The 109,945-nt window shown below is 58.2% G+C and carries 100 protein-coding genes, 1 tRNA gene and 1 pseudogene (1 of these 102 only partly in view); 68 read left to right on the top strand and 34 right to left on the bottom strand.

Annotated features, from left to right (window positions below):
* Positions 1 to 201 precede the first annotated feature (201 nt).
* Positions 202 to 278 (top strand) — tRNA-Met (locus ACQZ63_RS14365).
* 203 nt (positions 279 to 481) lie between these two features.
* On the opposite strand, the gene ACQZ63_RS14360 is transcribed toward ACQZ63_RS14365, so the two are convergent.
* The 4 genes from ACQZ63_RS14360 to ACQZ63_RS14345 form a co-directional block, all read right to left on the bottom strand.
* Complete coding sequence (locus tag ACQZ63_RS14360; RefSeq protein ID WP_236735685.1) at positions 482 to 700, bottom strand: hypothetical protein; 219 nt, start codon at positions 698 to 700, stop codon at positions 482 to 484.
* Between the two features lie 103 nt (positions 701 to 803).
* Complete coding sequence (gene ftsZ, locus ACQZ63_RS14355) at positions 804 to 1,808, bottom strand: cell division protein FtsZ (RefSeq protein WP_448799295.1); 1,005 nt, start codon at positions 1,806 to 1,808, stop codon at positions 804 to 806.
* 56 nt (positions 1,809 to 1,864) lie between these two features.
* Positions 1,865 to 3,148, bottom strand: a complete 1,284-nt coding sequence (gene fabF / locus ACQZ63_RS14350; protein ID WP_025595181.1) for a beta-ketoacyl-ACP synthase II — start codon at positions 3,146 to 3,148, stop codon at positions 1,865 to 1,867.
* Between the two features lie 164 nt (positions 3,149 to 3,312).
* Positions 3,313 to 3,900 (bottom strand): TetR/AcrR family transcriptional regulator, encoded by a 588-nt coding sequence (locus ACQZ63_RS14345; protein WP_003519277.1) that lies wholly within the window; start codon positions 3,898 to 3,900, stop codon positions 3,313 to 3,315.
* Between the two features lie 98 nt (positions 3,901 to 3,998).
* Here ACQZ63_RS14345 and ACQZ63_RS14340 point away from each other — a divergent pair, with 98 nt between their 5' ends.
* From ACQZ63_RS14340 to ACQZ63_RS14330, 3 genes and pseudogenes are all read left to right on the top strand, one after another.
* Positions 3,999 to 5,111 carry an efflux RND transporter periplasmic adaptor subunit gene (locus ACQZ63_RS14340; protein ID WP_111802152.1) on the top strand — a complete coding sequence of 371 codons (1,113 nt, stop codon included), beginning with the start codon at positions 3,999 to 4,001 and terminating at the stop codon, positions 5,109 to 5,111.
* Positions 5,111 to 8,221, top strand: coding sequence for an efflux RND transporter permease subunit (locus tag ACQZ63_RS14335; RefSeq protein WP_111801726.1), 3,111 nt, complete (start codon positions 5,111 to 5,113; stop codon positions 8,219 to 8,221). Before ACQZ63_RS14340 ends, ACQZ63_RS14335 begins: the two co-directional genes overlap by 1 nt.
* Positions 8,222 to 8,393: 172 nt before the next feature.
* Positions 8,394 to 8,543 (top strand): annotated as a pseudogene (locus ACQZ63_RS14330) (IS3 family transposase); the annotation flags it as partial.
* Between the two features lie 48 nt (positions 8,544 to 8,591).
* Here ACQZ63_RS14330 and ACQZ63_RS14325 read toward each other — a convergent pair.
* Entirely contained in the window at positions 8,592 to 9,140 is a 549-nt protein-coding gene (locus tag ACQZ63_RS14325; RefSeq protein ID WP_003519274.1) for a TetR/AcrR family transcriptional regulator, read from the bottom strand.
* Between the two features lie 112 nt (positions 9,141 to 9,252).
* On the opposite strand from ACQZ63_RS14325, the gene ACQZ63_RS14320 reads away from it, so the two are divergent.
* From ACQZ63_RS14320 to ACQZ63_RS14305, 4 genes are all read left to right on the top strand, one after another.
* Positions 9,253 to 10,041 carry an SDR family NAD(P)-dependent oxidoreductase gene (locus ACQZ63_RS14320; RefSeq protein WP_448799294.1) on the top strand — a complete coding sequence of 263 codons (789 nt, stop codon included), beginning with the start codon at positions 9,253 to 9,255 and terminating at the stop codon, positions 10,039 to 10,041.
* 48 nt (positions 10,042 to 10,089) lie between these two features.
* Positions 10,090 to 11,184: an alkene reductase gene (locus ACQZ63_RS14315; protein WP_003519272.1), complete on the top strand. Its 1,095-nt coding sequence runs from the start codon at positions 10,090 to 10,092 to the stop codon at positions 11,182 to 11,184.
* Positions 11,185 to 11,438: 254 nt separating this feature from the next.
* The gene (locus tag ACQZ63_RS14310; RefSeq protein ID WP_003519271.1) at positions 11,439 to 12,263 is read left to right on the top strand and encodes an oxidoreductase; all 825 of its coding nucleotides are present in this window, start codon (positions 11,439 to 11,441) and stop codon (positions 12,261 to 12,263) included.
* A 111-nt stretch (positions 12,264 to 12,374) separates the two neighbouring features.
* Complete coding sequence (locus tag ACQZ63_RS14305; RefSeq protein WP_112401699.1) at positions 12,375 to 13,379, top strand: NADP-dependent oxidoreductase; 1,005 nt, start codon at positions 12,375 to 12,377, stop codon at positions 13,377 to 13,379.
* Between the two features lie 40 nt (positions 13,380 to 13,419).
* On the opposite strand, the gene ACQZ63_RS14300 is transcribed toward ACQZ63_RS14305, so the two are convergent.
* Both ACQZ63_RS14300 and ACQZ63_RS14295 read right to left on the bottom strand, forming a co-directional pair.
* Positions 13,420 to 14,001: a TetR/AcrR family transcriptional regulator gene (locus ACQZ63_RS14300; RefSeq protein WP_003519268.1), complete on the bottom strand. Its 582-nt coding sequence runs from the start codon at positions 13,999 to 14,001 to the stop codon at positions 13,420 to 13,422.
* 219 nt (positions 14,002 to 14,220) lie between these two features.
* Positions 14,221 to 16,506 (bottom strand): FdhF/YdeP family oxidoreductase, encoded by a 2,286-nt coding sequence (locus tag ACQZ63_RS14295; protein WP_115064512.1) that lies wholly within the window; start codon positions 16,504 to 16,506, stop codon positions 14,221 to 14,223.
* 156 nt (positions 16,507 to 16,662) lie between these two features.
* Between ACQZ63_RS14295 and ACQZ63_RS14290 the strand changes: the two genes are divergently transcribed.
* Positions 16,663 to 17,886 carry an MFS transporter gene (locus ACQZ63_RS14290; protein WP_038494749.1) on the top strand — a complete coding sequence of 408 codons (1,224 nt, stop codon included), beginning with the start codon at positions 16,663 to 16,665 and terminating at the stop codon, positions 17,884 to 17,886.
* 10 nt (positions 17,887 to 17,896) lie between these two features.
* Positions 17,897 to 19,012 carry an FAD binding domain-containing protein gene (locus ACQZ63_RS14285; protein WP_003519263.1) on the top strand — a complete coding sequence of 372 codons (1,116 nt, stop codon included), beginning with the start codon at positions 17,897 to 17,899 and terminating at the stop codon, positions 19,010 to 19,012.
* A gap of 96 nt (positions 19,013 to 19,108) precedes the next feature.
* Here ACQZ63_RS14285 and ACQZ63_RS14280 read toward each other — a convergent pair whose 3' ends face one another.
* The 5 genes from ACQZ63_RS14280 to ACQZ63_RS14260 form a co-directional block, all read right to left on the bottom strand.
* Positions 19,109 to 20,782: an FAD-dependent oxidoreductase gene (locus ACQZ63_RS14280; RefSeq protein WP_003519261.1), complete on the bottom strand. Its 1,674-nt coding sequence runs from the start codon at positions 20,780 to 20,782 to the stop codon at positions 19,109 to 19,111.
* 58 nt (positions 20,783 to 20,840) lie between these two features.
* Positions 20,841 to 21,146 carry a UBP-type zinc finger domain-containing protein gene (locus ACQZ63_RS14275; protein WP_003519260.1) on the bottom strand — a complete coding sequence of 102 codons (306 nt, stop codon included), beginning with the start codon at positions 21,144 to 21,146 and terminating at the stop codon, positions 20,841 to 20,843.
* A gap of 28 nt (positions 21,147 to 21,174) precedes the next feature.
* A complete protein-coding gene (locus tag ACQZ63_RS14270) occupies positions 21,175 to 21,546 on the bottom strand; it encodes a response regulator transcription factor (protein ID WP_003519258.1) in 372 nt (123 codons plus the stop codon).
* Positions 21,547 to 21,637: 91 nt separating this feature from the next.
* Positions 21,638 to 22,279: a response regulator transcription factor gene (locus ACQZ63_RS14265; protein WP_013762159.1), complete on the bottom strand. Its 642-nt coding sequence runs from the start codon at positions 22,277 to 22,279 to the stop codon at positions 21,638 to 21,640.
* Positions 22,272 to 23,849 carry a sensor histidine kinase gene (locus ACQZ63_RS14260; RefSeq protein WP_448799293.1) on the bottom strand — a complete coding sequence of 526 codons (1,578 nt, stop codon included), beginning with the start codon at positions 23,847 to 23,849 and terminating at the stop codon, positions 22,272 to 22,274. Before ACQZ63_RS14260 ends, ACQZ63_RS14265 begins: the two co-directional genes overlap by 8 nt.
* A 362-nt stretch (positions 23,850 to 24,211) precedes the next feature.
* Between ACQZ63_RS14260 and ACQZ63_RS14255 the strand changes: the two genes are divergently transcribed.
* From ACQZ63_RS14255 to ACQZ63_RS14245, 3 genes are read left to right on the top strand one after another with little or no spacing between them, the layout of a single operon-like run.
* Positions 24,212 to 25,231: a cupin domain-containing protein gene (locus tag ACQZ63_RS14255; RefSeq protein ID WP_448799292.1), complete on the top strand. Its 1,020-nt coding sequence runs from the start codon at positions 24,212 to 24,214 to the stop codon at positions 25,229 to 25,231.
* Between the two features lie 44 nt (positions 25,232 to 25,275).
* The gene (locus ACQZ63_RS14250; protein WP_003519251.1) at positions 25,276 to 25,794 is read left to right on the top strand and encodes a Dps family protein; all 519 of its coding nucleotides are present in this window, start codon (positions 25,276 to 25,278) and stop codon (positions 25,792 to 25,794) included.
* Positions 25,795 to 25,818: 24 nt separating this feature from the next.
* Positions 25,819 to 26,790, top strand: coding sequence for an alpha/beta fold hydrolase (locus tag ACQZ63_RS14245; RefSeq protein WP_003519249.1), 972 nt, complete (start codon positions 25,819 to 25,821; stop codon positions 26,788 to 26,790).
* A gap of 71 nt (positions 26,791 to 26,861) precedes the next feature.
* Here the strand turns inward: ACQZ63_RS14245 and ACQZ63_RS14240 are convergent, their stop codons facing one another.
* Complete coding sequence (locus ACQZ63_RS14240; RefSeq protein WP_025595167.1) at positions 26,862 to 27,815, bottom strand: LysR family transcriptional regulator; 954 nt, start codon at positions 27,813 to 27,815, stop codon at positions 26,862 to 26,864.
* A gap of 47 nt (positions 27,816 to 27,862) precedes the next feature.
* On the opposite strand from ACQZ63_RS14240, the gene ACQZ63_RS14235 reads away from it, so the two are divergent.
* Positions 27,863 to 28,186, top strand: coding sequence for a nuclear transport factor 2 family protein (locus ACQZ63_RS14235; protein WP_003519246.1), 324 nt, complete (start codon positions 27,863 to 27,865; stop codon positions 28,184 to 28,186).
* Entirely contained in the window at positions 28,183 to 28,962 is a 780-nt protein-coding gene (locus ACQZ63_RS14230; protein ID WP_013762165.1) for an SDR family oxidoreductase, read from the top strand. Before ACQZ63_RS14235 ends, ACQZ63_RS14230 begins: the two co-directional genes overlap by 4 nt.
* A 21-nt stretch (positions 28,963 to 28,983) precedes the next feature.
* On the opposite strand, the gene ACQZ63_RS14225 is transcribed toward ACQZ63_RS14230, so the two are convergent.
* Complete coding sequence (locus ACQZ63_RS14225; RefSeq protein WP_003519242.1) at positions 28,984 to 29,451, bottom strand: MarR family winged helix-turn-helix transcriptional regulator; 468 nt, start codon at positions 29,449 to 29,451, stop codon at positions 28,984 to 28,986.
* A 143-nt stretch (positions 29,452 to 29,594) separates the two neighbouring features.
* Here ACQZ63_RS14225 and ACQZ63_RS14220 point away from each other — a divergent pair, with 143 nt between their 5' ends.
* From ACQZ63_RS14220 to ACQZ63_RS14210, 3 genes are all read left to right on the top strand, one after another.
* Complete coding sequence (locus tag ACQZ63_RS14220) at positions 29,595 to 30,386, top strand: alpha/beta fold hydrolase (RefSeq protein WP_003519240.1); 792 nt, start codon at positions 29,595 to 29,597, stop codon at positions 30,384 to 30,386.
* A 187-nt stretch (positions 30,387 to 30,573) separates the two neighbouring features.
* The gene (locus ACQZ63_RS14215; RefSeq protein ID WP_019566822.1) at positions 30,574 to 31,554 is read left to right on the top strand and encodes an alpha/beta fold hydrolase; all 981 of its coding nucleotides are present in this window, start codon (positions 30,574 to 30,576) and stop codon (positions 31,552 to 31,554) included.
* Positions 31,555 to 31,629: 75 nt separating this feature from the next.
* Complete coding sequence (locus ACQZ63_RS14210; RefSeq protein WP_186447958.1) at positions 31,630 to 32,340, top strand: gamma-glutamylcyclotransferase; 711 nt, start codon at positions 31,630 to 31,632, stop codon at positions 32,338 to 32,340.
* Here the strand turns inward: ACQZ63_RS14210 and ACQZ63_RS14205 are convergent.
* Complete coding sequence (locus ACQZ63_RS14205; protein ID WP_003519235.1) at positions 32,327 to 33,226, bottom strand: LysR family transcriptional regulator; 900 nt, start codon at positions 33,224 to 33,226, stop codon at positions 32,327 to 32,329. The genes ACQZ63_RS14210 and ACQZ63_RS14205 overlap by 14 nt on opposite strands.
* A gap of 120 nt (positions 33,227 to 33,346) precedes the next feature.
* On the opposite strand from ACQZ63_RS14205, the gene ACQZ63_RS14200 reads away from it, so the two are divergent.
* The 17 genes from ACQZ63_RS14200 to ACQZ63_RS14120 all read left to right on the top strand — a co-directional run bounded on the left by ACQZ63_RS14200 (position 33,347) and on the right by ACQZ63_RS14120 (position 51,151).
* Positions 33,347 to 34,279, top strand: coding sequence for a VOC family protein (locus ACQZ63_RS14200; protein ID WP_003519234.1), 933 nt, complete (start codon positions 33,347 to 33,349; stop codon positions 34,277 to 34,279).
* Between the two features lie 57 nt (positions 34,280 to 34,336).
* Positions 34,337 to 35,254 carry a LysR family transcriptional regulator gene (locus tag ACQZ63_RS14195; protein WP_003519232.1) on the top strand — a complete coding sequence of 306 codons (918 nt, stop codon included), beginning with the start codon at positions 34,337 to 34,339 and terminating at the stop codon, positions 35,252 to 35,254.
* A 723-nt stretch (positions 35,255 to 35,977) separates the two neighbouring features.
* The gene (locus ACQZ63_RS14190) at positions 35,978 to 36,667 is read left to right on the top strand and encodes a hydrolase (RefSeq protein WP_448799291.1); all 690 of its coding nucleotides are present in this window, start codon (positions 35,978 to 35,980) and stop codon (positions 36,665 to 36,667) included.
* Between the two features lie 62 nt (positions 36,668 to 36,729).
* Positions 36,730 to 37,017: a XapX domain-containing protein gene (locus ACQZ63_RS14185; protein ID WP_003519470.1), complete on the top strand. Its 288-nt coding sequence runs from the start codon at positions 36,730 to 36,732 to the stop codon at positions 37,015 to 37,017.
* Positions 37,017 to 38,999: an amidohydrolase gene (locus ACQZ63_RS14180; RefSeq protein WP_013762172.1), complete on the top strand. Its 1,983-nt coding sequence runs from the start codon at positions 37,017 to 37,019 to the stop codon at positions 38,997 to 38,999. The genes ACQZ63_RS14185 and ACQZ63_RS14180 overlap by 1 nt, the downstream gene beginning before the upstream one ends.
* 173 nt (positions 39,000 to 39,172) lie before the next feature.
* Positions 39,173 to 39,616 (top strand): DoxX family protein, encoded by a 444-nt coding sequence (locus ACQZ63_RS14175; RefSeq protein ID WP_003519413.1) that lies wholly within the window; start codon positions 39,173 to 39,175, stop codon positions 39,614 to 39,616.
* Positions 39,613 to 41,211, top strand: a complete 1,599-nt coding sequence (locus ACQZ63_RS14170; RefSeq protein WP_448799289.1) for an MFS transporter — start codon at positions 39,613 to 39,615, stop codon at positions 41,209 to 41,211. The genes ACQZ63_RS14175 and ACQZ63_RS14170 overlap by 4 nt, the downstream gene beginning before the upstream one ends.
* Before the next feature lie 112 nt (positions 41,212 to 41,323).
* Positions 41,324 to 41,632 (top strand): hypothetical protein, encoded by a 309-nt coding sequence (locus ACQZ63_RS14165; protein ID WP_141566664.1) that lies wholly within the window; start codon positions 41,324 to 41,326, stop codon positions 41,630 to 41,632.
* Between the two features lie 193 nt (positions 41,633 to 41,825).
* A complete protein-coding gene (locus tag ACQZ63_RS14160; protein ID WP_003518350.1) occupies positions 41,826 to 42,002 on the top strand; it encodes a hypothetical protein in 177 nt (58 codons plus the stop codon).
* Positions 42,003 to 42,220: 218 nt separating this feature from the next.
* On the top strand, positions 42,221 to 42,859 hold the full coding sequence (paoA, locus tag ACQZ63_RS14155; protein ID WP_080850191.1) for an aldehyde dehydrogenase iron-sulfur subunit PaoA: 639 nt from the start codon (positions 42,221 to 42,223) through the stop codon (positions 42,857 to 42,859).
* Positions 42,856 to 43,806: an FAD binding domain-containing protein gene (locus ACQZ63_RS14150; RefSeq protein ID WP_111802293.1), complete on the top strand. Its 951-nt coding sequence runs from the start codon at positions 42,856 to 42,858 to the stop codon at positions 43,804 to 43,806. The genes paoA and ACQZ63_RS14150 overlap by 4 nt, the downstream gene beginning before the upstream one ends.
* Before the next feature lie 5 nt (positions 43,807 to 43,811).
* A complete protein-coding gene (gene paoC, locus ACQZ63_RS14145) occupies positions 43,812 to 46,010 on the top strand; it encodes an aldehyde oxidoreductase molybdenum-binding subunit PaoC (RefSeq protein ID WP_112198983.1) in 2,199 nt (732 codons plus the stop codon).
* Positions 46,000 to 46,959, top strand: a complete 960-nt coding sequence (locus tag ACQZ63_RS14140; protein ID WP_112198984.1) for an XdhC family protein — start codon at positions 46,000 to 46,002, stop codon at positions 46,957 to 46,959. Before paoC ends, ACQZ63_RS14140 begins: the two co-directional genes overlap by 11 nt.
* Positions 46,960 to 46,991: 32 nt before the next feature.
* Positions 46,992 to 47,597, top strand: coding sequence for a nucleotidyltransferase family protein (locus tag ACQZ63_RS14135; protein WP_233284964.1), 606 nt, complete (start codon positions 46,992 to 46,994; stop codon positions 47,595 to 47,597).
* A gap of 138 nt (positions 47,598 to 47,735) precedes the next feature.
* Positions 47,736 to 48,041 carry a putative quinol monooxygenase gene (locus tag ACQZ63_RS14130; RefSeq protein WP_035252727.1) on the top strand — a complete coding sequence of 102 codons (306 nt, stop codon included), beginning with the start codon at positions 47,736 to 47,738 and terminating at the stop codon, positions 48,039 to 48,041.
* Between the two features lie 299 nt (positions 48,042 to 48,340).
* Complete coding sequence (locus ACQZ63_RS14125; protein WP_003518336.1) at positions 48,341 to 49,327, top strand: GlxA family transcriptional regulator; 987 nt, start codon at positions 48,341 to 48,343, stop codon at positions 49,325 to 49,327.
* Positions 49,328 to 49,393: 66 nt separating this feature from the next.
* Positions 49,394 to 51,151, top strand: coding sequence for a putative bifunctional diguanylate cyclase/phosphodiesterase (locus tag ACQZ63_RS14120; RefSeq protein ID WP_236761583.1), 1,758 nt, complete (start codon positions 49,394 to 49,396; stop codon positions 51,149 to 51,151).
* Between the two features lie 61 nt (positions 51,152 to 51,212).
* On the opposite strand, the gene ACQZ63_RS14115 is transcribed toward ACQZ63_RS14120, so the two are convergent.
* Positions 51,213 to 51,416, bottom strand: coding sequence for a cold-shock protein (locus tag ACQZ63_RS14115; protein ID WP_003518333.1), 204 nt, complete (start codon positions 51,414 to 51,416; stop codon positions 51,213 to 51,215).
* A gap of 503 nt (positions 51,417 to 51,919) precedes the next feature.
* On the opposite strand from ACQZ63_RS14115, the gene ACQZ63_RS14110 reads away from it, so the two are divergent.
* From ACQZ63_RS14110 to ACQZ63_RS14085, 6 genes are all read left to right on the top strand, one after another.
* A complete protein-coding gene (locus ACQZ63_RS14110; protein ID WP_111800920.1) occupies positions 51,920 to 53,032 on the top strand; it encodes an ABC transporter ATP-binding protein in 1,113 nt (370 codons plus the stop codon).
* On the top strand, positions 53,029 to 53,679 hold the full coding sequence (locus ACQZ63_RS14105) for an ABC transporter permease (RefSeq protein WP_448799287.1): 651 nt from the start codon (positions 53,029 to 53,031) through the stop codon (positions 53,677 to 53,679). Before ACQZ63_RS14110 ends, ACQZ63_RS14105 begins: the two co-directional genes overlap by 4 nt.
* On the top strand, positions 53,676 to 54,353 hold the full coding sequence (locus ACQZ63_RS14100) for an ABC transporter permease (protein ID WP_003518330.1): 678 nt from the start codon (positions 53,676 to 53,678) through the stop codon (positions 54,351 to 54,353). Before ACQZ63_RS14105 ends, ACQZ63_RS14100 begins: the two co-directional genes overlap by 4 nt.
* A gap of 61 nt (positions 54,354 to 54,414) precedes the next feature.
* Complete coding sequence (locus ACQZ63_RS14095) at positions 54,415 to 55,329, top strand: ABC transporter substrate-binding protein (protein WP_003518329.1); 915 nt, start codon at positions 54,415 to 54,417, stop codon at positions 55,327 to 55,329.
* 104 nt (positions 55,330 to 55,433) lie between these two features.
* Complete coding sequence (gene hutC, locus ACQZ63_RS14090; protein ID WP_035252724.1) at positions 55,434 to 56,177, top strand: histidine utilization repressor; 744 nt, start codon at positions 55,434 to 55,436, stop codon at positions 56,175 to 56,177.
* A 79-nt stretch (positions 56,178 to 56,256) separates the two neighbouring features.
* Positions 56,257 to 57,747: an HAL/PAL/TAL family ammonia-lyase gene (locus ACQZ63_RS14085; RefSeq protein ID WP_448799286.1), complete on the top strand. Its 1,491-nt coding sequence runs from the start codon at positions 56,257 to 56,259 to the stop codon at positions 57,745 to 57,747.
* A gap of 23 nt (positions 57,748 to 57,770) precedes the next feature.
* On the opposite strand, the gene ACQZ63_RS14080 is transcribed toward ACQZ63_RS14085, so the two are convergent.
* Positions 57,771 to 58,517 (bottom strand): phosphate/phosphite/phosphonate ABC transporter substrate-binding protein, encoded by a 747-nt coding sequence (locus tag ACQZ63_RS14080; protein ID WP_035252707.1) that lies wholly within the window; start codon positions 58,515 to 58,517, stop codon positions 57,771 to 57,773.
* Between the two features lie 20 nt (positions 58,518 to 58,537).
* On the bottom strand, positions 58,538 to 59,581 hold the full coding sequence (locus ACQZ63_RS14075) for a fatty acid desaturase (RefSeq protein WP_448799285.1): 1,044 nt from the start codon (positions 59,579 to 59,581) through the stop codon (positions 58,538 to 58,540).
* Positions 59,582 to 59,716: 135 nt separating this feature from the next.
* On the opposite strand from ACQZ63_RS14075, the gene ACQZ63_RS14070 reads away from it, so the two are divergent.
* The gene (locus ACQZ63_RS14070; RefSeq protein WP_003518324.1) at positions 59,717 to 60,553 is read left to right on the top strand and encodes a helix-turn-helix domain-containing protein; all 837 of its coding nucleotides are present in this window, start codon (positions 59,717 to 59,719) and stop codon (positions 60,551 to 60,553) included.
* Positions 60,554 to 60,725: 172 nt separating this feature from the next.
* Here ACQZ63_RS14070 and ACQZ63_RS14065 read toward each other — a convergent pair whose 3' ends face one another.
* From ACQZ63_RS14065 to ACQZ63_RS14050, 4 genes are read right to left on the bottom strand one after another with little or no spacing between them, the layout of a single operon-like run.
* On the bottom strand, positions 60,726 to 62,336 hold the full coding sequence (locus ACQZ63_RS14065) for an ABC transporter ATP-binding protein (protein ID WP_038494790.1): 1,611 nt from the start codon (positions 62,334 to 62,336) through the stop codon (positions 60,726 to 60,728).
* A 1-nt stretch (position 62,337) separates the two neighbouring features.
* Positions 62,338 to 63,468, bottom strand: coding sequence for an ABC transporter permease (locus ACQZ63_RS14060; protein WP_003518322.1), 1,131 nt, complete (start codon positions 63,466 to 63,468; stop codon positions 62,338 to 62,340).
* Positions 63,461 to 64,384, bottom strand: a complete 924-nt coding sequence (oppB, locus tag ACQZ63_RS14055) for an oligopeptide ABC transporter permease OppB (RefSeq protein WP_003518321.1) — start codon at positions 64,382 to 64,384, stop codon at positions 63,461 to 63,463. Before oppB ends, ACQZ63_RS14060 begins: the two co-directional genes overlap by 8 nt.
* 53 nt (positions 64,385 to 64,437) lie before the next feature.
* Complete coding sequence (locus ACQZ63_RS14050) at positions 64,438 to 66,033, bottom strand: peptide ABC transporter substrate-binding protein (RefSeq protein WP_003518320.1); 1,596 nt, start codon at positions 66,031 to 66,033, stop codon at positions 64,438 to 64,440.
* 597 nt (positions 66,034 to 66,630) lie between these two features.
* Here ACQZ63_RS14050 and ACQZ63_RS14045 point away from each other — a divergent pair.
* The 5 genes from ACQZ63_RS14045 (at position 66,631) to ACQZ63_RS14025 (ending at position 72,843) form a co-directional block, all read left to right on the top strand.
* Positions 66,631 to 68,574 (top strand): methyl-accepting chemotaxis protein, encoded by a 1,944-nt coding sequence (locus tag ACQZ63_RS14045; protein ID WP_038494799.1) that lies wholly within the window; start codon positions 66,631 to 66,633, stop codon positions 68,572 to 68,574.
* Positions 68,575 to 68,883: 309 nt separating this feature from the next.
* Positions 68,884 to 69,564, top strand: coding sequence for a DUF2161 domain-containing phosphodiesterase (locus tag ACQZ63_RS14040; RefSeq protein WP_019566847.1), 681 nt, complete (start codon positions 68,884 to 68,886; stop codon positions 69,562 to 69,564).
* Positions 69,565 to 69,723: 159 nt separating this feature from the next.
* Positions 69,724 to 71,676 carry a putative bifunctional diguanylate cyclase/phosphodiesterase gene (locus ACQZ63_RS14035; protein ID WP_019566848.1) on the top strand — a complete coding sequence of 651 codons (1,953 nt, stop codon included), beginning with the start codon at positions 69,724 to 69,726 and terminating at the stop codon, positions 71,674 to 71,676.
* Positions 71,677 to 72,283: 607 nt separating this feature from the next.
* The gene (locus ACQZ63_RS14030) at positions 72,284 to 72,577 is read left to right on the top strand and encodes a hypothetical protein (protein ID WP_025595135.1); all 294 of its coding nucleotides are present in this window, start codon (positions 72,284 to 72,286) and stop codon (positions 72,575 to 72,577) included.
* Positions 72,574 to 72,843 carry a DUF1488 family protein gene (locus ACQZ63_RS14025; RefSeq protein ID WP_013762208.1) on the top strand — a complete coding sequence of 90 codons (270 nt, stop codon included), beginning with the start codon at positions 72,574 to 72,576 and terminating at the stop codon, positions 72,841 to 72,843. The genes ACQZ63_RS14030 and ACQZ63_RS14025 overlap by 4 nt, the downstream gene beginning before the upstream one ends.
* A 111-nt stretch (positions 72,844 to 72,954) precedes the next feature.
* Here the strand turns inward: ACQZ63_RS14025 and ACQZ63_RS14020 are convergent, their stop codons facing one another.
* Positions 72,955 to 73,242: a hypothetical protein gene (locus tag ACQZ63_RS14020; RefSeq protein WP_019566850.1), complete on the bottom strand. Its 288-nt coding sequence runs from the start codon at positions 73,240 to 73,242 to the stop codon at positions 72,955 to 72,957.
* Between the two features lie 527 nt (positions 73,243 to 73,769).
* Between ACQZ63_RS14020 and ACQZ63_RS14015 the strand changes: the two genes are divergently transcribed.
* From ACQZ63_RS14015 to ACQZ63_RS13990, 6 genes are read left to right on the top strand one after another with little or no spacing between them, the layout of a single operon-like run.
* The gene (locus ACQZ63_RS14015) at positions 73,770 to 74,795 is read left to right on the top strand and encodes a LacI family DNA-binding transcriptional regulator (RefSeq protein WP_013762211.1); all 1,026 of its coding nucleotides are present in this window, start codon (positions 73,770 to 73,772) and stop codon (positions 74,793 to 74,795) included.
* Positions 74,796 to 74,830: 35 nt separating this feature from the next.
* Positions 74,831 to 75,784: an ABC transporter substrate-binding protein gene (locus tag ACQZ63_RS14010; protein WP_019566852.1), complete on the top strand. Its 954-nt coding sequence runs from the start codon at positions 74,831 to 74,833 to the stop codon at positions 75,782 to 75,784.
* Positions 75,781 to 76,590: an ATP-binding cassette domain-containing protein gene (locus tag ACQZ63_RS14005; protein ID WP_013762213.1), complete on the top strand. Its 810-nt coding sequence runs from the start codon at positions 75,781 to 75,783 to the stop codon at positions 76,588 to 76,590. The genes ACQZ63_RS14010 and ACQZ63_RS14005 overlap by 4 nt, the downstream gene beginning before the upstream one ends.
* Complete coding sequence (locus ACQZ63_RS14000) at positions 76,587 to 77,591, top strand: ABC transporter permease (RefSeq protein WP_003518264.1); 1,005 nt, start codon at positions 76,587 to 76,589, stop codon at positions 77,589 to 77,591. Before ACQZ63_RS14005 ends, ACQZ63_RS14000 begins: the two co-directional genes overlap by 4 nt.
* A gap of 4 nt (positions 77,592 to 77,595) precedes the next feature.
* Positions 77,596 to 78,663, top strand: coding sequence for a phosphotriesterase family protein (locus tag ACQZ63_RS13995; RefSeq protein WP_013762214.1), 1,068 nt, complete (start codon positions 77,596 to 77,598; stop codon positions 78,661 to 78,663).
* A 25-nt stretch (positions 78,664 to 78,688) separates the two neighbouring features.
* Positions 78,689 to 79,459 carry a glutamine amidotransferase gene (locus tag ACQZ63_RS13990; protein WP_003518260.1) on the top strand — a complete coding sequence of 257 codons (771 nt, stop codon included), beginning with the start codon at positions 78,689 to 78,691 and terminating at the stop codon, positions 79,457 to 79,459.
* A gap of 31 nt (positions 79,460 to 79,490) precedes the next feature.
* Here the strand turns inward: ACQZ63_RS13990 and ACQZ63_RS13985 are convergent, their stop codons facing one another.
* On the bottom strand, positions 79,491 to 80,387 hold the full coding sequence (locus ACQZ63_RS13985) for a ribokinase (protein ID WP_013762216.1): 897 nt from the start codon (positions 80,385 to 80,387) through the stop codon (positions 79,491 to 79,493).
* A 24-nt stretch (positions 80,388 to 80,411) separates the two neighbouring features.
* Here ACQZ63_RS13985 and ACQZ63_RS13980 point away from each other — a divergent pair, with 24 nt between their 5' ends.
* The 9 genes from ACQZ63_RS13980 (at position 80,412) to nadE (ending at position 92,607) form a co-directional block, all read left to right on the top strand.
* Positions 80,412 to 81,254 carry a BtpA/SgcQ family protein gene (locus ACQZ63_RS13980; protein WP_038494808.1) on the top strand — a complete coding sequence of 281 codons (843 nt, stop codon included), beginning with the start codon at positions 80,412 to 80,414 and terminating at the stop codon, positions 81,252 to 81,254.
* Between the two features lie 20 nt (positions 81,255 to 81,274).
* The gene (locus ACQZ63_RS13975; protein ID WP_111802296.1) at positions 81,275 to 82,531 is read left to right on the top strand and encodes a Zn-dependent hydrolase; all 1,257 of its coding nucleotides are present in this window, start codon (positions 81,275 to 81,277) and stop codon (positions 82,529 to 82,531) included.
* A gap of 262 nt (positions 82,532 to 82,793) precedes the next feature.
* On the top strand, positions 82,794 to 83,351 hold the full coding sequence (locus tag ACQZ63_RS13970) for a fasciclin domain-containing protein (protein ID WP_003518253.1): 558 nt from the start codon (positions 82,794 to 82,796) through the stop codon (positions 83,349 to 83,351).
* Positions 83,352 to 83,689: 338 nt separating this feature from the next.
* Positions 83,690 to 86,479, top strand: a complete 2,790-nt coding sequence (locus ACQZ63_RS13965) for a bifunctional aconitate hydratase 2/2-methylisocitrate dehydratase (protein WP_019566858.1) — start codon at positions 83,690 to 83,692, stop codon at positions 86,477 to 86,479.
* 467 nt (positions 86,480 to 86,946) lie between these two features.
* Positions 86,947 to 87,849 (top strand): hypothetical protein, encoded by a 903-nt coding sequence (locus ACQZ63_RS13960; RefSeq protein WP_233285234.1) that lies wholly within the window; start codon positions 86,947 to 86,949, stop codon positions 87,847 to 87,849.
* A complete protein-coding gene (gene asnB, locus ACQZ63_RS13955; RefSeq protein WP_038494812.1) occupies positions 87,849 to 89,801 on the top strand; it encodes an asparagine synthase (glutamine-hydrolyzing) in 1,953 nt (650 codons plus the stop codon). The genes ACQZ63_RS13960 and asnB overlap by 1 nt, the downstream gene beginning before the upstream one ends.
* Complete coding sequence (locus tag ACQZ63_RS13950) at positions 89,798 to 90,061, top strand: acyl carrier protein (RefSeq protein WP_003518245.1); 264 nt, start codon at positions 89,798 to 89,800, stop codon at positions 90,059 to 90,061. The genes asnB and ACQZ63_RS13950 overlap by 4 nt, the downstream gene beginning before the upstream one ends.
* An 18-nt stretch (positions 90,062 to 90,079) precedes the next feature.
* Positions 90,080 to 91,612 (top strand): class I adenylate-forming enzyme family protein, encoded by a 1,533-nt coding sequence (locus ACQZ63_RS13945; protein WP_038494815.1) that lies wholly within the window; start codon positions 90,080 to 90,082, stop codon positions 91,610 to 91,612.
* A complete protein-coding gene (gene nadE / locus ACQZ63_RS13940) occupies positions 91,609 to 92,607 on the top strand; it encodes an NAD(+) synthase (RefSeq protein WP_038494818.1) in 999 nt (332 codons plus the stop codon). Before ACQZ63_RS13945 ends, nadE begins: the two co-directional genes overlap by 4 nt.
* Before the next feature lie 164 nt (positions 92,608 to 92,771).
* Here the strand turns inward: nadE and ACQZ63_RS13935 are convergent, their stop codons facing one another.
* From ACQZ63_RS13935 to ACQZ63_RS13910, 6 genes are all read right to left on the bottom strand, one after another.
* Positions 92,772 to 93,290 carry a hypothetical protein gene (locus tag ACQZ63_RS13935; protein WP_019566862.1) on the bottom strand — a complete coding sequence of 173 codons (519 nt, stop codon included), beginning with the start codon at positions 93,288 to 93,290 and terminating at the stop codon, positions 92,772 to 92,774.
* A 204-nt stretch (positions 93,291 to 93,494) separates the two neighbouring features.
* Positions 93,495 to 93,815, bottom strand: a complete 321-nt coding sequence (locus tag ACQZ63_RS13930) for a hypothetical protein (protein WP_448799284.1) — start codon at positions 93,813 to 93,815, stop codon at positions 93,495 to 93,497.
* 236 nt (positions 93,816 to 94,051) lie between these two features.
* Positions 94,052 to 94,627, bottom strand: coding sequence for a sarcosine oxidase subunit gamma (locus ACQZ63_RS13925; RefSeq protein ID WP_019566864.1), 576 nt, complete (start codon positions 94,625 to 94,627; stop codon positions 94,052 to 94,054).
* Positions 94,620 to 97,544, bottom strand: a complete 2,925-nt coding sequence (locus ACQZ63_RS13920) for a sarcosine oxidase subunit alpha family protein (protein WP_448799283.1) — start codon at positions 97,542 to 97,544, stop codon at positions 94,620 to 94,622. Before ACQZ63_RS13920 ends, ACQZ63_RS13925 begins: the two co-directional genes overlap by 8 nt.
* Complete coding sequence (locus tag ACQZ63_RS13915) at positions 97,541 to 97,831, bottom strand: sarcosine oxidase subunit delta (protein ID WP_003518230.1); 291 nt, start codon at positions 97,829 to 97,831, stop codon at positions 97,541 to 97,543. The genes ACQZ63_RS13920 and ACQZ63_RS13915 overlap by 4 nt, the downstream gene beginning before the upstream one ends.
* A gap of 10 nt (positions 97,832 to 97,841) precedes the next feature.
* A complete protein-coding gene (locus ACQZ63_RS13910) occupies positions 97,842 to 99,092 on the bottom strand; it encodes a sarcosine oxidase subunit beta family protein (RefSeq protein ID WP_448799282.1) in 1,251 nt (416 codons plus the stop codon).
* A gap of 140 nt (positions 99,093 to 99,232) precedes the next feature.
* Between ACQZ63_RS13910 and ACQZ63_RS13905 the strand changes: the two genes are divergently transcribed.
* Positions 99,233 to 100,219 (top strand): GlxA family transcriptional regulator, encoded by a 987-nt coding sequence (locus tag ACQZ63_RS13905; RefSeq protein ID WP_065705754.1) that lies wholly within the window; start codon positions 99,233 to 99,235, stop codon positions 100,217 to 100,219.
* A gap of 55 nt (positions 100,220 to 100,274) precedes the next feature.
* Here the strand turns inward: ACQZ63_RS13905 and ACQZ63_RS13900 are convergent, their stop codons facing one another.
* The 4 genes from ACQZ63_RS13900 to ACQZ63_RS13885 all read right to left on the bottom strand — a co-directional run bounded on the left by ACQZ63_RS13900 (position 100,275) and on the right by ACQZ63_RS13885 (position 105,029).
* Complete coding sequence (locus ACQZ63_RS13900; protein WP_019566868.1) at positions 100,275 to 101,816, bottom strand: sugar ABC transporter ATP-binding protein; 1,542 nt, start codon at positions 101,814 to 101,816, stop codon at positions 100,275 to 100,277.
* Between the two features lie 4 nt (positions 101,817 to 101,820).
* Positions 101,821 to 102,798, bottom strand: coding sequence for an ABC transporter permease (locus ACQZ63_RS13895; protein ID WP_448799281.1), 978 nt, complete (start codon positions 102,796 to 102,798; stop codon positions 101,821 to 101,823).
* A 10-nt stretch (positions 102,799 to 102,808) separates the two neighbouring features.
* Positions 102,809 to 103,849: an ABC transporter permease gene (locus ACQZ63_RS13890; protein ID WP_112292323.1), complete on the bottom strand. Its 1,041-nt coding sequence runs from the start codon at positions 103,847 to 103,849 to the stop codon at positions 102,809 to 102,811.
* 139 nt (positions 103,850 to 103,988) lie between these two features.
* Positions 103,989 to 105,029: a sugar ABC transporter substrate-binding protein gene (locus ACQZ63_RS13885; RefSeq protein WP_003518216.1), complete on the bottom strand. Its 1,041-nt coding sequence runs from the start codon at positions 105,027 to 105,029 to the stop codon at positions 103,989 to 103,991.
* Between the two features lie 151 nt (positions 105,030 to 105,180).
* Here ACQZ63_RS13885 and ACQZ63_RS13880 point away from each other — a divergent pair, with 151 nt between their 5' ends.
* The 5 genes in view from ACQZ63_RS13880 to ACQZ63_RS13860 are tightly spaced (at most 22 nt apart) and all read left to right on the top strand, a layout consistent with a single transcriptional unit that may run on beyond the window.
* Positions 105,181 to 105,930, top strand: coding sequence for a GntR family transcriptional regulator (locus tag ACQZ63_RS13880; protein WP_003518215.1), 750 nt, complete (start codon positions 105,181 to 105,183; stop codon positions 105,928 to 105,930).
* Positions 105,931 to 105,952: 22 nt separating this feature from the next.
* Positions 105,953 to 106,693 carry an SDR family NAD(P)-dependent oxidoreductase gene (locus ACQZ63_RS13875; protein ID WP_003518213.1) on the top strand — a complete coding sequence of 247 codons (741 nt, stop codon included), beginning with the start codon at positions 105,953 to 105,955 and terminating at the stop codon, positions 106,691 to 106,693.
* A 19-nt stretch (positions 106,694 to 106,712) separates the two neighbouring features.
* Positions 106,713 to 108,185 carry a mannitol dehydrogenase family protein gene (locus tag ACQZ63_RS13870; protein WP_112292341.1) on the top strand — a complete coding sequence of 491 codons (1,473 nt, stop codon included), beginning with the start codon at positions 106,713 to 106,715 and terminating at the stop codon, positions 108,183 to 108,185.
* A 3-nt stretch (positions 108,186 to 108,188) separates the two neighbouring features.
* The gene (uxuA, locus tag ACQZ63_RS13865; protein WP_111802286.1) at positions 108,189 to 109,382 is read left to right on the top strand and encodes a mannonate dehydratase; all 1,194 of its coding nucleotides are present in this window, start codon (positions 108,189 to 108,191) and stop codon (positions 109,380 to 109,382) included.
* A protein-coding gene (locus ACQZ63_RS13860; protein WP_111802285.1) for an aldo/keto reductase crosses the window boundary here: on the top strand, positions 109,379 to 109,945 show its 5' portion. The gene runs 423 nt beyond the window's last position; only the first 567 of its 990 coding nucleotides appear in the window; it begins with the start codon at positions 109,379 to 109,381; its stop codon lies off the right edge, out of view. The genes uxuA and ACQZ63_RS13860 overlap by 4 nt, the downstream gene beginning before the upstream one ends.

The following is a 109,945-nucleotide window of genomic DNA, read 5'->3' as shown; positions in this document are numbered from 1 at the left end:
GGGCCGCTCAAAGCGGCCTTTTTGCATTGCGGAACATGAAAACATAAGGAAAACGCAACGTGCGTCCCTTAAAGGAGACAAATCGCCTTCGGCAATTTGGTCCGGAACTATACATCACAGCGTCCCTGTGATGCAGTCGCGATAAATCCAATACGGATTTACGCTGGTCGCGATAAATCCCATAGGGATTTACGCTGGTAACGCGGGGTGGAGCAGCCCGGTAGCTCGTCAGGCTCATAACCTGAAGGCCGCAGGTTCAAATCCTGCCCCCGCAACCAATATCTTCAAGACTATCAACATCAAAGCCCTCCCATCCCAGAGGGCACTTTGCGTTTAGGGCCTTGGATACCGCAAATGAATTGCTGGCGGTATAGCCACGTGGGGCTCTGATAGCGTGCACCTAGGCCTTTGTAAAACACGAGCCGGAACAAGCACTTCAAGCGCTCAGAGCGGCATTCACTTTGTGATCAGGGTTTCCGCGTCACCGACGTGGCGTTGTTTCGGCAGATTTGGGCAAGGTCGCAGGCAGGCGTTTTCTATCTAGCGCCTCCGTAGCTGCCTCGAGCCGAGCCACGCGCTCTTCCAAGGAGAGGAGATAGTCCCCCTGCAAATCATCGATACCGAGGAATGCTTCTTCCCATAGACGCCATTTTTCTAAGAAGTGCTTCAGCATGTGCTGTTTTCTCTCGATCGATTTCACTGGAATTTTCTATGTCGCCCTATCTTGGGCCGGGCGGTAGCAGACACGCAGGCACTCTCAAGTCTTCAAGGACATGCTCGCTCGAGGGTGCAAAGGAGCAGGCTCACCCCGTGCGCTCCGCAAGAAAGATCACCTCTGCCGGTTGCCGCAATCCGCTCGCGACAACGGACACTTTCAGTCGACCCGCAAGCGCATCGTCGAACGTCGCGCCGATCACGACATAGGCGTTAGCGTCGACCTCTTCGCGCACGCGCGTGGCTGCTTCGTCCACATCGAACAGCGTCATGTCCGGTCCACCGGAAATCGAGACGAGGAGCCCTTTGGCACCTTTGACCGATGTGTCGTCAAAAAGCGGATTAGCAATCGCTGCTTCGGCGGCAGCTCTTGCACGGCCTTCGCCTGCCGCTTCTCCCGTGCCCATCACAGCTCGGCCCATACCGCGCATCACTGACCTTAGGTCGGCGAAATCGAGATTGATAAGCCCTTCCCTGACAATCAGATCGACGACGGAGCTGACGCCTGCATAAAGAACCCGATCCGCCATTTCGAAAGCCTCAGCAAACGTCGTTGTGGCATCTGCCACCCGGAAAAGGTTCTGATTTGGGATCACGATCACGGCATCCGCGCTTTCGGCTAGACACTCTACCCCGTGTTGGGCCATTCGCATTCGATGTATGCCCTCAAATGCGAATGGCATGGTTACCACGCCGACCGTCAGTATTCCGGCCTTCCGCGCAGCTCGAGCTATAACAGGCGCGGCGCCCGTTCCAGTGCCGCCCCCCATGCCCGCGGTCACGAAACACATATGCATCCCGGTCAGATGGTCCATGATTTCGTCGATCGTTTCTTCGGCCGCCGCTTGTCCGATCTCGGCGAGTGATCCGGCCCCAAGCCCGCCAGTCGCGATCAGGCCGAGTTGAACAACTCGTGGGGCTTTAGACATGGAGAGAGCTTGCGCATCGGTGTTTGCTGCAATGAATTCTACCCCTTGCAGCTTCTGCGCCATCATGTTGTTGACCGCATTACCACCACCGCCGCCGACGCCTATAACGGCAATCCTCGGTTTGAGGTGCAGTATGTCCGGTGTCGTGCCCAAGGTCTGGTTCATTGACGTTCAAGTCCCAAGCGAAACAGTTTCAGAGTGTGGTGGCGCGACGGTGATCCTCAGCCAGCGCCGTTTGCCTTCGGCCACCGCCGGAACACTGCGCTCGCATTGACACCGCCAAAACCGAAACCATTGGATATTGCGAATTCAGCGTCTAATTGGCGCGCGTGGTTCGCCACAAAATCGATGCCTTCGGCTTCCGGATCCGGAGCATTCAGGTTGAGAGTTGGCGGCGCAATCTGGTGCTGGAGTGCTAGAATGGTGAAGATTGCTTCCAATCCTCCAGCCGCGCCAAGTAGGTGTCCTGTCGCTGACTTCGTCCCGCTGACAGCGACAGTCTTCTCGGAACCAAAGATACTTTTGATGGCCCTGATTTCGCCGAGGTCTCCGACCGGGGTCGAGGTGGCGTGGGCATTCAGATGACCTATTTCGCGGGGGGAAATGCCTGCCTGCGCAATGGCGATCTCCATGGCTCTTTTGGCACCGTTCCCGTCTTCTGGTCCTGACGTGATGTGATGAGCGTCGGCTGTCGTGCCGTATCCGACGAGTTCGGCAATTGGTGTAGCGCCGCGAGCAAGCGCATGGCTCAGGGATTCAATGACAAGCATGCCCGCTCCTTCGCCCATGACGAAGCCATCGCGTGATGTGTCGAAGGGGCGCGATGCCTTGTCTGGTGTTTCGTTGAAAGCAGTCGACAGAGATCTGGCGGCTGCAAAACCCCCGAGGCTGACGATGTTCATGCAGGCTTCTGTTCCGCCGCATATCGCAATTTCGGCTTCATTTGATCGAATAAGCCTCGCCGCATCGCCAATTGCCTGAACGCCGGCGGCGCACGCGGTTACCGGTGCACCGAGAGGGCCTTTGAAGCCATGACGGATTGAGACATGCCCGGCTGCGAGATTGACCAGGAACGACGGTATGGTGAAGGGCGAAAGGCGACGGACACCGCGTTGATCGACGGTGCGGACCGCTTCGGTTATCGCAGGAAAGCCGCCTATACCGGACGCGATAATCGTCGCGGTCCTCAGCCGTTCCTCATTCGAGGTCGGCTTCCAGTTTGCTTGTGCAAGCGCTTCTTCCGCGGCTGCCAGTGCAAATATGATAAAACGGTCGACCTTGCGTTGGTCCTTCGGAGCCACAATGGTGTCGGGATCGAAGCCGCCCTCGGGATCTTCCATCAATGAGGGGACAATGCCCCCGATTTTCGATGGAAGGTCCGCCACCACGTCGTCACCCAGCCGTCGAATGCCACTTCGACCCGCGAGCAGGCGCGACCAGGAGATACCGACATTCGCTCCAAGGGGACTGACAGCTCCCATTCCTGTGACAACGATACGACGCATGTTTTACACCTGTTCTTCGTTTAAATTGGCATGCCTTCGGCATCCCGACCGACGGTGCGGTCAGGGCCTGTTCTCCGGATATGCAGTGCCTAAATCGCATCCGCCCGAACCCGACGCGGCGACTGCGTTTGGCTTTTGTTTTCCCTAGCTACCGAGCGCGATCCTCAGGCCGCATGATCAGCGCCTGCGATGCGCCTGATTTCCTCCGCCGCTGCGTCGAGGATTCCTTGAGACGTATTCTCGTCTTCCATGATCCGCGACAGGGTAACGGCGCCGACCATGAGAGACAGGATCGCCATCGCTTTGCCGCTGGGATTGGAGCTTCTGGTGTCATCAAGCAGTTCATTGAGCACCTCGAAGTGAGCGCGTATCCCATCCTCGAATGGACGCCTGACTTCTTCACTCTGCCGAGTAGCGTCCGACCCCAGTGCCACCAGGGGGCAGCCTTCTGCCTTTTCTCCACGGTGGTCCTTGGACAGATAGAACGCCATCACTGCTTCGAGAGGATCGGAACTGTCCGCAGCCGCTTCAGACCATCTGCGTGTAGCGCTTTCCATCGCGCGCCTCGAAGCCTGGGCTGCAAGATCGTCCTTCGATGCAAATTGCTTGTAGAACCCGCCTTGGGTGAGTCCTGCACCCTTCATCAAATCTTTCAGGCCAATGCCATCGAATCCGTGCTCGCGAAACAGACGGCTGGCAACGTTGATCACCGTCTCCCGATTTTCCTCGGCTTGTGCCCGGCTCACTCTCATATCGACCTCCGGTTAGATTTCGTTTGACATTTATAGCGCACATAGATTTAGATCGCAATCTAAATCATTTGCACCGCTGGTCAAGAAGAGAACTTACAATGAAACGCAAACATGTCCTGACTGTCGTGGGTCTTGTCGCAGCGGCTGGGGCCGCCGCCTTTTTCCTCGTTTCTGAAACCCCAAAACGGGAAGCCGAGGTCGCAGACCCAAGGACGGCTTCACCACTGGTAAGGATTGCGGAGGCGAAAAGGACCGGCAGGGCCGATCGGTCATTCACCGGGACGGTCGCATCGCGCGTTCAAAGCAATCTCGGATTTCGCGTTCCCGGTAAAATCGTGGAGCGGCTGGTCGATGTCGGTCAGCAGGTCAAACAGGGCCAACCGCTGATGCGCATTGATGAGACCGATCTTCAGCTTGCACTGACAGCAAAGCGGAATTCGGTCATATCAGCGCGTGCTATTCTGCTTCAGGCGGAAGCCGATGAGAAGCGCTATGCGGCACTGGTCAAGAATGGCCTGGCGGCCACGCCCCAGCGTTATGAACAGGCAAAGGCGGCTCTCGATACAGCGACGGCACAGCTTGCGGCGGCCGAGGCCGAAGCGGAGGTTGCCGAGAATGCGGCAACCTACACCACTCTTGTTGCTGACTCGGATGGAACGGTCGTCGAAACTCTCGGTGATCCGGGACAAGTGGTCGCCGCCGGCCAGACGGTTGTTCAACTCGCAAAGGCCGGCCCTCGCGAGGCGGTCGTCTGGCTGCCTGAGACACTGCGACCTAAGGTGGGATCGGAAGCACAGGCCAGTGTTTATGGAAGCGACGGGCTTAGTGGAAACGCCAGACTGCGACAAATCTCCGATTCGGCTGATCCTCAAACGAGAACCTATGAAGCGCGTTACATTCTTGAGGGTGATGCGGCCTCAGCACCGCTTGGCGCCACTGTAACAATCAGAACACCGGATGCCGAACGCCAGTCGGAAGTCACCGTGCCCGTCGGCGCCATTCTGGACGACGGTAATCGCACAGGCGTGTGGGTCGTCGACGGCGCCACGTCAAAGGTGAAGTTCACCCCGATTAAAGTTCAGCAGATTGGCGAGGAGACGGCATTTGTCACGGGGATCGGGACCGGGGAGCAGGTCGTTGCCCTCGGCGCGCATCTTCTCGACGATGGTGCGACCGTCAGGATTGCCTCGAGCCAAGAGGTGAAAAACTAATGCGCTTCAACCTGTCAGCCATCGCGGTTCGCGAACGTGCTATCACCTTGTTCTTTATCGTGCTGCTGGCCGCAGCCGGCGTCTACGCTTTCGTCAAGCTGGGGCGCGCCGAGGATCCGTCCTTCACCATCAAGACATTGACGGTCACGTCAGTCTGGCCGGGTGCAACGGCGCGAGAAATGCAGGACCTCGTCGCCGAGCCGCTTGAGAAACGTATTCAGGAACTGACCTGGTACGACCGCGTCGAGACCACAACGAGGCCAGGTTACGCTTTCCTGACCGTCACCCTCAAGGATAACACGCCGGCAAGTGCGGTTGCAGAAGAGTTCTATCAGGCGCGCAAGAAGCTTGGCGACGAAGCCCGCAATCTCCCGCCGGGCGTCATGGGCCCATTCGTCAACGACGAATATTCTGACGTGAGTTTCGGCCTCTATGCACTGAAGGCAAAGGGAATGCCGATGCGCGATCTCGTTCGGCAAGCGGAAGTCATCCGCCAGGACCTCCTGCACGTGCCTGGCGTCAAGAAAATCAACATCGTCGGTGAGCGCCCCGAGCAGATTTTCGTCGAGTTCTCCTATGCGAAGCTCGCGACACTCGGCATATCCGCGCAGGATATCGCTTCTGCGTTGCAGCGACAGAACACGGTCACGCCTGCGGGTTCAATCGACACACGAGGCCCACAGGTCTTTATCCGCTTCGACGGAGCTTACAACAGTGTGCAGGCGATTGCCGACACGCCGATCGTTGCTGCTGGACGAACCCTGAAGCTCTCCGATCTTGCAGAGGTGCGACGCGGTTATCAGGATCCCGCCACGTATATCATCCGCCACGAAGGTGAACCGACAATCATGCTGGGTGCGGTGATGCAGGCGGGATGGAACGGTCTTGATCTCGGCAAGGCGCTTGAGGCTCGCTCTGCCGCCATTGCGCAAACGTTGCCGCTGGGGATGACGCTTACCAAAGTCAGCGACCAGGCCGTCAACATCGATGAAGCCGTCGGCGAGTTCATGCTCAAGTTCGCGATGGCGCTTGGCGTGGTTCTGTTTGTCAGTCTGGTGGCACTTGGCTGGCGCGTTGGTATTGTTGTCGCTCTTGCTGTGCCACTCACCCTTGCGGTGGTCTTTCTCATCATGCTGGAGACCGGGCGCTTCTTCGACCGCATCACGCTTGGCGCTTTGATCCTCGCGCTTGGCCTTCTAGTTGACGATGCCATCATTGCCATCGAAGTGATGGTGGTGAAGATGGAGGAGGGCATGGACCGCATCAAGGCGGCCGCCTATGCCTGGAGCCATACGGCAGCGCCGATGCTGTCCGGCACGCTGGTCACGATCATCGGGCTGATGCCCGTGGGTTTTGCCAAGTCGACCGCAGGCGAATATGCCGGTAACATCTTCTGGGTCGTGGGCTTTGCGCTCATCGTATCCTGGATCGTCGCCGTCACCTTCACGCCCTATCTCGGTGTGAAGATGTTGCCCAACATCAAGCCGGTCGAGGGCGGTCATCACGCCATCTATGACACGCCGAATTATCGCCGTCTGCGCTCCGTCATCGAGTTCGCTGTCCGCCATAAGTTCATGGTCTGCGCCGTGGTCGGCATTTCCATGGCCGTTTCGGTCGTTGGAATGGGCGGCGTGAAACAACAGTTTTTCCCGACATCGGATCGGCCTGAGGTGCTGGTTGAGGTGCGCATGCCCGAGGGCACAAGCATCGAGGCGACGGCATCTGCGGTGAAGAAAGTCGAGGACTGGCTGCAAACTCAGCCTGAGACCAATATCGTCACGTCGTACGTAGGGCAGGGCGCACCCCGGTTCTTCTTTGCCATGGCACCGGAACTACCTGACCCTGCCTTCGCCAAGGTCGTCGTGCTCACACCCGATGCCCACGCACGTGAAGAACTGAAGCATCGCCTTCGTGCAGCTATTTCGGAGGGTCTTGTTCCTGAAGCGTCCGTCCGCGTCACCCAGCTTGTGTTTGGTCCTTACACGCCGTTCCCGGTCGAGTTCCGGATCATGGGTCCCGATCAGGATGAACTCTACAGGATTTCTGAGCAGGCTCTGGCGATCATGAAGACTATCCCCGATGTTCGCCAAGCCAACCGTGACTGGGGCAACCGAACACCCGTTCTGCGATTTGTGCCCGACCAGGAGCGGCTCAATCTGATTGGTCTTTCTCCATCGGAGGCAGCCCAGCAATTGCAGATGCTGCTCTCCGGCATCCCCGTTACGCAGGTGCGCGACAATATCCGCAACGTGCCCGTCGTCGCTCGCAGTGCTGGCGAAAACCGCCTCGATCCGTCACGTCTTGCCGATTTCTCTCTGATGAGCAGGGATGGCCGTCAGGTTCCGCTGGATCAACTCGGGCACTCCGAAATCCGGTTTGAAGAACCTATCCTGAAGCGTCGTGACCGCACGCCTGTCATCACGATCAGGTCTGATATCAACGAGGCGACGCAGCCTCCGGAGGTTTCCCAACAGGTTATGAAAGCTCTGCAGCCACTCATCGCGTCGCTTCCCGTTGGATATCGTATCGAGATGGGCGGCAACATCGAGGAGTCTCTCAAGGCGAATACGGCACTCGCTCAGGTTTTCCCGGTGATGATTGCTGCCATGCTGATCGTCATCATTCTGCAGGTTCGCAGTCTCTCGACAATGACAATGGTGATGCTGACAGCGCCGCTTGGTCTTGCCGGGGTGGTTCCGACCCTGCTCCTGTTCAATCAGCCTTTCGGCTTCAACGCCATTCTCGGCTTGATCGGACTGGCGGGTATCCTGATGCGCAACACGCTTATCCTGACAGAGCAAATCAAGGAGAACCAGGCGGCGGGGCTTGATGACTATCATGCCGTTATCGAAGCGACAGTGCAGCGGACACGACCCGTGATCCTGACGGCTCTCGCGGCGATCCTGGCGTTCATACCTCTGACCCACTCAGTATTTTGGGGGTCGATGGCCTATACCCTGATCGGTGGAACGGCAGCAGGCACGGTGATGATCCTGCTCTTCCTTCCGGCTCTCTATGCTGTCTGGTTCCGGATCAAGCCACCCAAGGCGGGTGCCGAAAAAGAGACGGTCGAGCACGTAGGGCAGCCACTGGCGCTCGCGGCAGAGTAGGGGCGTCCATGCGTGCCGGCTCAAACCTGAAGCGTGATGTGACGGCGGCATTTAAGGGCAGCAGGAGCCGAACAATGCGTGGCCTCACACCATCTGGCCGAGCACCGTTGAAAGGCTGGGATTTTCCATCTTATCCACATCCGGACCGATCTTCCGCCCGGACTAGTAGCACGGATACCAGACCCCGGCAGCCTATGCCGGGATCATCACTGCGCCCGGCTCCAATGCTGCGGGAGATCAAAGCTTCGCTTTCCCACCGATTTGCCACACCGCGCCAAATGGAATGTTGAAAAACGCAGAACCTCCAATCGCATTTGGATGAAGGTTCCGTGGGAGGGTCATGCCGGTACGCTTCGTCGTTTTTTGCGGACTAACTGATGCTGTTATCGATCCATGCGTGCGTCTGTTCCAGAATCTCGTCCGATAGTTCCGGATCGTCGATTGCCCGGGCGAGTATGACCGCCCCAACCATGGCCGCCCAGCTTCCTATCGCTGTGCGCCGGCGATCTGCCGGGTCCAGTTGCGGGAGTGCCCTTTCGATCCGGCTGATCTGCGCACGAAGGCCTTCTGTCATGGCGGAGCGCGCCGGCGGCGTCTGGTGGCGAATTGCTGCAGCGAGACCGGCGGTTGGGCAGCCACCGGCAGCGTTGTCGCGATGGCGAGGCGCAAGATAGGATTTGACGAAATCGCTGAAATTGCCTCCTCCGACGCTATCTGAAGCAAGGGCGTGGGCAAGGGTCTCCGCGACCAGATCGTCTTTTGAACTGAAATGTCCATAAAAGCCGCCGTGAGTAAGACCGGCTGCCTTCATCACCTCCGCAACGCTGACGGCATCGAACCCCTTGTCGCGAAACAGCCGGCTGGCGACATCCAGAATCCGGCGACGGTTTTCCGCCATCTGTTCTCGGCTGACCTTCATTTTCACAATTCTCCCAACATGGTCGTTGACATTTACATGATGGCTATCATATTTAAATCCAATCATGACGATTGTCATGAATATAGGTTCCATCACAGAAAAGAGCAATCCTATGAGCACAAATCCTGCAGTCCTCATCACCGGCGCCTCCACCGGTATTGGTGCAACCTATGCCGATCGGTTTGCGCGGCGCGGCCACGATCTCGTGCTGGTCGCCCGTGACGTGGCGCGAATGGAGGCCGTTGCAAGCCGTCTGCGACAGGAAACCGGCGTGGCCATAGACATCGTCCAGGCGGATCTCACGCAACTCGCCGATGTTGGGAAAGTAGAGACGAGACTGCGCGACGATGACAGCATCGGCATCCTCGTCAATAATGCCGGAACGGCCATCGGTGGAACGTTCATCGATCAGAGCACCGACGACATGGCCCGGCTTGTTGCACTCAACTCGACTGCACTCGTTCGCCTTGCCAGCGCAATTGCCCCTCGACTCGTCAAGAAAGGTGAGGGTGCAATCGTCAACATCGGCTCCGTGGTTGGTCTGGCGCCGGAGTTCGGCATGACGGTCTACGGCGCAACCAAGGCCTTTGTCCTCTTCCTGTCTCAGGGGCTTAGCCTCGAGCTTGGACCGAAGGGCGTCTACGTTCAGGCTGTTCTTCCCGCCACGACACGAACCGAAATCTGGGACCATGTCGGCGCCGACGTCAACGCACTGAACAACGTCATGGAAGTGGGCGACCTTGTGGATGCGGCGCTGGTCGGCTTCGACCGTCGCGAGCCGGTGACCATCCCGCCGCTTCCCGATGCCGGTCAGTGGGAAGCCTTTGAAGCTGCGCGCAAGACCATGCTGGCCAACTTCGGCAATGCGCTGCCAGCCGAACGGTACCGCACCGTCGCTTGAGCAGACCGCGCAACCCATACCGCTGCGGCGGCAACACATAGGTAAATCATGACTAAAAAGACGCTTTTCGAACCCTATACGCTCGGCTCCTTGACGCTTTCCAACCGGATCGTCATGGCGCCCCTGACGCGCAATCGCGCCGGTTCGGGCTTTGTCGCAGGTGACCTGACGGCTGAATATTACGGCCAGCGTGCTTCTGCCGGGCTCATCATTTCCGAGGCCACGCAAATATCACAGCAGGGGCAGGGATACCAGGACACGCCCGGTATCTATACCCAGGCGCAGATCGAAGGCTGGCGCAAGGTCACCAGTGCGGTGCACGAGAAGGGTGGCCATATATTCCTCCAGCTCTGGCACGTCGGTCGCATCAGCCATGTTGATCTCCAGCCGAACGGCGCAGCGCCAGTTGCCCCTTCAGCCATCCGCGCCGAGACAAAGACGTTCGTCAACAATGCCTTCGTGGACGTTTCGCAACCCCGTGCCCTTGAACTGGAAGAGCTTCCTGGGATCGTCGACGATTTCCGTCAGGCAGCAGCCAACGCCATCGAGGCTGGTTTCGATGGTGTCGAGATCCACGGGGCCAACGGCTATCTGCTTGATCAGTTCGCCAAGGACGGTGCCAATGTTCGCACAGACGCCTATGGCGGCTCTGTCGAAAACCGTGCGCGCCTCATGCTGGAAGTCACGGCCGCGGTTGTCCAGGAAATCGGCGCTGCACGCACCGGCATCCGCATCTCGCCGGTCTCGCCCGCCAATGGCATTTCGAGTACTGATCCGCAGGCGCAGTTCGATTACATCGTCGATCAGCTCGAAGCCCTTGGCATCGTGTACATTCATGTCGTCGAGGGTGCCACAGGTGGGCGGCGCGATGTCGCGCCATTCGACTTCGGATCATTGCGCCGTCGCTTCAGCAAGACCTATATCGCCAACAACGGCTATGACCTCGAACTGGCGACTTCGCATCTTACCGAGGGCCTGGCGGATCTGATCGCCTTCGGCCGGCCGTTCATTGCCAATCCCGATTTGGTTGAACGATTGAAAAGCGATGCGCCGTTGGCAGAGATAAACCCGGCTACGCTCTACGGTGGCGGTGCTGCGGGTTATATCGATTACCCCTCTTTGGCGGCAGCTGCCGGGCGTTGACTACTTTTGGGGTCGCTCGCTGGTGCGGCCCCATCAAATCAGTGTGCTGTGCCTGATCCGTTGCGGATTGGTGCCGGGTCCCGACACTGAAGGGTTACCCTTTCCCTCGCCGTCTGAAAGTCACGCTTGACTTTAATGATGATATATATCATTAAAAATCATCAATGATGACGGAAATCATCATAAAATTAGTGTCGTAAAACCATATGCCTTGGCGGCAATCCATGGTGATACCGAAAAGAGAGAAAGACGCTATGGCGACGTTTGCTACTAAAAGACAGAAGACTGCCTTTGTGACCGGGGCTTCCAGTGGGATTGGCAAGGCGGCCGCCACGGCTCTGGCCCGGGCAGGCTACCGGGTGATTGGCACGAGTCGTAAGGCCGCACCTGGCGAGATACGTGATGGCATTCGGATGATTGCTTGTGACGTGACTTCCGATTTGTCTGTCTCGGATGCCGTGGCGCTGGCACATCAGGAACTTGGCCGTATCGACCTTCTGGTCAACAATGCCGGTTACGCCCTGTCCGGGGCGGCCGAAGAAAGCTCGGTGGATCAGGTTCGTTCGCTGTTTGAAACCAATTTTCTGGGTGTCGTTCGGGTGACCAATGCCGTGTTGCCGATGATGCGCCAACAGGGCTATGGCAGGATATTGAACATCGGCTCTGTCCTGGGCTTAATACCCGGTCCTTTTGGAGCCTATTACTCGGCCAGCAAGCACGCCATTGAGGGCTATTCGGAATCGCTGGACCATGAGGTTCGCCAGTTCGGCATCCGTGTCGCCGTGATCGAGCCTTGGGCAACGAAAACCTCGATCGAGGCCAATTCTCCGCAAGGCGACCGTCCGGTTGCAGCCTATGGCCAGACATTGGCCAGATACCGCACGGCGTTTGACTTGGCCATGGCGACCGGCGACACGGCGGATGATGTTGCGGCCACCATCCTGATGGCGGCGCAGGACAAGGCGCCGCGGTTGCGCTACCCCTCCGGCAAGGCGGCCCGGCAGACCTCGTTTGCCCGGCGTTTCCTGCCGCGCGCGCTGTTTGATCGAACCTTGCGCAAGCAATTCAACATCGCGTGAGCGAGAATGACGGCCACGGCAGGGCCTTCCAACAACATGCTCAGTTCGCGCTGAAAGCCTTGGCTTTTTTAGCCATCTGAGCCGATAATATTTTTACACTGGAGAACGTCCGTGAAAGCCTTCGTCGTCGACAAATACAAAAAGAAGGGCGCCTTGCGTCTGGCAGACATGCCCGAGCCCCGGATGGGCGCGAATGATGTTCTGGTTCGCATTCAGGCCACGGCGATCAACCTTCTGGATTCCAAGGTGAGGGACGGCGAGTTCAAGCTGTTCCTGCCCTATCGCCCGCCCTTTATTCTGGGTCACGATCTAGCCGGAACGGTTGTAAGCGTGGGCGCGAATGTGCGGCAATTCAAGGCTGGGGACGAGGTTTACGCCCGTCCGAGGGATCACCGGGCCGGTACCTTTGCAGAGTTCATCGCAATTGACGCCGCCGACGTAGCGCTGAAGCCCGCCAGCCTTTCGATGGAGCAGGCCGCATCGATACCGCTGGTTGGACTGACCGCCTGGCAGGCGCTGGTGGAGGTCGGCAAGGTCAAGCCCGGCCAGAAAGTGTTCATTCAGGCTGGTTCCGGTGGGGTTGGGACCTTTGCCATCCAGCTTGCCAAGCATCTCGGCGCCACGGTGGCCACCACGACTAGTGCCAAGAATATTGACCTGGTCAAAAGCCTCGGCGCCGATGTGGTGATCGACTACAGGACGCAGGATTTCGAACAGGTGCTATCCGGTTATGATCTGGTGCTGAACAGTCAGGATGCCAAGACGCTGGCCAAGTCGCTGAATGTTCTGAAACCGGGTGGTCGGTTGATATCGATCTCGGGGCCGCCGGATGTTCCCTTTGCCAGATCTCTGGGGCTGAACCTGTTCCTGCGCTTGGTGGTACGGATGCTGAGCCGGGGCGTGCTGAAGAAGGCGAAAAGCCGGGGCGTCTTGTATTCCTTCCTGTTTATGCGCGCGGAAGGGCAACAACTTGCCCAGATCGCCAAGCTGATCGACGCCGGCGTGATCCGTCCGGTCGTGGACAAGGTATTTCCCTTTGCTCAGACGGCGGAGGCCTTGGCCCATGTAGAGACCGGGCGCGCCAGGGGCAAGGTCGTTGTGAAGGTCGCAGACTGAGTTCGTATTTTGCAGGAGATGGGGCCGCATGGCTGCGGCCCTATTGCTCCCGCCCGCCATTTTCGACAGAGGCCCGGCAATCGGCGCGGCAAATATCGAGAATTTCATCCGCCAGGGCCGATGCGTCCGGGCAGGCCCGCGATAGCACGATGGCCCCGACAGCTTGCGCCATAATGCTGATGGCTTGCGTGCGGGCATTTGAGCCGGCGGGCTGGTTCGCCGCAAGATTGCTCTCCAGTGCGTCAACAAGGCGCTCGATGCCTTCGCCGAAAACAGCTCTGGTTTCGTTTGGCAGCCGCGCTGCTTCCCCGCTCAGTGCAGCGGCCGTGCAGCCTTGGCCACGCGCATCACGATGCGTGCGCGAGATGTAGGCGTCGATCATCTCGCCCAAATCATACCCGGCATAGCGTGCCAACGTTTCGGAAAACCCTTTGGCGGAGGTTTCTGCTATGAGCGCCTCCTTCGAGACGAAGTGGTTGTAAAATCCACCATGGGTCAGGCCCGCACCCTCCATCAGGTCAGCCACGCCAACGCCATCGAACCCTCGTTCGCGAAACATCCCGGATGCAATCGCAACAATCCGGTCATGATTTTCCTGCTTCTTTTCCTTGGTGATCCGCATGTCAGAACCCTTTCGACGGCGCCGTCTCCATGATGTTGGATATTATCATGGATTGAGAGTATTGCTGACGCTTATCATTAATAATGCGCTCAACACAAGGAACACGTCGTATCGGCTACCTAATTTTCCGTCCTTCGCCGCCGACATCTTGTCGCTGGCTGCAACGAAGCTTCTGTTTCTGGGAAGCTGGCCCGGATTGTTTGGTAAAATAAAGCTCGGTTACGTGGATCGGCGTATCCTCACTGGAACGCCCTTATATGCTGGGGTCCCGGATTTCCTGTCGTAGTCTGCGAGGGCAATGACCTGGTTCATTTCGGGGTAATAACCTGCTACCGAGCCGGGCGGAATATTGTAGGCAACGGCGGTAAATCCGGTAGCGGTTTTGGCGCCACTCCCGCAAATTGCTTCGACATCGATGAGGTCTCCGTCTCTTAGTCCCCGCGTTTCAAGGTCCCGCTGGTTCATGAAGATGACGTCGCGGCGGCCGTAGACACCACGGTAGCGGTCGTCGAGGCTGTATATGGTGGTGTTGTACTGGTCATGACTGCGCAAGGTGGTCAGCAAAAGGGCTTCGGGGTCGTGCAAGCGTGTGTCCTCATCAAGGCCCGGTGCGACGAGAAATTCGGCCTTGCCGGACGGCGTATTCCACACACGATCAGAAGCCGCGACAGTGAGCCGGAAGCCTCCGGGCGTTTTCACGCGCGTATTGAAATCATGAAAATCGGGAAATACGATTTCGATCTTGTCGCGGATCTGCTCATAGTCGCCGGCCATGCCGTCCCAGTCGATGTCGTGCCGGTTACCTAGCGTCGCCTTGGCCATGCCGGCAACGATCCAGGGTTCCGAGCGCAACTCATCGCTTGGCGGTTTGAGGAAACCGCGCGACGCGTGCACCATCGACATGGAATCCTCTACCGTGACGGATTGGCGCCCTGTCGCCTGAATATCCAGATCCGTTCGGCCCAGAACCGGCAGGAGGATCGATGTCTTTGCCAGCAGCAGATGCGAGCGATTGAGCTTTGTCGCAAGATGAACGGCCATATCGAGTTTCCGCATGCCCGCGAACGTCGCTTCAGGATCGGACATGGCGACAGCAAGATTGCCACCAAGACACACCAACGCTTTCGACCTGCCCTCAATGATGGCCTCGATTGCCTCCACGGCATTATGGCCCTTTTCACCAGACGGGCGGAAACCGAAGGCTTTCTCCATGCCAGCAAGAAGAGCCTCATTGGGAATTTCAGTGATGCCGACGGTTCGGTCGCCCTGAACGTTGGAATGGCCGCGCAGGGGACAGATACCGGCGCCTGGCCGGCCTATATTGCCGCGCAGCATCAGGAAATTGGCGAGTTGCTGCACATTGGCCGTGCCATGGGCATGCTGTGTGATGCCCATGCCATAACAGAGAATGACGTTTTTCGCCTTGAGGTAGACATCCACGGCGCTATCGAGTGCTTCCAGTGAGAGGCCGGATTTCTCGATAATCTCCGGCCATTGCGTCTGATCTACATCGGCTTGCAGGGCTTCGAGGCCAATCGTATGCGCCGCGATGAAATCGCGGTCGATGACGCCGGGTCCGCCAGCTTCGATATCGGCCGCGTCGCGCTCGAAGATGCGCTTCATCATGCCCTTGAGTGCGGCAAGATCGCCGCCGGTACGAACCTGATGATAGGCAGATGCGATCGGCGTGGATGACATCGTCGCCATTTCGATCGGATCCTGGGGGGCTGCAAACCGCTCCAGCGCCCGCTCCTTGAGTGGATTAAAGACGACGATCGGCACACCCCTGCGGGAGGCCTCATGTAATGTCGTCATCATGCGCGGATGGTTGGTGCCGGGATTGTGCCCGAACGAAAAGATCGCGTCGGCATGATCGAAATCCTCCAGCGTTACAGTGCCCTTGCCGACACCGATCGACAGGGGCAGACCGACGCTGGTGGCTTCGTGGCACATGTTGGAACAGTCGGGGAAATTGTTGGTGCCATAGGCGCGAACGAAGAGCTGAAAGAGAAACGCCGCTTCGTTGGAGGCACGACCGGACGTGTAGAACTCGGCCATATGAGGGCTGGGAAGGGCGTTCAACTCCGAGGCAATACGCGCGAATGCGGCATCCCATTCGATCGGCACGTAGCGGTCACTGGCATGATCATAGATCAGCGGATGCGTCAGGCGCCCCTGATCTTCAAGCTTGTGGTCGGTCCATTGCCAGAGATCAGTCACCGAATGAGCGGCAAAGAAATCGGGGCCAACCCGCTTGGCCGTCGATTCCCAGGTGATCGCTTTTGCTCCGTTCTCGCAGAACTCAAACGAACTTGTGTGCTTCGGATCGGGCCAGGCGCAGCCGGGACAATCGAAGCCTTCGGGCTGGTTTGCCTTTAACAATGTCGCCGCGCCCTCGGCGATGATCTGCTGGTGAGCAAGGGTTTTGGCAACGGCTTTTAGTGCGCCCCAGCCACCTGCTGGCGCTGTATAATGCTCTATCCCATCCGGCCGCTTCTCGCTCATCACAGTCTCCCTTCAGCGTGTTTCAATAAATCTAGCATCGAACGCATCAGTACGAACCTAGACCGATGTATAGGTCCAGGTAGACGTCTATCGAATGTGCGGCCAACGAGATTGAGCATATTTTGCCCAGATCAAGATTGGCGGTGGAACAGTATCATGGAAAAGACAGGACAGATGCAAGCCGGGGCGGCAAGCGCCACCCACAATGATGCGATCGGACAAGTGGCGCTTCTGGCCATGGCCGTCGCGGGCGGTATTGCCGTCGCAAACATCTACTACAATCAGCCGATGCTCGGGCTCATCGAGGCGGATTTCAGTCGGCAGCCAGTTACCGGCATGGTGCCCACCGCAACGCAACTCGGTTACGCACTGGGGTTGTTCCTTTTACTGCCGCTCGGCGACCTCGTTAATCGCCGCCGGATGATCATTGGGCAATTCGTGGTGCTTGCCGCCGCGCTCGCGCTGGCTGCACTGGCGCCGACGGCCTGGATGCTGGTTGCAGCATCGGTCATGGTTGGAGCATGCTCGACAGTCGCCCAGCAGATCGTGCCCTTTGCGGCATCGCTGGCCGCGCCCGAAAAGCGCGGCGCCACAATCGGCACCGTCATGGCAGGCGTATTGTCGGGCATATTGTTCAGCCGCACCCTCTCGGGCTTTGTGGGCGAACACGCCGGCTGGCGGGAAATGTTCTGGATCGGCGTACCGCTTGCCCTGCTCGCCGCGGGCCTCATGTTTGCGGTCCTGCCGCATCATCGGCCAACCTCGACTTTGCGATATCATCAGGCGCTCCGGTCGCTCGGCCAGCTATGGAAACGCCACCCGGCCTTGAGGGCAGCGACCATCATCCAGGCGTTTCTGTTCGCGTCGTTCACGGCCTTCTGGACCATCCTCGCTCTCTATCTGGCGGGGCCAGAATTTCAGCTCGGTGCGGATGTCGCGGGTCTGTTTGGGATCGTCGGTGCGGTCGGCATATTTGCAGCGCCTCTGGCAGGAGTTGTTGCCGACAGACGGGGACCGCATTTCGTGGTCTGGATGGGCGCCGGATTGACGATCGCCGCCTGGCTTATCTTCGGCCTCTGGGCATCGATCGCTTCCTTGGTTGTGGGCGTCATCGTGCTTGATTTCGGCATACAGAGCGCGCTGATTTCTAACCAGCACATCATTTATGCCCTGGATGCCGATGCGCGTAGCCGTCTCAACACGGTCTTCATGACTGGAATGTTTCTGGGGGGTGCCACAGGTTCGGCGATGGCGACACTGGCCTGGGGGCAGGGCGACTGGCTCGTCGTCAGCCTTCTCGGCGCGGCGTTTGGCCTCGCAGCCTTCGCGGTTAAAATATTTCATCATCGCCGGCATTCGCTGACGGTTGTCGGAAACTGAGGGCGGAACGATGGAAAAACTACGCATAGGAATCGTCGGCGGTTCGCTTGCCGGCCTCTTCGCTGGCATCATGTTACAACAGGCTGGCCACGATGTCCGCATCTACGAGCGATCGAAGAGCGGTCTTGCAGGTCGGGGAGCGGGCCTCGTCGGTCAGAGGGACCTGCTGCACATTCTCCGGCTGATTGGCTGCGAGCATGTCGCCCGTATCGGCGTGGTGGCTAAGGAACGCATCTATCTCGATCAGGATGGCGTTATCGCCCAGACCGTTAAGGCGCCCCAGACCCAGATCTCCTGGGACTACCTGTTCGAAACTGTCGCTTCTCGCATCGCTTCAGGAAGCTATGTGCTGGGTCGGGATGTCGTCAAAGTGCTGGATGGCGAGAGTGGCGCGGAGCTGATTTTTGGTGACGGCACGCGGGTGAATGTCGATCTGGTTATCGGTGCCGATGGCCTTGGTTCGGTGGTGCGCGCAGCGGTCAATCTCGGAGACACGCAAAACCGCTATTCCGGCTATGTCGCATGGCGTGGATTGATCCCGGAAACGAGGCTTCCAACGGCAGCTAATCTGCTTCTCGACCGGTTTGCCTTTCATGTCAGGCCCGGCGTACATGCGCTCGGTTATCTTGTCCCGGGCTCGAAGGGCGAAATGGACATCGGCAATCGCCGATATAACTGGGTCTGGTATCGCAAAGTGCCAGCAAGCGAACTTGCCCACACGTTCACCGATCTAGATGGGCGAACGCATGCATTTTCGCTGCCGCGTGGTGGCTTGTCGAGCGACCATCTGGAGGCGTTGCGCGTCGATGCGCTGCAGATGCTTCCGCCGCAATTCGCCCAGGCGGTCGAGGCGGAGCCAAGCCCCTCTATCCAGGGCATTTTCGACTACGAGTCGCCCCGCATGACGGGCCGTTCGGTCGTCCTCATCGGCGACGCCGCCTTTGTCGCGCGTCCGCACACCGCGATGGGCGTGTCGAAGGCAGCGGGCGATGTCATGGCGTTGAGCGACAGCCTGGAGTCCGAGGTTGACCTTCCCAGTGCCTTGCAGCGGTTCGAGGATGAGCGCATCGCGGTTGGCCGAGAAATCGTTGCTTATGGCCGGCAACTCGGTGCGTCGGCTATCTGAGTATCGACCGGCTGTCTGTCACGGTACTCAAGAACGATATTTTTAACCCGCTGGCTTCTGCCAGCGGGTTTTTGATTTTGAGAAAGGTCGGATGCTTCAGTTTGGGGGCTTTATCAGGCTTAGTGCGGCGTGGATTTGCGAGACGACGGCGGCACCTTCCCCCACTGCTGCCGCGACCCGCTTGGTCGATCCGGCACGGACATCCCCGATGGCAAAGACATTCGGCAGGCTGGTTTCGAGGGGCAATGGCTTGCGGGAAAAACGACAATGCTCATCGAAGGATTGCCCAGTGACGATGAAGCCCTTGTCATCGGTTTGCACCCGGCTGCTGATCCAGCCAGCGTTCGGATCCGCGCCGATAAAAAGGAAGAGATGATGAAGCGGCAAGGTGTTCACGCTTCCATCCAGGCGGTTGCGCAGTCTTGCGGAGGAGATGCCAGTGGCGTTATCGCCATTGATCGCGTCCACTTCGCAATGCATGTGCAGTTGGACGTTCGGCAGGGCCTTGATACGGTCGATCAGATATTGCGACATCGTATCTTCGAGTGCGCGCCGCACGACCAGATGAAGTGTCTTGACCTGAGGCGCCAGAAAAACGATGGCCTGGCCTGCCGAATTGCCGCCGCCAACCAGGACGATCTCTTCGCCGGCGCAAAGTTTTGCCTCGATCGGCGAGGCCCAATAGGAAACGCCGTTGCCCTCGAAACCGTCAATGTTGGTGATGTCCGGTCGCCTGTAGCGAGCGCCGGATGCGATGACGACACTGCGGGCCGTCACCGATTTTCCACCGTCGAGTTCGAGCGCCAGCACACCTGCGTCATCTTTCGGAGGGATCAGATTTTTGACAGCGACGGGAAGAACCATTTCCGCCCCGAACTTGAGAGCCTGATTGTAGGCACGTCCCGCCAACGCCTGTCCGGATATGCCCGTCGGGAAGCCGAGATAGTTTTCGATCCGAGACGAAGCGCCGGCCTGCCCCCCAATCGAGTGTTCATCGATGACAAGGACGTCGAGCCCTTCCGAAGCGGCATAGACGGCGGTGGCAAGGCCCGCCGGTCCAGCGCCGACAACAGCTACGTCATAGAGCTTTCCGGGCTTGAGGTCCGGCGTCATGCCGAGACATGCTGCGGCCTCCGCATCTGTCGGTTTCTTGAGCACGGTGCCGTTGGGGCAGACCATTAGCGGAAGGTCGGAGGCGAGAATACCCAGGCGTTCGATCAGCGCCTTACCTTCACCCTCCATGGCAGCATCAAGTACGATGTGGGGAAAGGCATTGCGGGCTAGAAATCCTTGCAGACGCGAGAGCGCGGCATTGCCAGCGGTTCCAATCAGAACAGAACCTGCGCCTGCATCGATCAGACCGACGCGGCGCAGGATGAAGGCACGCATGATGATTTCGCCGACATCGGCCGATCCGATCACCAAGGCCCGCAAATGGGCGGCATCAAAGGGAATGGCCGTGCAGCCCTCGGACCCGGCGCGGGCCCCGGCAAGTGTCGGTCGACCCGACAGCTGGTTGACTTCGCCAGACAACTGGCCTGCTCCATGCGTCGTGATCGGCGCCTCGCCGGAAAGACCTTCGTGGCGAAACACGTCCATCGATCCCTTCAGCACCAGCCAGGCGGGCGCTGCGTGGTCTCCTACCTTGTAGACGAAGTCACCACGAGCGAAATATTTTGGCTCGCCGCTGGCAAAACGCTTGGCCGTCTCGACCTGATGGGGGTTGAGCACCGGAAACATCTGGTCCAGGCGCGCGCTGAGATCTGCCATCTGTTACCTCCAGCTGGAAATGTCGTCCGCAGGTCACCGCCGATTTTTCGGCGAAGTTTCAGTAATATCGCGGTATCGGCCCGCGTTGCGGTGTCTGATCAGGCAGGTCCACCATGGTTTCGTCCACATAACACCAGCCCCAGCCTTCCGGCGGGTCATAGCCCTCGATGATGGGGTGGCGGGTGGTGTGGAAATGCGCGGTCGCGTGGCGGCCGGGGGACTGATCGCAGCAGCCGACATGACCACATTCGCGGCAGAGCCTCAAATGAAGCCATATCTGGCCAGTTTCGAGACATTCCTCGCAGCCAAGCGTCATGGGCTTGACCGATCGGATCGTCGGCAGGTGCGAGCATTGATCAGACATGGTTCCACTCCTGAACGTGTTGGAAATTTCAGTGCTTCAGTGCTTCTTCAAGACACAGTATAAGCTGGTTGAAATCGACTGGCTTCCCAAGGAATGCGAATGCACCGCCATCCATTGCCGCTGCTCTCGTTCGCTCGTCGCAATAGGATGTCATGAAGATCATCGGCGGCTTTTGATCACCACGCGAGTTTAACACGTCCTGCATCTGGATGCCGCTTAAGCCTGGCATTTTAACGTCGACCAGCATGCAGTCGATCGCGACGCGATCACCGCGGGCCAGAAAGTCTTCCGCAGACGAAAACAGCCGGCTCTCGTAACCGCAGGACAAAACGAGATCGTCAAGGGCTTCGCGGATCGACCGATCGTCGTCAACGATGGCTATGACAGGTGTTTTGGACAATTTGATTGGGCCTTGCCTCTTAAAATCAACTGGCTTCTATATGCGCCATCGAGACACAACATTGCACCATACAAGGGTCTAGGTTTTGGCCTCAAAGGCCCAGCAGTTCCGCCTTGCGCACCAGTTCGGCTACGGAGCGCGCCTCCATTTTGCGCATGACATTGCCGCGATGCAGCTTGACCGTGATCTCGCTGATCCCGAGGTTGAACGCAATCTGCTTGTTCATCAGGCCTTGCACGACAGCCGTCATGACCTCATGCTCGCGGCGGGTCAATGTCTTGGCCAGTTCCACGACGGCGCCATTTGCAGCAGATTGCTGGCGCATTTCCCGATCTTTCTGAAAAGCAACCGAGACGGCGTCGAGGATGTCCTGGTCCCGAAAAGGTTTGGTCAGGAAGTCGATGGCGCCTGCTTTCATGGCACGGACTGTCATTGGTATATCACCGTGACCCGTCATGAAGATGATCGGCATTCGGTTGCCGAGTTTTTCCAGGTGGAGCTGAAAATCAAGGCCGTTCGCACCGGGCAGGCGAACGTCGAGAAGAATGCAGCCAGGTCGGTCCAGATCGGCATTTTCGAGCAGGTCCTGGGCGCTTTCAAAGGATTTTGCTTCTGTTCGAATTGACAGGAAGAGATCGACCAAAGCCTCGCGTATCGCAGTATCGTCATCGACGACGTAGACAACCGGCGTATCGCCGTTCGGCGGTTTGGCGGACTTTCTCGCATCATTCATGGGTTGCCTCCATCGGGACGATCATTTCGAACAATGCGCCACCATTGATGTGATTGCCGGCAGACAGCGTGCCGCCGCGGGCTTCGAGCATGCTGCGGCAGATGGCAAGGCCCATGCCAAGCCCGGTTGGTTTGGTCGTGCAGAATGGTTTGAACAGGTTTTTGAGAACGTCCGGACTGAGTCCGGGACCTGTGTCGAGAACCTTGATGACCACGCTTTGACCATCCCCAGGCTCGATCGTTACCGATATCCGCCGCATCGCTTCCGGGGTTTCGGCCATGGCGTGAAGGGAATTGGTGATCAGGTTGATCAAGACTTGCTGCAGCTCTATCCGCACAGCGTTGACGGTGGGCACATCGCTTGCTTCAGCTATTTCAACAATGACCCCATTTCTGACCAGCTCGCTCTCCATCAGCGCGCGTGTCTCCGTGACGAGATCGGCCAGCGAAACCGACTCGATATCGGGCGGGCGGTTACCAAGCATTGATCTTGCGCTCTGAATGATGTCGCTGGCACGCTGGCTGTCACGAGCGATGCGCTCAGCTGAGCGGGAAACGGCTGCCAGATCCGGCGGGTCGCGATCCAGCCAGCGCTGCAGGGTCTGGGCGTTGACCACCAAGGCGCCGAGCGGCTGATTGAGTTCGTGCGCGAGCGAGGCAGATAACGCACCGACGGTTGCCGCGCGCGACGCCAATGCCAATTCCGCCTGGGCCTCGAACAGTGCTTTCTGGGCGAGTTCCCGTTCCGTAATGTCGAACATACCGACAATGACACGGTTGAAATTGGCAGGATCTTCAGGAAAGCCAACGGTCAGCAGCACAAATTTGCTGGTGCCATCGCTGGTGATGATGCTGCCCTTGCCTTCGAAATGCGTCTCGTTGTTGAAAATTGCCGCGATGAGATCGAGAAAGGTGGCGTCGTCCTGGGCAATATAGCGGCGCATGGCGCCGGGATTGTTGTTGCCCACATGACCCAGCAATTCAAGTGCCGCCGCGTTGGCGGCAACGGTAGGGACGCTGACGATGCATTGCTCCAGAAAATCCGGGTTCTCCCGAGCGTGAGCACTAAGGTCTTTGACACCATCTGCTTTCAACGCCATCAGCATGGCGCGGACCTGCGAATAGTCGCGCTCCCAAAGTGCAACGCGGCTTTGCTCGAAAATCGTCCGGTAGCGCTCTTCGCTGCTCTGCAGGGCGGCATTGAATTTCACAAGATTGAGGCGCGCGCGCTGATTGCGGATGATCAAGGCGCAGGTGATCAACATTGCAGCAACCGCGACCGCCAGGCGTAGGGTTGCGGCGAGGTCGGTTTGCAGCCCATGAGCTGCAAGATACGAGACTGCCGCCAGACTGATACAGATACCGGTCACCAGCATCGTTCCTTTTTCTGTCAGGGTTTCTGCCGACAGAAGCAAGGTGATGACATAGAGCGTGGCAAGCGCGCTGTGAATGTCGGTATAGGTATCGAGATAGAAGATCAGCGCTGCGAGCAAAAATGCGCAGACGAGCACGCAAAGTTCAAAGCGCGCCGGCAGCCGTCTTTCCGGGTTTACCAGGACCAGCGAATGCAAGGAGATTTCCCACGTTGAGATCGACCGCATTATCAAGCCATCCCTGCTGCCAAAACGCAAATGGCAATTCCAATATTCCTATGCAAACTCAATCTCATAACCGCGCAAAAAAGAAAGGCCATTCCAGGACTGGGATGGCCTCAGATGGATCGCGACATCCATGTGAAAGGGCGCGCTTGAAAATTCAGGGTGCATTGGCATCCAGCATCTCTTCAGTGGAGGGCCTGAATTTGTAGCCTCGGTTCGGCAGGCGAGCCACTATACTTAGGTGTCAGTCCGACTAACCAAGCATTGGATACCGCGCGACCAGATCCTCGCCTACAACCATCTCGTCAAACAAACGATGTGGGCAGGAGCTGAAGATGCAGATTTCAAAACATGTTCTTTCTCTCAAGGACCGGCCTGCAGCCTTCGAAAGCCCGGCGGGATCGATCATGCGCCTTGGTCGCGATCAACTGCCAATCCTCAAAGGCCTTTCAATACGCAGGCTGGTGCTCACGGCACACACGATCAGGGAGCCTCACTGGCATGCGAATGCCAATGAACTAGGCTACTGTGTCCGCGGCCAGGCACTGGTGACTGTCGTCGGCAATCATGGCAGCCGCGATGTCTTTCTTATCGGCATTGGCGAAATGTTCTTCGTTCCGTCAGGCATGGTTCACGCAATTGAAAATACCGGTGAGACGGAGGCGGAGTTCATCCTTGCCTTTTCGAACGAGGATCCGGAAGATTTCAGCCTGTCTGGCGCCTTCGACGTGATGTCCGACGCCGTGCTGCTGAGCACATTCGAGTGGCAACCGCAAAAGCCGCCGAGTTTTGGCAGGCTGAACGCAAACACAGAGATATTCGACCTGCAGGCCCAGCCAGCCATTGAAAAGCAGGCGCTTCATCCAAACAGGCTCAAATTCCGTGTCGAGGAGTCAGCGCCGCACGTATCGTCGCCGGCGGGCTCTGCAAGGACCGCGCAGGCTCCGGCTTGGTCTGCTCTCGATGGTCTTTCGATGTTTTCTGTCCGCATCAGCGAGATTGGCCTGCGCGAACCGCACTGGCACCCCGAGACCGCCGAAATGGGCTATGTGCTCGAAGGGACCGGTCAGATGACAGTCCTTGATCCCGATGGAAGCGCTGACACTTATTCGATCCATCCGGGTGACGCCTATTTCGTGCCGCCGGCTTACCCGCATCACATCGAAAACGCCGGCAGTGGCACACTGCATATCCTGATTTTCTTCAGTCACAGCGCGCCACAAGATATCGGTTACCGAGCAGCGGCGGCCGGTTATTCACGCAATGTGATCGCTAGCCAGTTGGGCCTTTCCGAGCAAGCCCTCCTGCCTCTTCCTGTCGATATCGACGATCCGCTGATCGTTGCACAGCTCTGAAACCCTGAAATCCAAATCCAAACCCAAACCCAATGGAGATTACCATGAACCGCACCCTCGCTGAAAAACATCGCAAGTCGCCTCTTGCAACACCGACTGCCCTTGGCACGAACGCAACCGCCGATATTTCCGGCGCGTTGACGGCGCTGCTGGCCGATGTCTTCGCGCTTTATCTCAAGACGAAGAATTTTCACTGGCATATGAGCGGTCCGCATTTCCGTGATTACCACCTGATGCTGGACGAGCAGGGCGAGCAGATCTTCGCCATGACGGATGACATTGCCGAGCGAGCCCGCAAGATCGGCGGCACCACACTTCGTTCGATCAGCCATATTTCCAGGTTGCAGCGGCTTCTCGACAACGACGCCGATTTCGTGACCCCGGCGGATATGCTGGCCGAGCTTCGCGACGATAACCTCACACTCGTCTCGCTGATGAAGGCGACACACAATCTTTGTGAAGACCATGGCGACATCGCAACCGCCAGCCTGATCGAAAACTGGGTGGATGAGGCAGAGCGCCGTGCCTGGTTCCTGTTCGAAAGCACCCGCGGCGCCGAATGAGCGCGCGAAATTTCGGAGAGGCCCATGATCAACGAACTTTCACTGTCCCGTCGGCAGGTCCTGTTGGCCGGCACCACGGTTTCTCTGGCCTTGGCCATGCCGGCGATGGCTTCCGAAAAGAAAATTTCCCGTAACCCAGAAGGAATTGCATCGATGACCACGAATTTCGTCACCACCAAAGACGGCGTAGAGATCTTCTTCAAGGACTGGGGTCCGAAGGATGCACAGCCGATCGTCTTCCACCATGGCTGGCCGCTGTCGTCAGACGACTGGGATGCCCAGATGCTGTTCTTCCTCAGCAAGGGATATCGTGTTGTGGCCCATGACCGCCGCGGCCATGGACGCTCCAGCCAGGTGAGCAATGGTCACGACATGGATCATTACGCTGCCGATGCCTCCGCCGTCGCCGAATATCTTGACCTGCGCAATGCCGTTCATATCGGTCACTCCACAGGCGGCGGCGAAGTCGCTCGGTACGTCGCACGGCATGGTCAGCCACAGGGACGCGTGGCAAAGGCAATCCTCGTCAGCGCCGTTCCGCCGCTGATGCTGAAAACCGCAGGCAATCCTGATGGCACGCCGATGGAAGTCTTCGATGGGTTCCGTAGCGCCCTGGCAGCCAATCGCGCGCAGTTCTTCCTCGATGTTGCGTCGGGCCCATTTTATGGTTTCAACCGGCCGGATGCGAAAGTTTCGCAGGGTGTGATCGACAATTGGTGGCGCCAGGGGATGATGGGCAGCGCCGTGGCGCACTATGAAGGTATCAAGGCGTTTTCGGAGACAGATCAGACCGAAGACTTGAAGGCGATTACCGTTCCCACGCTGGTGACCCAGGGTGATGACGACCAGGTCGTTCCCTACAAGGCCGCCGTGGAGCTTCAGGCCAAACTGATCAAGAACAGCACGATGAAGATCTACAAGGGCTTCCCGCACGGGATGCTGACCACGCATGCCGACGTGATCAATCCAGACCTGTTGGCCTTCATCAAGGCTTGATTGTTTCCCCATCCCAAGACGTATGTGGCGGCTCCCCAAAGGGCCGCCACTACAAATGCGGGGTCAGCGGGTTAGTCAGCAGCTCGTCGCGAAAGCTCGCGGGCCAGATCAAGAAACGCTTTCACTCCAGCCGACAGATTGCGGCGCCCGGGATAATACAGGCAGAGCCCCGGATACGGTGGTGTCCAGTCCTCCAGCACCCGGACAAGGCGCCCCGCTTTGATGTCGGGGAGCACTTCCTCTTCCATGGTATAGCCCAGGCCGGTACCTTCCAGCACCGAAGTCCTCACAAGGCCCGCTTCATCAAGTGTGATCGGGCCTCGCACATCGATTTGCACCGGCTCGTCGTCTTTTTCAAACCGCCATCGAAACAGTGAGCCGTCCGGCAAGCGAACGCGAATGCATCTGTGATTGAGAAGATCCGGAGGAACCACGGGTTTAGGATGTTGTGCGAAATAGTCCGGAGAACCAACAACAGCGTGTCGCTGGGGCCGGCCGAGCGAAACGGCAATCATGTCGCTGGGAACGAGACCTGCCACCCTGACGCCCAGATCAAAACCGTCATTGACGATATCAACCATTTTTCCTTCCGTGACCAGATCGACATTCATCTCGGGATAGCGACGCAGGAACTCAAGCACGAGCGGTGAGATGATGGCGCGTGCTGCAAACGGTGCCGCATTGATGCGTATCGTTCCAGACGGTGTCTCGCGTTGTGAGCGAACCGTTTCCAGAGCGGCATGAAGGTCCTGAAGCGAAGGCGCAACCTGCTGTACAAAGAGCCTGCCGGCATCTGTCAGCGAGACGCTGCGCGTGGTGCGATTGAACAATCGTACGCCGAGCCCCGCCTCAAGCCTGCCGATGGTGTGGCTGAGCGCAGTTGTGGACATACCGAGATCGATAGCCGCTGCGCGAAACGTCCCGCGCCTGGCGATCGCGATGACTGCTTCGAGTTCCCTAAGGTTTAACTGTTCCATTATCCCGATCTGTTCAACATCACGTGCATATTTATCCCACTTATCCATGCAATGGTAGAGCACTAACTTAGGGGCACCTCACAAGGAGAAATAAGATGGATATGCCCCAAGTTGTGAATATGTATTTTGACGCCGACACCCGCAACGATGCCGACGGGCTGTTGCAAACGCTTGATGTCGATGCGGTGGTCGAGGACGAGAATGCCCGCTATCAGGGCACTGCCGCCATCCGTCAATGGTGGGTGGCCGCCAAGAGTTCGGCTCAATACGTTGCCGAACCTGTGGAAACCACGGTTGACGGTGACAAGGTACTCGTGCGGGCGAGGGTGAGTGGCAAGTTTCCCGGTAGTCCGGTGATGCTAATCCATGCCTTCACGATCAAGGACGACAGGATCGTCAGGCTGGAGATCCGGTCATGATCGACTTTCTCAATCTGAAAGGCAAACGCGCACTCATTACGGCTGGAACCAAGGGTGCTGGCGCTGCGACCGTCAGCCTGTTTCGCGAACTAGGCGCAAAGGTGCTGACGACAGCGCGTGCCCGTCCGGAAAACATGCCGGAAGAATTGTTCGTCGATGCGGACCTGAGCACCGAAGAGGGATGTGAAATCGTCGCAGAGGCCACGCGGCGGCGCCTTGGCGGCGTCGATGTCATCGTCCATATGCTGGGTGGCTCCTCAGCATCGGGGGGCGGCTTTTCTGCCCTGTCGGAGGATGACTGGCACAAGGAAATGTCGCTTAACCTTTATCCGGCTGTCCGGCTGGATCGGCAACTGGTCCCGGATATGGTCGCCCGGGGAAGCGGCGTCGTCGTGCATGTGACATCCATCCAGAGAGTCCTGCCACTTCCGGAATCGACAACAGCCTATGCCGCAGCAAAAGCGGCACTTTCGACCTATAGCAAGGCGATGTCGAAGGAAGTGTCGCCCAAAGGTGTGCGTGTCGTTCGGGTTTCGCCGGGCTGGATCGAAACGGAAGCCTCCGTCCACCTTGCAGAGCGCCTGGCGAAGCAGGCCGGAACTGACCTTGAGGGTGGCAAGAAGATCATCATGGATGGACTGGGCGGCATTCCGCTCGGCCGCCCGGCAAAACCGGAAGAGGTCGCAAACCTGATCGCCTTCCTCGCTTCCGACCGTGCGGCTTCGATTACTGGTACCGAATACACAATTGATGGGGGGACGGTGCCGACAGCGTAGGTTCCGAGATGCGCCTGCAGATCAGGCGGGCGCGTCCCACCCGCCGATCTGTGAATAGATCGCGTCGCGGAGATGGCGGACGTCGTGGTTCAGATCGGCCAGCTCCTTTGGAGTTTGCATTGAAGCTGCAAGCAAGGTGTCGCTGAGGCAGCCCGCCCTGTGCTGCAATGCGCGGCCTTCCTCGGTCAAAGCGATGACCACCTGCCGCTCATTGCTGAGGTTTCTGGTCCTGCGCAACAAGCCGGCTGTCTCAAGGCGCTTCAAGAGCGGCGTCAGTGTGCTCGATTCCAATGCGAGGGCGTTTGCAATGGCGCCAACGGTTTGCTCATCTCCGCTCCAAAGCACGTTTAGCACGAGATATTGCGGGTACGTCAGCCCCAGCTCATCCAGAAGGGGCTTGTAAGCGCGCTGGATGGCAATGCCGGCAGTATAAATTGCGTAGCACAGCTGGTCGTGCAAAGGCGGTGGATTGTTGTGACGTATGGTCATTCTAGGCTCCTTCACACATACATATAGCCAATCATATGGCAAAAATAAATATCGCGATAAGAATTATCTTGACGGAAGGGTCAGCATCTGTCAGCTTATGTGTATCGCGATAACAGTTATCGCAAAACAAAAAGGAAGAAGCCATGACACGCAAGTCCGCAACCGCCCTTTCTGCAATTGCCACCGCCGCATTGTCTGCCGCACTGCCGGCAAACGCTGCCGACACCATTTCCCAGAACCAGTCCGTAAAAAACGTCGTGCTTGTCCATGGCGCTTTTGCTGACGGCTCTGGCTGGAAGGGTGTCTACGACAATCTCACAAAGCGTGGTTACCGCGTGACCATCGTCCAGAATCCCCTGACCTCTCTGGCGGACGACGTTGCCGCCACAAAGCGTGCTCTCGAGCGGCAGGACGGTCCGGTCATTCTGGTCGGACATTCCTGGGGCGGCACGGTCATTACAGAAGCGGGCGTTGATGAAAAGGTTGCTGGCCTCGTCTATGTCTCTGCGCTCTCACCAGATGCCGGCGAAACGACAGCCCAGCAATATCAGGGGTTTGCTCCCGCATCGGAATTCGTCATCGAAACCACGAAGGATGGTTTTGGATATGTCAGCCCGGCAAAGTTCAAGGCTGGTTTTGCTCATGACGTTAGCGATGCCGATGTTGCGTTCATGAGGGACGCTCAGGTCCCGATCAACATGTCGGCGTTCGGCACGAAGCTCGAACATGCTGCCTGGCGCACCAAGCCCAGCTGGGCTGTGATCGCTACCGAGGACAAGGCATTCGACCAGGCAATGCTGATCCATATGGCCGAACGCATCAAAGCCAAGATCACCAAGGTCTCAGCAAGCCACGCCCTGTTCATGACGCAGCCGACGGTCGTCGCTGATACCATCGATGCTGCCGCCAAGGCCGTCTCGGCAAAGCAGAAATGATAGATTCCGCGTTATCGGGACAATCCGCACTGTCCCGATAACGACCGGAACGTATTATTTCGAATTTCACAACAAACTATGAATTATTAGTTCAATTGTTGTGCCCGCGACTTGGTAGCAATATCCACGCATCAGACGAGCAACGGCGTCGCCTGAAACACGAAACCATACATTTGCAGGACGTGAGATGACCCAGAACGACTTTTCCATAACGCGCCGTGGCGCACTGCTTTCAGTTGGTGCAGCCGCAGCGGCGATGGCCATTTCACCCGTATTCACCTTCGCAGCAAACGCTGCCCCCACCAACACATCAATCGAAGGAAACAAGACCATGGGTACTATCACCACCAAGGACGGCGTCGAAATATTCTACAAGGATTGGGGCTCCAAGGATGCTCAGCCCATCGTATTTCATCACGGCTGGCCGTTATCGTCTGACGACTGGGATGCCCAGATGCTGTTCTTCCTCGCCAACGGTTACCGGGTCGTTGCCCATGATCGCCGTGGCCACGGACGCTCTGCCCAGGTCTCCGAAGGGCATGATATGGACCACTATGCCGCCGACGCTTTCGCTGTCGTCGAAGCGCTGGACCTGAAAAATGCCGTGCATATCGGCCATTCCACCGGCGGTGGCGAAGTGGCGCGCTATGTGGCGAAGTTTGGTCAGCCGGCCGGTCGTGTCGCCAAGGCCGTTCTGGTATCGGCAGTCCCGCCACTGATGCTGAAGACCGCAGCCAATCCAGAAGGCCTGCCGATCGAAGTGTTCGACGGCTTCCGTTCGGCGCTGGCGGCCAATCGGGCGCAATTCTTCCGCGACGTCCCGGCCGGCCCGTTCTACGGTTTTAACCGCGATGGCGCCAAGGTTCAGGAAGGCGTAATCCAGAATTGGTGGCGCCAGGGCATGATGGGCGGTGCAAAGGCGCACTATGATGGCATCAAGGCCTTCTCCGAAACCGACCAGACGGAAGATCTGAAGGCAATCACGGTGCCGACGCTCGTTCTCCACGGCGAAGACGATCAGATCGTTCCAATCGCGGATTCTGCACTGAAGTCCGCCAAGCTGCTGAAGAATGGTTCGCTGAAGACCTATCCCGGCTTCTCGCATGGCATGCTGACCGTGAATGCCGATGTGCTGAACGCCGATCTTCTGGCATTCATTCGATCCTGACGATAAGAGGTGGCCGTGGCGGAACCTGCCACGGCCACTGATGCAATCCTTGCCGTACTACCGATCGAGACGACGATGCAGTTGACGCCCGAGCTTGTAGCCCTGACCATCAGAGACGTCCGTGACGACGGCCCGGAGCCGGGCTGGACGCCGTTATCTGAAGCAGAACTTGACGCTCTGGTTGCCGCTATCGAGCGTGAAGCCGATAGCGATCCGATCTGGGTGTTTGCATACGGTTCCCTCATCTGGAATCCTGAGTTCAAGCCAGCCGGCAGGCGACGTGCCACCGCCCATGGCTGGCATCGTTCGTTTTCCCTGAAAATCGAGCGCTGGCGGGCAACGAGCGCGCAGCCAGGTCTGATGATGGCGCTTGAGCGTGGTGGACAGTGCGACGGCGTCATCCTGCAACTCTCGTCCGAGCGGCGGCGTGACGACCTTCGAGCTCTCGTCGCCCGCGAAATCAGGTATCGGGAAGTCATCGACATGGTGCGCTGGGTAAAGGTCAAAACGCCTGACGGCATCCAGAAGGCTCTGACATTCTGGGCGAGCACAAAGCGCGCGGGTCTGACGGCGCCGCTACCGGTGGAAACGACCGCAAAACTGATCGCCAGCGCCTGCGGAGAGGGCGGTTCCTGCGCCCAGTATCTGCACAACACGATCGTCGATCTTCAGGCAGAGGGCATTCGCGATCGAAACCTCTGGCAGTTACAGGCGCGGGTCGCGGCCGAGATCTCCGCACAGCAAGGACGCTGTGGCGGGACAGTCCGGGATATCAATCAAGCATGACCATCTGCGCCGCAACCTGCTCCTCGAAGAATTTGGAGAAGGATGCAATGCGGGGAGGCAGAGCCTGATAGGGCGGGTAGTAGAGGGTCAACCACAGATCGGGTGGAGCCCAGCCCTTGAAGACGTGCACGAGGCGCCCACTCTTGAGGTGTTCCGAGACATGAAAGTTCGGCAGCATGGCAACGCCTGCTCCATCTGCGGCCATGTCGGCCAGAACCTCACCATTATTGGCGCTGAAGGCGCGCCCTGCCGATATCGTCATGCTCGAGCCGCCGTCCGAGAGCACCCAGTTCTCTCGCCGGCTTTCGCCGCTATAGGCGAGGCAATCGTCTGGCGTCAGCTCGTTCGGATGCTGCATCTCGACAAACCGGCTTCCCGGTGCCGCAACCAGAATGCGCGGCACGACGCGGATTTTCCTCCATATCGTGAACTTGTCCGATGGCTGAGACGAGATGCGGATCGCCAGATCGTAGTCATCATCAACGATATTCACCAGTCCGTCGGACAGTGATATCTCGAAGCCCATCTTCGGGTACCGCTCTTTGAAGCCGGAGAGGATCGGTGGGAGCACCGCCTTGCCAAACCACGTCGGCGCACTGATCCTGAGACGCCCTTCGTCGGCTTTGTGAGCGTTCATCACGTCGCGGCGCGCTTCTTCAAGCGTCTTCACCGCCGGCTGAATCTGGGCGGCGAAGATCGCACCGTCTGTTGTCAGCGACACTTGCCGGGTCGTACGGACAAACAGCTGAACGCCGAGTTCGGCTTCAAGTGCCGCAATAGCCCTTGTGACTGCAGCCGGCGTCATGTCGAGTTCGCGGGCAACCTGGGCGAAATTTCGCTTTTCGGCCGCAAGGAGGAAGGTTCGCAGAGCTTTGTAATCGTTCATTGGGATTGTTTCAAAAAGAGCAACGCAGTCGAAATTAATATTGCAATTCTCTGGTGTGATCAATCGGTCTAGATATTCGTCAACAGCCAAACACTAACGGCGACATTGAAAGGCAAGGACATGATCAAGGATATCAAGGGACTGCATCACGTAACCTCAATGGCTTCGGATGCGCGTCAGAACAATCGCTTCTTCACCGACACACTGGGCCTGCGTCGCGTCAAGCAGACCGTTAACTTCGACGACCCGAACGTCTACCACCTTTATTATGGTGACGAGAACGGCTCTGCCGGCACTGTCATGACCTACTTCCCTTTCCCGAACATGATGCTGGGTCGTCCCGGTGTTGGTGAGGTCGGGGAAACCCAGTTCTCCGTGCCAAAGGGCGCATTGAAATTCTGGCAGGATCGGTTTACCGCACACGGTGTCGATGGCTTGAAAACTGACACCGTCTTTGGCGCCAACAGACTTCAATTCATGGGTCCGGACGGCGACAGTCTGGCGCTGATTGAATCTGCCGATGACAACCGCGCGCCGTGGCTGGCGGACGGCATTCCGGGCGATGCAGCTATCCGCGGTTTTGCCGGCGCCCGGTTCAGCCTGCACGATACTGCCGCGACAGAAGAGCTTCTGGGTTTCATGGGGTATCAACGCGCCGAGAAGGAAGGTGACGTGACCCGCTTTATCATTCCCAATGGAAACGGCGCCGATACGATTGATGTCGCAGCACTGCCGAAAACGTCGTTTGCCCGTCAGGGCGCCGGCTCGGTTCACCATATCGCCTTTGCCGTCGAAAACCGCGAAAAGCAACTCGAAGTTCGCAAGGCACTGATGGACACCGGTTATCAGGTTACGCCCGTCATTGACCGCGATTATTTCTGGGCAATCTACTTCCGCACACCAGGCGGCGTGTTGTTCGAGATTGCCACGAACGAGCCGGGGTTTGACCGGGACGAGGACACGGCACATCTGGGCGAGGCGCTTAAGTTGCCGAGCCGGTATGAAGCGTTCCGTGACCAGATCCAGGCAAATCTCGAGCCGCTGACTGCCTAACAACCCCCGCTCACTGGTGTCTGTGGCAACTGATCGGGCTTCTATGGAGAAATGCCAATGGATCAATTGGGAGCAATCAGAGCCTTTGTTCGCGTCGTCGAGGCCGGATCCTTTGCAAAGGCTGCCAGCACGATGGGTGCGCCACGGTCCACCGTGAGCAAGCTTGTTCAGGATCTTGAGGCCAGCTTGAGCCTCAAATTGTTGGAACGAACGACACGTTCACTCACGGTGACACCCGAGGGCGTTGCTTATTACGAGCGCGCCCTCCGGCTGATCGCCGATTTCGATGAAATGAACAACGAGGCGACCCGCGGGCGCCTTGCCACCAGGGGAAAACTTCGTGTTGACGTAGGAGGGACCTTCGCCAATACGATTCTGATCCCTCGGTTGCCAGAGTTTTACGCGCTCTATCCAGAGATCGAGTTGCACCTTGGTGTGACAGAACGTCAGGCCGACATCGTTGAAGAGGGAATAGATTGCGTCATTCGTGCCGGAGATCTGCCCAGCGCATCTCTTGTTGCGAAGAAACTATGCAGCGTCGAGATAGTAACCTGCGCCACCCCGGCGTACCTCGAAAAATACGGCGTGCCAGCTTCGCCATCGGATCTGCAGCGTGATCATGTTTTCGTTCAGTACTTTTTCGCGCGCAGCCTGAAGGCCGCACCAGTGCGATTGATGAATGGTGACGAGAAAATAGAAATCTACAGCCCGATCAAGCTCTCCACCAGTGATGCGACTGCGCATTTGCATGGAATATTGGCGGGGCTGGGTATTGGACAGACATTTGAATTCTTGGCACGCGCCCATATCGCTCGCGGCGCACTGGTCCCCATCCTGCAAGATTGGGCGCCACCACGTTATCCTGTTCACATAGTTAGGCCAGCGGGCCGGTTTCCGAGCGTGAAGTATCGGGTATTTGCAGACTGGGTTGCGGGCGTGTTTTCTGCCTACGATGAGGGCATCGCCACGTCCTGATAGCTTTATCCATATCCATGGATAGTTACTCCACAACGGCGGGCTTCTCCACGTTCTCCTTTGACGATATCCCACGGCTGATGTGAGCCCGTGGCTCTATCCCGAATGGGAGTATGCTTTGACAGGCTTGGCTCCTTGGTCGCACGAACCCACCTGCAATTTGGAATAACGGTTGTTCAGATCAAGTATAAGGCGACGTGATCGCGATATGGGGCGTCAATGCCAACGGTGACCCGCCATCTTGTCGCGTCAATACTCAACGGCAGACTGCCAAGGATTACGCGGCTCACACACCGCGCAACCGTTGTTCACTGGCAGTGCCGCGCAGAGCAAATTCAGCCAAATCGCTTTCCACCGAGCAGCGAAACCAAGGACGCTGCAGAGGTCTTCAAGGCCGACTCTGCGCATCAAATTTCCTTCAGAAGTTTTCGGAACGCGTGGCCGCGTATCGCTGCCCCGTGCGAAGTCCGCAGCTCAGCCGAATCGAGAGATTATTATTGCGATAAAAGCAATTCATTCCCAATTAATATTGCAATTCTACGGGGTCGCAAGTCGCGCTACCTTTTCTTTCAGCAGCCGAGGCAGCAAGCGAAAGAAAGCATCGGTTTCAACCTCCCGACGGTCTTGGAAGCTGTGTCCCAGGGCACGGCATCCGTCCGAAAGGTCCTGCTCATTTCATCACCGGCCGCATTCGCGGTCCAAAACAACCGAAGAGGAATTGACATGTCCAAGCTTGAAGTTCTTACCCCCGCCAACAGCCAGCTCATTTTCATCGATCAGCAGCCGCAGATGGCATTCGGCGTTCAGTCTATCGACCGCCAGACCCTGAAGAACAACGTCGTTGGCTTGGCCAAGGCTGCTAAGATTTTCAACGTGCCAACCACGATTACCACGGTTGAGACCGAGAGCTTCTCCGGCAACACCTTCCCCGAACTTTTGGCCATCTATCCGCAGAATGACATCCTTGAACGCACCTCGATGAACTCCTGGGATGATCAGAACGTACGCGATGCGCTGGCAAAGAATGCTGCAAACGGCCGCAAGAAGATTGTCGTCTCCGGTCTGTGGACCGAAGTCTGCAACACGACCTTTGCACTCTCTGCTTTGCATGACGTTCCGGAGTACGAAATCTACATGGTCGCCGACGCTTCCGGCGGCACCTCTTCCGATGCGCACAAATATGCAATGGACCGCATGGTGCAGGCTGGCGTCATACCCGTCACCTGGCAGCAGGTCTTGCTCGAATGGCAGCGCGACTGGGCTCGCAAGGAAACCTACGATGCGGTCACCACACTGGTGAAGGAGCATTCCGGCGCTTACGGCATGGGCATCGATTACGCGGTCACTCACGTCCACGGCGGTGCCGAACGCGTCAGCCATGGCAAGCGCATCGGCCCGAACCCCGCGAAGTAAGCCAGATCAACCGCTCCGGTGACGCATCGGAGCGGTTGTCCGTTTTAACGAGGATGACTCTCATGAAAATCTATCTTCTGTCTCTTGGCGCGGGTCTGCTGGTCGGCATCGTCTACAGCCTGCTCAACGTGCGTTCGCCTGCTCCGCCGGTTATCGCGCTTGTCGGCCTGCTCGGCATTCTCGTCGGTGAGCAGATCATCCCGCTCGCCAAATCGCTCTGGAGCAAGGAGCCGGCAGCGGTTTCCTGGCTCCAGCAGGTGAAGCCGCACATGTTCGGTCACATGCCGAAGGGCGGAAATTCTCCGGAGATTGCCCATCGTTCGCAAACCAATTTGGAGGAGCGGAGCTGATGACGACGCGCCGAACCTTCCTTGGAGCGGCCTCGAGCCTGGCGTTTTCGAACCTCTTCTCAAAGGCCAATGCCGCCGATCCCAACCAGACCGGAATAGATACCATGCACCCAGACTTGATCCTCCATAACGGTCGTTTCACGACCCTTGACCGCACCAATCCAAACGCGACCGCGGTCGCCATCAAGGATGGACTGTTTCTTGAAGTCGGTTCAGACAGCGAGGTCATGTCCCTTGCTGGTTCCAACACCAGGATCGTCGATCTCAAGGGCAAGCGCGTTCTGCCCGGCCTCATCGATAACCACACCCACGTTGTGCGTGGCGGGTTAAACTACAATATGGAATTGCGCTGGGACGGCGTGCGCTCGCTGGCAGATGCAATGGACATGCTCAAGCGCCAGGTGGCGATAACGCCAGCCCCGCAATGGGTGCGTGTTGTCGGCGGGTTCACCGAACACCAGTTTGCGGAGAAGCGTCTGCCGACGATCGAGGAGATCAACGCGGTCGCGCCAGATACCCCAGTATTTCTGCTGCACCTCTATGACCGCGCGCTCTTGAACGGTGCTGCACTGCGCGCCGTCGGTTACACCCGCGATACGCCCAATCCACCCGGTGGCGAAATCACCCGTGATGCCAACGGCAATCCGACTGGTCTGTTGCTGGCCAAGCCTAATGCCGGCATTCTCTATTCCACCCTTGCCAAGGGACCCAAACTGCCTCTCGACTATCAGGTCAACTCCACCCGCCATTTCATGCGTGAGCTCAATCGTCTTGGCGTAACGGGTGTGATTGATGCAGGCGGTGGCTTCCAGAACTACCCTGATGACTACGAGGTCATTCAAAAACTCTCTGACGAGAACCAGATGACGGTGCGTCTGGCCTATAATCTCTTTACCCAGAAGCCCAAGGAAGAAAAGCAAGACTTTCTCAACTGGACGTCTTCGGTCAAATACAAGCAGGGCAACGACTATTTCCGTCACAACGGTGCCGGCGAAATGCTGGTCTTCTCCGCGGCGGACTTCGAGGACTTTCGCCAGCCACGTCCGGAAATGGCGCCGGAAATGGAAGGCGAACTCGAAGAAGTGGTGCGCGTTCTGGCCGAGAACCGTTGGCCATGGCGCATGCACGCCACGTATGACGAGACAATCTCCCGTTCGCTTGATGTCTTCGAGAAGGTCAACAAGGACATTCCGCTTGAAGGTTTGAACTGGTTCTTCGACCATGCCGAAACCATCTCGGACCGGTCCATCGACCGCATTGCGGCCCTTGGTGGCGGCATCGCAACCCAGCATCGCATGGCCTATCAGGGCGAATATTTTGTCGAGCGATATGGCCAAGGCGTTGCCGAAGCGACCCCACCGATCCGAAAGATGCTCGACAAGGGCGTCAACGTTTCTGCCGGCACGGATGCGACCCGCGTCGCCTCCTACAATCCCTGGGTCTCGCTGTCCTGGATGGTGACCGGCAAGACGGTTGGTGGCATGCAACTCTATCCGCGCGCCAACTGCCTTGATCGCGAGACGGCTCTGCGGATGTGGACTGAAAAAGTCACATGGTTTTCGAATGAAGAAGGAAAGAAAGGCCGTATCGAGAAAGGCCAGTTCGCCGACCTTGTCGTTCCCGACAAGGACTTCTTCTCCTGCGCCGAAGACGAGATCTCGTTCCTGGTATCGGAGCTGACCATGGTTGGCGGCAAAATCGTCTATGGAGCGGGTGACTTCAAAACGCTCGACGAGAACGACGTGCCGCCTGCAATGCCCGACTGGTCTCCAGTCCGCAAGTTCGGCGGATATGCGGCATGGGGCGAGCCGGAAGGTGCTGGCGCGCGGTCTCTAAGGCGCACGGCTATCTCGACCTGTGGCTGCGCCAGCGATTGCGGCGTGCATGGTCACGACCATGCGGGAGCCTGGACCTCGAAACTTCCGATCGCCGACCTCAAGGGTTTCTTCGGCGCTCTTGGCTGCTCTTGCTGGGCAGTCTGATCGTGCCCTCGCTTGGGCGACTTCTGTTCGCCCAAGCGATCCGACCCTATAATTGCAATATTGGCAATTAAATCGAAACTATTGCTGCAATTGTTGGCAGAGCGATCACCGGCCAATATCGCTCCATCAAACGCGGCCGCTCGATCACGTCAGCGACCAAAAAGGAGCAGGATATGACCTACCAATCCCCTATATCGAATTCGGCCTTGAGCGGACTTGCACGCGTCGTCGGCTCTCCCATTACGAGAACTGTATCGCTGCTTGCTCTCTGCGCTGCCTACATACAGGGTCCACTCACCAAGATTTTCGATTTCAATGGCGCGCTTGCTGAGATGAATCATTTCGGTCTGCGCCCTGCTGCTCTCTTTGCCGTCGTCGTCATCGTGTTCGAGCTTACGGCCTCCGCGATGGTGGTCTCGGGCTTCCTGCGCTGGGCAGGCGCGCTCGCACTTGCAGGCTTTACGCTTCTCGCAACGTTCATTGCTCTTCGCTTCTGGGAAATGGCGCCCGGCATGGACCGCATGATGGCAACGAACGCCTTCTTCGAACACGTCGGTCTGGCCGGTGCATTCATCTTCGTTGCAGCGGCCGACCTTGCAAAGGGAGCGGGTAAATGAGCGCCGCGAAAACATCCGGGGGCACTTTTGCTCCTCTCGCACAGCCCGTCTTCGCGGTCCTGTGGATTGCAACGGTTCTCGGCAATACCGGAAGCTTCATGCGCGATGTCGCAAGCTCATGGCTGATGACGGACCTCTCGGCATCGCCTGCTGCAGTCGCCATGGTTCAGGCGGCCGGAACATTGCCGATCTTCCTGCTTGCCATTCCGGCAGGCGTTCTCACCGACATTCTGGATCGCCGCAAGTTCCTGATTGCGGTCCAGCTCCTGCTGGCCTCCGTAAGTATCTCGCTGATGGTCCTCTCGCAGACAGGCATGCTTTCCGTGAGCGCACTGATCGGCCTGACCTTCCTCGGCGGCGTTGGTGCCGCATTGATGGGCCCGACCTGGCAGGCGATTGTTCCTGAACTGGTGAAACGCGAGGACGTGAAGAGCGCTGTCGCTCTCAACTCCCTCGGCATCAATATCGCTCGTTCCATCGGCCCAGCTGCTGGCGGTTTGCTTCTGGCAGCGTTCGGGGCGGGGATCACCTATGGCGCAGACGTTGCAAGCTACATCTTCGTTATCGCGGCTCTGGTGTGGTGGCCACGTGCCAAAAACGCCAACGACGCTCTACAAGAGAACTTCTTCGGCGCGTTCAGGGCTGGCCTACGTTACACTCGCTCAAGCCGCCCCCTGCATGTCGTCCTTCTTCGTGCCGCCATCTTCTTCGCATTCGCCAGTGCCGTCTGGGCACTTCTTCCGCTGGTTGCCCGTCAACTGCTGGGTGGTGATGCCAGCTTCTACGGTATTCTGCTTGGTGCGGTCGGCGCCGGTGCGATCGGTGGAGCATTGGTCATGCCGAGGCTACGCGAACGCCTGAGCTCGGATGGTCTGCTTCTTGGCGCAGCGGTGATCACCGCAGTTGTCATGGGTGTCCTTTCGCTCGCCCCGCCGAAGATCGTCGCCATTATCGCTCTTCTGTTCCTCGGTGGTGCTTGGATCACCGCCCTTGCGACCCTGAACGGCGCAGCCCAGGCTGTTCTGCCCAATTGGGTGCGTGGGCGTGGCCTCGCTGTCTATCTGACCGTATTCAACGGAGCCATGACGGCGGGCAGCCTCGGCTGGGGTGCTGTGGGCGAAGCCGTTGGAATTCAGACGACATTGCTTATCGGTGCAGCTGGCTTGCTCGTTGCAGGGTTCATCATGCACCGCGTAAAGCTCCCGGCTGGTGACGCCGACATGGTGCCGTCCAACCACTGGCCGGAACCGCTGGTCGCCGAGCCTGTTGCTCATGACCGTGGTCCTGTCCTGATCCTCATCGAGTACAAGGTCGAGAAACAGCATCGTTCAGCCTTCCTGCGTGCTCTCGACCACCTGTCTCAAGAACGCCGCCGCGATGGTGCCTATGGGTGGGGTGTGACGGAAGATTCCGCCGATCCGGAAAAGATCGTCGAGTGGTTCATGGTGGAATCCTGGGCTGAGCACCTCCGCCAGCACAAGCGGGTTTCCAACGCCGATGCAGACGTGCAGGGAAAGGTTCTGACCTACCATGTTGGTCCGGACAAACCCGTCGTTCGTCACTTCCTGACGATCAATCGGCCAGGGGCGGCGTAAATATTCCATAAAAAGGGCGGCTCTGGCCGCCCTTTTTTTATGCCATTTGACGCAGGAAACTTGGAGCCGACTAAACTTTTCTCATTCATCCGTTGTCGTGATAAGGTACCAGATGGATGTCGGCCATCATGCAAGCGGCATCTCAAAACACGAGCGCTATCGCGCCAATCGATTTGGTTTTCTCGCCCATCCTCCCCGCCAGAAAAGCCTGACCAAACGGCGCATATACGGATCGATTAACCGGCTCCTGCTGCATTCGAAGCGAAAAAGCCGCAATCCAGCTTTACAACTGTCTGAAAGACGTGGAGGAGCGTGGCACCGTGAAACATCCTATCCCAGCGCTGTTTGTATGTATGGCGTCGCTCGTCGCCTCAACCGCCCCCGTTTTCGCAAATTGCTTTTCTCTGGTTGGGCGGCCTGAATGGCCGCTCATTGCAGGGGCAGTTTCCTCAGCACAGGTTTGTGAGCAGCTCCCAGCCGGGCCCAACCAAACTCGCAGTTTCCGCGTGCAATCCGCAGAACTTTGCCGTGGCGTGGATAAAAACTCCACTCTCAGAGCTACGGCCATAGTTACTTGCGAAAGCCCTCCCGACGCGCTTTTCGAGATGCCACCGATGCAGTCGGAGATTGCGGTGATCGTTTCAGTCAACGAAAGAGCATGCAAAATCACCGATGCTCAAATTCAGATCGGCGGTGAGCTGGGAAGCCTGCTGCCCGGCACGGTGGATGCCAGCGAACTCGCGAGGCGCTGGACGGGGTCGCAATTGTCGCAACTCTGCCAGATGCGTTAGTTTTATGAGCGCGTGGTCTACTCCATCTCTCGAAAGACGGCCTGGGTGACAGTGGGCGGCTGACGGTGGCTGCCCCATGGATCGCGTATGCCGATTTATGAGCCTCGCTAATAAGTGTTAGCGAAAAGGCGCATCTAATCATCTTCTTTTGCTTCCCTATGTTGAGATATGGCGTTTCTCCGAGTGCGCCAGGCCATCAACAACGAATGGAGCTGGAGATGAGAGATCACTCACATTTGGAACTTTCGCGGCGGGACTTACTTGTTTCCTCGGCGGCGGCAATTGCTGTCACGGGAGTTGCGGCAAAAGGAGCCGCAGCACAGTCCTCGGGGGAAGAAATGAATTTCAAGACAAGTGTTTCCTTCAAAGTGAACGGCGAGATGCATGATCTCGAACTCGACAATCGCACGAGCTTGCTCGACGCCTTGCGCGAGCACCTTCATCTAACCGGCACAAAGAAAGGCTGCGATCACGGACAGTGCGGCGCTTGTACCGTGATGGTGGATGGACGCCGGATCAATTCGTGCCTGACGTTGGCTGTGATGCACGACGGTGACGAGGTCACCACCATCGAGGGCCTCGGACAGCCTGGAAACCTGCATCCCATGCAAGCCGCATTCATCAAACACGACGGTTTTCAGTGTGGTTACTGTACTCCCGGACAAATCTGTTCCTCCGTGGCGGTCTTGGAGGAAATCAAGTCGAACATCCCAAGCCACGCCACTGCAGACATTTCCGCAAAGGTGGAAGTCACCGCGGCAGAAGTTCGGGAACGAATGAGCGGAAACATCTGTCGATGCGGCGCCTACTCGAACATTCTCGATGCAATTACCGAAGTCGGGGGGATCGAAGCATGAGAGCCTTCACATACGAGCGAGCCACAACGGCTCAGGCGGCAGCGAAAGCGGCAGCAGCCAATCCGGAAGCCAAATTCATCGCCGGCGGGACAAATATCCTGGACTTGATGAAGCTGGAGATCGAGCACCCGGCGCATCTCATCGACATCAACGGAGTTGGTCTCGACAAGATCGAAACCACCTCTGATGGCGGTCTGCGCATAGGGGCTCTGGTCCGCAATACCGATCTGGCAAGCGACGAGACTGTCCGTCGCGACTATGGTTTGCTTACCCGCGCCCTGGTCGCCGGGGCGTCTGGTCAACTGCGAAACAAGGCCACCACCGCGGGCAATCTCCTCCAGCGCACGCGCTGTCCGTATTTCTATGACACCAACCAACCGTGCAACAAGCGGCAGCCGGGAAGCGGATGTTCGGCCCTTGGCGGTTTTTCGCGACAGCATGCAGTCGTCGGAAGCAGCGAGTCCTGTATCGCCACCCATCCCAGTGACATGGCTGTTGCGATGAGGGCGCTCGACGCAACCGTCGAAACGGTCAATGGCGACGGCCGTAGCCGCGCAATCCCGATCGCAGACTTTCACAGGCTTCCCGGCGATACCCCACACATCGAGACGGTCCTGGAGCCGGGCGAGTTCATAACTGCGGTCACGCTGCCGAAGCCAATTGGGGGCAAGCATATCTATCGCAAGGTGCGCGATCGGGCCTCCTACGCGTTTGCGCTCGTATCCGTCGCTGCGGTGATCCAGCCGGATGGCACCGGCCGCGTGGCTGTAGGTGGCGTCGCTCACAAGCCCTGGCGAACAGGCTCAGGTGACCAGGAGCTAAAGAGCGGTGCAAAAGCCGCAAGTGCGGCACTTCTCGGCGACGCTCGCCCGACGGAGCAAAATCGCTTCAAGATAACCCTCGTGGAACGAACGATCGGTGCGGTGATCGCAGAGGCAAGGGGATAACGACCATGAAATTCGACACACCTGCAATCAACAATCCCATCGACCAGATGAAAGTCGTCGGTCAGCCTATCCCCCGCATTGACGGCCAAGAGAAAACGACGGGCCGAGCAATGTATGCCTACGAATGGCATGATCCGAATATTCCTTACGCCTACGGGTATCCGGTCGGTGCCGCGATTGCGAAGGGCCGTATCCTGTCGATATCGACCGACGCCGCAAAGCTGTCCCCCGGCGTTTTGACTGTTGTCACCACCTTGGACGTGGGCAATCGCGAGAAGGGTAAATTCAACACAGCCAATCTTTTTGGTGGCGATGAAGTCCAGCACTATCACCAGGCGGTGGCAGTGGTCGTCGCGGAAACCTTCGAGCAGGCGCGCGCCGCAGCTTCGCTTGTGACAGTAGAATATGAAACTGCGCCCGGGAGCTTCGATCTCAAGAAGGCCAAGGACAGTGCGGTCAAGCCCGACGAGAAGCAGCAGCCAGACACGGCAGTCGGTGACTTCGAGGGAGCCTTCAAGAGCGCACCGGTCACTCTCGACGAAAGTTATACCACTCCAGATCAGTCACATTCCATGATGGAGCCCCATGCGTCCATCGCTGCGTGGCATGGCGATAAACTGACCGTTTGGACGTCCAGCCAGATGATTGATTGGTGGCGATCCGATCTGGCGACTACACTTGGTATCGACAAGGACAATATCCATTTGATGTCGCCATTTATAGGCGGGGGGTTCGGGGGGAAGCTTTTCTTGCGAGCCGACGCGGTGCTTGCTGCCTTTGCAGCAAAGGCTACTGGACGTCCGGTCAAGGTCGCGCTTCCCCGTCCGTTCATAGCCAACAACACGACGCATCGGCCGGCGACGATCCAGCGTATTCGCATTGGAGCGACACAGGACGGCAAAATCACCGCGATTGCTCACGAAAGCTGGTCGGGTGACCAGCCTGGAGGCCAGCTGGAAACGGCTGTCAATCAGACACGACTGCTCTACGCGGGTGAGAACCGGATGACTGCCATGAGACTGGCCACGCTTCACTTGCCAGAAGGCAATGCGATGCGGGCGCCCGGCGAAGCGCCGGGGTTGATGGCCCTCGAGATCGCCATAGACGAGATAGCCGAAAAGGTGGGCGTCGATCCGGTCGAGTTTCGGATACTCAACGACACTCAGGTCGACCCTGAGAAGCCCGAGCGCGCTTTTACCCAAAGGAACCTGGTCGGCTGTCTCAAGCTCGGCGCGGAACGGTTTGGCTGGAACCAGCGCGGCAAGCCGGGTTCCCGACGCGAAGGAAACTGGCTTATCGGATCGGGTGTTGCAGCCGCTTTGCGCAACAATCTTCTCCTCCCATCCGCAGCAAGGGTTCGGCTCGGCGCTGACGGCATTGCAACGGTTGAAACCGATATGACCGATATCGGGACCGGCAGCTATACCATCATCGCACAAACAGCAGCTGAGATGCTGGGCCTGCCGGTCGATCGAGTAGCCGTCCAGCTGGGCGATTCCCGCTTTCCGGTTTCGGCGGGGTCGGGCGGGCAGTTCGGCGCGAACTGTTCTACCTCCGGCGTCTACGCAGCCTGCGTGAAGCTTCGTGAGGCGGTGGCGCAGAAACTCGGCTTTAACACTGATGACGTCGTGTTCGAGAACGGACAGGTTCGATCAGGAAACCGTTCGGTAGCGCTTACGGAGGCGGCTGCGCCAAACGGCCTTGTTGGCGAGGATGGAATGGAATGGGGCGATCTTTCCGAAGCCCATCAACAGTCAACGTTCGGTGCCCACTTCGTGGAAGTCGGCGTTGACGTGGCCACGGGTGAAACGCGCATTCGACGCATGCTGGCCGTCTGTGCGGCCGGACGGATCCTGAACCCGATAACAGCGCGCAGCCAGGTGATTGGTGCCATGACAATGGGTGTGGGTGGAGCCCTGTCCGAGGAGTTGGCGGTCGATACGAAGCAAGGCTTCTTCGTCAACCACGATCTGGCTGGCTACGAAGTTCCGGTGCATGCCGACATTCCTCATCAGGAAGTGATTTTCATGGACGAAGCAGACCCCATGTCGTCGCCGATGAAGGCCAAGGGCGTTGGCGAGCTTGGTCTCTGCGGGGTTTCTGCAGCCGTCGCCAACGCAATCTATAATGCCACCGGGGTGAGGGTGCGTCACTATCCTGTGACGCTCGACAAGATTATAGGCGGGCTGCCGGATGTTGCATGACGACATCGCCGCCCTCACGGATATCTGTCCTCAGGAGGATATCCATGCTGCGACAAAGCCGACGCCGGTCAGGTCGTTGCTCACCGATGATACGGAAGAAATATTTGGCTTTGCGATAAGGGAGCTTGCAAAGGGCAGGGTGGCACTTGCCACCCTTGTCGAAATTCGCGGGGGAGCGGCTCGTGCGCTTGGCTCCCATGTCGCCATTGCGGCCGATGGTCGTTTTTGTGGCTATGTGTCGGGGGGCTGCATCGAGGCAGCGGTCGCTTCCGAGGCGCTCGACGCAATGGGCGAGAACAGAGATAGGGAGGTGAAGTTCGGATTAGGCTCCCCCTTTTTCGACATTGCCCTGCCGTGCGGTGGTGGAATTACCGTGTCGATCCACGTGCTGCAAAATACCGAGATGTTGAGCGGCGTTCTTGAGCAGCTTTATCAGCGCCGGACCACGGGCCTGTGCTACACGAGGCAGACCCAACAGCTCGAGATCGTCGAGCCGCCATCGCGGGCCGGTTACGCCGACGACCGCTTTTTCACGGTCTATCGGCCGCGCACGCGTGTCGTGATTTCCGGTCAAAGTATAGAGGCCGAGAGGGTCGCTGATATAGCCCAATCCTCCGGCTACGAGGTGGTGGCCTGCACAGCGAACGAAAAAGTTGTGCCCGATATCGATCAGTACACCGCTGTTGTTCTTCTCCATCACGACCTTGATGCGGAGCAGGCCGTTCTGCAAGCCGCGTTACGGTCACCCGCATTCTACATCGGCGCCTTGGGGAGCACCCGTACACACCGTAGACGGGTCGATTTCCTTGTCAGCTCCGGTTTCTCCCGGGCAGATACTGATCGGATAAGGGCACCGATCGGACTTTTCGGGCCAACCCGCGATGCGAACTCCCTTGCCCTGTCCATCCTTGCCGACATCGCGGCGAGCCGCTTGTCCCTTTATGCGTGAGGTTCGGTGTGGAAGCGGCAGGAGATAGACGAGTGTCAGTTGCCGTGGTTGTCCTGGCCGCTGGACGATCGAGCAGGATGGCGGGTGCCGGGCACAAGCTTCTTGCGCGTTTTCGGGAAACCAGCCTCGTTCGTCGGGCCGCATTGGCAGCTATTGGGGCCGGCAGTCGTTCTGTGGTTGTTGTGACCGGATACCGAAGCTCGGACGTCGAGGCCGAAATTGCAGGGCTCGACGTGATCATCGCGAGAAATTCCAACTTCAGTGACGGAATGGCAAGCTCGATCGTGCTCGGCGTCCAGCGCGCCGCGTTGCAAGCTCCCGACGGGATTATGATCATGCTTGCGGATATGCCGTTGCTTGAACCTGCGGATATTGACGCACTCATCGGCGCTTTTGCGGAGAGAAACGGAAAGGCGATTATTCGCGCGGTGTGCGAAGGAAATCCGGGAAACCCGGTTGTCTTTCCTCGCGCCGCATTCCCGCAGCTCATGGCGCTTATAGGCGACAGCGGCGCGCGCAAGATAATCACCCAATCTGGTCTCGACGTCATCGACATAGAGATTGGCGAAAGCGCCAAGGTGGACATAGACAACACAGAGCAGCTCGTTGCTTTAGGTGGCCATCCAGAAATCGACTGATCATCGAAACCTCATGTGTGCAGAGGCGTGGATCGCATTTTTACATCGACACCCCTTTTTATTGTCCATCACCGAACATTTGTCGTGCTTAACGCGTTCCTTCAGTTGCGGCACAATGATGTGCCCATGGAGGTGGTCATGACCAAATTCGCGCTTTACGTTCCGCTCGAGGCAATGCCCGGCAAAGAACAGGAGGTCGCCGAGTTTCTGCGATCAGCCTTACCGCTGGTCAATGCAGAGCCCGGCACGATTTCCTGGTATGCGATACAGGGAGGCCCAACTTCGTTTGCAATCTTCGATACGTTCGACGATGAGGACGGTAGGGATGCGCACTTAAATGGCCAAGTCGCTGCAGCCTTGATGGCGAAGGCAGAGGCAGGGGACCTGTTCGCCAAGCCGCCGCAGATACACATGCTGTCTATCCTCGCCGAAAAGCGTTCATAGCCCAGACTATTCGGACCTCATAATGTCGAACAGATGGGCTCAGATCGGCAACAAAATGAGATAATATCTCGTTCACCAATGGCTGGCGGCTGGGATTGCGGTAGCAATCATAAAAGCATCCATTAGTGGTCGGCAGTTCGAACAAAGTCAGCGCGTGCAGAGTTCTTCCGTCGCTTCGAGCTAATACCTTTGACTTTAACGGACCTTCAGCATTGTGCAACCGTCGCCACATAGACCGGCGTCGGCGCGTAGATCCTCGTCGAGAGCTTTGAGTCCTTTGTGCAGGGAAAGATACTCTCATGCGGATCGTGATCTTCGTTCCAAAGGACGTGCATTCTCTGGAGCTTGCAGGGCTAATGGACGTGTTTGCCGAAGCAAATGCCCGTGTTGAAAAGTTATTCTACGAAGTTGCTGTCTTGGCAGGGCACGAGGGGACGATCCGCTGTGCATCGGGGCTAAAAATCCTGACCGACTGCGCTTTCGATGCGTACCTTGGTAGCCCCGATACATTGCTTGTAGCCGGCAGCGTCGGAGTTCCGCAAAGTCCGGGCGGGCGTGTTGTCGACTGGATTGTTAAAATCGCGGCTCAGGCGCGGCGCTATGGCTCCGTCTGCACAGGGGCATTCGTGCTTGGCGAGGCAGGTCTACTGAAAGACCGGCGTGTTACGACGCACTGGCAGTTCGCGTCACTGTTGGCCGAGCGCTTCCCCGAGACGCGGGTGGAAAGCGACCGGGTTTTTGTCCGTGATGGCGCGATGATCACGTCGGCCGGTTCCAGCGCGGCTATAGATCTCGGCCTTTCCCTCGTCGAGGAGGACTTGGGCCGGGAGATTGCGCTCTACGTTGCTCGCCGACTCGTCGTGTTTCTGAAGCGACCAGGCGATCAGTCGCAGTTCAGCGTGCATCTGGCGGCACAGGCTATCGACCGCAGCCGTCTACACAACGTCCAGCAATATGTTCTGAACCATCCGGCGGCTGACCTCTCTGTCAGCGCCTTGGCGAAGATCGCGGCCATGAGTGTGCGGAACTTTACGCGTGTTTTTTCGCAGGAGGTCGGTATATCGCCATCAGACTATGTCGACCGGACCCGTATCGACGTTGCGCGCTTCCTTTTGGAGGGGAGCCGCCTGCCAATCGCTTTGGTGGCAGCGAGAAGTGGTTTTGGATCGACACGCGCGATGCGCCGTGCCTTTGTTTCGCACGCTGGAGTGACGCCGTCCGACTACCGTGATCGCTTTCGGACGTCCGGCGATGGCGCGAGAATCAGTTTGTCCGAAAACGGCTGACGCTTGTCTTGGAACCGCCTCGGCTGCGGGTTGCCCCGCCCGTGTTCGCCGTCCATGGTTCTTGTCATGGAAGAATTCGAAAAACGCATGCAGTCGCACCTCATGCAGCCCGCGCCGGTCATTTCGGACAATGCGCTTCTCAGCTCCGACGCTATCAGGCCAATTCTTGCGACGCTGGTCGAAGAACTAACCGATGGGATCGCGATCGCACAGCGTTTGGGCGCCAATTCGCCTTTGCTCTATGTCAATCAGGCCTTCGAGCATCTGACTGGCTACGCTCGGAACGAGGTCGTCGGGAAAGATTGCCGCTATTTGCAGGGCAACGAGCGCGACCAACAAGAGGTCGTCCACATTCGCGCTGCGATCGATGCGGCGGAGCCTCTGGACTCAACGCTGCGTAACTATCGAAAGGACGGGTCGGCGTTCTGGAACAGTCTCAGTCTCCGGCCTGCCTGGGTGGGCGAAGAACTATTCTACGTCGGCATACTGCGCGACGTCTCGGCGATTCGCCAGGCGCACACCGCGCTGGATCGTGTCGCGAACCTCGACGCGACCACGGGTTGCCTGAACCGTCAAGCATTTATCCTGGCTACCGAGGAGCGTTTCGCAACCAATGCCAAAGCGACGCCCTTGGTCGTGAAGCTGGATGTGATCGGTTTTCACGATTTCAACACGGGATACGGTTTCGAAGTCGGGGATGCCCTGCTTTATGAAACAGGGCGGCGGCTGCGGGACGTGGGCGCTGCCCAGGTGGGACGCATGGGCGCCAATGAGTTCGCTTTGGCTTTTGAGCTCACGGATGGATCAAGTGCGGATACTATCGTGGCAGCGGTATTCGCTTCGCTTGCCGCTGACTTCGTCGTGCCAGGTGCAAGTGTCTCACTGCGTTTCGCCATCGGCTATGCGGTGGGCCAGCCTCGGGCGAGACCCATTTCGCTGATCCGCAATGCCGGCATCGCCCTGTGGGCCGCCAAGTCCGCCCCTCTGGGTGGTCCGCGACGGTTTCGAGACTCGGATCACGAACAGGCAAGCCGACGCGTGCGAATGACTCGCGAATTGAAGGTCGCGGTCGCGAATGACGAATTTGTGTATCACTTCCAACCCCAGGTAGACCTTGCAACCGGCGAGTGGGTGGGTGCGGAAGCTCTGATACGCTGGAATCATCCTCTGTTTGGCAGCCAGCTCCCCGGAAGTTTCGTCGAGACTGCCGAGCGATCAGGTCTGCTGCTTGATCTGACCGAACGAAGTCTGACGACCGTCGCAGCTTATGCACGGCGCATTAACGCGCATCGCGGCAAGGCTTTGCGCTTTGCGGTGAATGTATCCGCCGGGGAGTTCCTGCAGCATGACATGGCCGAAATGCTGGATCGGGTCCTGTGCCTGACCAAGGCCGACCCGGCATGGTTGACGCTTGAGATCACCGAAAGCATGTTTCTCAGCGATACACCCGGCGTGATGGACGCATTTCAGCGGCTGCGACAGAGCGGCGTCGGCCTTTCCGTCGATGACTTCGGCACGGGCTATTCAAACCTGCGATCGCTCGAAACCTTTCCGGTTACCGAGATCAAGATAGACCGCACCTTTATCAGCGAACTCGCAACGAGGCCGTCCAGAAGGGTGATTGTCCAGGCCGTTATCGATCTTGGACGCGCCCTTGGGTTAACTGTGGTTGCAGAAGGCGTGGAGACCGAGGCCCAGCGCAAAATGCTTCGCGAAATGGGCTGTCCGGTCGGCCAAGGCTACCTTTTCAGCCGTCCCATCGACGCCGAAGTTTTTGCATCCGGCTTGGCACGGATCGGGAGCGACGGGATGGAAACAGCCTAAGGTCAGCGGGAGTCAGGACCGATTTGGCCCCGCGAGTAATCGCGGAGCCAAGAGACGCTGATCAGATGAGGCTGACGTTCTCGGCCTTGGACTTTCCAGTCTTGCGGTCCTGTCCCACATCGTAGCTGACCTTCTGGCCATCCTGAAGAGAACCACCAAACCCTACGGCGGAGATGTGGACGAAGACGTCCGGGCCGCCGTTGTCCGGAGTGATGAAGCCGAAGCCTTTGTCCTGTGCGAAAAATTTGACGGTACCTGTTGCCATGTTATCCTCGTTAATTGAATACGACGCGGTAATACTATTGTTCGATGGCGGTGGCCACAAGGCTTTATGGCCTTCTCGAGCCAAGTCGCCGTGGATGAGTGGTTTTCAAAAACGCCTGTTTTGCGGTCTCAGTCACGATCAGCACGCGATCTGTTGAATTTCAGCACGAATTAATTCGTATTTCCATTCTGCTCCCGCGCACAAAAATTGAAGCAACGAGTTGCTTATGAACAAATTTGTCTCGTTGAGCGGGCCTGATCTTGATCGGCAAAGCAGCGCAGTTTGAAGGCGTAGAGAGTTGCGGCCGCCGAGATCGCTTGCTCTATGTGCATACAGCGCCTCTATAGCGGTCAAAATGCTTAAAGTTTAGTCATTTGCAGGGTTGCGGATATTTTCATCGATCTATCTTGCGGATACGCTATTTGCGTGCTTGTATAGACAACCTAGGCAGTCATCACAGTTGCCGAGCCTGAAGGCGCAGACAGAGCGCAGGAGAGATTTGCATGATCGTCTTCGACAACGTCACCAAGCAATATGCGGGCGCGGCTACTGCCGTAAACGGTTTGTCCCTGACGGCGCCAAACGGCAAGCTGACCGTGTTCGTCGGCCCTTCGGGTTGCGGCAAAACCACATCCTTGCGGATGATCAACAGGTTGATCGTACAATCGTCCGGTTCGATCCTTCTTGACGGCGAACCGACAGATGGCATGGACGTGGCACTGCTGCGTCGTCGTATCGGTTATGTCATCCAGCATGCCGGGCTTTTCCCCCATCGCACCGTTGTTCAGAACATTGCGACCACTGCGCGGCTAAACGGATCGCCGAAGGAAAAAGCACTGCGCACGGCGCATGAGTTGCTTGAGCGTGTAGGGCTAACCGCCGCCTTTGCCGATCGCTATCCGTGGCAGCTTTCGGGTGGCCAGCAGCAACGCGTCGGTGTTGCGCGTGCACTCGCTTCCGATCCCAAATTCATGCTGATGGACGAACCCTTCAGTGCTGTCGATCCCGTCGTTCGCACACAGTTGCAGGACGAATTTCTTCGCTTGCAGCGTGAGATTGGCAAGACCATCATCATGGTGACCCATGATATAGACGAGGCGTTGAAGCTTGGCGATCAGGTTGCTGTTTTGCGTGCCGGCGGAACGCTTGCGCAGATCGCCACTCCAGAGGAATTGCTGGCGCGCCCGGCAGATGCCTTCGTGGCGGACTTTATCGGCCGGGACAGAGGGTATCGCTTCCTGAGTTTTGCAGAATTTGACGGAGCAGTCCCTCTCGGTGCGGAGCCGACAGCCTTGCTCGGCGCAACACCGGACAGCCTTCGTGGCGTTGCAACGGATCGCTGGGTTCTGGTGACTGACGCCGAACATCGTCCCATTGGATGGGCCGATGCGCAAGGTCTCAGGCAGCCACTGCGTGAGGGAGATCTCAATCTCAGTGGCACGCTGGCGCCGGAAGGCAGCAGTTTGCGCCATGTGCTCGATGCAGCGTTGAGTTCGCCCTCCGGCCGCGGGGTCATCGTAGGGTCAACGGGCCAGCTTGTCGGCACCGTCACACTCTCTGATGTCGCCAAAGCCATCGAAGCCGCGCGGGTCGGTCGCTTCGGAGGTCAGCCATGAGGTTTGATTGGCTCTACCGGGAATCCGGGCGGATTTTCGAGCTTTTCATCTGGCATCTAGGCCTTTCGGTCATCCCGGTGGTGATCGGCCTGCTTCTTGCCCTGCCGCTCGGTTGGATTGCGCAGCGGGCCGGTTTATTCCGGTCGACCCTGCTGGGGGTTGCCGGACTTCTTTACACAATTCCGTCGCTTGCGCTGTTCGTCCTGCTGCCGCTGGTGCTCGGCACCCGTATACTCGATCCGCTAAACGTCGTCGTCGCGCTGACGATCTACGCGTTGGCGCTTCTGGTGCGAACAGTGAACGATGGTTTGGAATCGGTTTCGCCAGACGTCCTCCAGGCGGCCAATTCCATGGGCTACAGACAGGTTGCGCGTCTGGTGGTGGTGGAGCTACCGCTCGCGGTCCCTGTGATTGCCGCCGGATTGCGTGTGGCCGTGGTTTCCAATGTCAGCATCGTTTCCGTAGCGGCACTGGTTGGAACGCCGCAACTTGGTCTGCTCTTCACGCAGGGGCTTCAGCTGCGGTTCCTGACGCCGATTATAGCAGGCATCGTACTCTGCGTGCTTCTCGCAGCCTTGCTGGACGGGCTTGTTCTGCTCATTTCACGCCGCCTGACGCCGTGGCAGCCTGGGAGTGCGGCGCGATGATAGAATGGTTTAGCGATCCAGCTCACTGGACAGGGAGTGATGGTGTCATCGTTCTCGTCGGTCAGCATCTGGCTTATAGCTTTGCGGCCCTTTTCCTCGCCTGTCTGATTGGCTTGCCGGTTGGGCTTTATGTGGGACACACGGGACGCGGTGTCGTCTTCATCGCGGGTCTTGCAAATGCGCTGCGCTCCCTTCCAAGCCTCGGCCTGATCGCACTTCTTGTGATTGTTTTTGGCCCCGTTTTCGCATCCGATATGGCTTTTATCGTACCCAGCCTTATCGTGCTCGTGCTTCTGGCCGTGCCGCCGATCATGACTGGCAGTTACGCCGGTATCGCGGCGGTGGATCCCGCTGCGGTGGACGCTGCAAGAGGCATGGGGAAACGTCCGCTCGATATTCTGTTCGATGTGGAACTGCCCTGCGCTCTGCCATTGATCTTTTCCGGTCTGCGCAGCGCCACGCTTCAGATCATCTCGACCGCAACCATCGCCGCTTATGTTTCTCTTGGTGGTCTCGGTCGCCTGATCATCGATGGGCGGGCGCAGAACGATTATTATCAGATGGCCGCAGGTGCAGTTCTCGTCGGTGCGTTGGCCCTGACCGTGGATCTGATCATCGGCGTCATATCGAGGGTCACCGTATCACCAGGGCTGACGCGTCGAGCGAAGCGTTAGAGGTTCTAAAATAACGCGGTTTTCTATTCCACGACTGTTTCAACATAAAGGAGAAGCTCGCATGGCATTCAGGATCATCACTGCCGCCAGCGCATTTGCGCTCATGGCACTTTCCGCTGCTTCGGCATTGGCGCAAAGCAATCCGCTGGCCGCGCCAGCCACTCCGCGAACCGATACGACCACTATCATCGTCGGTTCCGCCGACTTCCCCGAAAGCCAGCTTCTGGCGACGATCTACGCCAAGGCCCTTGCCGCCAAAGGTGTTGCGGTCGAAACGAAGTTGAGCATCGGTAGCCGCGAAGTCTATATCCCTGCGTTGCTCGACGGATCAATCGATCTGTTGCCGGAGTATGCTGGTGCGACGCTGAGCTATCTCGACAAGAACGCGACGGCCCATTCGCCAAGCGATGTGGCCGCAGCGCTCAAGGCGGCTCTGCCGAAAGGCGTCTCTATGTTGACACCCTCCGCAGCACAGGATTCCGATAGCGTGGCTGTGACGCGCGCGACCGCTGACAAATACAAGCTGAAGACGATTGCCGATCTCGCACCCGTAGCCTCGCAGCTCGTGCTTGGCGGTCCACCGGAATGGAAAACGCGCAAGGAAGGCATTATCGGTCTGAAGGAACTTTATGGCCTCGAGTTCCAGTCGTTCAAATCGCTTGACGTCGGTGGCCCGCTGACCCTTTCGGCACTCATCAACGGTCAGGTCCATGCTGCAAACCTGTTCTCGACCGATCCGGCCATCGCTGCAAACGATCTCATCGTGCTTGAAGACGTCAAGAACCTCTTTCCCGCCCAGAACATCGTACCAGTGATTGCCACACCGAAAGTTAGCGACGTTGTGACAAGCACTCTCGATGCTGTTTCTGCCGCCCTGACGACGAAAGATCTCGTCGTTATGAACGGTCGTCTGGCCAATCACGACAGTTTCGATGTCGTGGCGGGCGACTGGCTGGCCGAACACAAATTGAACTGAATCCATCGGCAAAGGGCGTGGCATTGCCCCTCCCTTTGCCGACAACCCTGCGTATTGGTGACGTCATAGCTATGGATCACGACAGAAAGATTTTCCGGGAAGTGATGTCACCGATATCTGAGAACGCTCATGACGCGCAGGGCACCGAAGACCAGAGTTCACCACTCTATGTAAAGCTGAAGGACTATGTCCGCAGTCGCGTCGAGGCGGGTGAGTGGAAGATCGGTCAACGTGTTCCATCGGAAAACGAACTGGTCGATATTCTCGGTGTCAGCCGTATGACGGCCAACCGCGCTTTGCGTGAGCTGGCCGACGAAGGGCTTGTGGTGCGTGTACGCGGCAAAGGTTCGTTCGTTGCGTCCAAGAAGCGCACATCGCAGTTCCAGAGCGTACCCAACATTGCCGAAGAAATAACACGCAACGGCGGTGTTCACAGCGCGCGGGTCATACTTCTTCAAATCGAAACCTGCGATCCAGATCTTGCCGAAGCGCTCGCTGTTCCGGCTGGCAGCCTTGCTGCGCACTCGATCATTGTGCATGCGGAAGACGGCGTGCCGATGCAAATCGAGGATCGTTTCGTCAATTCGGACTGCGCGCCCGATTACATCAAACAGGATTTCAACCTCGTAACACCCAACGGTTATCTCACGCGAGTGGCACCGATCGTGAAAGCCGAGCAGCATATCGAGGCGGTCAGCGCACAGCCCTGGGAATGCAAGCTGCTGGCGATTTCCAAGACGGAACCATGCCTGCTCGTGCGTCGTCGCACATGGTCGACAAAGGGGATCGTGTCTTCTGTCCGCCTCCTTTATCCCGGCAGCCGCTATCGTCTTTACAGCAGTAATTGAGACACGGGCCAACGCCGGCAGTATTCAAGATGGAAAATTCCCGCTCCTCGCAGCCGTTTCTGCATCATAGGAAAACGTCATGACTGTTCTACTGGATGATGGATTGAGTTGGCGCGATGTGGCCCATATCGGCAAGGGCGAGGCACTGCGTGTGTCAGACGCGGCCTATCTGCGGATTGACCGGGCGAGCCAGATCGTTGACAGCATCGTCGAAAGCGGTGTGCGTGCCTATGGCATCAATACCGGGGTCGGTGCACTGTCGGACACTGTGGTGGATCGCACCGCGCAGGGTCGGCTGTCGCGCTCCATTATTCTCAGCCATGCCTGCGGTGTCGGCCCGTTGTTGGATCCTCGCGAAGTTCGGGCAATCATGGCGGCGCAGATCGCCAATTTCGCCCATGGGCACTCCGGTGTCCGACGCGAGATCGTCTCGCATCTGTCGACGTTTCTGGAACAGGATTGTATTCCCGACGTGCCGTCCCGCGGATCGGCGGGCTATCTGGTGCACAACGCGCATGTTGCGCTTGTTCTGATCGGAGAGGGCCAGGCCCGGCTCGGCGGGCGCGTTATGAGTGGACGAGATGCCCTGGCGGCAATGGGACTTCAACCCATCGTGCTGGGTGCCAAGGAAGGGCTGAGCCTCGTCAATGGTACAGCCTGTGCGACCGGTCTTTCCTGCATGGCACTCGCGCGGGCCAATCACCTGCTAGATTGGGCCGATGCCATAGCGGCGCTGACGCTTGAAGCAGCAGGCTGCCAGATCGACGCTTTTGACGAGACGGTTCTCGCGCTGCGTCCCTCGACGGGAATCGCGGCCGTCGGGGCCGCTCTGCGATCCCGGCTTGAAGGCAGTGGGCTGGTTGCCGCCGCTCATGGCAGGCGGACACAGGACGCGCTAAGCCTGCGTGCCGTGCCGCATGCGCATGGTGCTGCACGCGACATCTTCGATGCCTGCGCCTCCATCGTTGACCGAGAGCTCGCCTCCGTCACCGACAATCCCGCGATCCTTGGCACGCCCGAGCAGCCCGTCGTCTCGTCGGAGGCCCATGCCGTTGCCCCGGCATTGGGGCAGGCGGCAGACAGTCTCGCCATCGCCATTGCACAGATTGCGTCCATGAGCGAGCGCCGTATCGACAGGCTGGTCAATCCTCTGGTGAGTGGTCTGCCGCCATTTCTGGCGACCGATGCCGGAAGCCATTCAGGTTTCATGATCGCGCAATATACGGCCGTAGCCCTTGTCGGCGATAGCAGACGTCTTTCCGCGCCTGCCTCCACAGATGGAGGGCTGACATCGGGATTACAGGAGGATTTCCTCTCTCATCCCACGGCAGCCGCCAACAAGCTGCTCGCGGTTCTCGACAATGCAGAATATATTCTGGCCATCGAATGGATGGCCGGGGTGCAGGCCCATGATTTCCTGGAAAATGTTGCCGGGCGGGCAGCCGGAACAAATGCGGTCTACAATCTGCTTCGCGAGCACCTCCAGCCCTATTCGGATGACCGGCCCCTGTCTGCGGACATGGAAAAGGCAAGGCTGCTCCTGCGTGATTTCTCGCCACCGGATATGTGATTGAAAGCCGTAAGGCTCGTGCCTTACATGGTGAAAGGCAGATCGATACCCTTGGCGCGGATGAAGGGCAGGCCTTTGCGCCGTGCAGTCCAGCCGATAACGTGAAGGCTCCGGGCGGCCGGTTCATGCCGTTGCGCAAGCATCCAGGATTTGCAGTCGATCGCGGCAATGTCCGCCCGGCCCTCGGCCACTGCGATGACGGAAGCGCGGTGCGCACCGGTTTCGAGACAATTTTCAAACAGATCGAGGCCCGCGCCTTCTGCTTCCAGATCGCGTTTCAAGCTGAGATAGCCGGATAATGACTTGTGCTCGTTGAATGCCAGTATTTTCCCGCTAAGAAATCCTTTCGGCAAAGCGGCCTCACCGGTTTTCGAAGGTTCAGCACCCTCTCCACCGTCTGCTATGCGGGCAATGATGGCGCTGGAATAGAACTCGCCTGCACCACCCTTGATGCCATTATAATCGCTCTGTCCAATCACCTGCACATGATCCTGCAGGCCAAACTCCATTGGGCCCCAGCAGGTGCCGGATATCAGCAGAGCCGGATGCCGCCAGAGCACCGCAAGATCCAATGCATCGGGATCGAGCGTGGCAGGGTCTGCGGCAATGATGGCGCCGTCCTTTCCACGAATACCTCCCGGAACCGCCGGCATATCGCCGTTGCGTCTGGTGAGGCCTTTGGGAGCGTCGATACCCTCTGCTAAAAAACGGGTGCGCATATCGGCCCACAGCCTGTCCGTCTCATTGCGCAGTTCGGGCCAGTCATACATTGGCAGTGCCGCGATCCATGTCACGATGGAATTTCCAGTCTCACGTCTTGTTCCTGCATCGCATTGTCAGAAAAAATCAGAGCGGCAGGCACGACGGGTGACGCGATTAAAACTTGCTCGTCCCGTCGCAAGACAGGATGCGCTACCGGTTCCTTGGCCTTGAAGGCGAAAGCGCGGAACACCTCGAAATAATTGCTGAACACATATCCGTCATTCATCTTCTGCCACTCCGCCCGCCTCTCGCTGTAGAGGGAGGGCAATTTATACCAGGCGGCTGTCGGCATTTTGTGATGCACGAAATGCAGGTTGTTATAGAGAAACAGTGGAGCCAGGATGGAGTTTTCAACAATGATCGTTCTCCCATCCGGCTGTTCGGACCATTGATGTTCGCAATAGGAGCGAATGGCAATGATGGATATGCCCAGATAGGCCGCCACACTAACATAGAGCCAGATTGGAACGCCGAAAATCAGGGATATGACCAGCAGTGTCGGAACAAGTCCGGCCAGATGCAGGGTCCAGGCATAGATCACCCTCCGATCACCCTGCGCGATCTTGCGCCATTCGGATATCGTGAAACCAACAACCATCAGCGGAGGGCCGATGACCAGACGCCCGATGAACGTATTGTTCCATCCCAGCAGGACCTTGAGGAACGACGGCATCTTTTGCCAGTCGCCCATAGCCCGGTAATAGCTTTCCGGATCGTCGAATGGGTCGGTCAGACGCTCGTCTGCATGGTGTTGCAGATGCGTGCGCTTGTAACTGCGATAGGGGTAGAAAATCCCGAGCGGCAGAAAGACCATAGCTTCGTTCAGTCGTGCATTGCGCGTGGGGTGCCCATGTAGAACCTCGTGCTGGAGCGAGGAGTGCAGGGCAACTGCAATGCCCATGAGCACCAGAGAAACGATTGGAAACATCGGATACAGAAAATATCCCGCGAAAATCCAGAGACCGTAACAGACCGCCAACAGCGAGACTGTTGGCCATTCAATTCGGTCACGCGTTCTTCTGCGGCGCACGCCAGTCAGCCGCGTCGTCTTCTTTGCCAATATGTCTGTCATTTCATACTCTTGATGCCCCTGTCACCGTAGGGTCGCATCAGTCTCAGCCAGCCACAACGGGTTTATGGTGACCAACTGTTGATTTTGATAACAGTTTAAGCATTATGGTGATAATTATAAACAAACGGGTGAATTATGGACAAACGCGCGCTCGCAGAATTGTTTCGTGCCCGCCTGATCCAGCTGGTGAACAGGTCAGAAGACAACCAGGCGTCTTTTGCCGCCGCTATTGGCATTGATCGATCAGCACTTTCGCAATTGCTTTCCGGTGATTCGGCGCGGCTTCCGCGTGTGGAGACGCTGCTGAATATCGCCGAGCGACATTCCGTCTCGCTCGACTGGCTACTCGGTCTTTCCCATGATCAGGGGTTGATGGGGGAATTGCGGCCAAGTTTCGAGATCGAGGAGGGCGGTGCTGATTATACGGATACGCTGTTGATGAAGTGGCATGCGGAAGCTGCAGGCACCAAAATCCGTTATGTTCCGGCACGCATTCCCGATCTGCTTCGCACACCCGAGATCATCGCTTTCGAGGCCATGGGCGCGCATCAGAGTGTGATGGCGCAGGCCAGCGAAACGGCGTTTCGACTCGATTATAATCGCCAGCCTGGTACCGACATGGAAGTTTGCATGCCGCTCGAAACGCTGGAAGCTTTTGCGCAGGGGCGCGGTATGTGGAGCGGTTTGGACCGCGAGACACGTGCCGAACAACTCAAACATATGTCGGGACTTATCAGCGAGCTATACCCATCATTCCGGCTGTTTCTGTTCAATGAAAAAGAACGCTTTTCCGTGCCCTATACGATCTTCGGTTCGCAACGGGCAGCACTTTTCGTCGGCGCCATGTATCTTGTGCTCAACAACGCTGAAGCCATCCGTAAGATGCAACGTCACTTCGACGAGCTGATACGTTTTACCCGCATTCATGCCCATGAAACCGCGGATTTCGTTATGAATTTGGAAGTCGCTTAGTCCTGTGACGGGTACCAGCTTTCGCACATCATCGAACCTGCTTGCTACGTGGCGATATGGTCGGGATTGAACAGGAGAGGAAGGCCGCCATGGCCTCTAAATAACGACCTCCTCCACAAACCGGATCTTTTGTAACGGCGCCAGAAAAAGCCCGGCAGTGCCGGGCTGTAATCTATGATGTTACTTCGGCCGAAAACGCGGATTTGATCAGTGTTTTGGTATATTCAGCCGCCGGCCGCTCGAATATCGCGTCCGTTTCTCCCTCTTCGACAATCTTCCCGTTTCTCATCACGATGACATAATCCGAAATGGCCTTGATGACAGAGAGGTCGTGGCTGATGAAGATGTAGGAAAGGTTGTGCGTTTTCTGCAAATTACGCAAGAGGTCGATAACTTGTCCTTGAATGGATCGGTCCAGCGCCGATGTAGGTTCATCGAGAATGACGACATCTGGTTTGAGGATGATCGCGCGGGCAATTGCGATACGCTGACGTTGCCCGCCTGAAAACTCGTGCGGGTAGCGGTTGCGGGCGGCGGGATCGAGGCCGACTTCTTTCAGCGCTTCTATTGCTCGCTCGTCGCGCTGCGCGCGGCTGAGCTGTGGGTCGTGCACAAAGAGACCCTCAGTGATGATCTCTCCAACAGTCTGCCTTGGCGAAAGAGATCCATACGGATCCTGGAACACAAGCTGCAGCTGCCGCCGCAATGGCCTCATTGCCGTTCGGCCAAGTCCGGTGATTTCCGTCTTGCCGAAGAAAATGCGGCCCTCTGCAGTGACAAGGCGCAGAAGCGCGCGACCGAGCGTGGACTTGCCTGATCCGGATTCACCGACGATGCCGATGGTCTGCCCTTGATGAAGGCTGACATTAACGCCGTCCACGGCCCTGAAAGCCCGTGACTTCGACAGGAAGGCGCCCGGGATCACATAATCGATCGTGACGTTCTGGCCAGCGAGAACGACCGGCGCTTCTTTGCCGACCGGCGGCTTGTGGCCGCTGGGTTCGGCATCGAGAAGCATCCTCGTATAGTCCGCCTGCGGGCGCTCGAAGATCTCTTCCGTCGGACCGGTTTCAACGATCTCGCCTCGGCGCATAACCGCAACACGATCGGCAAAATGCCTGACGACACCGAGATCGTGCGTTATCAGCACCACGGCCATGCCGAAGCGCTGCTGCAACGACTTCAGAAGATCGAGGATCTGCGCCTGGATTGTCACGTCGAGCGCGGTGGTTGGCTCATCCGCGATCAGAATATCCGGCTCGTTTGCCAGCGCCATGGCGATCATGACGCGTTGGCGCTGGCCGCCTGAAAGCTCATGCGGGTAGCTGTCGATGCGCCGCTCCGGGTCCGGAATACCGACAAGTTTCAGGAGTTCGAGAACGCGTGCCCTCGCTTCCTTCTTGCTGCCGCCCCGGTGATGGACGATTGGCTCGGCGATCTGCGCGCCGATCCTGTAAAGCGGATCGAGCGAGGTCATCGGCTCCTGGAAAATCATGGTGATTTTCGCGCCACGGATTTTGTTCAGCTCGTTGACCGGCAAGCCTACCAACTCGCGTCCACGATATTGCGCCGAGCCTTGAATGACGCCGTTGGAAGACAAGAGGCCCATGATGCCCATCATGGTCTGGCTTTTGCCAGAGCCGGATTCCCCGACGACAGCGAGCGTTTCACCCTGCTTTACGTGGAGATCGACACCTTTGACGGCGTTGACGGTGCCGTCTGGCGTAGTGAAATCGACCTTGAGATTGCGGACGGTGAGAATGTTTTCAGATGTCGTATTCATGTCAACGATCCTTGGGATCGAGTGCATCACGCAATCCGTCGCCTACGAAGTTCAGCGAAAAAAGCGTCAGCACGAAGAAGATTGCCGGGAATATCAGCAGCCACGGGGCCGACTGAATATTGTTGGCGCCTTCGGAAATGAGCGCACCCCAACTCGTGAGTGGTGCCTGAACACCAAGCCCCAGGAAGGAGAGAAAGCTTTCAAGAAGTATGACCTTCGGGACAACGACCGTCACGAACACGACCACGGGACCGATGGTGTTGGGGATGATGTGACGGCGGATGATCTGCCAGTCGCTCAAACCCAAGGCCTGAGCTGCCGCCACAAATTCCCGCCGTTTCAAGGCAAGCGTCTGGCCACGCACGATACGCGCCATATCCAGCCACTCCACTGCGCCAATGACAAGGAAGATCAGGATGAAGCTACGCCCGAAGAAAACCACGAGAACCACGACCAGGAAGACGAAGGGCAGCGAATAGAGGATCTCGACGAAACGCATCATTACATTGTCGACCCGCCCGCCGATGTAACCCGCCGTAGCGCCGTAAAGCACGCCGATGCCGAGCGAAACGAGGCTGGCGAGAACGCCGACGGCAATGGAGATCTGGCCGCCCAGCATTACGCGAGCCAGCATGTCGCGACCGTTTGAATCTGTACCGAAGAAGAAGTATTCGCGATTGACATCGCCTTCCAACTTCAGCGTTCGACCATCATCTTCCGTAGCAACGACTTTCGTGTTTTCGAATTCGTTGGCGCGGTCGAAATAACGTGTCGTGCGCGGGTCAATCGGGCTGCTGGAGGTAACCGTTGCCGTGAAGGTCTGCCCTTCGACGGCAAACTCCTTCAGTTCGACGCGCGCACGGCCTGCCACACCTTCCATGACGCTCTGGAGGTTGTTCACGTCCGGGCGCGGCTCGAGGCTTGGCGCGACGGAGACGTAGGACGAAAACACCTGATCATAGGTGTGTGAAAGGAAATGCGGGCCGATAAACGAGAAAAGTGTGATCAGCACAAGCATGATGGAGCCAGCCATGGCGGCCTTGTTTCGTCTGAAACGCAGGGCTGCAAGCTGGAACAGGCTTCGGCTTTTCACCGATGGCTGAGGGGCGATATTGCCGGAGATATCAGTCATGTCTGACCCTCGGATCGAGCAGGCCGTAGAGAATATCGACCACGAGATTGAACAGGATGACGAAAATGGCGATGAGAACGACCGTTCCCATGACCAGCGTGTAGTCACGATTGATGGCGCCAAGAACGAAGTAGCGGCCGACACCGGGAATGGTGAAGATCGTCTCGATGACCGCCGAGCCCGTCAGCAGCGCTGCGGCGCAAGGCGCAAGATATGAAACGACCGGCAGCATCGCCGCGCGCATGGCGTGAATCACCACGACGCTGCGAGCCGGGAGGCCATAGGCTCTGGCGGTGCGGATATGGTCCATGCGCAGAGCCTCGATCATTGCACCGCGCGTCAGACGCGCGATGACCGCGAGCTGCGGCAAGGCGAGCGCGATCATCGGAAGAATGAGATAGCGTAGCGACCCATCACCCCAGCTACCTGCGGGCAGAAGCCCCAGCAAGACGGCGAAGATAAGCGTGAGGACAGGTGCGACGACGAAATTCGGCACGGTGATGCCGATGGTCGAGATGGACATGATGGAGAAATCGAAAGTGCTATTCTGCCTGAGTGCGGCAAAGGTGCCGGCAAGAATGCCGCCGACCAACGCCAGCAAAAGAGCATAGCAACCGAGCTCCAGCGAATAGGGCAGGCCTTTGCCGATCAACTGGGCGACGGTGTTGTCCTTGTAGATGTAGCTCGGACCGAAATCGCCGGTGGCGGCGTTGCCGAGATAGATGAGATACTGGCGCCACAATGGCTCATCCAGATGATAGGTTCTCATCAGGTTTTCCATTGTTTGCGGGGGCAGGGGCCGCTCGAGGTTGAACGGACCGCCCGGTGCGAAACGCATCAGGAAAAACGAAATCGTGACGACGATGAACAATGTCGGCACGGCGCTCGCCAAACGGCGCAGGATAAATGAAATCATGATTTTCAGGCTCCGGCATGGCACGGTGGTTTCGGCCACCGTGCCAGCACTGCTTATTCGGAAACGCTCAGGAAGCGGCTGAGGTGTTCGTTAGCAGCATTGTCTTCCCAACCCTTCACGCGGTTGGAAACCAGCCAAAGGTCCGCCTGTGTGAGAAGCGGAGCAACCGGCTGTTCCTTCATGAGGATGGTTTCTGCCTCGTGCAACAGTTTGGAGCGAGCAGCAGGATCCTTTTCGTCATAGGACTTCTGCATCAGCGCATCATATTCGGCATTATTGAACTTCGAGTAGTTGAAGGTCTTGTTGGAGGATACCGAAAGGGCGAGGAAGTTTTCCGCATCCGCATAGTCGGCAACCCAGCCTGCACGCGCTACGTTGTACTTGCCGCCTTCCTGCAGGTAGCCGTAATGCGAGGCGACGTCGAGGTTCACCAGTGACACTTTGGCGCCAAAGGTATTTTTCCACATATCCGCAATAGCGGTGGCAACGCGCTCATGGTTCGGGTTTGTGTTGTAGCGAATTTCGACGGAAAGCGGCTTGCCGCCCTCGCCGTAACCGGCTTCCTTCATGAGTTTGACGGCTTCGTCTTCCCGATCGAGTTGCGACAGCGTCGCAAACTCTGCTTTCGCAGGCTCACCGTAGGAGTCCATGCCCGGAGGAACCATGGAGTAGGCGGGAACCTGCGAACCGCTGTAGATTTCCTTGGCGAGGAAATCGCGGTCGACTGCCATGGACAGGGCTTGACGGACGCGGACATCGTTATACGGCGCTTCACGCGTGTCGAAGGTATAGTAATAGGTCGCAAGCGTCGGCGAAACGTGAACCTGTTCGCCATAGGCCTTGCGCAGACGGTCGATCTGGTCCGCGGAAAAGTTGTAGGCGAGGTCCATTTCCTTGGCTTCGAAACGACGAACGGATGCGGCCTGGTCGTCGATCGGGTAGAAGATGACCTTATCGATCTTGGTGTTCGATGCGTCCCAGAAGTTGGTGTTCTTGACCACCGTCAAGCTGTCATTGGGAACATGCGCTTCAAGCTTGTAAGCACCGTTCGAGACCATGACGCCCGGCTTTACGAAGTTGGTTCCGTTCTTGTCAAAGCTTGCCTTCGAGATCGGCAGAGCTGTCTGGTGGGCAAGGAGTTCAAGGAAGAACGGTGTTGAGCGCTCGAGTGTGATCTCAAGGGTCTTGTCATCCACGGCCTTGACGCCAAGCTGGTCAACCGAAGTTTCGCCCTTGTTTATCTTCTCGGCGTTCTTGATCGGATAGAGAATATTCGCATATTTTGCTGCGGTCTTCGGGTCTTCGACGCGCTGATAGGAGAAAACAAAATCTCCAGCCGTTACCGGAGTGCCATCCGACCACTTCGCATCTGCACGCAGTTTGAACGTGTAGACGGTACCATCCTCAGACAGCGTCCAGCTTTCCGCCGTACCGGGAACGATCTTGCCGGCAGCATCGTAAATGGTGAGACCTTCATAAAGGTCTTTGAGGATAAAGGCTTCGATATTGATCGAGGTCTGTGCCTGATCTAGCGTCTGAGGCTCCCCGGAATTGCCGCGGTGAAGAACTGTTTCTGCAAGTGCGGAACTTGCGCCAATCAGAAGCGATCCTACCAGCAGCGTGGCGCGAGTTGTTGTTTTTATCGACATAATTTCCCTCCCGTGAAGAGTGTGAGTCTACAAACAAGGCCAAATTGCTCCGAAGGGCAACCACAATAAATTGTGAGTTTATGCATACACCGTGACTGCTGATCGAACAGAATAAGGGCAAAGCCATGGCCCGCACGCTGGACATTGCCTCGCGTGACGCGACCTCCGGGACGGTTAAATCGATGCGGGAAGCCGCCGGCCCTATCGATATCCTCGTGAAAATACCGATGCCGCCAGCATCAAGCAGTGCTGAAACGGCGAGGATAATCTTCTCTTTCGAGTCCGGCTCGCGAAAGCGCGCAGCCCGTCGAAAAGCAAAGCCCGAGTAAGTTTACGGCATCATACATGTCATCGTTTGCATATGCCGGGTAACACTTCATTTAGTAATTTTGTGAAATCTAAAATACGCAGGTTCCAAAGTTTCATCGGCGGGGCTGGTAGAACGAGTGGATCCAACGCGCCCAGCCTTTGGCGGCCCGGAGCGGATATCCGCTTGTCGCCCTATGAGGAGGGGCACAGCTACCCGCGATGTTCCATTGTTTGTTTCCCTGGCTTCCTGCGCGGACAGCTGGAGGAGCGCTTGCCCTGAGGCTATTCATGTCTTTCCTGAAGAATACCAAAATAAAAACAAAGGTCTTATTCGTCATATCAGTGATGAGTTTGATGTCGCTTTCCGGAATCAGCTACGTCAGCTTGCAGTATAAAAATACCGACAATGTTTACAGCGATTTCATCGCCAATGAGGCGCTTGCTGCGGTGCTGAACGCCCGAACCAGCGGCAATCTCAATGCACTCGGCATGCAGATGCTTCGCGCCAGCCTCAATGACTCGACCAGCAGTGATTTCGAGGCCGCTGTCAAAACATTCAAGGCCGACCGGAAGCAACTGGAAGAACGGCAGAATAAAATCATGCAGCTGGTGCCGGCCCGGACGGATGCCGCTCGTGATATCCTCAAGGGCGTTGCCGAGGTTGAGGAAATCGGCAATCAGGTCATCGCTCTCATGGAGGCGGGAAAAAATGCTGAAGCTCAGCAGATGGCGCTTAACGTCCTTCGAAAAATAACCGAAGTCTCACCGAAAATCAGTGCGGGGAACGAGCAACTGATCCAGGTGATGAACGATGGGAGAGAGCGCCTCACGGCCAGCACCAACACGACAATCTGGACCGCTCTGGTCAGCATAGCACTCGTTTCCCTGGCACTGATCGCGCTCGGCCTGCTTATTTCCTCGCGTGGCATTACCACCCCGATTGCGCGGCTTCGTGAGCGGATGGGGTCGTTGGCGGCAGGCGATACAGCCAGCGAAATCGAAGGTATGGACCGCAAGGATGAAGTCGGCCAGATGGCCGCTGCTGTTCAGGCATTTCGCGAGAACGCCATCGAGCGCCTCCGGCTTGAGAATGAAACGGAAAACCATCGGTCGTCTTCAGAGCAGGACCGGATAGAGCGCGAGAAACAGAAGGCGAAAGAAGCTGCCGACGTGCAATTCGCCGTCGACAACCTTGCTGCTGCCCTTTCGAAGATCGCTCAGGGCGACGTTACTTACCGGATCGCTCAGCCGTTCGTGTCCAGCCTTGACGGTATTCGCGGCGACTTCAACAGGGCAGCGGAACAGCTGCAATCGACTCTGAACCAGGTGGCGCAGAACGCGCGCGGCATCGACTCCGGCGCGAACGAGATCAGGGCCGCAGCCGACGATCTGGCCAAGCGTACGGAACAGCAGGCAGCGGCCGTCGAGGAGACAGCTGCTGCACTGGAAGAGATCACCACGACGGTGAAAGACTCGACCAAACGGGCGCAAGAAGCGGGCCACTTTGTCAGTCGCGCAAAAGTGGGCGCGGAACAGTCGGGAGAAGTGGTGCAAAAAGCTGTCACGGCAATGGAGCAAATTGCTTCATCCGCTGATGAGATTTCCAACATTATCGGCGTGATCGACGAGATTGCTTTCCAGACCAACCTTCTGGCGCTGAATGCAGGCGTGGAAGCTGCCCGTGCCGGTGAGGCGGGCAAGGGATTTGCGGTTGTTGCCCAAGAGGTTCGCGAACTGGCACAGCGTTCCGCCGGTGCCGCCAAGGAGATCAAGAATCTCATTACGACATCGAACAGTCAGGTTCAGCAGGGTGTGCAACTGGTTGGCGAAACGGGCAAGGCACTCGAACTGATCGTCACGGAAGTACAGGAAATCAACCGTCACGTGATGGCGATCGCGGAATCGGCACAGGAGCAATCCTCTGGTCTCCAGCAGATCAATACGGCTGTGAACCAGATGGACCAGGACACCCAGAAGAACGCTGCCATGGTGGAAGAAAGCACGGCGGCAAGCCACGGGCTTGCACGCGAGGCTTCGTCGCTCAACCAATTGCTCGCTCGGTTCAAGTTGTCAGAAGGTGGTTACAGCGACATCTCCGCACCGGTTCGCGCAGCCTCGTCCGCCGACAGGCCTGCAGTTTCTCCTGCGCGTGCACTCGGCGGAAAGATTAAAGCTGCGTTCTCCGGCAATGCTGCGCTGAACACATCGCCGGATAACTGGGAAGAGTTTTGATAAATGCGCGTCTTTCACGCCTGACGTCTGATGAGAGACTGAAAGCATTGTTTTAAAAAACTTGCACCGGCGATTGGACTCTGATCGCCGGTGTCTTGCCGATCGCACATCGAATCCGTGACGATTTTTGATCGTATCTCCCCTAAAAAGCGTCCGCTCTGGGGAGAAGTGCCAGTTGATCATTCCGGTACTATTGGCGATTGCCCGCATCACCGACAACTTGCAACCGCATTGGTGGTTATAGCGGTTGTTCTGCGCAGGCGGATCGATATATCTAGGGCCTGGTTCGTCAATTTAATCTGCGGGTACATGGAAACTTCGCTTTATCTACCCGTCAAAAGTTTCCTCGAGGAAGCGGGCTACACTGTCAAAGGCGAGGTTGGCAGTTGCGACCTCGTGGGCTTGAGCGATAACGATCCGCCTGTTGTCGTCATCTGCGAGCTGAAACTGAGCTTCAATCTGGAGCTTATTTTGCAGGCGGTTGATCGCGCGGCTATGGCAGACGAGGTCTGGATTGCGGCACGGGTCTCAGCCAAGGGCAAGGGCCGCGAGGCTGACAAACGTTACCGCGACCTCTGCCGCAGGCTCGGGATCGGCATGCTCGGCATTTCCGATGTTGGCGACGTCAGCGTTATCGTCAGTTCCATATCACCGATGCCGCGAACCAATCCGAAACGGCGTTCGCGATTGATACGTGAACACAAGAGGCGACGCGGAGATCCGGCGGTGGGTGGAAGCACTCGCGCACCAATCATGACCGCGTACCGCCAACAGGCACTCGGCTGCGCTTTGGCGTTGGCATCAGGGCCGCTGCGCGTGCGTCAGGTCAGATCCAGCATACCGGATGCCGGGAAGATTTTGCTTGCAAACGTCTATGGCTGGTTTGAACGTCTGGATAGAGGCGTCTATGGCTTGACCCCTGCCGGACAGGAGGCGCTGCAGCGATGGCCGCAACAAGAAACGCCGGCAACGATCGTCGTACTCAGCTGATTTCTATTCAGCAATAGAGCTTATTTGCCGCAGATTATGTAAAAACATGACTGCACACCTTGGAGTTGATTTCATTTCCTCTTGATTTACCTTGTGTATTTCCGATGATGTAACACGGACTTGATAAATAACCGACTCTGTACTCGATGAGTCGTGCAAATGAACATACTTGGCGCCAAACAGAAATTGCTGTATTTTATGTCTGTCCGGTCCGACAATCCGGACCTGCTGAAAGCGCAATATCGCGCTTTCACGCGGCAGATGCCGATGATGTATTTCATACTGATTTCAAGTACATGGGCGCTGGCTACTACACATCTGCAACTGGCGCCGTTTTGGCTCACCATTGGAATTCCCGCTTTTTTCACACTCGGCTGCACCGTCAGGGTTGCATTCTGGTGGAGAACCCGCGGTATCGATCCCCCGCCGAAGGTGGCCCATGCAGCGCTTCAGCGCACAAATCGCCTGGCAGCCGGTATCGCCATTATATTCACGCTCTGGTCTTTTTTGCTGGTGCCCTATGGGGACGCCTATACGCAGTCTCATGTCGCCTTCTACATGGCGATTACCGTTATCTCCTGCATCTTCTGTCTGATGTATGTGCGTTCGGCCGCCTTCATGGTCACGGCCATCGTCAACGGCGCCTTCATCATCTTCTTTTTGGCCTCAAGGCAACCGACATTCATCGCCATTGCCATCAATGTCCTTCTGGTCTGCGCTGGCATGATGTCCATCCTGTTGACCAACTACCGCAATTTCGAGCGCATGATTGTTTCGCAGCAGCGCACGGAAGCGCTGAACAATGAGAACCTGCTGCTTGCCAATATCGACAGCCTGACGGAACTGCCCAACCGCCGCGCCTTTTTCGCCCATCTCGAAGCCGAAATCGAAAAAGCAAGGGTGGCGGGAACGCGACTGGCGCTTGGCGTTATCGATCTTGATGGGTTCAAGCCCGTCAACGACCTTTACGGCCATTCCGTGGGCGACAGGCTGCTCGTCAACGTTAGCAAACGTCTCACCGAAACTCTGACGACCAGCAAGGCATTCCGCCTTGGGGGAGATGAGTTTGCGATCGTTGCACCAATCATACCCGATGATGCGCAACTCGTCGTAAATGCGAACTTGATCTCGGAACGGTTGAGGGCGCCCTATCATCTGCCCGAGGGAACGGTGCATGTCGCTGCTTCCATGGGGATAGCCGTATTTCCGTGCCTCGCTTTGACGCTTGAGCAACTTTTCGACCGCGCGGACTATGCGTTGTATCACGCCAAGAAAACCCGGCGCGGCGATGCCGTCCTCTTCGATGCGGAGCATGAAAAGCAGATCAATATCGAAGCCCGTATCGAACATCTGCTCAAGCAGAAAGAGATAGAAAACGAGCTTTCAGTCGTGTTCCAACCGATCGTCGACATACGCGATGGAAGAGCTGCGGGCTTTGAAGCACTGGCGCGCTGGCACAGCCCGGTCCTTGGGCATGTCCCGCCTGCCCAGTTCTTCGCCATTGCCGAGCGGGCCGGTATCGTCAGCTCGCTGACACGGCCTCTTCTTCGAGCCGCTCTCGTTTCCGCATCGGCATGGGAGCCATCCCTTAGACTGTCCTTCAACCTCTCCGCCCATGACCTCAATTCCTGCGAAGGCGTGCTGTCATTGATCGGCATCATCGAAAACAGCGGCTTCGACGCAACACGTATTGACCTAGAGATTACCGAAACGGCCTTTGCGCATGATTTCGAACAGGTCAGGCAGTCGGTCGAAATGCTGCGGCGGCTCGGTTGCGGCATTTCGCTTGACGATTTCGGCACCGGTTATTCCAGCCTGACACGGCTGCACGCTCTTCCCCTCACCAAGATCAAGATTGACCGCAGCTTCGTTACGGATCTGCACGAAAAGCCAGCCAGCTACAAAATCGTGAAATCGCTGCTCACGCTCAGCCGCGACATGGGGTTGGAATGCGTGGTGGAAGGGGTCGAAACACGGGAGGAACTCGCGGCGCTTGAAGGTCTCGGTGCTACGTTGGTGCAGGGTTATATCTATGCGGCACCGCTACGAGAACAGGATGTCCGTGAGTTTCTTTCCGGACAGGAAAAAAAGCGCATGATCCTGTCAGCCTAAAGTAGCCTGGGTTTTTCGGGCCCGATTTGCCGGCTGCGATGCCTGCCTGCTGATGTTGATCCGGGGAAGGACAGGAAAACAGGGCTCGGCTACCTCTATTATGGCGTAGAAATGCGTGCTTTGAATAGACGTGTTTGCTTTGTCTGCCCGGCAGGTTTTAGCGTCCGCCTTGTTTTCCGCGCAATCCAGGCGCAGTATAGGCTTCGTTGTGCTGGCAGCACGGCTCCCCGGTGTCAGAGAGGCACCGCCTCTTCTTCGTTGTCCTTTAGTGAATGTTTGCGCTGACGGTGCCGTATTTCTTTGCGGTAATCACCGAGATGTCACCTGTTGCGTCACGAGCATGCAGGTTGACGGGGGACTACGCTGCCATCAGTTGCACAACGCAAACCATCTGCATTTCTCCAGTGCCATTTCATGGCGTCTGGTCGTTTCGCTCCTGGATTTTCTTGGTACCGCCCGGACACGACGCCGCATCTGGTTCTTAGGGATGTCTGGCTCAAGCACCACTCCGATCGATAGGGACTTTCGACCGAGAGACAGGAACGCAGCAGTTGCAATGTAGAATAAAACCGGCTCCACGCGGATCAAAGCCGCGCTGAAGCCTCGGATAAAAGGCAAGACCATGAATAGTTATAACGACCAAAGACGCCAGGCGCTCAGGATCGAAGTTTGGGAGAACGAAGGCGGGACTTCCGTTGCCGATACGGTTGACTCCCAATATGGAAGAAGGATCGAGAGGGACCAAACCTGGACCATATATCATGTATTCACCGGTGTGCCGGTACGGGTGGGTGGCCGCAGGCTGACCGAACTCAGCATATCGGAAGCAACCGATGGCATGCTTTCACTCAATCGTCGCAACGTTTTGCGAAGGGAAGAACGCAGCAGGTGTGAAGCATGACACTGGCTTTCCCCAACTCGGCCCGCAGTTTTGACGACGTGCGTAAAGCTGTGCGGTTTTTCGGCCATGACGGCATGTTCGAAATCCGGTTTTTTGTCGAAGCTGCTGCACTCGCCAAGGGCGGCGTGCATGCAACAGGCATGTCGGAAGCCCAATGCCTTTCGTCTTTTGACGCAATGCGCACGCCGATCTACGAGGCTGCCAAGAAGGTGTATGCCAAGTACCGGCGCAATTTGAACGTCCTGACGACTTCCGACTTCGGCTAGAGCACATCCTGTTTAAACAAAATTGTCTGACGTGCTCTCGCTATTTGTTTTTACGCATTTTCCGGGCGTAAAACTGTTACGCACTTTAGGAAATGCGCGACCATTGCGGGATCATGGAATGGCGCGCGGGCCGACGTCTGCGGTTGCGACGTCGCGAGCCAATGCATCATCGATTTCAGTTGGTGACACCTGAAGGAACTGGCGGCGGTTCATGGCGACAGCGATCGCGGGAATCTCTAGATGGGTTCCCACGCGGCGATACGCCGTGAAGCTGAGGCCCTCTATCAATTCCTCGTCTATGACCAGGCGATAAGTGCCCGCTCCCAAGGGTTCCGAAAGGGCCTCCAGACGGAACGGATGCGTGAATGTGATTTCGGTCTCTGTGGTTCTTTCGATCATGTCCAACACCGCTTTCCGTTGCGTTAAAACCTGCACAGTTACAGCCGGTTATCGCAACTATGCGCCGATCAGGATGTAAACGATCAGCGCCACACTTGCCGCAGACAAGACGTAGCCAGCTAGCGTTGCGAGATTCTGTTTTGTCGGTTGGTGGAATATGGAAGACATGGCGTCCTCCTTTGTCGGGGCCAGGGTATTCAACCCTTAAACAGCAGCGCCCGTACTACAGCTGCTGGAACAAACACAGTGGACCCGTTTCACTCGTTTAGCAATGAAACAATCCTGATAATCAGAGGTGCTGATCGAAGACACCTCTATGTGAAGGCGAGGAGCGCCGTCACTCTTCCTGCGATGGCCTTTGTCCGTCGGAAGGCCGCAAAAGTCTCCGATATGCCAAAATTCGAATGCCTCACCAAATGATCTTGACAGGGGGCAAGTTTTGGATTTCCTTGTAAACCGGTTTAGTAAATCGCTTTACAAGCCTATCAAGAGGCCAAAGGCCCACGGGAACAGGAACGGGAAGAATGATGGCGCCAAATCGTGCGACCAGTCTGAAGGATGTTGCCCGCACCGCGGGTGTTTCCGTCGCCACGGTGTCGCGGCTGCTCAACGGCTCGCTGGAATTGCCTGCGGACACGAAGGCCCGCATCGAAGACGCAATTCGCCAGCTCAACTATGTTCCTAACCCGCATGCCCGGCGTCTGAGCCGTGGGCGCTCCGATACGATCGGTCTCGTCGTTCCCGATATCGGCAACCCGTTCTTCGGCATGCTGGTTGCAGCAGTGGAAGAGGAGGCAGACAGACGCGGTCTTGCCGTATCGCTTTTCGCAACGTTGAACCGGCCGGGACGCGAACTGTCCTATCTGCGGCTTCTTGCCCGCAACCATGTCGACGGGCTGGTCTTCGTTACCAACCACCCCGATACGGACGAGCTTGCCGAGCTTATCAGCGCCACCGGCAAAGTCGTTGTGGTCGATGAAGACGTCAGTGGGGCATCCGTGCCGAAGCTGTTCTGTGACAATGAACAGGGCGGCCGCCTGGCCGGCGAACACCTTGCTGGATATGGCCACGAACGCGTGCTTTATGTCGGCGGCCCGGCAGAGATGCTCAGCACGCAGCGGCGTTTCCTTGGGTTGGAGGCAGCGTTGCGGACACATTGCGGCTCCGAGCCGTCGATCATGCGTTATTGCGGCGACTATACTGCGGAGTTCGGTCGCGAGGCGGCCTTGCGTTTTCTTTCCGAAGGCCGTCCCGCCACGGCAATTTTCGCCAGCTCCGACGAAATCGCCATCGGGATGATTGAAGTCTTGCGGGCGCAGGGTGTGCGCATTCCGCAGGACGTATCGATGATCGGCTTCGACGATGTCGGCCCGCTGCATCTGTTCGATCCGCCGCTTACCGCCATTCGCCAGCCGGTCAGGGCCATTGGCCAGCGCGCCCTGTCGTTGCTCGCCGAAACCAATTGGGAACAGGAAACTCCGGCCCATCCGGAAGAGCTGCTTCCCGTAGAAATCGTCGTGCGGAGCTCCGTTGCGCCGCCGTCGAAACAATAATTGCGACGGACAAAACCAACAGAGGAAGAACGCAAATGACAATAATCAAACGCAGATATTTCTCCGCAGCCCTTGCCGCCACCGTTCTGGCCGGGGCGACGCTTTCCGCCGGCATTGCCGGTGCCGCGGAAAAGACGATAGCCCTCGTGCAGATCAACCAGCAGGCCATCTTTTTCAACGACATGAACAAGGGTGCGGAAAAGGCGGCAAAGGAAGCGGGCGTCAAGCTCGTCATCTTCAATGCCAATAACGATCCGGCAGCGCAAAACAGCGCCATCGAGACCTATATCCAGCAGAAGGTCGATGGGATTGCGGTCGTCGCCATCGATGTCAACGGCATCATGCCTGCGGTAAAGCAGGCCGCCGAAGCGAACATCCCAGTGGTCGCTATCGACGCAATATTGCCCGAAGGGCCTCAGAAGGCACAGATTGGCGTCGACAATGCCAAGGCTGGCGCCGACATGGGCAAGTTCTTCGTCGACTATGTGAAGTCAGACATGGGCGGCAAGGCCAAGATCGGCGTCGTCGGGGCCCTCAACTCTTTCATCCAGAATATCCGTCAGAAGGGCTTTGAGGACACGCTCAAGGATCAGCCCGGCATCACGGCGGCTGGCGTCGTTGACGGACAGAACGTGCAGGATACGGCTCTTTCCGCGGCGGAAAACCTCATAACTGGCAATCCGGATATGACCGCAATCTACGCAACGGGTGAACCGGCCCTTCTCGGCGCCGTCGCTGCCGTCGAAAGCCAGAGCAAGCAGAAGGACATCAAGGTCTTCGGCTGGGATCTGACCAAGCAGGCGATCGCTGGCATCGACGCCGGTTATGTCGCGGGTGTCATCCAGCAGGACCCGGCGGCCATGGGTGCTGCGGCCGTCAAGGCGCTGAAGACTGTTTCTGATGGTGGCAGTGTCGAAAAGACGATTGCCGTGCCCGTGACCATCGTTACCAAGGCCAATGTCGAGCCCTACCGGGCGGTCTTCAAATGATCGCCGGCGGACAGCACCCAACCGCTGTCACCGGCGCTGGGGGAGATATTCTCCCCCAGCATCTCTCCGGTGCGGCGCAAGAACCGCGCGTCTCGCTTCGCGGTATCGTAAAAACCTTCGGTTCACATCAGGCGCTGCGCGGCGTCGATCTCGACATCTATCCCGGTGAATGCCTGGGCCTTGTCGGTGACAACGCGGCTGGAAAATCGACGCTGACGAAGGTTATTTCCGGAACCTACATTCCAGATGAAGGATCCATTACGCTCGAAGGGGAAGAGGTCCGTTTCTCCGGTCCCGCCGATGCGCGCAATCGCAATATCGAGATGGTCTTTCAGGATTTGAGCCTCTGTGACCATATAGACGTGATCGGCAACCTGTTTCTTGGGCGCGAGATCACCAAGGGTCCGTTCCTCGACCGGCAGACGATGTTGGCCGAGGCCCGCAAGATGCTCGACGCGCTGGAAATCCGTATTCCAAGGTTGACGGCCAAGGTGGAAAAACTCTCCGGCGGACAGCGGCAGGCAATCGCAATCGCCCGTGCCGCGTCCTTCAATCCCAAGGTCCTGATCATGGACGAACCCACTTCGGCGCTTGCCGTGGCAGAGGTGGAGGCCGTTCTGGCGTTGATCAACCGGGTCAAGGCCAAGGGCGTGTCCGTCATCCTCATCACTCATCGTCTTCAGGATCTGTTCCGCGTGTGTGATCGCATCGCCGTCATGTACGAGGGAACGAAGGTCGCCGAACGGCAGATCAACGAAACCAGCCTCGAAGACCTCGTCAAACTGATCGTGGGAGGTCGCCATTGACCGTCTACACTGAACGCGCCAAGGGCTCACCCGTCGCCGATTTCATCGCCGAAAACGCGCAGGTCTTGTCCATAACGGCCTTTTTCATCGCCTGCATGCTGTTCTTTGCCGTAAGCACGGATACGTTCCTAACGGCAGGCAACCTGCTGAACGTCGTGCGTCAGGCCGCTCCCATCCTCATCGTTTCCGTCGCCATGACGCTTGTCATCATCACCGGCGGCATCGACCTGTCGGTCGGCTCCATGGTTGCGCTGATCAACGCCGTCGGTGCCATCCTCATGGCGGCGGGCTATCCCTGGCCTCTGGTGCTGGTCGCCATGCTCATGCTCGGAGCCGTGCTTGGTCTCTTGCAGGGCTGGTTCATTGCCTATCAGGGCATTCCGGCCTTCATCGTTACGCTCGCAGGCTTGTCCATCCTTCGAGGGGTCGCACTCTATATCACCCAAGGGTATTCGGTGCCTATTCCGGATGCGCCCGGCTTCTTTTTTCTCGGTCGCGGAGACCTGTTCGGTTTCCCGGTGCCGGCGCTGATCGGTATCCTCATCACTGTCGTGGCCTATGTGGTCATTTCGTCCACCCGCTACGGACGCCGGGTCGTGGCGGTAGGCTCCAATCTGGAGGCTGCGCGTCGTGTGGGTATGCCGGCAAAATGGATCCTTGCATCGGTCTATCTGGTGGCAGGCGTGGCATCCGCAATCGCTGGGCTGCTGATCGCGTCACGCCTCGGCTCGGGTTCCTCCAATGCTGCTGTCGGCTTTGAGCTGCAAGTCGTGGCAGCGGTTGTGCTTGGCGGTACATCGTTGATGGGCGGACGCGGAACCATTCTCGGCTCCGTGCTTGGCACCATGACCATTGCCGTGATCGGCAACGGGCTGATCCTGATGCATATTTCGCCCTTTTTCACACAGATTGTCACGGGCGCGATCATTCTTGCCGCTATCTGGCTCAACACACGCATCTTCACCACCAACTTCCGCTTGGGTTCCAGAAAAAAGGGTTGAGGCCATGGTGGATGAACTCTCGAAAGGCCATATTCGCTCCGGCAATTTCATGACGGTTGCCGGTCCCGTCCCGGTGGAAAAGCTCGGCGTGACGTTGATGCACGAGCATATTCTCAACGATTGCCGCTGCTGGTGGCACGCACCGAAAACGCCGGAGCGGCAATATCTGGCGGAGGGCTTGGTCTGCCAGGAAATCCTCGGCGAACTTCGCCAGGATCCCTTCGTCAACAAGCACAACATCACGCTGGATGATGAGCCGCTTGCGATTAAAGAACTGCATGAATTCGCCGCTCAGGGCGGCCATACAGTGGTGGAGCCGACCTGCCAGGGTATCGGCAGAAATCCGCTTGCCCTCAGGCGGATATCCGAGGCGACCGGGCTCAACATCGTGATGGGGGCGGGTTATTATCTGGCCTCCTCCCATCCTGAGAAAGTGGCAGCGCTCAGCATCGACGACATCGCCAATGAAATCGTTCACGAGGCGCTTCAGGGCGTCGACGGAACCGGCGTGAAAATCGGTCTGATCGGAGAGATCGGTGTGTCCTCGGACTTCACCCCCGAGGAGCAAAAATCGCTGCGGGGTGCGGCGAGGGCGCAGGCCCGTACAGGTTTGCCCCTCATGGTGCATCTTCCGGGCTGGTTAAGGCTGGGTCACAGGGTTCTCGATGTAGTCGAGCAGGAAGGCGCGGATGTCAGTCACACCGTTCTGTGTCACATGAACCCGTCGCATGATGACCTTGGCTATCAGGGAGAACTTGCCGGCCGCGGTGCCTTCATCGAATACGACATGATCGGCATGGATTTCTTCTATGCCGATCAGCAGGTCCAATGCCCGAGTGACGACGAAGCGGCCAAAGCCATCGTCCAGCTGGTGGAGCGCGGATATCTGGACCGCATCCTGCTTTCCCACGATGTTTTCCTGAAGATGATGCTGACGCGGTATGGCGGCAATGGTTACGCCTATATCCTCAAGCATTTCCTGCCGCGATTGAAGCGGCATGGTCTGGATGACCTCACCTTGCAAATCCTCATGCGGGATAACCCGCGCTCGGTCTTCCAGGCGAAGACGTGACGAACCTATAGAAATGGAACGAAACATGACAAAGAAAATACTTCTCGTGGGCGAAAGCTGGGTCAGCTCCGCCACTCACTACAAGGGCTTCGACCAATTCGGCAGCGTCACCTTTCACTTGGGCGCGGAACCTCTGGTAAAGGCGCTCGAAGGTAGTGAATACGAGCTGACCTACCTGACGGCGCATGATGCTGTCGAGAAACTTCCCTTCGATATGGCGGGGCTGGATGCGTATGACGCGATCATCCTCTCTGACATCGGTGCCAATTCGCTGCTTTTGCCGCCTGCGGTTTGGCTGCACTCGAAAACCGTTCCAAACCGTCTGAAGCTTCTCAAGGCATGGGTCGAAAAGGGTGGCGGCCTGCTGATGGTTGGCGGATATTTCTCGTTCCAGGGTATCGATGGCAAGGCCCGGTGGCGTCGCACCCCCGTGGAAGATACGCTTCCCGTGACCTGCCTGCCATGGGATGACCGCGTTGAAATTCCAGAAGGATCGACGGCCGACATTCTGATGCCGGATCATCCCACCGTTGCAGGTCTTTCCGGCGAATGGCCGCTTCTCCTCGGTGTCAATGAGGTAGAGGTGCGCGAGCGCGCGGATGTGGACGTGGTCGCCCGCCTGCCTGCCGAGCAGGGCGGTCATCCGCTTCTGGTCACCGGCGTTTTTGGCCAGGGTCGGACAGCGGCGTGGACATCCGACATTGGTCCGCACTGGCTCTCTCCCGCCTTCTGCGAATGGCAGGGCTACGGCCGTTTGTGGAAAAACATTCTGGGCTGGCTGACAGAAGCTCGCTGAGCGCGGCGGCATGTATCGGTGGAGAGGATCGTCAGTTGGACAAAATATCCGCGAGCTCAAGGATATCGGGAAAGGCTGAAAGCGTGCCCCGACGACTGACGGTCAGCGCAGATGCCTTTGCGCCATGCCTCAACGCCCGTTCATCCACACTGACGTTTCTCAACGCGGCGGAGGCCAGCGTGACGGCCATGAAGCAATCGCCAGCACCCGTCGTATCGACAACGCCAGTTTTTTCGGCGGGCACGGTCAGGCATTGGTTTGTCGTGCCCAGCATCGAACCCTCGCCGCCAAGGGTGAGGATGACCTGGCGGACACCGGCTGAAATGAGCAATTTTATCGCTGTCGAGCCGGTATCCCCGGTCAGGGCGGCCGCTTCGCCGCGGTTGAGGAAAGCGATGTCCGTGAGCGGCCAGAGACTTTCAAACCAGGGTTGGAGAGGTGAAGGATTGAATGCGGTGATCATTCCCGTTGCCTTTGCCTGCGACAGTGCGAGACGGGTGGTTGTTTCACCCAGATTGCCTTGCACGACGAGAAGGTCGCCGGGGCTGGCTGTACCAAGGGTTCCGGCCACGTCTTCCGGGGTCAGGGATTGTGCGCAGGCAGTGGTCGTTACGATGCTGTTTTCACCATCGGGCGTATTGAAGATGATGGAGAGATCGCTGGTCTGCCCATCCATGCCAATGAGGTCGGCGGTCAGAGGTTCGGTTGCAAGGCGGGCGCGGATGGTCGCAGACCTGTCATCTGTACCTACAGCAGCAGTCAATGTGGTATCGAGCCCGCATCGAGCCATGACAATGGCTTGATTGCAGCCTTTTCCGCCAAGATCGCGGAAGGCCTGCCGGCCGAAAATCGAAGCCCCGGCTTCCGGCAGGGCGGAAACGGAATAGGTTTCGTCGAGCGCGATATTGCCGATGACGAAGGCACGCATGAAAAACTTTCGAGAGGACAAGGCATGCAGATCATATCCGACAATAGGGCGAACGCCATCCAGGAAATCTTTGGTCGTGACAAGGCCTTGATCGGCATGGTGCATTGCCCACCGTTTCCCGGAGCACCGAGGTATCGTGGCGCGGCCATGGATGCCATCTACGACGTCTGCATGCGCGATGCCGAGGCTTTGATCGAAGGCGGTATGCATGGTCTTCTCGTTGAAAACCATGGCGATATTCCCTTTTCCAAGCCGGAGGATATCGGTCATGAGACAGCTGCCTTCATGAGCGTGGTGACTGACCGGGTCGCGCGGGCGACTGGCGTGCCGCTCGGTATCAACGTGCTTGCCAATGCGCCGATCCCGGCTTTCGCCATTGCCATGGCGGGCGGAGCGAAATTCATCCGCGTCAACCAGTGGGCCAATGCCTATGTCGCCAACGAGGGTTTCATGGAAGGGCGTGCGGCGGAAGCGATGCGTTATCGATCCCTGCTCAGGGCCGAGCACATAAAGGTTTTCGCCGACAGCCACGTTAAGCATGGCGCGCATGCGATCACGGGTGATCGTAGCATCGATGAGCTGACCCGCGACCTTGCTTTCTTTGATGCGGATGCGGTGATCGCTACTGGCCAGCGAACCGGTAACAGCGCAACGATGGCGGAAATCGAAGAGATCGGGCAGGCCACACATCTTCCGCTTCTGGTCGGTTCTGGTGTTGGGGAAGCCAATATCGTTGAAATCCTGAAGCGCACCAGCGGTGTCATCGTCGCTTCGTCGCTAAAACAGGGCGGTGTCTGGTGGAACCCTGTCGAGCCTGCCCGTGTGCGATCGTTTGTTGAGGCGGCGCAGCCAGGGCTTTCGGGTTGAGGGCAAACGGGGAAATGATGATGACGCAAACTCTTTCGATCAACGGGCAGCGACTTATCGATCGACTCGACCGGTTTGCGCAAATAGGCGCGACGGCAAAGGGTGGCGTAAACCGCCAGGCCTTGACCGGCCTCGACCGGCAGGCGCGGCAATTGCTGACGGAGCTAGCGCTGCAGCGCGGCTTCAAAGTCTTTCAGGACCCGATTGCCAATCTGTTCATTCGCCGCGAGGGGCGCAACCCGGATCTGTCGCCGCTGCTTATCGGAAGTCATCTCGACAGTCAGCCCACAGGCGGTCGTTTTGACGGTGCGCTCGGCACGCTCGCAGCTTTTGAGGTTCTGGAAACACTCGAGGATTGCGGGGTGGAAACCGAGCGGCCGGTGGAGGTCGTATCGTTCACGAATGAAGAGGGCTGCCGCTTCGCGCCGGGCTGCATGGGCTCCATGGCTTTTGCCGCCGGTTCAATTCCAAGCGCCTGGGAGACCATGCGCGCGACTGACGGTGCGCTTTTCGCAGATGAACTCTCCGCCACGCTGGAAAGTCTCCCGGTTGCCGCGATGCGGCCTCTGGGCACGCCGGTTTTCGCTTATCTCGAGGTCCATATCGAGCAAGGCCCTTCATTGGAAAAAGAGGGCTTACCGATCGGCATCGTCACCGGCATACAGGGAACGCGCTGGCTGGAGGTGATTATCGAAGGGCAGACCGCCCACGCTGGAACAACGGCGCTGCAATATCGGCATGACCCCATGCAAGCCACGGCCAACGCGCTTGCTGAACTCTATCGCGACATCATGCCGGCCGATCCGGCCGCGCGTTTCACGATTGGCCGAATGGCCCTTGAACCCGGCGCGGTGAACGCGATCCCGGCAACGGTGCGCTTCACGATCGATTTTAGACACCCTTCGCTGACAACAATCGGCGTCATGGAGCAGACAATCCGCATGGCGATCCAGCAGGCAGCGGCGGACACAGGCTGCTCGGCGACTATTTCCCAGATTTTCGACATGCCGCCGGCAAGTTTTCCGGATGAATTACTTGCCGTATTGGATCAGGCCGCACAAGAGCGGGGCTTTGCAACAAAGAGAATGCTCTCCGGCGCATTCCACGATGCGCTTTTTATGAACCGCGTCGCGCCATCGGCCATGATTTTCGTACCCTGCCGGGATGGTCTCAGTCACAATGAGGCTGAATATGTGGAGCAGGAGCATAGTATTGCGGGTGGCAACATGCTCTTGGCTTCGCTTCTCCAGCTGCTAGCGCCGACGGCAGCGTTGTAAATCGAATGTTTGCGGGGAGCTTTCGCCCCTTGTTAGGGTTGCTCCGTTTGCAGATCACTGCGCGCTGGCCGATCGCGAGTGTAATTCGGTTGACAAAAAGCCGAAATGAATCAGCGCTGTAGCAAGCGATCGTATGAAACTGCCTTTTGCTTGAAACTTTCCTCCTGTCGCTCTCGTCACTTGTGCTGTTCCCCGAGACGGGAACGATAGGCCTTCAGAGGCGCGCTTCCGCGCCGAGGCGATTAGGGAAGAGGAATATTCAATGTTCAAGTCCGCAATCCGTACGCTCGCCCTTGCGACGGCAATCTCGACTCTTGCTTCGGGTGCCTTTGCTGAAAATCCAAAGGTCGGCGGTGCAGCAATGTACGAAAACAAGAACATCATCGAGAATGCCGTCAACTCGAAGGATCACACCACGCTGGTCGCGGCCGTCAAGGCTGCCGGTCTCGTAGAAACCCTTCAGGGCAAGGGACCGTTCACGGTCTTTGCTCCGACCAATGAGGCCTTTGCCAAATTGCCGAAGGGTACAGTCGAAACTCTGCTGAAGCCGGAAAACAAGGCGCAGCTGACCAAGATCCTGACCTGTCATGTCGTGGCGGCCGATGCCATGTCCAGCGCCATCGAGAAGATGATCAAGGATGACAACGGCACCCATGATGTGAAGACGGTCGGCGGCTGCATCCTCAAGGCGAAGGAAAGCATGGGCAAGATTACCCTGACCGACGAAGCGGGTGGTGTTGCGCATGTGACGATCGCCGACGTCAAGCAGTCGAACGGCGTCATTCATGTCATCGACAAGGTTCTGCTTCCGAAGATGTGATTGCTCTTATCTTCTGCATGCCTGATCCGGCCACCTCCTCGGTGGCCGGATTTTTTTGTGCTCGACGTTGCTTCTATCGGTGACGCAATGGTTTGCCGGCATCGCGTACGGCAGGCCGCGGGGAGGAATGCCGGGCGCATCCCTGAGGGCACGACGGCAGACGGCATGCCTGCCCGCATGTTCTCCTGTCCCGTTATCGAAAACAGAAACAGAGTGCGCTATCTTGCCTTCCGGCCCTGGTTGACGTACTCGAAATCGATAGGACCCTGGGCCGATTAACAATAGTGTTTCGTGGCGCTGCGTTTCGGCGCCATACACCTCATGACGTTGGGATTGCGATGAACCTTTACTTGGATTACCTGGCTGAGATCGAAAGCAGAAAAACTCAAGGGCTCGCTCCCAAGCCGATCGACGATGGCGGATTAACCGGCGAAATCATTGCCTTGATCAGGGATACCGGTAGCGAATATCGCGCGGATGCCCTCAAATTCTTCATTTACAACACCTTGCCAGGCACCACGAGCGCTGCCGGCGTCAAGGCCGCCTTTCTGAAGCAGATCATTCTGGGCGAAACTGTCGTTCCGGAGATCACGCCCACTTTCGCCCTCGAACTGCTGTCGCATATGAAGGGTGGCCCCTCCATCGAAGCGCTGCTCGACATCGCCCTTGGTGATGATGCCGGGCTTGCCCAGCAGGCAGGCGAAGTGCTGAAGACGCAGGTCTTCCTCTATGACGCTGACATGTTCCGGCTACGTGATGCCTTCAAGGCGGGCAATACCGTCGCGAAGGGCGTTCTTGAGAGCTATGCCAAGGCTGAGTTCTTCACCAAGCTTCCCGATGTCGAGGATGAGATCAAGGTCGTGACCTTCATCGCCGCCGAAGGCGATATTTCGACCGATCTTCTGTCCCCGGGCAACCAGGCGCATTCGCGCTCCGACCGGCAGCTGCACGGCCAGTGTATGATCACGCCGGAAGCGCAGGCGGAAATCGTCGCGCTGCAGAAGCAGCATCCCGACAAGCGGGTGATGATGATCGCCGAAAAGGGCACGATGGGCGTCGGCTCGTCGCGCATGTCGGGCGTCAACAACGTGGCGCTGTGGACCGGCAAGCAGGCCAGCCCCTATGTGCCCTTCGTCAACTTCGCCCCGATCGTTGCTGGCACCAACGGCATTTCGCCGATCTTCGCCACCACTGTCGATGTGACGGGCGGCATCGGCATCAACCTGAAGAACTGGGTGAAGAAACTCGGCGAAGACGGCAAGCCTATCCTCAACAATGACGGCAATCCGGTTCTGGAGCAGAAATATTCGGTTGAGACCGGCACCGTTTTGAAGATCGACGCCAAGAACTACAAGCTTCGTGACGAGAACGGCACGGAACTGGTCGATCTCTCATCCTCCTTCACACCGCAGAAGATGGAATTCATGAAGGCAGGCAGCTCCTATGCCATCGTCTTCGGCAAGAAGCTCCAGACGTTTGCGGCTGAAACGCTTGGCGTCGAGGCCACCCCGGTCTTTGCGCCCAACAAGGAAATTTCAATCGAAGGCCAGGGCCTCACGGCCGTCGAGAAAATCTTCAACCGCAATGCCGTTGGCGTCACGCCCGGCAAGGTGCTGCATGCCGGCTCCGACGTGCGCGTGAAGGTCAACATCGTCGGCTCGCAGGACACGACCGGTCTGATGACGGCGCAGGAACTTGAGGCGATGGCGGCGACCGTCATTTCGCCGCTGGTGGATGGTGCGTACCAGTCGGGTTGCCACACGGCCTCCGTCTGGGACAAGAAGGCGCAGGCGAACATTCCGAAGCTCATGTCCTTCATGAACAACTTCGGCGTCATCACTGCCCGCGACCCCAAGGGCGTCTATCATTCGATGACGGACGTGATCCACAAGGTGCTGAACGACATCACCGTGGACGACTGGGCGATCATCATCGGCGGCGACAGCCACACCCGCATGTCCAAGGGCGTGGCCTTCGGTGCCGACTCTGGCACTGTGGCGCTGGCACTGGCGACGGGCGAGGCGACCATGCCGATCCCGCAATCCGTCAAGGTCACCTTTAAGGGCAAGATGCAGCCGCATATGGACTTCCGCGATGTTGTCCATGCGACGCAGGCGCAGATGCTGAAGCAGCATGGCGACAACGTTTTCCAGGGCCGCATCATCGAAGTCCATATCGGCACGCTGCTCGCTGACCAGGCCTTCACCTTTACCGACTGGACGGCCGAGATGAAGGCCAAGGCGTCGATCTGTATCTCTGAAGACGAGACGCTGATCGAGTCGCTGGAAATCGCCAAGTCGCGTATCCAGATCATGATCGACAAGGGCATGGATAATGCCGCCCAGACACTGAAGGGCCTGATCGCCAAGGCAGATCAGCGTATTGCCGAAATCCGCTCGGGCGAAAAGCCCGCTCTGGCCCCTGACGACAATGCGAAATATTTCGCTGAAGTCGTCGTGGATCTGGACGTGATCGACGAACCGATGATCGCCGACCCCGACGTCAACAACACCGATGTCTCCCGGCGCTACACCCATGACACGATCCGTCCGGTGTCCTATTACGGCGGCACCAAGAAGGTCGATCTGGGCTTCGTCGGTTCGTGCATGGTGCATAAGGGCGACATAAAGATCGTCGCCCAGATGCTGAAGAACATCGAGAAGGCCGAAGGCAAGGTCGAGTTCAAGGCGCCGCTCGTGGTCGCGGCACCGACCTATAACATCATCGACGAGCTGAAGGCGGAAGGGGATTGGGAAATCCTGCAGAAGTATTCCGGCTTCGAGTTCGATGATCTCAAGCCGAAGACTGCCAACCGGACGGAATACGAGAACATCCTCTATCTGGAGCGCCCGGGCTGCAACCTTTGCATGGGCAACCAGGAGAAGGCGGAGAAGGGTGATACTGTTCTGGCAACCTCGACCCGTCTCTTCCAGGGCCGCGTTGTTGAGGACACCGCCGAGAAGAAGGGTGAATCGCTGCTGGCCTCGACCCCTGTCGTGGTACTGTCGGCAATCCTTGGCCGCACACCGAGCGCTGAGGAATACAAGGCCGCCGTGGTAGGTATCGATCTGACCAAGTTCGCACCGCCGAAAGCTGCGCCAATCGATTCCCTGTCTGTCCAATACTAAAGTATTTCCGGACGTAGGACTTTTACGTCCGGAAAAACGTTTGAAACCAAAGATATAGAGCGCGTCCACCGAATTCAGTTGAAACCGGACGCGCTCTAGGGTTGAAATTACCCGTCAAATTCTTTGCAAAACGCCACAATCACGCGAAAAAACGCCGGCACATAACTTCTGATTAATACGCCTGCGGCAGAATAGGAATGATAATTACTTTCGATTAAATATCTATCCGGCAAGAAGCGGCGAGTATGTCTGAAATACGCTCATTTATTGCGGACGATCTCGTGTCCGTGGCTGACATGTTTCACCGTTTTTTGCGGAAGAAAGATGGGGCCGCGACAGATGATCTGACCTCATATTTGCGCGCCGTCTTTCTCGAAAATTCAAATATAAATCCGGATATTCACTCCAAGGTCTATGTGCGCGACGATGGCCGCGTGTCTGGATTTCTGGGCGTTTTGCCCGTGGCAATGGAACTTAATGGCCGGAACATACAGGCCGCTGTCTGCTCTTCCTTTGTCGCTGAAGACCGTGAGACCGATCCCTTTGCCGGAGCGCGTTTGCTGCGCGAAGTTTTGGGTGGACCTCAGGAGCTGACATTCGGGGAGACGATCAACGACGTTTCCGCCGATATGTGGAAGACGATGCGCGGCCAGCTGCTCGCCTCCTACAGTCTCGATTGGCTGCGGATTTTACGCCCGGCTTCATTCGGGCTGGAAATAGCCGCTGATCGTTTCTCCAGCACTTTCCGCGCGCTGACGCCGTTCAGCAAGATCATCGACCGCACCATTTCGGCGCGTGGCCATGGGCGAGCATTATCCTATTACGCATCACATCCGGACAAGGTGGACAGCTTTACCGACGACGACGCGAGCGATACCGAATTCGCGCGTCTGGCACGCGAACTCGTCGGCCACTTTCCGCTCCATCCCGTTTGGACCGAGGAAAGCCTGTTGCACATGCTCCAACACGCCAAACGCAAACGTCTGCACGGCGAACCAGTCCAGCGGATTGTGAGGGCCCGCGGCGGCAGGGCGGTGGGGCTTTTTCTTTACCACGGCAATCCAACGGGCATCGGCCGGACGCTGCAGATCATGGCCGTGCCCGGGCAGGAGCAGATCGTGATCGACCGGCTGATCCGCAATGCCTATGATCGTGGTCTCGCGGCCATCAGAGGTCGCACCCAGCCGGCACTGCTGCGGGCGATGCTCGGTAAGAAATGCACGTTTCTGCATGCGTCATCCACCATCGTGCATTCGCGCAATGCGGACCTCCTCAAGGCAGCGACGGATGGAACGGCATTTTTTAACGGCTTTTGCGGTGAAAGCTGGACGCGCCTCATCGGTGACAGCTTTGGTCAGGCGGTCGAGTAATGTGCGGAATTGCCGGATTTTATCGACACGACATGCCGGCCGAGCGCGCAAACGAGCGCCTTGCGCTGATGGCGTCGCGTCTTAAGCATCGTGGTCCAGATGCGCATGGAGCCCTGCTGCGCGGCGATGTCGGCCTTGCCCACGCACGGCTGGCGATTGTGGGAATTGCAGATGGCGCGCAGCCGATGCGCACCGTCGAAGACGATCTTGCCATTTCCTTCAACGGTGAAATCTTCAATCACGTCGAACTGCGCGAAACGCTGTCCGCGCGCGGCCACCATTTCCGCACCCACTCCGACACCGAAGTCATCCTGCATGACTATCGCGACAAGGGGCTGGATTGCCTCAACGAATTCAACGGCGATTTTGCCTTCGCCCTGCACGACGCCCGCAACGAAACGCTGGTGCTTGCGCGTGACCGGATGGGTGTCCGGCCGCTTTATTATACGTGGCATGAAGGTACGTTTTATTTCGCATCCGAGATCGGGGCCCTTCTGGCGTTGCCGGGAATGAAGGCCGAGATCGATCCGGTGGCGCTGGATCAGATATTCACCTTCTGGTTCCCGTTGCCGCCGCGCACCGCCTTTCGCGGCATTCACGAATTGCCGCCCGGTCATCTGATGATCCTGCGCGATGGCGCGTCCACGGTACGGCGCTGGTGGCAGCTTTCCTATCCTGACGGCAAGGACATGGCGCCGCCGGCAAGCCTTGGCGCGCAGGTGGAAGAGCTGACGGCGCTTCTGGCCGACGCAACGCGGATCAGGCTTCGCGCCGATGTGCCTGTCGGCTCCTATCTGTCCGGCGGGCTCGATTCCTCCCTCGTTTCTGCCCTGGCTGCGCAAAGCGTTAGCCGAGGCCTGCGCACATTTTCGCTGGCCTTCGAAAGTGCGGAGCACGACGAAAGTATCTGGCAGAAAACAATGAGCCAGCATCTTGGCGTCGCATCCGAAACCACGGAGTGCTCAACTGCGGACATAGCGCAATACATGCCTGAGGTCATGGAGCACGTGCAGACGCCCATTCTTCGCACAGCACCGGTGCCGCTTTACCTGCTTTCCCGGCATGTGCGCGAACGGGGAATGAAGGTGGTGCTGACCGGTGAAGGTGCTGATGAGCTGTTCGCTGGCTACGATATTTTCCGCGAAGCGCGGGTACGGCGCTTTTGCAGCCGCCAGCCGCAATCTGCTCGCCGGCCGAAACTGTTCCAGCGGCTTTATCCCTACCTTCCGGGACTGAAACAGCAGACGCCGGATTATCTGGCACGCTTCTTCTCCTTCGGCGCAGAAGCCACCGACGAACCGCTGTTTTCCCATCGGCCGCGCTTGCGCTCTACGGCGGCGGCGAAAATCTTCTTTTCAGCGGAATTGAAAGCGCAGCTTGGCGACTACGACGCTGCGGCCGATCTTGCCGCGCAGTTGCCGGAGGATTTCCGCCGCTGGCATCCGCTTCATCAGGCGCAGTACCTCGAGACAGCATTTCTCTTGCCCGGCTATATTCTGTCCAGTCAGGGAGACCGGGTCATGATGGCAAATGGAGTGGAAGGCCGGTTTCCGTTCCTCGATCCCCGTGTGGTGGACTTTGCCGCAGCGCTCCATCCCGAGGCGAAACTGCACGGTCTGAAGGAAAAATATATCCTTAAACAGGCTGCAGCCGAGCTGGTGCCCGATGCGATCTTAAACCGACCCAAGCAGCCCTATCGCGCGCCCGACGCTGAAGCCTTCGCGGATGCCGGCTATCTCGACACCGTACTTTCCACCGGTCAAGTGAGGACCACCGGCCTGTTCCATGCCCAGGCGGTGGAAAAGCTGACAACCAAGGTGCGGCAAAAACAGGCTACCGGCTTTCGCGACAACGCCGCCTTCGTCGGCATACTCTCGACCCAGCTTCTGCATGCTGCCACGACCCAGAATTCCACAATGTCATCGCAAAAAATCGAAGGAAGCTCCAAATGACCAATGAAAGCACCGGCATGAAAGCCGAAATTCGCGGTTTCATCATCGAAAACTTTCTGTTCGGTGACGAAAGCCGGCCGTTTGGCGACGATCTTTCGTTGATCGACAATGACATGGTCGATTCCACGGGAATTCTCGAATTGGTGAGCTTCATCGAGGAACGCTACGGCGTCCGCGTTGCCGACGGCGATATCGTACCGGCCAATCTCGATACGATCGACAACATCGCCGCCTTCATCGGTCGCAAGCAGACCGCCTGAAATTTCGGGAAGCGCCAATTGCGTATCGACCACTACCTGCATCGAAGTGCGGAGCGCCATGCCGGCAAGACGGCGCTGGTGGCCGGTGAGACGCGCCTGAGTTACGGCGAACTCAAGACGATGAGCGAGGCTTTCGCCACTGCTCTGATAGCGCGAGGCGCAAGCCCGGGAGACCGTGTCGTCCTTGTGCTGGACAATGGCTGGCGCAAGGCGGTTGCGGTTTTCGGTTGCTGGATGGCGGGCGCTGTTGCCTGCCCCATCAACCCATCGTCCAAGGCCGCACGCCTTTCGCAAATTCTGGACAGTTGTACGCCCTTTGCGGTGGTTGCCGAGGCCCGGCTGGAAAAGGTCGTTTCGGATGCGGCCGGTTCTTCTCCGTTGTTGCGCATCGTTTCCGGCGCGCCGAACCCGACGGCCGATGGTGTCGATTTTGACGCGATGCTCGAGGAACCGATAGGCGCGCTGCCGCAAAACCTGCTCGATACCGATCTGGCAGTAATCATCTATACATCTGGCTCCACCGGCGAGCCAAAGGGCGTGATGCTGGCGCATGATAACATGGATGCGGCCGTCCGTTCGATTACCTCGTATCTCGGCAATAGGCCGGAAGATATTCTGCTCGGAGTATTGCCGCTTTCGTTCGGATATGGCCTGAACCAGCTGCTTTCCAGCGTTTTCGTCGGCGGTACGCTGGTGATCGAGAAATCCTTCGCCTATCCGCATCTGATTTTCGAGCGTATCCGCGACGAGCGGATCACGGGCTTCGCGCTGGTGCCGACCATGCTGTCCATCATGATGCAGACGCGCGATCTGCCGCCGGCGCTGTTTGAAAGCCTGCGCTACGTCACCGCTGCCGCTGCACCCCTGTCGCCCACCCATAGCGACTGGCTGCGGACCTTTCTGCCGCATGTGCACCTGTTTTGCATGTATGGCCAGACGGAGTGTACCCGTATCAGCTTTCTGCCGCCGGAAGACCTCGACAGGAAACGCGGTTCTGTCGGCATCGCCATTCCGGGCACTGCCATCGCGGTGGTGAACAAGGACGGAGACAGCCTGTTGCCCGGAGAGGTCGGCGAACTCGTGGTCAGCGGGCCGCACGTCATGCGCGGTTATTGGCGCAACGAGGCTGCCACAGCGCGCGCGCTGCGCGTTGATGCCGCAACGGGCCGGACGCGTCTTCACACCGGCGACCTGTTTACCTGCGATGCCGAGGGTTATCTCACCTTCGTTGCCCGCAAGGACGATATCATCAAGTCGCGTGGCGAAAAGGTTGCGCCGCAGGCGGTCGAGGCCGTTCTGCAAGCCATGCCGGGCGTCTCGGACGCATTGGTCGTCGGCGTTGCGCATGAGGTTTTCGGTCAGGCGGTGAAGGCGATCGTGATCGCATCCGACGAGGCGATCACCGCAAAAGACGTCATGCGCTACTGCGCTCTGCACCTCGAAACCCACATGGTGCCAACACTGGTTGAATTTCGCGATTTCCTGCCGACGACGGATACCGGCAAGGTCAGTCGCCGCCTCGCTGCTCAAGATACGGAGAACAATCGATGACGAACAATGCACAGAGCCTGCCTTTCTCGCCGCTTGAACTTGATGCGGCGGCGGAGGTAGAGCGTATCGCGGAAAAAATCCGCCAGTCGCTTCGTTTCAACCTGCGCAAGCGCGGGCTGGTGCTCGGCATTTCCGGCGGTATCGATTCCAGCGTCTGCGCCGCACTTGCCGTTCACGCGCTCGGGGCAGCAAATGTTATTGGCCTGTTCATGCCGGAAAACGATTCCGACCCGGAAAGCCTGCGCTTGGGGCAGGCTTTGGCGACGAAGCTGGGTATGGACTGCGTGCTGGAAGATATCGGCCCTTCGCTTGCCGCCATGGGTTGTTATGAAAGGCGCGATGGCTTCATCCGCGAGGTTGTCCCTGAATACGGGCCGGGCTGGGCCTCCAAGATCGTCTTCGACAACGCCATGAGCACCGGTGCCTATAATATTTCCTCGCTGGTCGTCCGTTCGCCATCGGGCGAAACGCGCAAGGTTCGCCTCTCCGCAAAAGCCTATCTCGGCATCGTTGCGGCGACGAATATGAAGCAGCGCACGCGCAAGCAGTTCGAATATTATCACGCCGACCGCCTGAACTTCGCGGTGCTCGGAACCCCGAACCGGCTGGAGTACGACCAGGGCTTCTTCGTCAAGAACGGCGACGGCGCTGCCGACATCAAGCCGATCGCCCATCTTTACAAATCACAGGTCTATCAACTCGCGGCCCATCTCGGCGTCCCGCAGGAAATCCGCTCCCGCCCGCCGACAACGGATACCTATTCCATGCCGCAGACGCAGGAAGAGTTCTATTTCGCGCTTCCTTACGACAAGATGGATATCTGCCTCTACGGTCTGGAACACGGCATGCCTGCAACCGAGATCGCCACGGCGACCGGGTTGACGGAGGACAATGTCCGTTTCGTCTGGACCGATATCGCCGCCAAGCGAAAGGTTGCGCACTATCTGCACCACGCCCCTATCCATTTCCATGAGGGCGCTCAGGCGAAATCCTGAGATTGTTCCAAGCGGCGCCGGCCTGGGCGATCAGGCCGGCGTATGAAACAAACCTCGATATGAATATGTAGCCGCCCGCCAGCAGAAGAGCTGTGAAAGCGGTATGCGGGCGGCAATTACATTTGTTAGTCAAGGCGTTAGGATTGGCAGTGCTTCGCCACCATTCAGTCCGCTGCGAATTCGCACGCCAACAGGGTCTTGTCGCCAAGTGCCGCACCTTCGCGCGCCACAATGGAGACTTTTCCCGGTCCAGCCAGACCTTCAGGCGGCTGCTGGTCCTGCGGAAGCTGCCGGGCATAACCCTTGCTCGATGTACCCATCAGGTCTGAGGTTTCCGGTTTCAAATCATATTTCGCTGCCAGAGCATCGGCACGCTGGCCCTTGATCAAAACACCGACTGCGCCATTGGCGAAGAAGACTTCGTCACTCTCAAACCCATCGCGGCCGATCTGGTTCGGAAGCTTATAGATAGCCGCGCCCAAAGACGATGTGTCGGCCTTTGCAAGTTTTTCGGCGGCATCATAAATTTCGGTCGCCGATGTCATCGAATAGGGCGGATTGCACAGGGCCGCATCATAGAATGCGGGATCGATTTCGGCAGCCGAAGCGCTACCGGCATGAAGCGCCGTAATGGCTACGGACATTACGACGGTGCCGCGAAGGAAAGGTGTGAATGCAAACATTGGCGTCCCTTGGAATTTGCCTGTCGTCCGTTTGAAGAGATTGCGTCAGGCTTTGCCATTCCTTGGAGCACCATAATTCACGCCCTGTCGATATACGCGAAGCGTTTTCCCCAGCTCGCCAGAACAAAACTCGTCATCCGACCGCAAAGAAAGCGTGGCGAAAGACGGCATTTCCATAGTGGGGATGAAAATGCTCTGTTGTTGCTAGCCCGGCCGATTCAATACAGTTTGGCCGGCTTCGTGTTTGACAATCCGCAGCATGGGCTGCCCGCCCATCTCGGCGGATTCAAACCGGGCAAGAAGGTCGAATGAGGTTACGGCTTCGCCCGCGTTGAAGCATTTTCCGTGGACGGCGAGATGTCCAAGCCCAAATACGGCAAGAAGAGCCTCCGTTTGGTTATCCGACGACGTGTCGAAGAGCAAATTCGCTTGGCCGAAATGCTCGAGACCGGTAGTCCAGGCTCTGGTCGCGCCGTCGTCAAAATAGAGTGTTGCCGAAAAATATTGAACATTGTCGCTTGTCACTACGATAACCTCATATTTCCGCTGCACTAGTCCGGCCGTTTTCACAGGCGGCGATAGCCCATCTAGTCGATTTTTGCGACAATATGATTTGCGCCGTCGTCAGAGCGATTATTCACTGATGGCTCAGAACGGTAACCGTTCGAGATGATCCCGATGCGCCCATGTCAACACGACACAGTTCGCCCGTACACGTCGACGATTGGCAAAAAACGGTCTGGTGGCTTTGCAGTCCCGCTTTATGCGGCAGCGCCAAGAAGTTCCGCCTGACGACGGATCGCAGTCTCGATCACATGCCACAGTGTTTCCGCAGCGGAGCGCATGCCGAGGATGGCAAGGCGGTCCGGCGCGCGCCGGATGACGAAAACGCTCATATGTTCCATGCCTGTGCGCGTGGCGGCCCCTTGCCCGAATACCGAGGGATCGAGGTTCACCAGCTTCTGCATGAGCGCGACAATCGGCGCCTCGCCTGCGTCGCTCTCGATTTCGAAGGCGACGAAGCCATCGGTCTGTTCAGTCACGGAACAGGAAGGGCAAAGGCTCGCGAGTTCTGCGGCGAAATCCGTTTCGGCCCGGTCTGCGGCCTCAATCAGCCATTGGCCCGGCCCCGTCCAAAAAGCTGAAACCGTGCCTTGCTGGACCCATTTTCCGGGACCCGGCAAGGTGAGGTCAAAAGGCACCGGTTCTTTGACGTTGCGGCGCAGGCTGAGCGATGCGAGGGCAAGCCCCGAATTTTCCTCAAGTCGCAGCGTGCCATGGTGGGCGCGCCGCGAAGTTTGCGCGCCGAGTGCGGTTGTCGGCTTCAAATCAGGCACGGAGTCTCTCTCCCTCAGGGTCGATGAAATGGGGCGAGACCACACGCAATTCGACCGACTGTCCCTGCAAGGGGTTGGCCGCGACGACGATCTCTCCGATACGGTTTGCACCATCGGCAAGGAAACCAAGACCGATGCTGAAACCGAGGTTGGGCGAATAGCAGGCGGATGTGATCCAGCCTTGATCGGTCTCGGTATTCTGGCTGGCGCCGCGGGTAAACAGATGTGAACCTGACACCACAGGGTCCGTTGCCGCAAGCGGCTGCAGGCCGACGAGCACCCGGCTTTCGCCGACAAGCCCTTCGCGGCGAGTCATGACGGTACCAATCGCGTCTTTCTTGGCCGAAACCACCCTGCCCATGCCCAGCATCTGCGCCGTCGTCTGGCCGTTCAACTCGTTTCCGGCAGCATGGCCTTTTTCGATACGCATGACACCAAGCGCTTCCGTCCCGTAGGCGGTGGCTCCAAGATCCGCACCGATCTCCATCAGCCGGGACATCAGGGCATTACCGTAACGGGCGGGGACTGCAATCTCGTAAGCAAGTTCCCCTGAAAACGAGATCCGGAACAGCCGTGCTCGCAATCCCGCGCAAACCGTCAGTTCGGCGCAGGCCATGAAGGGAAAGGCTGCGTTGGAAAGGTCGAAACCATCGACAATGCGTTCGATAAGGCGGCGGGCGTTCGGACCGGCGACTGCGAGCTGTGCCCAGGCATCCGTTGCCGAGATCAATTGCACATCCAATTCCGGCCACAGGCATTGGCGGGCGAATTCCATGTGACGATAGACCGGGCCGGCCTGGGCCGTGGTCGTGGTGACGATATAATGATCCTCACGCAGACGGGCACAGGTGCCGTCATCATAGGCGTGGCCGTCTTCCCGCAGCATCAGGCCGTAACGGACCATGCCGACCTTGAGGCTCTTCATTGCATTGCAGTAGAGACGGTCGAGAAATTCAGCCGCATCGGCGCCCTGAACATCCACCTTGCCAAGCGTCGTCACATCGCAGATGCCGACGCCCTTTCGGGTGGCCAGAACCTCGCGGTCGACGGATTGCCGCCAATGGGTCTCCCCGGCTTGAGGGAAATATTGGGCACGCATCCATTGACCGACTTCGACGAAAACGGCGCCATGCGCTTCAGCCCAGGCATGGCTGGGTGTCAGGCGGCGCGGACGGAAATGTGCGCCGGTGTCGCCGCCGCCGAGTACCGCCATCGAAACCGGCGTATAGGGAGGGCGAAAAATCGTCGTACCCGTACCCGGTATCGATTTGCCCGTCAGTTCGGACATGATTGCCAATGCGGTGGCATTCGATGTCTTGCCCTGGTCAGTTGCCATACCAAGCGTTGTCCAGCGCTTGAGATGCTCGATGGGCCGCATGTTTTCCTGATGGGCGAGCTTGATGTCCTTGACCGTGACGTCGTTCTGAAAATCGACCCAGGCGCGCCCTTTCCCCGGCACATGCCACAGGGGCTTGATGCCGATTTGCGTATCCTCGGCCTCCGGCAGGGCTGGCCTGGATGCGGCGATCCCCATTTGCTCCAGAGCCGTTATGGCAGCGGATGCACCGGAGATCAGCGCCGCCCCCGTGCTGCCTTTGCCGGCCGCGGCCCCTGAAACGAGCATATGCGAGGGTACGTCACCGGGCAGGAATGCCTGTAGCCCGTCATCCCATAACGGGCGACCGCGCTGGTGCGATGTAAGATGAACATTGGGGTTCCAGCCCCCGGAGATACCAAGCGCACCGCAATCGATGGTTTCGTCATAGCCATCCTTGCGGACATCGATGGAAACCAACCCCAGCCTGCCTTTGCTGCCGGTAACTGTCGCCCCCGCAATCAGGCGGTATTCCGCAAGCGCCCGCGCATCCGGGCGCGGATCGATGACTGCGGCGATCTCGACACCTTTCGCAGCCAGGTCGACAGCGGTCCGATGGCCGTCATCGTTATTGGTGAAGATTGCGACCCTGCCTGCCGGACTGACTGCCCAGCGATTGGCATAGGCACGCAGCGAACCGGCAAGCATGATCCCCGGCCGGTCGTTATTTTTAAACGGGATATGCCTCTCTGTCGCCCCGGCGGCAAGCACCGTGCGCTTTGCAGTGATGCGCCAGAGGGACTGGCGTACGCCCTTAGGTGCGGCAAGATGGTCGGAAACCCGCTCGACCGCACCGAATATGCCATGGTCGAATGAGCCGAAAACCGTGGTGCGGCGCATGACGCGCAGGTTCGGCAGGGTTGAAAACTCCGCCTCTAGCGTTCCGATCCAGTCGGTTGCAGGGGCGCCGTCGAGCAGGTGGCTCTCTGCAAGCAGGCGACCTCCGAGGCGATTGTCCTCGTCCGCCAGAATAACCTTGGCACCGGCACGCGCCGCGGTCAGGGCAGCAGCCAGACCGGCCGCTCCGGCGCCGATGACCAGCAGATCGCAGTGAAGGAACCCCTTGTCGTAACTGTCGGGGTCCGGTTTCATCGACAGGCTTCCAAGTCCCGCAGCCTTGCGAATGGCGGGCTCATAGAGCTTTTCCCAGAACGCCTTCGGCCACATGAACGTTTTGTAGTAAAAGCCTGCGGTCAGGAAATCGGCAAACAGATCATTGATCGCAAGGGCATCGAAAGACAGGGACGGCCAGCGGTTCTGGCTTTTCGCCTCCAACCCGTCGAACAGTTCGACCGTCGTGGCGCGGGTATTCGGCTCCAGCCGCGATCCCGTGCGCAATTCGACCAGCGCATTCGGCTCTTCTGAGCCGGCAGAGATCACGCCTCTGGGGCGATGATATTTGAAGCTGCGCCCCATCAGGCGGACATCGTTTGCCAGAAGTGCCGAGGCGAGCGTGTCGCCGGGATGCCCCTGATAATTCTTTCCATCGAAGGTGAAATGCAGCACCTTGCTGCGGTCGATCAAGCCGTCCTTCAGTCTCATGCTTCATCTGCCTTCTGACGGAGCGCCACCTCGTTTGCGAGTTCCGCTCCGAGGATTTCATGGGTGACGGTGTTTCGCGTGACCACGAGCCAGCTGCGATCACCCTGTTCGTGAAACCACAGTTCCCGATGCAGGCCGGCGGGATTGTCACGCAGATAGACATAATCGTTGAAGTCTTTCGCAGCGCTCTCGGCCATTCCGTCCGGTCGACGCAACAGGGCGGCATCGCCGAGATAGGTGAATTCCTGAGCGTCGCGCGGCCCGAGCAGTGGGTGAGGGATCAGCATTGTTCAAGCCTCAGTGAAGGTTCGGTTGGGCACCGGCGCCCTTTTCGTCGATGACATAGCCCTTTTCGAACCGGTCGAGCCGGTAGGCCTTGGCCGTATTATGCGGGGTATCCGTGGCCAGCAGGTGCGCGAATGCATAGCCGCTGGCCGGCGTCGCCTTGAAGCCGCCGTAACACCAGCCGGCATTGAGATAGAGGCCCTTCACAGGCGTGTGGTCGATGATCGGTGAACCGTCCATCGACATGTCCATGATGCCACCCCATATGCGCAGCAGGCGCGCCCGGCCGATCATCGGCATCAGCGCCATGCCGCCCTCGGCGACATCTTCGATGACGGGCAGATTGCCGCGCTGGGCATAGGAATTATAGCCGTCGATATCGCCACCGAAGACCAGGCCACCCTTGTCGGACTGGCTGACGTAGAAATGGCCTGCTCCGAAGGTTATGACGCCCGGTATGGTCGGCTTCAGCCCTTCCGAAACGAAGGCTTGCAGCACATGGCTTTCAATAGGCAGACGCATGCCCGCCATGGCCATGACGCGGCCGGTCGATCCCGCCACGGCGACGCCGACCTTTCCGGCACCGATGTAGCCACGGCTGGTTTCCACGCCCTTGATCGTTCCATCCTCGATGCGAAATCCCTGGACTTCGCAGTTCTGGATAAGATCGACCCCTGCCAGATCGGCGCCACGCGCGAAACCCCAGGCAACGCCATCGTGGCGGGCAGTTCCAGCGCGGCGCTGGTAAAGGCCGCCCTTGATCGGAAAGCGTGCATTGTCGAAATTGAGAAACGGGATCATAGCGCGGAGATCGTCTTGCGCCAGCAGTTGCGCGTCCGCACCGGCCAGCAGCATGGCGTTGCCGCGACGGCGGTAGGCATCGCGCTGCGCGTCGGTGTGGAACAGGTTCACAATGCCGCGCTGGCTTACCATCGCATTGAAATTGAATTCCTGTTCAAGCCCTTCCCAGAGTTTCATCGAAAACTCATAGAATGGCTCGTTTCCGGGCAGCAGATAGTTTGAGCGGATGATCGTGGTGTTGCGCCCGATGTTTCCTGATCCCAGCCAGCCTTTTTCCAGAACGGCGATCCGCGACTTGGAGAAGGTCTTGGCTAGATAATAGGCCGTTGCAAGTCCATGACCGCCACCGCCAACAATGATGAAATCGTAATGAGGTTGCGGATCGGGGTTCCGCCACAGTGGGCGCCAGCCCTTGTGGCCGGTCAGGGCCTGTTTGAAAACCTGGAGAGCCGAATAGCGCAAATCTGTGTTCCTCGAAAACAGGGCGGTTGTCCAAGTTTATAGCGCGATACCGCACGATTTTTTTATCCGTGACGGACGCATTATTGTCCATTTTGGCCAAGTCGGCTAAGCTTGCCCTGGGGATTGTCTTGGAGCAGGTCATGCACGCCGAAGGGTCGATGTCGATCGGGTTCATACTCATTGAGGGTTATGCGCTGATGTCGTTGGCTGCGGCGGTTGAGCCGCTGCGCGCGGCCAATCACCTTGCCGGCAAAACGCTCTACCATTGCCGGTTTTATTCGGCGAATGGCGGGTTTGGCGCATCCACGTCAGGCGGAGGTTTTGATACCGCGCCCGTTTCGCGGGCTTTGTCTGAGAAGCTGGATCTGGTCTTCATCGTCGCGGGCGGAAATCCCATGCTCTATGAAGATCCGGCACTTGTGCGCAACCTGCGCACGCTCAACCAGCGGGGTGTCAAGCTCGGAGGCATTTCCGGCGGCGCGGCGATCCTTGCTAAATCCGGTCTGATGACGGGCAGACGTTTTACCGTTCACTGGACCCACATCGATCCGCTTAGTGAATATGCCAGCGATCTCCTGATCGAGCGTGCGCTCTACGTCATCGATCGCGATCGCTACACTTGCGCGGGCGGCGTTGCCGCCATTGACATGATGGGGGCTTTTATTGCGAAAGACCATGGTTCTGCCTTCGCGCGCGATGTCAGCGAATGGTTCATACATCCGCGTTTGAGAACGGCCGATGAGCCTCAGTTGGGCCGCGCCGGCCAACGTTTCAACGTCCACCACCCGGTACTCGAAGCTGCAATTGAACTCATGACGACCCATGTTGCGGATCCCCTGTCGCCGGAGCAGCTGGGCCAATTGTGCGGCAGCAGTATTCGCCAGCTCCACCGTCTGTTTTCCAGCCATTTCGACCAGTCCATGATGTCTTTTTACCGTGGTCTTCGGCTGGCAAAGGCGGATGAGCTGCTGCAGCAGACCTCGCTTTCGATCGTTGACGTGGCCTTGCTGACGGGGTTCTCGACCGCTGCCCATTTCACCCGTTGCTACACCCAGAAATACGGCGTCCCGCCCAGCAGAAGGCGTCGTGCCGGGAGAGATTTCGAGCAGCCGTCCGATGGTACCTGACGCCCTACCGGAACAGCGTGCGGTTTTTGCGATGACACTTCGGCAAGGCCGTGCGTCATGCCTGACGTGAAAGGGCCGTTTCGCGCTCCGCATCATGGATCAAGCCCATGATACCCTCGCTCATATCGGCATAGACGCCATTGTTTTCGACCACGCCTTTAACCCGATAGCGGTCCATGACAACAATGCGGTCGGCCAGTGCCACCATCTCCGGCATGTCACTGGTAATGACGAGAATGGCGGTGCCGCCGTCTGCAAGCTCGCGCAGCAGATCGTGCAGATAGGCCTTGGTCTTGATGTCGATGCCAACAGAAGGTTCGTCTACGATCAGCAGCTTCACGTCGGCGGCAAGCCACTTGGCGACGCTGATCTTCTGCTGGTTGCCGCCGGAAAGATTACCCACGGTCTGGCTCAGGCTCGGCGTCTTCACCTCAAGTTTCTGCAGGAAAGGGGTGACCGCCGCACGGATGCGGCTGTCGGAAAGCACGCCGAATGCGTTTGAGAGCTTGCGCCAGATGGGAACGCCCGCATTGGCGAGAACGGAATGCTGGAGAATGAGGCCGTCACCCTTGCGGTCCTCGCTGACGTAACCGACGCCGTATTCGTGGATGGCTTCGGCAACGGAGCGGATGCGGGCCGGGCGATCTTCGATCCGGACTTCGCCCTCCGTGACGGCGAATTTACCCATGATCGATTTTGCCAATTCGGTGCGCCCAGCGCCCACCAGCCCGTAAAGGCCGACGATTTCACCCTTGCGCACGGAAAGACTGACATCGCGATGGCCGATTGCGGTAGAAACACCTTTGAGTTCAAGCACCAGCGGATTGTGCTCGACCGCGCGTTTGCGCCAGCCACCGCCGCCTTCGGCACGGCCAATCATCAGGCGCACCAGGTCCTGGCGTCCGAGACCTTCCATCGACCGGCTTTCGCAGGCGTTTTCGCCATCCCTCAGCACCGTCACCCGGTCGCAAATGTCGAGAACCTCCTCCAACTTGTGGCTGACGAAGACCAGGCTTGCGCCATCATCGCGCAGGCGGCGCAGAATGCGGAAGAGGTTGTCCGTTTCGCTCGGGGTCAGCGATGTCGTGGGTTCGTCGAGCAAAAGAACCCGGCTTTGCAGGGAAAGCGCCTTCGCAATTTCCACGAGCTGCATTTGCGCAACGGAAAGCTCGGATACCGGCATCGCCGGATCGACTTCCAGATTGAGAGCCTGCAGCCAGCGGCGTGCGTCGCGGTTCAGCGCGGCGTAGTCGATGGGTTTGAGATAGTGCGCCCCAAGCTTTTCCATGTGGATATTCTCGGCAATCGAGAAGCGCGGGATGAGGTTGCGTTCCTGATGGACGACACCGATGCCGCGGGCAATGGCCTCGCGCGGGTTGCCGAAGCGTACTTCCTGCCCATCGACAAGGATTTGGCCACTGCTCTGATGGTGGACGCCGGTAATGACCTTGATCAACGTCGATTTGCCGGCGCCGTTCTCACCTAGCAACGCGTGGATCGATCCCGGCTCCAGCGAAAGATTGACGCCCTTGAGCGCCCGGACGCCGGGAAACACTTTTTCGATGTTGCGCGCCTGAAAAACAGGTTGCTTGTCCATGATGTCAGGCCTTTCCTGTCTTTTTGCCGAGATGCGTTTCGCGCAGGCGGTTGATGCCAACGGCGGCGAGGATCATTGCGCCGAGCACCACCTGCACGAGGAACGGATCGATGGAGAACAGCACGAGTGCCTGCGTGATGATGGCGACGATGACGACGCCGAGCAGGGTCGCCCCGACGCTGACATGCCCGCCAGCCAGTACCGCACCGCCGATAACGGGTGCGGCAAAGGACAGGATGAGCCAGTCGTCACCAATGGAAGGCTGGCCGATCTGCAGGCGGGATACGAGCAGAATGCCGGCGACCGACGCCAGAAGGCCGGAAATGCCGTGCGCCACGATCATTGTCGTGCGGATCGAAATGCCGGAAAGCTCTGCCGCATGGCTGTTGCCGCCAATGGCAAGGATGAAGCGACCTATCGGCTGGCGGCGCAGCATGAACCACAGCGCGAATGCGATGATGAAGGTGGGTGCTGCGAGCCACGGAACCGGGCCAACGAGCAGTGCCGAGCCGAAGGCTTTCACCTGTCCCGGCACGCCGTAGAACGGCTCCGCCCGGGTGATGCCAAGGTTGATACCCTTGTAGATCGACAGGGTCGCCAGTGTGATGACGAAGGCGGAAATGCCGGTGATGGCAATCAGCAGACCGTTGAGCATGCCGCAGACAACACCGATCAGTACCGCAGCAATGGCGGCCATCGGTGCCGAAAGCCCCCAGACCTGCATCAGTCCCGCAAAGGAGATTGCGGCCAGTCCGCCGATTGCGCCCACGGACAGGTTCATCTGGCCAATGGCAATGATGATCATCTGGGAAAAGGCGATGAGCGCATTGACCGCGATTGCAAGAAGGAGAATCTGGATGTTGAAGGAAGAGAGGAAGTTGGGGCTGAAGCCGCGGATAAGCGCGATTGCCAGCACCGTGACCAATAGGGGGCCGAACCAGTCGGTTCTGGCAAGGCGTAGAAGGGTGTTGTCGGTCTTCATCGTCCAGTCCTTAAGCCAGGTTGCGTCGGGCGAGATAGCTTCGCCGCGCCTTGTCCATCAAAACCGCGAGCAACAGCAGCAGGCCGAGAAATGTCTGGACCCAGAATTCACCGAGCTGAAGCAGCAGCAGGCCGCTGGTGAGCATGGTGACCAAAAGCGCGCCAAGACAGGTGCCGAGCACCGAAACCTTGCCGCCCTGCAAAAGCGTGCCACCGAGAACCGGGCCGAGAAAAGCTGGCAGAAGCCAGTCCTGCCCAAGCTGGCCTGCCATGGAAGGAATGGCGGCCCCCGTGCGCGTCACCAGCATCAGGGCGGCAAGTGCCGCAAGCAGGCCCGACAGCATGTGACAGGCAATGAAGATACGGTCGACCCGAATGCCGGAAAGTTCCGCCGCTTCCGGGCGTGCGCCTGCCGCCAGCATTTCGCGGCCAAGAACGGTGCGTCGGTAGAGAAAGGACAGGGCAAGCGCCGTTGCGAGCGTGACGAGAAGCAGCGGCGAGAAATAGGTCGTGAGCTTCATTTTTCCGAAGGCTGCGAAGATCGGCGGTAGGCCACGGTAGGCCTCGGCGCGCGTCAGGAAGATCATCACGCCGAAAAAGATGCTCATGGTGGCAAGCGTGATGATGAAGCTGTGCAGCCCCGTGCGGATGACGGTCCAGCCATTGACGAAACCGAGCGCCGCGCCGGTGACGAGACCGCCAATGAGGGCGAGCGGCCACGGCACGCCAAGCACCTCGATCAGATAACCACAGGCCATGGCCGCCGAGACGCCGATCGCTCCAACGGCAAGATTGAGGCCGCCAGTCACGATCACCGCCATCATCGACAGGCCGATCATGATGTTGATCGCGGCACTGCGACCAAGCGTGAACAGATTGAAAGGCGAAAGGAAGCCGCTGGCCGCGACGCCGAAAATGACGGCGAAGACGACGATCAGCAGAATGAGGCCAAATTCATTGGTCAGAAAAAAGCGGCCTTGCGAAAGGCTGGACCCCATTCGTCTGTCGCCCTCCTGCGAGCCCTTTGTGAGCAAAGTATCGTTCACGGTCATGAAACTGTCCCGGTATTGGTTCGCCCGAAGCGCCTGCGCGGGTCGCCTGGTCATTGCGCTGCCGCCTGAAAGAATATTTTCTGGCGGGGCAGATTGCCGGGCGCGGTCGTTTGCCGCCCGGCAATTGCTCAAGGCATGATTAGTTGCAGCTCAGATAGGTCGTATCGAAGTTGGTGAGCAGCTTTTTGGTCTCGGCGCGCATGGCATCGATGTAGTTGTCCACCTTGGCGGCATCGACATAGGCGGTGCCGGAATCGATGAACTTGGTCGTCAGCGCATTGGATTTGAACGGCGCATCTTCCTTCACCTTGCAGCCGGCCTGAAGTTTGCTCAGTGCAAACGCGCCGATATAACCCTGGCCATAGGGGTTCTGAAGCATCGTGCCGTCGACGAAACCGTCCTTGATCGCTTTCAGCACGACTTCGTCGTGGTCGATGCCGACCATGTGGATGCGCTTGTCGCCGATCTTGCGCAGTGCGTTGGAGGCAACGACCGCAGGAACCCAGGCTGTGGTCACGATGCCGTCCACTTCGGAAGCGTGGGCGGCCAGGTAGGCGCTGATCTTTTCTTCCGCCGGTTCCGGCGCGTCGATATCGGCGATGACCTGAACGACCTCGGCGCCGGCTTCGTCAGCTGCCTTTTTCACGGCATCGATACGAAGCTGGGTGTTGGGGTCAACAAGGAAGCCGGTGAAATGGGCGATGCGTTTTTTGCCCGTTCCCATCGCCTTGATCAGCTCCTTGGTGCCGAGATAAGCGGAATTACCGGTGTCGGTACCAAGGCAGAAGGCGGCGGGCGAGGGGTCCTTGAAGCATCCGGCGCCAGCAATCACATTCGCGCCGTTGCCGGTCAGTTCCTCTGCTGTCGAGACCGCGCCGACGGGATCGCCTGGGAAAATCAGGAAGCCGTTATAACCCTGGCTCAGAAGGCTTTCGAGAAGCTGGTTCTGCTGTGCCAGTTCCCACTTTTGCGGCACCTTATAGTCGGCGCCAGCCAGGCCGAAGTCCTTGGCCGCGTCCTTGCCGGCCTGTTCCCAGGCGGCGAAATAAGGGTGCGGACCGCCCGGAACGAGGGCGATCTTGCTGGCGTCCGCCGCCTGCGCGACACCGCACGCTCCCGCGCCGATGATTGCGGCAGCGACGAGGCTGCGCATGAAATACGTCATGTTTTTCTCCTCCATGAAACGGCCTGCTCCTTAAAAAAAGCGACTGGAACCTCCCTTAATCGCTCTTTCTCCCAACAGCCGACTTGCGTAAGCACCATGGACACTAGTATACTTGTATCCAAGTAGCAATGAGATTTTCACGACCGCCTTTTGAAGGGGAGCGTTCATGACGAAAAACACCACTGCCGGTTTCACTGGGCGCGGCGCTCATCAAGAGGCCCCCGGCTCCGGAATCGAAAGCGTGGAGCTTGTGGTCAATCGTTATGGCTCGGTTGCCGATCAGGTTCATGCGGCGTTGCGTCAGGCGATCGTCGAGGTCCGCCTAGCGCCCGGTGCGCCGATCAGTGAAAACTCGATCTGCCGTCAGTTTTCGGTGTCGCGCACCCCGGTGCGTGCCGCGATCCAGCGCCTGTCGGAAGAGGGTCTTGTGGACGTCTATCCGCAACTCGGCAGCTTTGTTGCGCCGATCAGGCTTGGCGAAATTCAGGACAGCCATTTTATCCGCCGTTCACTCGAAGTGGCTTTGCTGCGCGAAGTCGCGCCGAAGTGGACGAAAGAAATGAGCCGTACGATGCGCGACGTCATCGCCGAGCAGGAAAGAGTGATTGCCGCCAACGACGCATCCGGCTTCTTCCATGCCGACGAGGCGTTTCATCGCCTGCTCGGCACGTTTTCCGGTCGCGAGGGTGTCTGGCAGGCGATCCTTGCCGCCAAGGTGACCCTGTCGCGGTTCCATCGTTATTGGGCAAAGCCGGAACGATTGCCCGCCGTCATCGAAGAGCATCTGGCAGTCGTGGATGCTCTCGATCGTGGCGATGCCGAAGGTGCGGAAAAGGCGCTGGTGACGCATCTGGATATGGTTTTCGTGATCTACGAACAGTTGCCTGAAGAAGAGCGGAAGCATTTGTCCATTTGATAGTGGACGTGGAGGAGACAGAATGGAACTGAAACACAAGACGGCGCTCGTGACAGGCGCTTGTGGCGGCATCGGCCGTGCCGTGGTTGCGGCGCTGGTCGCGCAAGGGGCGAGGGTAATCGCCTTCGATCGCGACATCGAAGCTGTTGCGGCGCTTGCGGAGGGGTTTGGCGGTGCTTGTGATCCCGTCGCCGTCGATCTCGGCGATGCGACGGCGCTGCAGGCCGTCATGAAAGATGTCGCCAACCGTTTCGAGGTCATAGACATTCTCGTCAACAATGCCGGTGTGCTGTCGCCGCACAAGCTGGGAGCGACCACGCTTGATGACTGGCACAGGCTGATGGCCGTCAATCTCGATGCCGCCCTGCTGCTGACGCAGGCCGTCGTTCCCGCCATGAAGGAAAACCGCTGGGGGCGGCTGATCAACATCTCGTCCTATGCCTGGAAGTCCGGTGGCCTAACGGCGGGCACGGCCTATTCGGTCTCGAAATCGGCGCTGGTGGGCCTCACTTACTCGTCCGCTCGCGAACTTGCCCCTTTTGGCGTCACCGCCAATGCAGTCGCGCCGGCCTATGTGGTTTCGCCGATGATCATGGAGCAACTGTCAGAGGAAGACCGCCAGCGCCAGCTTGCAGCCATTCCGGTCGGGCGGTTCTGCCAGCCGGAGGAGGTGGCCCATACCGTAGGTTTCCTCGCCTCGCCGCTGTCCGGCTTCATGACCGGCACTGTCGTTGACATGAATGGCGGCCTGCAATTCGGCTGAGATACGGAGATAAATGACCATGACAGAACGCCTCTCGTCCCTTGCGTTGCCGCATCTGCCAAACGACGTCCTTTTGCCCGCCTATGACCGCAAAGCGGTGACACCGGGTATCGTGCATCTCGGCGTTGGCGCTTTTCACCGCGCCCATCAGGCGGTCTTCATCGATGATTGCCTGGCGCGTGGCGAAACCGGCTGGGGCATTGTCGCTGCCTCGCTGCGCAGCCCCGATACTCGCGATGCCATCGCGCCGCAGGACAATCTCTATACATTCTGCCTGCGTGACGGTGAAAACGAAACGCTGCGGATTGTCGGTTCAATCCTCGAGACCATCGTCGCTCCTGAGGATCCGGAGCGGCTGCTGCAAGCCATGACCGATCCGCGGGTCAGAATCGTCACTTTGACGGTCACGGAAAAGGGTTACCTCGCCGATTTGTCGGCGGGCACGCTTCTTCGTGACCATCCCGATGTCGTTCATGATCTGGCGCATCCGCAAAAGCCGCGCTCCGCGCTCGGTTTTCTGCTGGAAGCGACAAGACGCCGGCGGGCCGCCGGGGCTGTGCCGCTGACTTTGCTCTCCTGCGACAATCTTCCGTCCAACGGTCGCATCCTGCACCGTCTTCTGGTGGAGATGGCTGGTCTCACCGATAATGATCTCGCTGCCTTCATCGCGGAAAATCTCTCCAGCCCCTGCGTCATGGTGGACCGCATCGTGCCCGCCACCACCGCAGCTGACCGCGAGCGTGTGACGGCGCGTCTCGGCTGCGAGGATGCCTGGCCGGTAATTGCGGAACCCTACTTCCGCTGGGTAATCGAGGATCGCTTTCCGCACGGTCGCCCCGGCATCGAGCTGTCAGGTGCCGAAATCGTTGATGAGGTCGAGCCGTATGAGCATATGAAGCTCAGGATGCTGAACGGCGCTCACACCGCCATGGCCGCAATCGGCCAATGCAGCGGGCTTGAGACGATCGCCGATATCTATGCCGATGCGCGTGTACGCGATTACGTCGACCGTTACTGGCGGGAGGTTAGTTCGACATTGAGCCCGGCCGTCAGCGGACCGGACTATGTTGCCGGTCTGCGCCAGCGTTTCGCCAACCCCGCCCTTCGTCATCGCGCCGCCCAGATCGCCTCTGACGCTTCACAGAAAGTGCCGCAACGCATTCTGGCGCCGCTTGCGGAGCTGCGTGCCGCAGGCGCGCCGAATACGGCCGCTCTTTTTGCGGTTGCGATGTGGATACGGTCCTGCGCAGCGCTGAACGAGCGGGGAGAGGCAATTGTCATGGCCGATCCGGCATTCTCCGAATGGAGTGCACCCACCGGCAACGGCGAGGAGCAGGACGCGGTCATCGACCGGTTTTTAACATTCCGTCGCGTCTTCGGGCCTGAATGGCAGGCGGATGAGGCATTCGTAACGGCGCTTCGGGCGGCCTATCGCGACATCGTCCAATACGGCGCGCTCGGCGCCATCGAACGGCATTTTTCGGAGGAGTAGAATATGAAGGAAACCTGGCGCTGGTTCGGTGAATCGGACCCCATCACCTTGCAGCATGTGCGGCAGACCGGCGCCAGCGGCGTTGTAACGGCGCTGCACCAGATCCCCGATGGGACGGCGTGGCCGGCCGAAGAGATCGCCAAACGCAAGGCGATGATCGAGGCAGCCGGCCTGGAATGGAGTGTCTGCGAATCCATTCCGATGGAACAGTCCATCAAGCGCGGCGATGCCGATGCCCCGAAGGCGATTGCGCGCTGGAAAGATACACTCTCCCGTCTCGGTCACGCGGGCGTTCCCGTCGTCTGCTACAATTTCATGCCGGTGGTGGACTGGACACGCACGAACCTGCGCTGGCAGGCACGCAATACCGGCTTGGCGCTGCGCTTCGAAATGGCGGATTTCGTCGCCTATGACGTCTTCATCCTGAAGCGTGTTCGTGCTGCTGAAAATTACGATCCTGCGCTCGTGGCGCGAGCCGAAAAGCGTTTTGCGCAAATGAGCGAAGATGACCAGTCGATTCTCGAGCGTAACATCATCGCCGGCCTGCCGGGCGGCGCCCTGGTGCAGACGCGCGAATCCATCGCCGCTCTGATTGCTTCGTTCGATGGCATCGACAGCGCGACCATGCAGGGCAATCTTCTGGCCTTTCTGAGAGAGGTCGTGCCGGTGGCGGAAGAGGTGGGCGTGCATCTCGGCATCCACCCTGATGATCCACCGTTCTGCCTGTTCGGCCTGCCGCGCGTTGTCTCGACACCTGCAGATATTCGCGCCATCCTCTCGGCCGTTGAAAGCCCGAACAATGGCATTACCCTTTGTACCGGCTCCTACGGCGCCCGCAGCGACAATGATCTTGTGGCGATGGCACGGGAGTTCGCGTCTCGCATCAATTTCGCCCATCTTCGGAATGTGACCGTTGAAGCGGATGGTTCCTTCTTTGAGGACGATCATCTGGATGGCGGAACGGACATGATTGGAGTCATCGAGGCATTGTTGCGCGAGGAGCGGGCCGCCGCCAAGGCTGGCCGCCGCACCAATATTCCAATGCGGCCTGACCACGGCCATCTGCTGGGTGATGACATCACCAAAAAGACCAATCCCGGATATTCCTACATTGGCCGCATGAAGGGGCTCGGCGAACTCCGCGGCGTCATCCGCACCATTGAGCGCCAGCTTCGCCGCGAGGAGGGTACCGCATGAAAACCCGCAAACTTGGTCGCACGGCGCTGTCGCTGAGCGAACTTTCCTTCGGTGCGGCCGGTATCGGTAATCTCTATCGCAGCGTCAGCCGCGAAGATGCGATGGAGACGCTACAAGCCGCCTGGGACGCCGGCATCCGCTACTTCGATACCGCACCCTATTACGGGCAGGGCCTTTCCGAACGCCGCCTCGGGGATTTTCTTCAGGGGAAACCACGCGACGAATTCGTGCTGTCCACCAAGGTCGGGCGGATCCTGAAACCGGCTGAAGCGGGCGTGACACCGGATTACGGTTTTGTCGATGCACTGCCTTTCGTGGTGGAATACGACTACAGCTATGATGGCATCATGCGCTCGCATGAACTGAGCCTCGCCCGGCTTGGTCTCGGTTCAGTGGATATTCTCTATGTTCACGATCTGGAGGAGACCACGCTTGGGGAAGAGGCCTATCGCCATCATTTCAGGATATTCACCGAAAGCGGCATCGAGGCCCTGCACGAGTTGAAGGCGACAGGCCGGATCGGCGCGTTCGGTCTTGGCGTGAATGAGGTTCCGGCTTGTCTA

Source organism: Agrobacterium sp. CG160-95 (genome assembly GCF_053521725.1).
The sequence above is the reverse complement of the archived record's forward strand: the minus strand, read 5'-3'. Positions and strand labels throughout refer to the sequence as shown.

Excerpts from the sequence above, each read along its gene's own strand:
- ACQZ63_RS14120 (WP_236761583.1), top strand. The coding sequence starts at position 49,394 with ATGGAAGAATTCGAAAAACGCATGCAGTCGCACCTCATGCAGCCCGCG.
- ACQZ63_RS13885 (WP_003518216.1), bottom strand. The coding sequence starts at position 105,029 with ATGGAGGAGAAAAACATGACGTATTTCATGCGCAGCCTCGTCGCTGCC.
- ACQZ63_RS14140 (WP_112198984.1), top strand. The coding sequence starts at position 46,000 with ATGTTGCATGACGACATCGCCGCCCTCACGGATATCTGTCCTCAGGAG.
- ACQZ63_RS13880 (WP_003518215.1), top strand. The coding sequence starts at position 105,181 with ATGACGAAAAACACCACTGCCGGTTTCACTGGGCGCGGCGCTCATCAA.
- ACQZ63_RS14050 (WP_003518320.1), bottom strand. The coding sequence starts at position 66,033 with ATGTCGATAAAAACAACAACTCGCGCCACGCTGCTGGTAGGATCGCTT.
- ACQZ63_RS14310 (WP_003519271.1), top strand. The coding sequence starts at position 11,439 with ATGGCGACGTTTGCTACTAAAAGACAGAAGACTGCCTTTGTGACCGGG.
- ACQZ63_RS14280 (WP_003519261.1), bottom strand. The coding sequence starts at position 20,782 with ATGGCAGATCTCAGCGCGCGCCTGGACCAGATGTTTCCGGTGCTCAAC.
- ACQZ63_RS14035 (WP_019566848.1), top strand. The coding sequence starts at position 69,724 with ATGAACATACTTGGCGCCAAACAGAAATTGCTGTATTTTATGTCTGTC.
- ACQZ63_RS14170 (WP_448799289.1), top strand. The coding sequence starts at position 39,613 with ATGAGCGCCGCGAAAACATCCGGGGGCACTTTTGCTCCTCTCGCACAG.
- ACQZ63_RS13905 (WP_065705754.1), top strand. The coding sequence starts at position 99,233 with ATGCACGCCGAAGGGTCGATGTCGATCGGGTTCATACTCATTGAGGGT.
- oppB (WP_003518321.1), bottom strand. The coding sequence starts at position 64,384 with ATGATTTCATTTATCCTGCGCCGTTTGGCGAGCGCCGTGCCGACATTG.
- ACQZ63_RS14295 (WP_115064512.1), bottom strand. The coding sequence starts at position 16,506 with ATGAGCGAGAAGCGGCCGGATGGGATAGAGCATTATACAGCGCCAGCA.
- ACQZ63_RS13950 (WP_003518245.1), top strand. The coding sequence starts at position 89,798 with ATGACCAATGAAAGCACCGGCATGAAAGCCGAAATTCGCGGTTTCATC.
- ACQZ63_RS14210 (WP_186447958.1), top strand. The coding sequence starts at position 31,630 with ATGCAGTTGACGCCCGAGCTTGTAGCCCTGACCATCAGAGACGTCCGT.
- ACQZ63_RS13875 (WP_003518213.1), top strand. The coding sequence starts at position 105,953 with ATGGAACTGAAACACAAGACGGCGCTCGTGACAGGCGCTTGTGGCGGC.
- ACQZ63_RS14245 (WP_003519249.1), top strand. The coding sequence starts at position 25,819 with ATGATCAACGAACTTTCACTGTCCCGTCGGCAGGTCCTGTTGGCCGGC.
- ACQZ63_RS14255 (WP_448799292.1), top strand. The coding sequence starts at position 24,212 with ATGCAGATTTCAAAACATGTTCTTTCTCTCAAGGACCGGCCTGCAGCC.
- ACQZ63_RS14235 (WP_003519246.1), top strand. The coding sequence starts at position 27,863 with ATGGATATGCCCCAAGTTGTGAATATGTATTTTGACGCCGACACCCGC.
- ACQZ63_RS14250 (WP_003519251.1), top strand. The coding sequence starts at position 25,276 with ATGAACCGCACCCTCGCTGAAAAACATCGCAAGTCGCCTCTTGCAACA.
- ACQZ63_RS13935 (WP_019566862.1), bottom strand. The coding sequence starts at position 93,290 with ATGTTTGCATTCACACCTTTCCTTCGCGGCACCGTCGTAATGTCCGTA.
- ACQZ63_RS13975 (WP_111802296.1), top strand. The coding sequence starts at position 81,275 with ATGACGCAAACTCTTTCGATCAACGGGCAGCGACTTATCGATCGACTC.
- fabF (WP_025595181.1), bottom strand. The coding sequence starts at position 3,148 with ATGCGTCGTATCGTTGTCACAGGAATGGGAGCTGTCAGTCCCCTTGGA.
- ACQZ63_RS14025 (WP_013762208.1), top strand. The coding sequence starts at position 72,574 with ATGACACTGGCTTTCCCCAACTCGGCCCGCAGTTTTGACGACGTGCGT.
- ACQZ63_RS14185 (WP_003519470.1), top strand. The coding sequence starts at position 36,730 with ATGAAAATCTATCTTCTGTCTCTTGGCGCGGGTCTGCTGGTCGGCATC.
- ACQZ63_RS14045 (WP_038494799.1), top strand. The coding sequence starts at position 66,631 with ATGTCTTTCCTGAAGAATACCAAAATAAAAACAAAGGTCTTATTCGTC.
- ACQZ63_RS14020 (WP_019566850.1), bottom strand. The coding sequence starts at position 73,242 with ATGATCGAAAGAACCACAGAGACCGAAATCACATTCACGCATCCGTTC.
- ACQZ63_RS14220 (WP_003519240.1), top strand. The coding sequence starts at position 29,595 with ATGACACGCAAGTCCGCAACCGCCCTTTCTGCAATTGCCACCGCCGCA.
- ACQZ63_RS14040 (WP_019566847.1), top strand. The coding sequence starts at position 68,884 with ATGGAAACTTCGCTTTATCTACCCGTCAAAAGTTTCCTCGAGGAAGCG.
- ACQZ63_RS14190 (WP_448799291.1), top strand. The coding sequence starts at position 35,978 with ATGTCCAAGCTTGAAGTTCTTACCCCCGCCAACAGCCAGCTCATTTTC.
- nadE (WP_038494818.1), top strand. The coding sequence starts at position 91,609 with ATGACGAACAATGCACAGAGCCTGCCTTTCTCGCCGCTTGAACTTGAT.
- hutC (WP_035252724.1), top strand. The coding sequence starts at position 55,434 with ATGTCACCGATATCTGAGAACGCTCATGACGCGCAGGGCACCGAAGAC.
- ACQZ63_RS14215 (WP_019566822.1), top strand. The coding sequence starts at position 30,574 with ATGACCCAGAACGACTTTTCCATAACGCGCCGTGGCGCACTGCTTTCA.
- ACQZ63_RS14320 (WP_448799294.1), top strand. The coding sequence starts at position 9,253 with ATGAGCACAAATCCTGCAGTCCTCATCACCGGCGCCTCCACCGGTATT.
- ACQZ63_RS14195 (WP_003519232.1), top strand. The coding sequence starts at position 34,337 with ATGGATCAATTGGGAGCAATCAGAGCCTTTGTTCGCGTCGTCGAGGCC.
- ACQZ63_RS14175 (WP_003519413.1), top strand. The coding sequence starts at position 39,173 with ATGACCTACCAATCCCCTATATCGAATTCGGCCTTGAGCGGACTTGCA.
- ACQZ63_RS14335 (WP_111801726.1), top strand. The coding sequence starts at position 5,111 with ATGCGCTTCAACCTGTCAGCCATCGCGGTTCGCGAACGTGCTATCACC.
- ACQZ63_RS14060 (WP_003518322.1), bottom strand. The coding sequence starts at position 63,468 with ATGACTGATATCTCCGGCAATATCGCCCCTCAGCCATCGGTGAAAAGC.
- ACQZ63_RS14115 (WP_003518333.1), bottom strand. The coding sequence starts at position 51,416 with ATGGCAACAGGTACCGTCAAATTTTTCGCACAGGACAAAGGCTTCGGC.
- ACQZ63_RS14315 (WP_003519272.1), top strand. The coding sequence starts at position 10,090 with ATGACTAAAAAGACGCTTTTCGAACCCTATACGCTCGGCTCCTTGACG.
- ACQZ63_RS13990 (WP_003518260.1), top strand. The coding sequence starts at position 78,689 with ATGACAAAGAAAATACTTCTCGTGGGCGAAAGCTGGGTCAGCTCCGCC.
- paoC (WP_112198983.1), top strand. The coding sequence starts at position 43,812 with ATGAAATTCGACACACCTGCAATCAACAATCCCATCGACCAGATGAAA.
- ftsZ (WP_448799295.1), bottom strand. The coding sequence starts at position 1,808 with ATGAACCAGACCTTGGGCACGACACCGGACATACTGCACCTCAAACCG.
- ACQZ63_RS14285 (WP_003519263.1), top strand. The coding sequence starts at position 17,897 with ATGGAAAAACTACGCATAGGAATCGTCGGCGGTTCGCTTGCCGGCCTC.
- ACQZ63_RS13965 (WP_019566858.1), top strand. The coding sequence starts at position 83,690 with ATGAACCTTTACTTGGATTACCTGGCTGAGATCGAAAGCAGAAAAACT.
- ACQZ63_RS14230 (WP_013762165.1), top strand. The coding sequence starts at position 28,183 with ATGATCGACTTTCTCAATCTGAAAGGCAAACGCGCACTCATTACGGCT.
- ACQZ63_RS14070 (WP_003518324.1), top strand. The coding sequence starts at position 59,717 with ATGGACAAACGCGCGCTCGCAGAATTGTTTCGTGCCCGCCTGATCCAG.
- ACQZ63_RS13980 (WP_038494808.1), top strand. The coding sequence starts at position 80,412 with ATGCAGATCATATCCGACAATAGGGCGAACGCCATCCAGGAAATCTTT.
- ACQZ63_RS14160 (WP_003518350.1), top strand. The coding sequence starts at position 41,826 with ATGCAGTCGGAGATTGCGGTGATCGTTTCAGTCAACGAAAGAGCATGC.
- ACQZ63_RS14290 (WP_038494749.1), top strand. The coding sequence starts at position 16,663 with ATGGAAAAGACAGGACAGATGCAAGCCGGGGCGGCAAGCGCCACCCAC.
- ACQZ63_RS13870 (WP_112292341.1), top strand. The coding sequence starts at position 106,713 with ATGACAGAACGCCTCTCGTCCCTTGCGTTGCCGCATCTGCCAAACGAC.
- ACQZ63_RS14005 (WP_013762213.1), top strand. The coding sequence starts at position 75,781 with ATGATCGCCGGCGGACAGCACCCAACCGCTGTCACCGGCGCTGGGGGA.
- ACQZ63_RS14110 (WP_111800920.1), top strand. The coding sequence starts at position 51,920 with ATGATCGTCTTCGACAACGTCACCAAGCAATATGCGGGCGCGGCTACT.
- ACQZ63_RS14065 (WP_038494790.1), bottom strand. The coding sequence starts at position 62,336 with ATGAATACGACATCTGAAAACATTCTCACCGTCCGCAATCTCAAGGTC.
- ACQZ63_RS14325 (WP_003519274.1), bottom strand. The coding sequence starts at position 9,140 with ATGAAGGTCAGCCGAGAACAGATGGCGGAAAACCGTCGCCGGATTCTG.
- ACQZ63_RS14075 (WP_448799285.1), bottom strand. The coding sequence starts at position 59,581 with ATGACAGACATATTGGCAAAGAAGACGACGCGGCTGACTGGCGTGCGC.
- paoA (WP_080850191.1), top strand. The coding sequence starts at position 42,221 with ATGAGAGATCACTCACATTTGGAACTTTCGCGGCGGGACTTACTTGTT.
- ACQZ63_RS14015 (WP_013762211.1), top strand. The coding sequence starts at position 73,770 with ATGGCGCCAAATCGTGCGACCAGTCTGAAGGATGTTGCCCGCACCGCG.
- ACQZ63_RS13995 (WP_013762214.1), top strand. The coding sequence starts at position 77,596 with ATGGTGGATGAACTCTCGAAAGGCCATATTCGCTCCGGCAATTTCATG.
- ACQZ63_RS13960 (WP_233285234.1), top strand. The coding sequence starts at position 86,947 with ATGGAACTTAATGGCCGGAACATACAGGCCGCTGTCTGCTCTTCCTTT.
- asnB (WP_038494812.1), top strand. The coding sequence starts at position 87,849 with ATGTGCGGAATTGCCGGATTTTATCGACACGACATGCCGGCCGAGCGC.
- ACQZ63_RS14265 (WP_013762159.1), bottom strand. The coding sequence starts at position 22,279 with ATGAATGATGCGAGAAAGTCCGCCAAACCGCCGAACGGCGATACGCCG.
- ACQZ63_RS13890 (WP_112292323.1), bottom strand. The coding sequence starts at position 103,849 with ATGACCGTGAACGATACTTTGCTCACAAAGGGCTCGCAGGAGGGCGAC.
- ACQZ63_RS14340 (WP_111802152.1), top strand. The coding sequence starts at position 3,999 with ATGAAACGCAAACATGTCCTGACTGTCGTGGGTCTTGTCGCAGCGGCT.
- ACQZ63_RS14100 (WP_003518330.1), top strand. The coding sequence starts at position 53,676 with ATGATAGAATGGTTTAGCGATCCAGCTCACTGGACAGGGAGTGATGGT.
- ACQZ63_RS14345 (WP_003519277.1), bottom strand. The coding sequence starts at position 3,900 with ATGAGAGTGAGCCGGGCACAAGCCGAGGAAAATCGGGAGACGGTGATC.
- ACQZ63_RS13920 (WP_448799283.1), bottom strand. The coding sequence starts at position 97,544 with ATGAGACTGAAGGACGGCTTGATCGACCGCAGCAAGGTGCTGCATTTC.
- ACQZ63_RS14205 (WP_003519235.1), bottom strand. The coding sequence starts at position 33,226 with ATGAACGATTACAAAGCTCTGCGAACCTTCCTCCTTGCGGCCGAAAAG.
- ACQZ63_RS13895 (WP_448799281.1), bottom strand. The coding sequence starts at position 102,798 with ATGAAGACCGACAACACCCTTCTACGCCTTGCCAGAACCGACTGGTTC.
- ACQZ63_RS14080 (WP_035252707.1), bottom strand. The coding sequence starts at position 58,517 with ATGTATGACTGGCCCGAACTGCGCAATGAGACGGACAGGCTGTGGGCC.
- ACQZ63_RS14085 (WP_448799286.1), top strand. The coding sequence starts at position 56,257 with ATGACTGTTCTACTGGATGATGGATTGAGTTGGCGCGATGTGGCCCAT.
- ACQZ63_RS13915 (WP_003518230.1), bottom strand. The coding sequence starts at position 97,831 with ATGCTGATCCCTCACCCACTGCTCGGGCCGCGCGACGCTCAGGAATTC.
- ACQZ63_RS14095 (WP_003518329.1), top strand. The coding sequence starts at position 54,415 with ATGGCATTCAGGATCATCACTGCCGCCAGCGCATTTGCGCTCATGGCA.
- ACQZ63_RS14010 (WP_019566852.1), top strand. The coding sequence starts at position 74,831 with ATGACAATAATCAAACGCAGATATTTCTCCGCAGCCCTTGCCGCCACC.
- ACQZ63_RS14225 (WP_003519242.1), bottom strand. The coding sequence starts at position 29,451 with ATGACCATACGTCACAACAATCCACCGCCTTTGCACGACCAGCTGTGC.
- ACQZ63_RS13900 (WP_019566868.1), bottom strand. The coding sequence starts at position 101,816 with ATGGACAAGCAACCTGTTTTTCAGGCGCGCAACATCGAAAAAGTGTTT.
- ACQZ63_RS14125 (WP_003518336.1), top strand. The coding sequence starts at position 48,341 with ATGCGGATCGTGATCTTCGTTCCAAAGGACGTGCATTCTCTGGAGCTT.
- ACQZ63_RS14150 (WP_111802293.1), top strand. The coding sequence starts at position 42,856 with ATGAGAGCCTTCACATACGAGCGAGCCACAACGGCTCAGGCGGCAGCG.
- ACQZ63_RS14240 (WP_025595167.1), bottom strand. The coding sequence starts at position 27,815 with ATGGATAAGTGGGATAAATATGCACGTGATGTTGAACAGATCGGGATA.
- ACQZ63_RS14300 (WP_003519268.1), bottom strand. The coding sequence starts at position 14,001 with ATGCGGATCACCAAGGAAAAGAAGCAGGAAAATCATGACCGGATTGTT.
- ACQZ63_RS14105 (WP_448799287.1), top strand. The coding sequence starts at position 53,029 with ATGAGGTTTGATTGGCTCTACCGGGAATCCGGGCGGATTTTCGAGCTT.
- ACQZ63_RS14180 (WP_013762172.1), top strand. The coding sequence starts at position 37,017 with ATGACGACGCGCCGAACCTTCCTTGGAGCGGCCTCGAGCCTGGCGTTT.
- ACQZ63_RS14130 (WP_035252727.1), top strand. The coding sequence starts at position 47,736 with ATGACCAAATTCGCGCTTTACGTTCCGCTCGAGGCAATGCCCGGCAAA.
- ACQZ63_RS13985 (WP_013762216.1), bottom strand. The coding sequence starts at position 80,387 with ATGCGTGCCTTCGTCATCGGCAATATCGCGCTCGACGAAACCTATTCC.
- ACQZ63_RS14200 (WP_003519234.1), top strand. The coding sequence starts at position 33,347 with ATGATCAAGGATATCAAGGGACTGCATCACGTAACCTCAATGGCTTCG.
- ACQZ63_RS13970 (WP_003518253.1), top strand. The coding sequence starts at position 82,794 with ATGTTCAAGTCCGCAATCCGTACGCTCGCCCTTGCGACGGCAATCTCG.
- ACQZ63_RS14165 (WP_141566664.1), top strand. The coding sequence starts at position 41,324 with ATGGATGTCGGCCATCATGCAAGCGGCATCTCAAAACACGAGCGCTAT.
- ACQZ63_RS14275 (WP_003519260.1), bottom strand. The coding sequence starts at position 21,146 with ATGTCTGATCAATGCTCGCACCTGCCGACGATCCGATCGGTCAAGCCC.
- uxuA (WP_111802286.1), top strand. The coding sequence starts at position 108,189 with ATGAAGGAAACCTGGCGCTGGTTCGGTGAATCGGACCCCATCACCTTG.